This window comes from Streptomyces sp. NPDC039609, assembly GCF_055596705.1.
On sequence record NZ_JBVIUJ010000007.1, the window covers coordinates 56824 to 172166 of the forward strand.

The window sequence follows — 115343 nt, forward strand, 5'->3', positions numbered from 1 at the left end:
CCGCATCACCGGGACGTGCTTCTTGCGCGCCAGGTGGAAGGCGGAGATGCCCACCATGAACGCGCCGCCGACCAGGAACGCGGCCGTCATGGTGTGGAAGAACTGGGTGAGGGCGGTGTTCTGGGTGAGCACCAGCCAGAAGTCGGTGAGCTCGGCCCGGCCCCGCTCCTCGTTGATCCGGTAGCCGACGGGGTGCTGCATCCAGGAGTTGGCGGCCAGGATGAAGTACGCGGAGAGGATCGTGCCGATCGACACCATCCACATGCAGGCCAGGTGGATCCTCTTGGGGAGCTTGTCCCAGCCGAAGATCCACAGACCGATGAACGTGGACTCGAAGAAGAAGGCGATCAGCGCCTCGAAGGCAAGCGGGGCACCGAAGACGTCACCGACGAAGCGTGAGTAGTCGGACCAGTTCATGCCGAACTGGAACTCCTGCACGATGCCGGTGACGACACCCATCGCGATGTTGATCAGGAAGAGCTTGCCCCAGAACTTCGTCGCCTTGAGGTACTTCTCCTTCTCCGTACGCACCCAGGCGGTCTGCAGACCGGCGGTGAGCGCGGCGAGGGAGATCGTCAGTGGAACGAAGAGAAAGTGGTAGACGGTGGTGATGCCGAACTGCCATCGCGCCAGAGTCTCTGGCGCCAGAGCTAGGTCCACGTCGTCTTCTCCTTACATCGCCACGGGCACGAGGGCAGTTTGCCCTTTTAATCCCACCAATCTCGGCACGAACGGGACACGCTTGTGAACGCGTTCACATTCACAAGCATTATGGCTCATACGAAATCCGTATGTAAGACCGGGGGTACCCCTACCGAAGGTCACCCCTTCCCAGGGCCTTCAACATATTGTTGAATCCAGGGCATGACCCTTCAGATCCGCATCTCCTGGCCGGCCGGGCACACCACGGCCACCCTCGAAGAAACCCCCACGAGCAAGGCGCTCGTGGGGGCTCTCCCGATCTCGTCCACCGCCCGGACGTGGGGCGAGGAGGTCTACTTCGACACTCCGGTCTCCACCGCGGTCGAGTCCGACGCGCAGCAGGTGGTGGAGCCGGGCACGGTCGCCTTCTGGACCGAGGGCGACGCACTCGCACTCCCCTACGGCCCCACCCCGATATCCCGGGGCTCCGAATGCCGGCTCGCGAGCCCGTGCAACCTCCTGGGCTCGCTCGACGGCGATCCGCGCGTCCTTGCCACCGTCAGGGACGGCGACCCGATCCGCGTCGAGCACGTCGAGGACTGACCGACCGCCCTCGACCCACTCCCACCGGGCTGATCAGCCCTCCTTGCGGAAGCCCTCCGTCGTCTTCAGGAACAGGTCGTTCGCCTCGCACTCACCGATCGTGACGCGCACGCCCTCACCCGCGAACGGCCGCACCACCACGCCGTGCCGCTCGCACTCCGCCGCGAAGTCCATCGTCCGCTCACCGAGCCGCAGCCAGACGAAGTTCGCCTGGGTGTCCGGCACGGTCCAGCCCTGGGCCACGAGCCCCGCACGGACCCGCTCGCGCTCGGCCACCAACGAGCCGACCCGCCCCAGCAGTTCGTCCTCGGCCCGCAGCGAGGCCACCGCCGCGTCCTGCGCCAGCTGGCTCACGCCGAACGGCACCGCCGTCTTGCGCAGCGCCGCCGCCACCGGCTCGTGGGCGATCGCGAAACCGACCCGCAGCCCGGCCAGGCCGTACGCCTTGGAGAACGTCCGCAGCACGGCGACGTTCGGCCGGTCGCGGTAGAGCTCGATGCCGTCCGGGATGTCGGCGTCGCGGACGAACTCGCGGTACGCCTCGTCGATCACCACCAGGACGTCGGAGGGCACCCGGTCCAGGAACCGCTCCAGCTCGGCCCGGCGCACCGCCGTGCCCGTGGGGTTGTTCGGGTTGCAGACGAAGATCAGCCGGGTCCGGTCGGTGATCGCCGCGGCCATCGCGTCGAGGTCGTGCACCTCGCCGTCGGTCAGCGGCACCTGCACCGAGGTCGCCCCGCTGATCTGCGTGATGATCGGGTACGCCTCGAAGGACCGCCATGCGTAGATGACCTCGTCGCCCGGGCCCGAGGTGGCCTGGAGCAGCGACTGCGCGACACCGACCGAGCCGGTGCCGGTGGCCAGGTGCGAGAGGGGTACGTCGAAACGGTCGGCGAGCTCCGCCATCAGGCCGGTGCAGGCCATGTCCGGGTACCGGTTGAAGTTCGAGGCCGCGGCCAGCGCGCTCTCCATCACGCCCGGCAGCGGCGGATACGGGTTCTCGTTGGAGGACAGCTTGAAGGCGACCGGACCGCCCGCTGCGGCCGGCTTGCCCGGCTTGTACGTGGGGACGCCGTCCAGCACGGCGCGCAGCTTCGGGCCGCCCGCGCTCGTCCCGCCGGTCTCGCTCACTGAACTCACTGTGGTCCTCCTCGACCGTCCGTATCACCAATACTCCTCACCTTATGAGGATTCGCCTCCGCTGCGAATGGGCTGTGGACAACGGGTCGGACAAGCTGTGGACAACAGGGGGAGCGCGGCCGTGGGTGGCGCGCGCCGGTGGCGGGCGCCGTGGCGCGCATCCCCCGTAGAGGTGAGTTGAGACCTCTTCGAGACATCGGCTCTGTGGCAGGTCCATGCGTTTCGACAACCGTAGATCACACCCGTAAAGACTTAAGTCCCTTGGTTTCACAGGCACTTGGCATAGTTCGATCATGCAGAATCGTGCCTGTCAACGAGTGAATATGCGACCGGCCCAACCACCCGCCCTCGCCCTACTATCGGCTCGCCATGACAGCAGCAGGGAAGCACCAGGTGAGCCGGGCACAGACCCGGGGAAGCCGGCAGGGACGAGCGGGCATCCGGGACGTGGCCGCCGCCGCCGGGGTCTCCATCACGACTGTCTCCGACGCGCTCAACGGCAAGGGCCGGCTCCCGGACGCCACCCGCCGCCACGTCCGCGAGGTCGCAGACCGGCTGGGCTACCGCCCATCCGCGGCGGCCCGCACGCTCCGTACCGGCAAGTCGGGCCTCATCGGCCTGACCGTGACGACCTACGGGGATGAACCTTTCACCTTCACCGAATTCGCGTACTTCGCGGAGATGGCCAGAGCCGCCACATCCGCCGCGCTCGCGCGCGGCTATGCCCTGGTCATCCTGCCCGCCACATCCCGCCATGACGTCTGGTCGAACGTCGCCCTCGACGGCACCGTCGTCATCGACCCCTCCGACCACGACCCGGTCGTCACCGAACTCGTCCGCCAGGGCCTCCCCGTCGTCTCCGACGGACGCCCCGCCGGCACGCTCCCGGTGACCGCCTGGGTCGACAACGACCACGAAGCCGCCGTCCTCGACCTCCTCGACCACCTTGCCGACGCCGGCGCCCGCCGGATCGGCCTGCTCACGGGCACCACCACCGACACCTACACCCGCCTGTCCACCACCGCGTACCTCAACTGGTGCGAGCGGGTCGGACAGGACCCCGTCTACGAGGCCTATCCGGCGCACGACCCGTGCGCGGGCGCCGTCGCAGCCGACCGGCTGCTCGCCCGCCCGGACCGACCCGACGCCGTCTACGGACTCTTCGACCCCAACGGAACCGATCTGCTGGCGGCGGCCCGCCGCTACGGACTGCGCGTCCCGGACGATCTGCTGCTGGTCTGCTGCAGCGAGTCGACCGTCTACGCCAACACCGAACCGCCCATCACGACCCTCTCGCTCAAGCCCCGAAGGATCGGCACGGCCGTCGTCCAGCTCCTCATCGACGCCATCGAGGGGATCGACACCGACGGACCGATCGAGCAGGTCATACCGACCGAACTCATCGTCCGGACGTCCTCCCAGAGGCGTTCGCCGCGCACGACGGTCAGCCCGCCACGGTCACCCTCGAAGGACTAGCGAACGATCAGTACCGGCCGGATTCCGGGCTGGGCAGGGCCCAAACCCAGCCCAGCCCGGTCCCGACCCTGGCCTGGACCTTCTCAATTCGGGCGAAACAACCGGTGAACCCGGAGTGGACCCGGATTCACCACCCCTGGTGCGTCACAGAGGCGGACCCTCATTCCTATGATGGGCGCACGACACCGCGGACCACCCCGACCAGGCCGGTCCGCGATGTACAGGGCATCGCGACGGTGGTGGAGGGGTCGATGACTCAGGGGGCCGGGCAGGAACCCGTGGTCCGCACGGCTACATTGCGTGACTTCCGCGTACCGCCGTACGCCCGCGTGCCCGTGCAGGGCCACGCCACCGAGCCTCCCACCGGGACCCCGACCGCCCCGACCGGCGCCTTTCCCGAGCCCGGTGCGTACCCTGAGCCCGCCCCGAACGGCGCCGTTCCGGAGCACGGCGCGTTCCCCGAGCCTCGCCCCCTCCCCGAACCCGGCGCCTACCTCGAACCCGACGCCCCGGTCGAGCACGGCGTTCGCTTCGAACCGCGCCCCGTCCGCGAACCCGTCGCTCCCGCCGGGTCGCTCGACCCCACGCTCCACCTCCCCCTCGCCGGCGGCATGTCCTCCATCGTCGCCGTCGCGACCGGCCACCCCGGGAACGCCTTCCCCGACGAGGCCCTGCCCGACGGCTACACCCCCACCGAGCGGGATCTCCCCGTCATCAATCGGGGTGACACCGTGCAGGTCCTGGTCGACCCGGAGCAGGCCCCCGCGCCCGCCCCGGCCGCCGAGGGCCCCGGCCCGCTCTTCGTCGTCGGTGACGTCCACGGCTATCTCGACGAGCTCATCGCCGCCCTCCGCGCCCAGGGCCTCATCGACGAGAACGGCGCGTGGTCCGCCGGCAACGCCCGCCTCTGGTTCCTCGGCGACTTCACCGACCGCGGTCCCGACGGCATCGGCGTCATCGATCTCGTCATGCGGCTGTCCGCGGAGGCCGCGGCCGCCGGTGGCTACTGCAAGGCCCTGATGGGCAATCACGAGCTGCTCCTGATCGGCGCCAAGCGCTTCGCCGACACCCCCGTCAACTCCGGCGCGGGCACCGCCACCTTCCAGGCGGCCTGGCTGCTCAACGGCGGCCAGAAGCACGACATGGACCGCCTCCAGGACGTCCACCTCCAGTGGATGTCCCGGCTCGACGCCGTGGTGGAGGAGGACGGGCACCTCCTGATGCACTCCGACACCACCGCCTACCTCGAGTACGGCAGCACCATCGAGGACGTCAACGAGACGGTCCACGAGATCATCAACCGGAACGACGCCGACGAGGTCTGGGACCTGTTCCGGAAGTTCACCAAGCGCTTCGCGTTCCGCGACGACGCAGGCCCGCAGGCCGTCCAGGAGCTGCTCGGCACCTACGGCGGCCGCCGTGTCGTACACGGCCACAGCCCCATCCCGTACCTCCTCGGGCAGGTCGGAACGGAAGACGGCGAGGACGGATCGGGTCCGGTCGTCGACGGTCCGCATGTGTACGCGGACGGTCTGGCGATCGCCATGGACGGCGGTGTGACCATGGCCGGAAAGCTGCTGGTCGTCCAACTCCCCCTGCATGGCTGACGCATAACCCTGCGCATCCGGGGAAGTCGATTTCGGGAAACCCCCTGTCACCCTGTGCCGTAACCGCAATACCATCGGATCATCCGTAGCAGGCTCTCCTCCGTTTCCGCCCAACTGCCCGTTTCCCACGGTCAACCAGGCCTTACGGAGCATCGGGGGATGCACATGAACGTGGCTCCGCACCTGCTGACCGAGGACCGCGCCGAGTACGAGCGCATCCTCGGCGACGCATTGCGAAACGCGCACGACCGTCCGGATCTCGCCGAGATCGGGAAACGTCTCACGCCCGAACAACTGCGCTCGATGGCCATGAGCGCGACGGCGCTGATCACCGCGGCCGCCGCGGTGGAGTACGACCACTTCGTCAAGGTCCGCGCGGAAGGCCGTGCGACGAGCGGTACGAGCGTGATGGACGCCGTTCTCGTGGCGGACGGGGACGGCGCGAGCGCGGGTCCCGGCGCGGGCATCGTCGCGGTCCTCACGGTCCTGGCACCAGTGCTCTCAGGCACGGCCGCGGTGATATTCCTGCTGGTCGGGGCTGTTCTGAAGGTGCTGGCTCCCACGCTCGTGTTCGCCGACACGCTGCTGACGGCGGCCTGGTTCTTCGGCGCCGTCGCCGCCGCCGGGCTGCTCTGCGCGGCCGTCGGCCTCCTAGTGACCGCACTGCGCAACCGCTCCACGGAGGTGGCCGCAGGCGCCGGGGCCGGCGGTGAGCCGGACGACGAACTGTCCCGGGCCCGCGACGCCTGGCGCCGCGCCCTGCTGGAACGGGGCATCCTCCCGTTCCTGCGGGAGGCCCTGACCGACCCCGCCGCTCACCCGGCCTCGCCCCTGCCGTCGCAGCCCTCGGAGCGTACGGACCGCATACCGAAGATCGGCTACAGCGGACCGGACTTCTCGAGTCCCAGCGAGGGAGCCTCGGGCAGCCGTCCCAGGTTCAGCAGCCCGGACTTCACCAGCCCGGACTTCGGCCCCCCGGAGCACCGGCCGGAGTGATCCGGGCAACGGCACGGCGGGCACGCGCCGCACGACCCCCCGTGGCCGTGCGGTCCGTACCCGCCCTGTACGTACCGATGCGTGCGGCTACTCCGCCAGCGGGAGGTACACGCGGTTGCCGGCGGCCGCGAACTCCTTCGACTTCTCCGCCATCCCGGCCTCGATCTCCTGCGACTCGAGGTCGCCGCCGTGCTCGCGCCGGATGTCCTGCGAGATCTTCATCGAGCAGAACTTCGGACCGCACATCGAGCAGAAGTGCGCGGTCTTCGCGGGCTCCGCCGGCAGCGTCTCGTCGTGGAACTCACGTGCCGTGTCCGGGTCGAGCGCCAGGTTGAACTGGTCCTCCCAGCGGAACTCGAAGCGCGCGTCCGACAGCGCGTCGTCCCACTCCTGCGCCCCCGGGTGTCCCTTGGCCAGGTCGGCCGCGTGCGCCGCGATCTTGTACGTGATGACGCCGGTCTTCACGTCGTCGCGGTTGGGCAGGCCCAGGTGCTCCTTGGGCGTGACGTAGCAGAGCATCGCCGTGCCCCACCAGGCGATCATCGCGGCGCCGATGCCCGACGTGATGTGGTCGTACGCCGGAGCGACGTCCGTGGTCAGCGGGCCGAGGGTGTAGAACGGCGCCTCCTCGCAGATCTCCTGCTGAAGGTCGATGTTCTCCTTGATCTTGTGCATCGGGACGTGGCCCGGGCCCTCGATCATCGTCTGCACGTTGTGACGCTTGGCGATCGTGTTGAGCTCGCCGAGAGTCTTCAGCTCCGCGAACTGCGCCGCGTCGTTGGCGTCCGCGATGGAGCCGGGGCGCAGTCCGTCGCCCAGCGAGTACGTGACGTCGTACGTCGCGAGGATCTCGCAGAGCTCCTCGAAGTTGGTGTAGAGGAAGTTCTCCTTGTGGTGCGCGAGGCACCAGGCGGCCATGATCGAGCCGCCGCGCGAGACGATGCCGGTCTTGCGGCGGGCGGTCAGCGGCACGTAGGGCAGCAGCACGCCGGCGTGGACCGTCATGTAGTCGACGCCCTGCTCGGCCTGCTCGATGACCGTGTCCTTGTAGATCTCCCAGGTCAGCTCCTCGGCCTTGCCGTCGACCTTCTCCAGGGCCTGGTAGAGCGGCACGGTACCGATCGGCACGGGGGAGTTGCGCAGCACCCACTCGCGGGTGGTGTGGATGTTGCGGCCGGTGGACAGGTCCATGACCGTGTCGGCGCCCCACTTGGTCGCCCACGTCATCTTCTCCACCTCCTCCTCGATGGAGGAGGTGACGGCGGAGTTGCCGATGTTGGCGTTGACCTTCACCAGGAACCGCTTGCCGATAATCATCGGCTCGATCTCCGGGTGGTTGACGTTGGCCGGGAGCACCGCGCGACCTGCGGCGATCTCCTCCCGTACGACCTCGGGGGAGACGTTCTCGCGGATCGCGACGTACTCCATCTCCGGGGTGATCTCGCCCCTGCGGGCGTACGCGAGCTGGCTCACCGCGGCCCCGTCGCGGCCCCGGCGGGGCTGGCGCGGGCGGCCCGGGAAGACCGCGTCGAGGTTCTTGAGGCCACCGCGCGGCGAGGTGTGCTTGATGCCGTCGTCCTCGGGACGGACGGGGCGGCCCGCGTACTCCTCGGTGTCGCCGCGGCTGATGATCCAGTTCTCGCGCAGCGGCGGAAGGCCCCGCCGCACGTCGGTGTCGATGGTGGGGTCGGTGTACGGACCGGACGTGTCGTACAGCGTCACGTCCTTGCCGTTGGTGAGGTGCACCTGTCGGACAGGCACTCGGAGGTCGGGGCGCGAGCCCTCGACGTATCCCTTGTGCCAGCCCGGCTTGCGCTCGTCCTGGCTGGTGGCAGGCGTGCGTGCATCCTGAATGGTCATGAGACCGATCTCCCTACGCCGGCATTACCCGGTAACAGGTTCGGCGGTCGGCGCAGCCTCCTCCCGTACGTACATCAGTACGCGCGTACGGTGATCAGCGCCCTCTCAGCCCGGTGCTCCGAGCTCCCGCGTGTGCAAAGGTGCCACCACGCTAGCGTCAACCCGGGCGTGCTGAACAGTGGGCCCCCACCGTTCTTGCGATGATCTGTCGGTGACTTCCTCGCAGCGGACCCCGGAACCCGACGGCCATGATGGACATGGGGAAGCCGGCCACGGCCATAGCCACAGCCACGGGCCGGCGGCGCCGGTCTCCCGGCATCTGCGCAGAGTCATCGCCGCGGTCCTGATCCCGTTCGCCACGGCCGTGGTGGTCGGTCTTGTCGTTCTGTGGCCGGGCGGCGCACCTGAGCACGAGCGCACCGGTGTCGGGTTCGACCGGCAGACCTACGCGGGCAAGGTCGCCTCGGTCGAGAAGGTCGACTGCAAGGATGTGAACGCCGCCCAGGTCCCGCCGACCGAGGACCCCACCACACCCCAGGGCCGCGAGGCCGCCAACGCCCAGCAGGGTCAGTGCGAGAAGGCGACGATCGAGGTCACCGACGGCCCCGACAAGGGCCGTACCTTCATCGAGATCGTGCAGCCGGACGCACCGCGTCAACTGGACGAGGGGCAGGGTGTGGTGGTGGCCTACGCGCCCGACGCCCCCCGTGATCTGCAGTACTCGGTGACGGATGTGAACCGCAAGGTCCCACTCACCGTCCTCGCGTTGATCTTCGCGGTCGTGGTCGTGCTGGTCGGCCGGATGCGCGGAGTGATGGCGCTGATCTCGCTCGCCATCAGCTTCATGATCCTGACCCTCTTCATCCTGCCGGCGATTCTTCAGGGGTCGAACCCGCTGGTGGTGGCGGTGGTCGGGTCGAGCGCGATCATGCTGATCGCGCTCTACATGTGCCACGGTCTGTCGGCGCGCACCTCGGTCGCGGTGCTCGGCACCCTGATCTCGCTGCTGTTGATCGGGCTGCTCGGCTCGTATTTCATCAGTTGGGCGTCGCTCAGCGGCAACACGGACGACAACACCGGTCTGATCCACGGCCTGTACCCGGACATCGACATGTCCGGTCTGCTGCTCGCGGGCATCATCATCGGTTCGCTCGGCGTCCTCGACGATGTGACGGTGACGCAGACCTCGGCGGTGTGGGAGCTGCACCAGGCCGATCCCCGTATGGGACCGCGGGCGTTGTACCGGGCCGGGATCCGGATCGGCCGCGACCACATCGCGTCCGTGGTGAACACGCTGGTCCTTGCCTACGCCGGTGCGGCGCTGCCCCTGTTGCTGCTCTTCACCATCGCGCAGAGCAGTGTGGGGACGGTGGCGAACAGCGAGTTGGTCGCGGAGGAGATCGTCCGGACGCTCGTGGGATCGATCGGTCTGGTCGCCTCGGTGCCCGTCACGACCGTGCTCGCCGCGCTGGTGGTCTCCGCCGACCGGCCGGGCGATCCGGAGAGGCGTTCATCCGGGGGTGGGCGCCGGCGTCGGGCGAAGTGACTGCTCCGGAGCCCCTTTTCGGCCCCGGAGGGCTCTTGGCGACGGGGCGCCCGGAGGTGGTTCAGCCGGCGTTCTCCTCTGCCAGAATCCGGCCGAGCGCGGCTTCCAGGTTGCCCTCGAAGTCACCCAGCGTCCGTTCCTGACCGAGCGGAACCAACTTGTCCGTACGGTCGAGGAAGGCGACGAGCGGCGGAGCGCTGGCCCGGAACAGGGCGCGGTCGCTGCCGACCTGGAGCCGGATGGAGACGTCCGAGAGCGCCTCGGGGTCGGTCGGCGCGATGTGCACATCGCCGTCGCCGCTCGGTCGGTTGATCCCGTCCAGCAGCAGTTCCCGCCCGAACGCCCAGGTCACAGGCGCGTCTCCGGGGAGATGGAAGGTCATCCGCACCGCGTACGGATCCCGGGTCTCGTACCGGAGTTCCACCGGAATCCTGAAGGAGAGCTCCTCGGAGACGAGGAAGCTCATCAGGACCTCGGCCTGGACCGACTCTCGCATCTTGTACCCCGCAGTAGATGAAGCAGTTGTGTGCACACGGCTACTGAAGCTTTGATCGAAACGGCCAGGAATGATCCCCATGGCCTTGGTGACGCAATCGTGCTGTAAGCGCTAACGGATCACAAGGAGTGATTTTTCAGATACTGATAGAGAAAGCGAAGGAGCTGAAGAGCCTTCCGATCTCATTCTGTAGTCGAGCGACTGCAGGCAGCAACCGTTCTGCCTGATGAAGGGGTACGGAAATGGCCAGAGTGGCCGCCGTGGACCCCGCAGTGATGGGGATGGCCGCACAAACTGTGCCCAGCGCATATTCCTGACGCTCCACCAGGGGCTCCATTCGCCCCATATCGCCCAAACGCTCCAAAAGCGCCCGCCGGTTACGCACCGTATACGGAGTGATGGTTTCCACCGGATGGCGGTCGAGATGGTCTTGACGACTCTTCAGATCCAGTTGACTGAGCAGACACTGCCCGATCGCATGGGCGTGGCCGGTCTCGCGGAAGTCGGCCCACTCGTCCACGGCGGGGGCGGATGGGGTGTCGGCGACGGCGACGAGCTCGATCTCGCCCTCGCGGTAGATCGCGAAGTAGATGGGGACACCGATCTCGTCCCGCCAGTGTGCGAGTGAGTCTTCGATCTTGGTGCGACGATTCTGCAGAACTCCGCCGCCGGCCAGTCGACCGGCCGCGTCGCCGAACACGAACACACCCTTCTCGCGGCGCAGATAGCCCTCGTGCGTCAGGGTGCGGAGCAGGTGGTACGCGGTGGGAAGCGGGAGTCCCGCTTCGCGCGCGAGCTGTTTGGCGGGGGCTCCGTCCTCGTGGGAGCCCACGGCCTCCAGAAGTCTCAGCGCCCGCTGCACCGAGCCGATCAGGGTAGGAACGGCGGACTGCGAAGCCGTGGCCAAAGGTCACCCCCAGGCGTGGTGACGGGTGCCTCGCACCCGCCCGCGGGGGCCGCCCCCGCGCGCCCGCCGCGGCCTGGGGAACCGGTGGGGTCCGGTGAAGGACCCTCCCGGGACAGATGAAGAACCCGCAGGTCAGCGCGGAGGTCTACGCCAGTTTTCCCCGGGGGCGGCAGAGATTTCCACTCTAATGGCAGCCTCCAGGCGCGGTCGCGGTTTCCCTCTCCGCATCCCTCGGCCGGGCTAACAGCGAGCAGCCCGGTCATACCGCTGGGTAGCTTGTGCTACCAATCCTCACGCGAGGTCGACGAGGCGGTGAACTTCCGTACGACGTAGATCAGTCCACCGACCAGGGCGACGAAGACCAGGACCTTGAAGAGCAGTCCGATCACGAACATCGCGATGCTGGTGATCAGGCCGCCGAAGACGACCAGGGCGATGAACGGTATGGCGACCCACTTCACCCACCAGGGCATCCCCGCGAGAATCTCTCGTACAGCCATCGCGCTTACCTCGTCTCCCGAAGACCTCGCTCCGCGCGCTCTGCGCCGAACACTGTCGATGCTAGGGGCGGCAACGGGGTCGACGGGGGCCTCGTGGCCCTTGATCTCCCCTGATCCGACCCCTAGGGGAGGTCAGGACTCCGGCGGCGAGAAGACCACCATGACCCGCAGGTCCTCGGTGATGTGGTGGAACTTGTGGGCCACCCCGGCAGGCACGTAGACCACGCTGCCGCGCGCGACCTGGGTCGTCTCCATCCCGACCGTGATCGCGGCCCGGCCGCTGACGACGAAGTACACCTCGTCCTGGCCGTGCGGCTGCTGCGGGTCGAGCGCCCCCGCGTCGAGCGCGTACAGACCGACCGACATGTTCCGCTCGCGCAGGAACTGGAGGTATGCGCCGTCGTTGGCGGCGCGCTCCGCCTCCAGTTCGTCCAGTCGGAATGCCTTCATCGTGCGTCCGCCCCTGCCATTGGCCCGATCATGTCTGCCACGATCAGACACATGAAGAATTTCGTAGTCAAGACGCTCGCGAACGCGGGCGCATTGGGAGTCGCCATCTGGCTGCTCCAGGACATCACCCTGACCGGTGACAGCACCGGCAAGAAGGCCTGGACGCTGATACTCGTCGCCCTGGTTTTCGGTCTGGTGAACTTCTTGGTGAAGCCGATCGTCAAGCTGATCTCACTTCCACTGTTCTTTCTCACACTTGGCCTGATCACTTTGGTGATCAACGCCCTGATGCTGCTGCTCACCTCCTGGCTGGCCGACCAGCTCAATCTCAGCTTCCATGTCGAGGGCTTCTGGACCGCCGTGCTCGGCGGCCTGATCATCTCCGTCGTCTCCTGGGCGCTCAACGTCGTTCTTCCCGACGGGGACTGAGGGCGAACGATGACGTACCGCGTCTGTTTCGTCTGCACCGGCAACATCTGTCGCTCGCCGATGGCCGAGTCCGTCTTCCGCGCCCGCGTGGAGGAGGCCGGCCTGGCGGAAGCGGTGGAGGTCGACAGCGCGGGCACCGGGGGCTGGCACGAGGGCCACTCCGCCGATCCGCGCACGGTCGCCGTCCTGGAGGACCACGGCTACGACTCCGACCACACCGCCCGCCAGTTCCGTGCCTCGTGGTTCCCCGCGCTGGATCTGGTGATCGCGCTCGACGAGAGCCATCTGCGGGAGCTCCGGCGACTCGCCCCGACCCCGGCCGACGTGGCGAAGGTGCGCCTGCTGCGCTCGTACGATCCGGCCGCCGACGAGCTCGACGTGCCCGACCCGTACTACGGCGGGACGGAAGACTTCGAGGAGTGCCTGGAGATGGTGGAGGCCGCGAGCGAGGGACTGCTCGCCGCGGTTCGCGAGAGTGTGGAGGAACGAGCGGTATGAGCAGGGACACGTTCAGGGACGCCGATGGCCTCGATGCCGTCGGCGACGGGACGCGGGCGGTGCGCGCCGGACTTCCCGAGCCGGTCAAGTACGAACCGACCCTGCCGGGGCCGGTCTTCGCCGCCCACTTCCACCTGCCGGGCGACCCCACCGGCCCCTACACCTACGGGCGGGACGAGAACCCGACCTGGACCCTTCTGGAACGCGCCATCGGCGAACTGGAGGCACCGGGGGAGCCGGGTGTCGAGACGCTCGTCTTCGCCTCGGGCATGGCCGCGATCTCCGCCGTCCTCTTCTCCCAGCTCAAGGCGGGCGACACGGTCGTCATGCCGGCCGATGGCTACCAGGCGCTGCCTCTGGTCCACGAGCAGCTCAGGGCGTACGGGATCGAGGTCCGCACCGCGCCGACCGGCGGCGACGCCCAGCTGTCCGTCCTGGACGGAGCGCGGCTGCTGTGGATCGAGACGCCGTCCAACCCGGGGCTCGACGTCTGCGACATCCGCCGCCTGGTGCACGCGGCCCACGAACGCGGAGCGCTCGTCGCCGTCGACAACACCCTTGCCACGCCGCTCGGTCAGCGACCCCTGGAGCTCGGCGCGGACTTCTCCGTCGCGAGCGACACCAAGGGCATGACCGGGCACGGCGACATCCTGCTCGGCCATGTCAGCTGCCGTGATCCGCTGCGGGCGGCGGAGGTACGACGCTGGCGCAAGATCGTCGGGGCCATCCCCGGCCCCATGGAGGCCTGGCTCGCGCACCGCTCCCTGGCCACGCTCCAACTCCGCATCGACCGGCAGTGCTCCTCGGCGCTCGCCCTCGCGGAGGCCCTGGGCGAGCGGGGTGACGTGACCGGGCTGCGGTATCCGGGGCTGCCCGGCGACCCCTCGCACGCGGTGGCGGCGACGCAGATGAAGCGCTTCGGGCCGGTGGTGTCCTTCGTCCTGCCCGACCGGGCCTGGGCGGAGCGGTTCCTCGACGGGCTGCGTCTCGTGGACGACGCCACCAGCTTCGGCGGTGTGCGCTCCACGGCCGAGCGGCGCGGACGGTGGGGCGGTGACTCCGTGCCGGAAGGCTTCATCCGCTTCTCCGTCGGTGCGGAGGACCCGGAGGACCTGATCGCAGACGTGCTGCGCGCTCTCGACGGAGCCGAGAAGGCCGCCGGCTGACCTACGGCGCCCTGCGGCAGAGCCGCAGGGCGCACGGAACGAGGCGCTCCGAGCCTCCCCCCTCATGGCTCGGAACGCCCCGGTTCCACGCGCGGAGAACCGCCTGACCAAGGCTAGTTGACTCTGCGTCAGTGTCCAATCACGGTAGCGACAGAGACCTATCGACTTATTTATAGTTGGACGGTCCCGAGGGCGCCGTCAGCCGACCGCCTGAGTCGAACGGCCACACGGCCGGGAGGGGGCGGACATGGATCTCGCCCTGCTGCGCACATTCGTCACGGTGCACCGGGCCGGCTCCTTCACCCGCGCCGCGGCACTCCTCGGACTCTCGCAGCCCGCGGTCACCAGCCAGATCCGCACCCTGGAACGGCAACTGGGGCGCCCGCTCTTCCTCCGACAGGCCCGTGGTGTCACCCCCACCACCATCGGCGACGAGCTCGCCCACCGCGCAGCCCCTCATCTGGACGCGCTCGTCGAGATCGCGGAGACCGGCGTCGACGAGGAGAGCGGCGTTCGCACGCTCCACCTCGCCGGGCCCCCCGAGTTCACCTCGACGCGTGCCCTGCCCGCCCTCACTCCGCTCGTCGCCCAGGGGCTGGCCGTGCGGGCCACCTTCGCGGGGAACACCGAGGAGATCCTCGACGGCCTCGCCGCGGGCCACCATGATCTGGCCATCGCCGCAGCCCGCCCGCGCGGCGGCCTGCTCACCTCCACTCCGCTCTGCGACGAGGAGCACGTGCTGGTCGCCGCCCCGCGGTGGGCCGCTCGGCTCGCGCCCGAGGTGCTGCTGCGCAAGGGCGCCGTCGTCCTGGAACAGCTGCCGGTGGTGGAGGTGCACGAGTCGCTGCCGTTCGTCTCCCGCTACTGGGCGGCCGTGTTCGAGACCAAGCCGGCCGCGGCGGCCACCGTCATAGCGCCCGATCTACGGGCCGTCCTGGAATCGGCGGCCGCCGGGGCCGGCCTTGCCGTGCTGCCCCGCTATCTGTGCGAGGACGCCCTGGAGCAGGGGCGTCTCGTGGCGCTGCTCGATCCGCCGGTTCCCCCGCTGCGGACGTACTTCCTGATCGTCCGGGCCGGCACCCTCGCGCTGCCGCACATCGCGCGGGCCCACGACTGGCTTCTGCGGGCCTCCACGGACTGGTGAGTTTCAGGACGCCCCTGGCGGGCCATTTTCTTCCCATGACCGAACGTCCTGTGGTCAAGCGCACCGCACGCGCCATCCTGCTCGATGGAAACGACCTCATCCTCATCAAGCGCACGAAGCCGGGGATGGATCCGTACTGGCTGACGCCGGGCGGCGGGGTCGAGCCCTCGGACACCACCGTCGTCGAGGCCCTGCACCGCGAGGTGCACGAAGAGCTCGGCGCCAAGATCACCGATGTGGTCCCCTGCTTCGTCGACACCGTCGAGCACATCGTCGACGGCGGTGTCTCCGGAGTGAAGGTCCAGCACTTCTTCGTCTGCCGGCTCGAGTCCATGGACACCTCGCTGCGTCACGGCCCCGAGATCGAGGAACCGTGCGGCGAGTACGAGATCGTCCGGGTGCCGTTCAGCCGGGTCGGGATCGCCGCCGTCCATCTCGTACCGCTGTCCCTGCGTCACTACCTGGACGGCAACATCGAGGGCGTCCGCGCGATGCACGCCCCCGACCTGGGCTAGGACGCGAGTTCTGTCAGGAGGTCGTGGCGGATCCGCTCTGCGGGGATACCGATCCCCCGCAGGGTGTCCACCCCGCGCCGGATCATGCCGGGCGGGCCCGACAGATAAGCCTCGTACTCGTTCCACGGGCCGTACTGGCGCACCGCGTCCGGCAGCTGGGCCTGGTCCTCGGTGACCGGGCGCACCGACAGCCAGGGATACGTCTGCTGGAGCCGCATCATCGTGTCGATGTCGTACAGGTCATGGCCGCTGCGTGCGCCGTAGAACACCTCCACGGGGCGCCGGTCCCCGTGCTCGGCGACATCCTCGACCAGCGCCTTGATGGGCGCGATCCCCGTGCCGCCGCCCAGGCACAGCAGTCCGTTGTCCGTGGAGTGGTCGACCGTCATCGAGCCGGCCGGCGGGCCGAGGCGCAGGACGTCGCCGGGTCGCGCGTGGTGCACCAGGGCGTTGGAGACCCAGCCGGCCGGGACCGCCTTGACGTGGAGGGAGAGCAGCCCGTCGGGCCGGGGCGCCGAGGCGAAGGAGTAGTGCCGCCATACGCGCGGCCACCAGGGGGTCTCCAGCGTCGTGTACTGGCCGGCGAGGAAGGTGTACGGCTGGTCGGGCCGCAGTGTGATCACCGCGATGTCCGGGGTCCGTAGATCGTGCGAGACGACCTCCGCCTGCCACCAGGCGGGAGCGTGCCCCTCGTTCTCGTCGGCCGCGTCGATCATGATCTGCGAGATCGTCGTGTACGTCCGCACCCAGGCGGCCTCGGTCTCCTCGTTCCAGGTCAGGGTGGCGTACCGGATCAACGCGCCGATCAGGGCCTCGCCGACGGCCGGGTAGTGCGTGGGCCGGGTTCCGTACTTGCGGTGTCCGCGGCCCAGGTTCCGGAGGTACTCGTGGAGTACTGGGGCGTTGTCCAGGTGCTCGACCGCTGTCAGCAGAGCCTTGAGGAGGCGGTCGCGCTGGGTGTCCATCGCCGCGGGGAACATGGCACGCAGCTCGGGGTGGCGGACGAAGAGCAACGCGTAGAAGTACGAGGTCACCTTGTCGGCGGCGGGAGCGATCTCGGCCAGGGTGCGGCGTATGAGGAGCGCGTCGGGGGACGGTCCCGGAGCTATCCGGGGTGCTTCACCGTCGTCGTGTACGGCCTCTTCCATCGTGTGCCTCGCCTCGCGCAAGCGGCTCTTGTCGCCGCAGCTTGGCAGGTTCGACCACCGGTTCGGACAGAAAGCGGAATTCCTGGGCATTAGCCCCGGGAGTGGGGCTAGGCTGCGCTGTTTCGGACCAGTTCGTACGCCTCTCGCAGGTCGCCTCCCGCGTAGGCATGGCGGGAGAGTCCGGCCAGATGACGGTCCGCGTTCACCGCCACCGTCACCGGGACGACGGCGAAGAGCTCCGCGTCGGACATCGAGTCGCCGTAGGCGACGCAGTCCTCGATTCCGATCCCGTACTCCGCGCAGAGTCGCCGGGCGATGCTCACCTTGGCCGCGGCGTTGAGGATCCCGGGGCGGTGGACGGGCGCCGTGAACGGAACCGGCGGCCATTGCGAACCATGGGCCGAGTCCACGCCCCAGTCGAGAAGGCGCTCGACGAAGAAGTCCGGCGAGAGCGAGATGACCGCGCAGCGGCCTCCCTGAGCGCGAATGTCCGCCCAGACCTCACGAATACCAGCCAGCCAGGGCGCCCCTTCGAAGGCAGCGGTGACCTGCTCCGAGGTGAGGGCGGACCAGAGCTCGCGGGCCTGGACGGCGAACTCGTCCGGTGTCAGTCCATGCAGCAGAAACCCCTGCTCCAGGGCGGCGATCTCCTCGCTGAGCCCCAACTGCCGGGAGATCTCCACGGCCGCGGCCGACCCTCGGATCAGGGTGCCGTCGAGATCGAAGAGATGAAGCCTGCCTCGGCCCTGGAAAGTCGTCATGTACGCCGAGGCTAGTACGTGCGGTTACTCCGACGGTCAGACGCGGGACGAGGGGGCCGGGCGGGACGGTGTTTCACGTGAAACATCTCAAGCGTCCCGCTCGGCGGGCTCTTCTCGTCCTCCACGTCGCCGTCTCCGTGGCCTGGCTCGGGCTCAGCGTGGGGCTGCTGACGCTCGGGATCACGGCCTGGACGACCGGTGATCCCACCCTCACCGAGGCCTCGTACCGCGGGATGAAGGTCTTCGCCGACTGGCTCCTGGCTCCGGTCGCCGTGGGGACTCTGGTGAGTGGGCTGGTGCTGTCGCTGGGCACGCCCTGGGGTCTCGCCCGGTATCGCTGGGTCTGGATCAAGTTCTGGATCACCATGGCCACCGCGGCCGCGACCGTCTTCGCCCTGCGCCCGGAGATCGAGCACGCGGCGGCGGCCGGGGTACCGGACATCAGCCTGGTGGCGGCGCCGACGGCGTCGACGACGGCCTATCTCTTCATGACGGCGGTCTCGATCCTGAAGCCGTGGGGGCTGACGCGAAGGGGCCGCCGTCTGCGAGCCGGAGCGAGTTCACCTAAAGCGGTGGACGGACGATCAGTACGTCGGACAGCCTGAGCCCATGCCGACCTCGCGCACCCCGCTCGACCAGCTCCCCATCCGACGCCTCACCGCGGACGACCTCAACGCCTGCGCCGATCTCTCCGAGGACCGGGGCTGGCCCCGCGAGGAACACAAGTGGGGCCTTCTACTCACCGCCGGGACCGGTTACGGCATCGACGACCCGGAGGGCAAGGGGCTGGTCACAGCCTGCGTGGTCACCTCGTACGGGCCGGGGCTGGCCGCGATCGGCATGGTGCTGGTCGCCGAGCGGTACGCCCGCCGGGGTGTGGGGCGCCGGCTCATGCTCCATGTGCTGGAGGAGGCCGGGGACACTCCGATCACACTCCATGCCACCTCGAACGGACAGCCTCTCTACGAGCAGCTGGGCTTCGTCCAGACAGGCCGCGCGGAGATGGTCATGGGCCGCTTCACTCCGACGGAACCGGCCCCGAACATCCCGACCCGCCCCGCCACGGCGGAGGACCTCCAGGCGATCCTGCGTCTGGACACGGAGATCTTCGGCCTGGACCGCACCCACATGATCACCCGCCTGCCGGCTTTCGCCGACCAGCTCCGCGTCACCGAGACCGACGGAGAGATCACCGGTTTCGCCGCGGCCTGGCCGAACATGCACACCCAGGTCATCGGCCCCCTGATCGCCCGGGACACGGCGACCGCGCAGGCCCTCGTCGCCTCCTTGGCCACCGCCACGGACCGCCCTCTGCGCACGGACATCGATGTACGCCATGAGTCGCTGCTGCGCTGGCTCAAGGTGAACGGCCTCGCCCCGATCGCGTTCAACGCGGTCATGGTGCGCTCGCTGGACGGGCTCCCGGGCGACTGGCGCCGACGATTCGCCCCTCTCACCGTGGCAGCGGGATAAGGACCAAGTAATTGCATACGCGGGCTATTGCAGTCATCGTCTACTCTGGGAGAAGCAGCTCCGGACAGAGGAGAGATCATGACCGCGACCGACCCCGCCCTCACCGCCCTCTCCCAGGGCTGGTGCGCCCTGTCGTTGCTGCACGGCAGGATCGAATCCCACATCGAGCGCGCACTGGAGGCCAACCACGGCCTGAGCATGCGCGAGTACTCGCTGCTGGACGTCCTCAGCCGCCAGCACAGCGGGCCGGGCGGGCATCTCCAGATGAAGCAGGTCGCGGACGCCGTCGTACTCAGCCAGAGCGCCACCACGCGCCTGGTGACCCGCCTCGAGGACCGTGGCCTGCTCACGCGCTACCTCTGCGCCACTGACCGACGCGGTATCTACACCGATGTCACCGAAGCCGGCATCGCGCTGCTCGAAGAGGCACGGCCCACCAATGACGGGGCGCTGCGCGAGGCGCTCGACGAGGCCGCGAAGGACCCGGAGCTGACTCCCCTGGTCCGCGTCGTCGAAGGGATGTGGGTCCCGGCCTAGCCGGAACGGCCCCGGGCGTAGTCTGCGCCCCATGAGCGATCTTGAGATACGGCCCGCCACCGCCGACGATCTCCCGGACATCGTCGCGATGCTCGCCGACGACCCCCTGGGCGCCCAGCGCGAGTCCCCGGACGACCTCACCCCGTACACCGCGGCCTTCGAGCGACTGGCACAGGACCCGAACCAGCATCTGGTCGTGGCCACGCGTGGCACCAAGGTCGTCGGCACCCTTCAACTCACGATCACTCCCGGGCTCTCCCGGCGCGGTTCCACACGGTCCATCATCGAAGGCGTCCGCATCCACACGGAGGAGCGCGGCAGCGGTCTGGGCACCCGGCTCATCGAATGGGCCGTCGAGGAGTCCCGACGCCAGAACTGCCAGTTGGTGCAGCTGACCTCCGACGCCACGCGCACGGACGCCCACCGCTTCTACGAGCGCCTGGGGTTCGAGGCCTCGCATCTGGGCTTCAAACTCAGCCTCTGAGGGTGCCTCCGGGCCGCCATCACGGCCGCACGACCGGACAGGACGCCGAGGGCACACCCCCGGCGTCCTGTTTCACGTGAAACACCGGATCAGAGGCCGCGCCAGCCCGCCTCGTCGACCCCGCCGGGCACCGCGCCACCCTGCTCGTAAGGCTCCCGGGTGAAGACGAAGGACGCCAGATCAAGGTGGCTCACCGAGCCGTCCGCCCGCCGCACCACACGCAGCTTCTCCCCCGCGTAGTAGCCGTTCAGCCCGATCCACCCACCGTCCGGCAGCGCCCGGAAGGTCGCCCGCCGGCCGGCCCCGCGCAGCGGTTCGAGGACCACACTCCGGTCGGAGCCCAAGCGGAGCCCGTACGCGGTCGTTCCCCAGTACCAGGGGCCCGTGAGCTCCAGCAGCTCCGGGTCGACCTCGGCCGCGGGCAAGGGCCGCCACGGCTCGGGGATCCTGGGCTCGGCATCTGCGACGATCCGTACGAGATCGGCGGCCACCACCGAAATCAGCGGCCCCGAGGTGGCGTTGGCGAGCGCCACCGCCGCCACCCCGTCCTCCACGCTCACCCAGAGACACGCGACGAAACCGGGCAGCGAGCCGGTGTGCCCGATCAGCGTCCGGCCGTCCTTGCGCAGCAGTTGGATACCGAGGCCGTAGCCGCCCTCCCATTCACCGGCTCCCGGCGCCGCAGCCGGCGTACGCATCTCCGCGACGGAAGCCGCGCTGAGCACCCGGTCGTCGCCCTGGGCAAGGAAGCCGGCGAAGCGGCAGAGGTCCTCGGCCGTCGACCAGAGCTGCCCGGCCGGCGCCATCACCCCCAGATCCTCGGACGGTTCGGGCAGCATCACATCGGCCCAGGGGTGCACGGCCCAGCCACCCGCATGGGGAGCCACCGGCTGCGCGCTCGTACGCGACAGCCCCAGAGGCTCCAGGATCTCACCGCTCAGCGCCTCCTCCCAGGACACTCCACGCACCGCCTCGACCAGCGAACCGAGCAGTGTGTAACCGGGGTTGGAGTAGTGGTGGAGGCGCCCCACCGGGTGGACCCGGGGCTCGTCGCCGAGGACATCGGACAGCTCCGGCCGGACGGTCCCGGGGGTCCGCTCCCACCACGGCGCAGGTGTCTCGGCCGCGAGCCCGGCGCTGTGCCCAAGGAGCTGGGCGATGGTCACATCGCCCACGCCCGTACCCGAAAGGTGCTTGTCCAACGGGTCGTTCAGATCCAGCAGTCCCTCGTCCCGGAGCCGCATCACCAGGACCGCGGTGAACACCTTGGTGAGGGAGCCGATCCGGTACTGCGTATCAGCATCCGGGGCATGGCCGTCGACACAGGTGCGCGAGCCGCTCCACACCATCACGCCGTCGCGGGCCACCGCCCCGACGAGAGAGGGCGACCTCCCCTCGGACTGGGCGACGGCAACGCGGTGCAGCAGGGCTCGTTCGGTGCTGGGAAGCAGAACGTCGAAGGGTGAGGTCATGCCCCGATCCAACGCCGTCCCCCCACCGGAGTCGACCACATTTCACGCGGGGCGGACACTCAGCCCGTCGAACTCCCGATCAGGTCTGAGCCATGTCGACAAAGCGGGAGTAGTGGCCCTGGAAGGCCACGGTGATCGTTGCCGTGGGGCCGTTACGGTGCTTGCCCACGATGATGTCCGCCTCGCCCGCGCGCGGCGACTCCTTCTCGTACGCGTCCTCGCGGTGCAGCAGGATCACCATGTCCGCGTCCTGCTCGATGGAGCCGGATTCACGCAGGTCGGAGACCATCGGCTTCTTGTCGGTGCGCTGCTCGGGGCCACGGTTCAGCTGCGAGAGCGCGATCACCGGCAGCTCGAGCTCCTTCGCCAGAAGCTTCAGGTTTCGCGACATGTCCGAAACCTCCTGCTGCCGGCTCTCGGACCGCTTGGAACCGCCCGACTGCATCAGCTGGAGGTAGTCGATGACCACGAGCTTCAGGCCGGCGCGCTGCTTGAGCCGACGGCACTTGGCGCGGATCTCCATCATGGACAGGTTCGGGGAGTCGTCGATGTAGAGCGGGGCCTGCGAGACGTCCGGCATCCTGCGGGCCAACCGGGTCCAGTCCTCGTCCGTCATGGTGCCGGAGCGCATGTGGTGCAGCGCGACCCGGGCTTCCGCCGAGAGAAGGCGCATCGCGATCTCGTTGCGGCCCATTTCGAGGGAGAAGATGACGCTCGGCAGGTTGTGCTTGATGGAGCAGGCCCGGGCGAAGTCCAGGGCGAGAGTCGACTTACCCATGGCGGGACGGGCCGCGATGATGATCATCTGGCCCGGGTGCAGTCCGTTGGTGAGCTGGTCGAGGTCGGTGAAGCCGGTCGGCACACCGGTCATCTCGCCGCTGCGGGAGCCGATCGCCTCGATCTCGTCGAGCGCACCCTCCATGATGTCGCCGAGCGGCAGATAGTCCTCGGTGGTGCGCTGCTCGGTGACCGCGTAGATCTCGGCCTGGGCCGAGTTCACGATCTCGTCGACGTCGCCGTCGGCCGCGTATCCCATCTGCGTGATCTTGGTGCCGGCCTCCACGAGCCGTCGCAGCACAGCACGCTCGTGGACGATCTCCGCGTAGTACGCGGCGTTGGCCGCGGTCGGCACCGACTGGACGAGGGTGTGCAGATACGAGGCACCGCCGACGCGGGTGATCTCGCCGCGCTTGGTGAGCTCGGCGCCGACCGTGATCGGGTCGGCGGGCTCGCCCTTGGCGTACAGGTCGAGGATGGCCGCGTAGACCGTCTCGTGGGCCGGCTTGTAGAAGTCGTGACCCTTGATGATCTCCACGACGTCCGCGATGGCGTCCTTGGAGAGCAACATGCCGCCGAGCACGGACTGCTCGGCGTCGAGGTCCTGCGGGGGCACCCGCTCGAAGCCGGAGAGGCCGCTGTCCCACGGGCCGCTGTCGCTGCCGCGGTCGTGCTGGTCCTCCCGGCCCCGTCCGCGCGCACGGCCCTCGCCGCGGGGTCGTGCGACAGGCAGCCGGTCACTCGGTCCGCTGTCGGCCCAGGGGTCGTCCAGGGGCTCAGGAATGCTCATCAAGCCACCTCATCCCGTCCGCTCCGCGGACCTAGCCGTGCCAATCTTTCTTACGCCACGGCTCGGACAAACAAGAGGCTTTGACTCCGCTTCTGGCGCGTCGGGCGCCGGACCACGGTAGGCCCGCGGGCACCGTCAGCCAATCTGGTTATCCACAGGGCCTGTGGGTGAACGACCAGATGCTGTGGAGAACTCCGCAGAACCTGTGCACGGACCGGGGGACAGCCATGTGGACAAACTCATAACCACCCCCGACCCACAGCCCTGACCTGGCCTTTTTCCATCCACGGGCTGTGGGGGAGAAAAACTTTCCCCTCCGGATCAAGATCAGAACAAACGGCGCACAGTCGAAGGCCGGAGCACCACACTTGTAAGGATCCCAACTACGTTGCATCTCTTACCTGTGGAAGATTAGATTGGCATCCATGACCCAGGCTCCCCCGACCCCCAAGGCCGCCCGCCGGCAGCACGACCGAGAGATCATCTCGCTCGCCTTCCCGGCCTTCGGCGCGCTCGTCGCCGAGCCGCTCTTCCTCATGGTCGACAGCGCCATTGTCGGCCATCTCGGCACGCCGCAACTCGCCGGTCTGGCCATCGCGGCGGCCCTGCTCGCCACCGCCGTGAGCGTCTTCGTCTTCCTCGCCTACGCCACCACGGCCGCCGTCGCCCGCCGCGTAGGAGCCGGCGACCTCAAGGCCGCCATTCGCCAAGGCATGGACGGCATCTGGCTCGCGCTCCTCCTGGGTGGAGCCGTCGTCGCACTCACGCTGCCCACGGCCCCCTGGCTGATCGACCTCTTCGGCGCCTCGGACACCGCCGCCCCGTACGCCATCACCTATCTGCGGATCTCCAGCCTCGGCATCCCCGCCATGCTCGTCGTCCTGGCCGCCACGGGTGTCCTACGCGGCCTCCAGGACACCCGTACACCGCTGTACGTGGCCATCGGCGGCTTCGCGGCCAACGCACTCCTCAACGTGGGCCTCGTGTACGGCGCCGGCATGGGCATCGCCGGCTCCGCATGGGGCACAGTGATCGCACAGTGCGGCATGGCCGTCGCCTATCTTGTCGTGGTCGTCCGAGGCGCCAGACGCCATGGCGCCTCCTTGCGTCCGGACGCGGGCGGCATACGCGCCAGCGCACAAGCGGGCGTCCCGCTCCTCGTCCGCACGCTCTCCCTGCGAGCGGTCCTGATGATCGCCACGGCCGTCGCGGCCCGTATGGGCGACACCGAGGTCGCCGCCCATCAGATCATCCTGGCCCTGTGGAGCCTGATGGCCTTCGCTCTCGACGCGATCGCCATCGCGGGACAGGCCATCATCGGCCGGTATCTCGGCGCCGACGATGCCGAGGGCGCACGACAGGTCTGCCGGCGCATGGTGCAGTGGGGTGTGGTCTCCGGCATCGTGCTGGGCGCACTGATCATCGTCGCCCGCCCGCTCTTCATTCCCCTCTTCACCAGCGACGCCACGGTCCAGGACACCCTGCTCCCCGCCCTGCTGGTCGTCGCCGTGTCCCAGCCGATCTCCGGAGTGGTCTTCGTGCTCGACGGCGTCCTGATGGGCGCGGGCGACGGCCCCTATCTGGCGTGGGCCATGCTGCTCACCCTGGCCGTCTTCGCCCCGGTCGCACTCCTGGTCCCCACCCTGGGCGGTGGACTGACGGCTCTGTGGTGGGCAATGACGCTCATGATGACCGTCCGGATGCTGACGCTCTGGCTGCGATCCCGCTCCGGGCGGTGGATCGTCACAGGAGCCACCCGCTGACGTGTTTCACGTGAAACGGCGGAAGGGCCGCACCCCGAGGGGTGCGGCCCTTCCGTACTGCTGAGAGCAGCGTTACGCGGCGACAACCTCGACGCCGAGCTTCGCGGCAACCTCGGGGTGCAGACGCACGGACACCTGGTGCGAGCCCAGGGTCTTGATCGGCGAACCGAGCTCGACGCGACGCTTGTCGACGTCGGGGCCACCCGCGGACTTGATCGCCGTGGCGATGTCGGCCGGGGTCACGGAGCCGAAGAGGCGGCCGGCGTCGCCGGAGCGAACGGCCAGACGCACCTTCACGCCCTCGAGCTGGGCCTTGACCTCGTTGGCCTGCTCGATGGTCGCGATCTCGTGGATCTTGCGGGCGCGGCGGATCTGCGCCACGTCCTTCTCGCCACCCTTGGTCCAGCGGATCGCGAAACCACGCGGGACCAGGTAGTTGCGAGCGTAACCGTCCTTGACGTCGACGACATCGCCGGCGGCACCGAGGCCAGAGACCTCGTGGGTCAGGATGATCTTCATTAGTTGGTCACCCTTCCCTTATCGCGCGGTGGACGTGTAGGGCAGCAGCGCCATCTCACGGCTGTTCTTCACGGCCGTGGCGACGTCACGCTGGTGCTGCGTGCAGTTGCCGGTGACGCGGCGGGCACGGATCTTGCCGCGGTCGGAAATGAACTTCCGCAGCATGTTCGTGTCCTTGTAGTCCACGTACGCGGTCTTGTCCTTGCAGAACGCGCAGACCTTCTTCTTAGGCTTGCGCACAGGCGGCTTCGCCATGGTGTTTCTCCTGTGTGATCAAGAAGTTTGGGTACGAGCTTCTTCCAGGGGAGTGCCCTAGAAGGGAGGCTCGTCCGAGTAGCCGCCGCCGCTGGAGTTTCCACCCCAGCCGCCTCCGCCGCCCTGCTGCTGGCCGCCACCGGCCGGCGCGCTGGTCGCCCACGGGTCGTCGGCGGGAGCACCGCCACCACCCTGCTGGCCACCACCGGAGCTTCCGCCCCAGCTGCCGCCGCCCTGCTGCTGGCCGCCACCGCCGCCGTAGCCACCCTGGCCACCGCGACCCGTGGTCTTGGTGACCTTGGCCGTGGCGTTCTTGAGGCTGGGGCCGACTTCCTCGACGTCCAGCTCGTAGACCGTGCGCTTGACGCCCTCGCGGTCCTCATAGGACCGCTGCTTCAGCCGGCCCTGCACGACAACGCGCATGCCTCGCTGGAGCGACTCGGCGACGTTCTCCGCCGCCTGACGCCAGACCGAGCAGGTCAGGAACAGGCTCTCGCCGTCCTTCCACTCATTGGTCTGACGGTCGAAGGTGCGGGGGGTGGACGCGATACGGAACTTCGCGACCGCCGCACCGGACGGGGTGAAGCGCAGCTCGGGGTCGTCGACAAGATTGCCGACGACCGTGATGACGGTCTCGCCTGCCATTGGGTGAACCTCTCGGCGGGATTGCTTCTGGCTGCTTACTGCTACTCGAACCCGATGACCTCTGAGCTAGGTGCTCAGTGGGTCTCGGGACGGAGGACCTTGGTCCGGAGGACCGACTCGTTCAGGTTCATCTGGCGGTCGAGCTCCTTGACGACCGCAGGCTCGGCCTGCAGGTCGATGACCGAGTAGATGCCCTCGGGCTTCTTCTTGATCTCGTAGGCGAGACGACGACGGCCCCAGGTGTCGACCTTCTCGACCTTTCCGTTGCCCTCACGGACGACAGAAAGGAAGTTCTCGATCAGCGGGGAGACAGCGCGCTCCTCGAGATCGGGGTCGAGGATGACCATCACCTCGTAGTGACGCATGTGGAACCCACCTCCTTTGGACTCAGCGGCCACGGTCGTTCCGTGGCAGGAGGGTCGTGATGCGTAAGCAACGGTATCGGCCGCCACTGACAATCCCCCTCGGCGAGCGAGGAGGCCGTCGGGGCCCTGGATGGACCTGGGCAGACACCGGTGCAGACCGTACAGACTACCTGCACACCGGCTTCCGGTTGAAATCCGGTGGTGAGGGGACGCAATCTGTACACAGCGGATGTCGGCGGCGCTAGGATGCGCCGCCTTCCCGGAAGCCACGCCAGGAGGTGCCCCATGGCACAGGCAATGCGACCCGACCCCGGACATTCCCTTCTCGCCACCGACGGCAAGCCCCACCCGCTCCAGGACACGCTGGTCGGGGTGACTCTCTTCCTCGGAGTCCTCTCCTTCATCACCGCCCAGTTCCACGACCTCCACGTTCTGGCTTCTTGGGCAGGACTGATCGGGATCGGGACGGGCGCGTTCGGACAGTTCATCTCGGTGACCACGAGGGAACGCTTCGCCTTGATCGTCGGGCTCGGTGCCTCGGCCGTCGGCTTCTATCTCGGCATGTTCTACGGAGGCCTCGCCTGAGCCATCTCGGGCCGGCCACCGGCCAAGGGACACACGCACAATCGGGGCGCTCCCCGGTCACAGTAGGCTTCGGCGCGAGAGCCGGAGCCCCTGACCGATGGGGACACACCTGCCGAGGAGCGCCCCGCATGAGCCTGACCCTGAGGACCATCAGCCGTGAGCAGCATCTGGCATTCATCCAGAGCCAGCCCGCGGCGAGCCACTGCCAGGTCCCGGCGTGGGCTGATGTGAAGACCGAGTGGCGCTCGGAGAACCTGGGTTGGTTCGACAAGTCCGGTGAACTCGTCGGCGCGGGCCTCGTCCTCTACCGCCAGCTGCCGAAGATCAAGCGCTACCTGGCCTATCTGCCCGAGGGCCCGGTCATCAACTGGTACGCCCCCAACCTCGACGACTGGCTGCAGCCGATGCTCGCGCATCTCAAGCAGCAGGGCGCCTTCTCCGTGAAGATGGGCCCGCCGGTCGTCATCCGGCGTTGGGACTCCGCCGCCATCAAGTCCGGTATCCAGGACCCGGACGTGAAGCGTCTGAAGGACGTCGAGGCCTCGCACATCGAGCCGCGTGCCTTCGAAGTCGCCGACCGACTGCGGAAGATGGGCTGGCAGCAGGGCGAGGACGGCGGCGCCGGCTTCGGCGACGTCCAGCCCCGCTACGTCTTCCAGGTGCCCCTCGCGAACCGCTCCCTCGACGATGTCCTCAAGGGCTTCAACCAGCTGTGGCGCCGCAACATCAAGAAGGCCGACAAGGCCGGCGTCGAGGTGGTCCAGGGCGGCTACGAGGACCTCGCCGAGTGGCAGCGGCTGTACGAGATCACGGCCGTCCGCGACCACTTCCGCCCGCGCCCGCTCTCGTACTTCCAGCGCATGTGGACCGTCCTCAACAACGAGGACCCCAATCGCATGCGGCTGTACTTCGCCCGCCACAACGGGGTGAACCTGTCCGCGGCCACCATGCTCGTGGTCGGCGGGCACGTCTGGTACTCGTACGGAGCATCGGACAACATCGGCCGCGAGGTCCGGCCCTCGAACGCGATGCAGTGGCGGATGCTGCGCGACGCCTACGCGATGGGCGCGACCGTCTACGACCTGCGGGGCATCTCGGACTCGCTCGACGAGACCGACCACCTCTTCGGCCTGATCCAGTTCAAGGTCGGCACGGGCGGCGAAGCGGTGGAGTACGTCGGCGAATGGGACTTCCCGCTCAACAAGCTCCTGCACAAGGCGCTCGACATCTACATGTCGCGCCGCTGACGGTTGCGTAGTCTCGTACGTAATCTCGTAGGTCTCGTACATACCTTTGATACACCGCAGCCATCAGAAAGGTTCCGGGCCGACCATGGCGCTCTCCCTCTACGTCGACACCGCTCGCTGGCGGGCGCACCAGAAGTCCGTGATCGACCAGTTCCCCGGACTGATCCCGGTCTGCAAGGGGAACGGCTACGGATTCGGCCATGAGCGGCTGGCCGACGAGGCGGCGCGCTTCGGCTCGGACATGCTGGCCGTCGGCACCACGTACGAGGCCGCCAAGATCAAGGACTGGTTCGGCGGCGACCTGCTCGTCCTCACCCCGTTCCGGCGGGGCGAGGAGCCGGTGCCGCTGCCGGACCGGGTGATTCGCTCCGTGTCGTCCGTGGACGGCGTGCACGCCCTCGTGGGTGCACGGGTCGTCATCGAGTGCATGAGCTCGATGAAGCGCCACGGCATCCTCGAGGAGGACCTCGGCCGGCTGCACGCCGCCATCGAGGACGTACGGCTCGAGGGCTTCGCGCTCCACCTGCCCCTGGACCGCACCGACGGCACCGACGCGGTCGAGGAGGTCATCGCCTGGATGGACCGCCTGCGGGCCGCCAGGCTGCCGCTGCACACCATGTTCGTGAGCCATCTGCGGGCCGAGGAGCAGGCCAGGCTCCAGCAGCAGTTCCCGCAGACCCGGTTCCGCGCCCGGATCGGCACCCGGCTCTGGCTGGGCGACCACGAGGCGACCGAGTACCGGGGCGCCGTCCTGGACGTCACCCGCGTCTCCAAGGGCGACCGCTTCGGCTACCGCCAGCAGAAGGCCGCCTCCGACGGCTGGCTGGTGGTCGTCGCAGGCGGAACCTCGCACGGAGTGGGCCTGGAGGCCCCCAAGGCGATGCACGGTGTCATGCCGCGCGCCAAGGGCGTGGCCCGTGCCGGCCTCGCGACCGTCAACCGGAACCTTTCGCCGTTCGTCTGGGCCGGCAAGCAGCGCTGGTTCGCCGAGCCGCCGCACATGCAGGTGTCGATCCTGTTCGTCCCGGCCGACGCCCAGGAGCCGAAGGTCGGCGACGAGCTGGTGGCCCACCTGCGGCACACCACCACGCAGTTCGACCGTCTCGTCGAGCGCTGAGCCTCCAGCAGCCCCCAGGCGCCCCCGGGAGGCCGCTGGAGCCCGCGCGAGTCCCCCGCTACTCCCGCGGAACTCCCCACTCCACCCGTGGGCCGTCCACGGCCATGGCCGCGTGCCGCGCCGGGTGAGCGGCCCTGCCCCGTACGAAGACGTCCTCAGCGCCGTCCAGGACACCCCCTGAGGGGTCGTCCGAGCCGTCCTGCCGTACCGCGTCCCGCTCCGGCGCCAGGATGTCCCGCACGATCACGGCGCACAGGTAGAGCGTGCCGAGGATGTGCAGGACGACGGCGAAGTGGTAGCCGTCCGTCGGCAGGCCCTGCTTGTTGCCGCTCATGGTGAAGGCCAGGTACATCCAGATACCGAGGAAGTACATGACCTCGCAGGCCTGCCAGATCAGGAAGTCGCGCCAGCGCGGCCGGGCCAGCGCGGCCAGCGGAATGAGCCACAGGACGTACTGCGGCGAGTACACCTTGTTCGTCAGCACAAACGCGGCCACGACCAGGAACGCGAGCTGGACGAAGCGGGGCCGGCGGGGTGCCGTGAGCGTCAGGACACCGAGACCCGCGCAGGCGAGCAGCATCAGCAGGATCGCGAACGTGTTCGCCGTACTCGGCGTGATCGGCTCACCACTGCGCTGGCTGATCAGCAGCCAGAACGACCCGAAGTCGACGTTCCGGTCGGTGCTGAAGGTGTAGAACTGCTTCCACCCCTCGGGCGCGAGCAGCATGATCGGCAGATTCACCACGAGCCAGGCCCCCGCCGCACCGAGCAGCGCCGCCCCGTACTCCCGCCACCGCCAGGCCCGCCAGCACAGCAGCAGCAGCGGGCCGAGGAGCAGGGCCGGATAGAACTTGGCGGCCGTCGCGAGGCCGATCAGGATGCCGAACGCGAGCGGACGGCCTCGTGACCACATCAGGATCGCGGCGCAGGTCAGCGCGACGGCCAGCAGATCCCAGTTGACGGTGGCGGTGAGTGCGAACGCGGGGGCCAGGGCGACGAGCAGGGCGTCCCAGGGCCGGCGACGGTGAGTTCGGGCGACACAGACGGCCATGACGGCGGCGCAGACCATGAGCATGGCCGCGTTGACCATCCAGAAGACCTGCTCACGGTGCATCAAGTCGCTGCCGCCCGGCGTGAGCCAGGCCGCGACCTGCATGAACAGACCGGTCAGGACCGGGTACTCCAGGAACTCTATGTCGCTGTTCAGGCGGTCGAAGTACGGCACCATGCCTTCGGCGAACCCGCGCCCCGCGAAGAGGTGCGGGATGTCGGAGTAGCAGGCGTGGGTGTACTGGGACGTGGTGCCCCGGAACCATGCCCAGTCGTAACACGGGATCTTCTGCACCATCCCGAGGGCAAACATCCCGATGGCCACCAGTGCGATCACCCGCACAGGGGTGAGGGCACTGGTACCGAGCAGCGCCCGGCGGCCGATCGGCCCGCCGATCAGTTCACTGCCCGCCGCCGCGACCTCGTCGCGCTGGGTGGGGCACACCACCGGCGGGTCCTGCGGGCGGTCCTGAGACGGACTCGTCTTGTGGAGGCTCGGCATGGGGGACATCCTGCCGTACGTCCCCGGGAAACGGTGAGGGCCGCCGTGCCCGGCCACGCACCTGGGGTACGTGTCGGGTACGGCGGCCCTCAGGGCCGTGCCGGGCGGGGCCGGCGGGCGGATCAGCCGCCGCTCAGCCCCCAGGTTCCACCGTTCGGCCTGCCTCCACCGCTGTCGTCGGTGGCGGTCGGCGTGGGTGACGACGGCGTCGAGGTCGCACCGCCGTCGGAGGCCCCGCCGTTGTCGTTGCCCGAGGTGGCGCCACCGTCCTGCCCGCCGTTGTCGTCGCACGGCCAGTCCCAGACATCACAGGTCTTGCCAGGCTTCGGCGAGTTGCTGGGCCTCGTCGAAGGGGTCTGCGACGGGGTGGAGGAGGGCGTCTCGGAAGGTGTCTGCGAGGGCGTCGGCGTGGGGCTGGTCAGACCGCCACCGAAGACCGGGTCGACATCCAGGTCCTCCGGCTCCGGGAAGGACTTGACCTCGACGCCCTTGTGCGCGGCGGTCATGTAGTTGTGCCAGATCTGGGACGGGAACGAGGAACCGTGGATCTTCGGCTGGTCACCCGTGCCGTACATCTCCTCGAACTTGCGGCCCTGCTTGGTCTCGTCGTCGTCGAAGCGGTACATGTCGATCGCCGTCGACAGCTGCGGGGTGTAGCCCACGAACCACGCCGACTCGTTGCCGTCGGTCGTACCGGTCTTGCCGGCGGCCTTCCGGTCGTCCAGCTTGGCCTTCTTACCGGTGCCCTTCTCGACGACGTCCGTGAGGACATCAGTGATGTTGCTGGCCACGGCGGTGGAGAAGGCACGCTCCGGCTTGGCCTCGTGCTTGTAGATGACCTCGCCCTTCTCCTTCACTTCCTTCACGGAGTACGGGTCGTTCTGCTCACCGTTGTTCGCGAAGGTCGCGTAGGAACCGGCCATCCGGATCGCGCTCGGCGAGGAGATACCGAGCGAGAACGACGGCACCTCGCCCTTCACCAGCGAGGTCTCCAGGAGACCCGCCTTCTTGGCGGCCTGGCGGACATTGTCGATGCCGACGTCCATGCCGAGCTGCACGAAGGGCGAGTTGAGGGACTTGATCATCGCCAGCCGGAGATCGGCCTTCTTGACGCTCGAGTTCTCATCGTTGTTCTGGAGCCACGGCTTCCCGTTCTCGTCCCGCCAGACCGAGCCGTCGTAGTTCTTGACCTTGTAGTCGTCCACGCCGCTGTAGAAGGTCTTGTCGGGGTCGACCACGGTCCGGACGGAGGGGTCCTTGGGGTCGCGCACACCGTCGGTCATGGCCGCCGCGAGAACGAAGGGCTTGAAGGTCGATCCGACCTTGGCGCCGGTCTCGTCCGCGTTGTTGGTGAAGTGCTTGGTGGCGTCGGTGCCGCCGTAGATGGCGACGATCGCACCGTCCTTGGGGTCGACCGACGCACCGCCGAACTGGACGTGGGTGTCCGTCTTCGGTCGCTTCTTCGGGTCGATGTACCCGTCGTAGATCTTCGTGACGGCGTCCTCGAGAGCCTTGACCTTCTTCTTGTCGAAGGTCGTGTAGATCTCGTATCCGCCCTCGGCGAGCTTCTTCACGTCCATGCCCGGATGGTTGTTGATGAAGTTGGCCTTGGCCGTGCTCACCAGATAGCCGATCTGGCCGGTCAGCTGGGCGCTCTTCTTCGGCGGCTGCACCTTGGGGAACGTCGGGTACTTCGCCATTTCCTCCGGCTTGAGGCGGCCGTCCTTGACCATCTCGTTGAGGATCCAGTCCCAGCGCTCGGTGGCCCGCTTCAGGTTCGCCTGCGGCGTCGCCCTCGGGTCGATGTCGGTGGAACCCGCCGGGTCGTAGTAGGTCGCACCCTTGAGCAGGGAGGCGAGGAAGGCGGACTCGCTGACGTTGAGCTTGTCTGCGTCCTTGTTGAAGTACGTCCGGGCCGCGGCCTGGATGCCGTAGGCACCGCGACCGTAGTACGCGGTGTTCAGATAGCCCGCCATGATGTCGGGCTTCTCCATCTCGGCGCCGACCTTTATGGAGATGAAGAGCTCCTGGACCTTTCGCGTCAGGGTCTGCGACTGGTCGTTGAGCATGTTGTTCTTCACGAACTGCTGGGTGATGGTCGAGCCACCCTGGGTCTGCCCGCCCTTGGCCATGTTCCAGACGGCACGGCCGATACCCATCGGGTCGATGCCCGAGTCCTTCTCGAACGTCTTGTTCTCGGCCGAGATCACCGCGTCCTGCATGTGCTTCGGGATCTTCTCGATCCCGATGATCTGGCGGTTGACCTCACCACCGGTCGCGGCCATCTGAGAGCCGTCGGCCCAGTAGTAGACGTTGTTCTGCGCCGTGGCGGCGTCGGCCGGCTCGGGGATCACCACCTGCGAGTACGCGATCGTCGCCGCACCCATCATGCCGCCGAAGAACACCAGGCAGAGGCCGGTGACGAGCTTCCACGAGGGCATCCAGCGACGCCAGCCGTACTTGCCGTACCGCGGGTAGTCGATCATCCGCTTCTTGCCCGGCGGGCGGTCCCCGCCACGGCCGCGGCCCGGACCGCCCTGGCCTCCGCCGCCACCACCGCGCCGGCCGCCGCCGGCACCGCCGGCACCGCCTCCGTCGGGGGAACGCCGACGGCTGCCGCCGCGCTGTGCCGCGCGACGGGCCTCGGCCCGCCCTCCGTAGGTTCGCTCCTCTTCGTACCCTGACGAAGGGGATCCCGTACTCACGTCCCGCGACTGGGCTGACCTGCGGCCCGTGGGCTGCTGGGCAGCGCGTCGGGCCGCCGCACGGCCGCCACTCGGCGGCTGCGACTGCGGCATTTTGCGACGGTGCTCGCTCATCGAACGACTACTCCTCGGGCAGGCGCGTACGCCTGGAAGCGGCAGTTGAGTTCCGGTCCCCCCGAAATACGGACGGCCGAGCCTCATCGAAGACTCCTCCGTACCGCAGCCGGTCACCCGCATCACTGACGCCCGGCGGCGTCGCTCGGTTCCCGGTGCTCTGCATGCCGCACAGACTACGCACGGTCAAAACCTGCCTAGCGGCGAAGTTCACCCCAAATCAGGCAACTCAATTGCTGTGAATTGACGATGTGATGCCGGTCACTGTGGCCCCACTTGTCGCAGGAGAGCGGCCGTTCTATCGTCATGATGTATCGAGTCGATACATCAGTGCGGCATAAGGGCCCTGAAGGCGGAGGAGGCGGCGGATGAGCAGACGCTCGGGAATCCTCGAGTTCGCCGTCCTCGGCCTGCTCCGAGAAGCACCCATGCACGGGTACGAGCTGCGCAAGCGGCTCAACACCTCGCTGGGCATCTTCCGTGCCTTCAGCTACGGGACCCTCTATCCCTGCCTCAAGACGCTGGTCGCCAACGGCTGGTTGATCGAGGAGCCGGGAAGCGCTCCCGAGGACGCTCTCGCCGCTTCACTCGCAGGGCGCCGCGCCAAGATCGTCTATCGGTTGACGGGCGAAGGTAAGGAGCACTTCGAAGAGCTCCTTTCCCACACCGGCCCGGACACCTGGGAGGACGAACACTTCGCCGCCCGCTTCGCCTTCTTCGGTCAGACCGAGCGCGAGGTGCGGATGCGAGTACTGGAAGGACGCCGCAGTCGGCTGGAGGAGCGTCTGGAGAAGATGCGCGCCTCTCTCGCCCGTACACGCGAGCGCCTCGACGACTACACGCTTGAGCTGCAGCGCCACGGTATGGAGTCCGTGGAGCGCGAAGTGCGCTGGCTGAACGAGCTCATCGAGAGCGAGCGGGCGGGGCGGGATCAGCGATCCGGCCCCGACGCCCCCGAGGGCGCCGCTCGGCACGACAACGATTCTGGAGAAACGGGCGGCCTGCCCCGGCACGGGGGCAGTACCCGGCCGGATCCGTCCGACGACACCGCCAAGTGAAACCCTGCATCCCGCAGGGCTTCCACGATCACACAGGGAGCAACCGGAAATGGGTTCGGTTCGCGTAGCCATCGTCGGCGTGGGCAACTGCGCCGCCTCACTGGTGCAGGGCGTCGAGTACTACAAGGACGCCGACCCGGCGGCCAAGGTGCCCGGCCTGATGCACGTCCAGTTCGGCGACTACCACGTCGGTGACGTCGAGTTCGTCGCCGCGTTCGACGTCGACGCCAAGAAGGTCGGTCTCGACCTCTCCGACGCCATCGGCGCCAGCGAGAACAACACCATCAAGATCTGCGACGTCCCGAACACGGGCGTCACGGTCCAGCGCGGCCACACCCTCGACGGCCTCGGCAAGTACTACCGCATGACCATCGAGGAGTCCGCCGAGGCTCCCGTGGACGTCGTCCAGGTCCTCAAGGACAAGCAGGTCGACGTGCTCGTCTGCTACCTGCCCGTGGGCTCCGAGGACGCCGCGAAGTTCTACGCGCAGTGCGCCATCGACGCCAAGGTCGCGTTCGTCAACGCTCTTCCGGTCTTCATCGCCGGCACCAAGGAGTGGGCGGACAAGTTCACCGAGGCCGGTGTCCCGATCGTCGGTGACGACATCAAGTCCCAGGTCGGCGCCACCATCACGCACCGCGTGATGGCGAAGCTGTTCGAGGACCGCGGTGTCCGTCTTGAGCGCACCATGCAGCTCAACGTCGGCGGCAACATGGACTTCAAGAACATGCTCGAGCGCGACCGCCTCGAGTCCAAGAAGATCTCGAAGACGCAGGCCGTCACCTCGCAGATCCCCGACCGTGAGCTGGGCGAGAAGAACGTCCACATCGGTCCGTCGGACTACGTGGCCTGGCTGGACGACCGCAAGTGGGCGTACGTCCGCCTGGAGGGTCGCGCCTTCGGTGACGTTCCGCTGAACCTGGAGTACAAGCTCGAGGTGTGGGACTCCCCGAACTCGGCCGGTGTCATCATCGACGCCCTGCGCGCCGCGAAGATCGCCAAGGACCGGGGCATCGGTGGCCCGATCCTCTCGGCGTCCTCGTACTTCATGAAGTCCCCGCCGGTGCAGTACTTCGACGACGAGGCCTTCGCCAACGTCGAGAAGTTCATCAAGGGCGAGGTCGAGCGCTAAGACGCCGATCGAGTTCATCGATCGAGGGTCCCCGGTCTTTCGCCCGGGGGCCCTCTTCGTATGTGAGTCTTGCTGCCATGTCCGTCGTACGTGATCTGCGCGTACTCCTGCGCCTGACGAACTTCCGCCGCCTTCTGGCCGTCCGCCTGCTCTCGCAGTGCGCCGACGGCGTCTACCAGGTGGCGCTGGCCACGTACGTCGTCTTCTCCCCCGAGAAGCAGGCCTCTCCTGCCGCCATCGCCTCGGCCATGGCCGTGCTCCTGCTCCCGTACTCCCTCGTCGGCCCCTTCGCCGGAGTCCTCCTGGACCGCTGGCAGCGACGCCAGGTCTTCCTCTACGGGAATCTGCTGCGAACGCTCCTCGCCTGCGGAACGGCCGTACTGATGCTGGCCTCCGTGCCCGATTGGCTCTTCTACGCCTCGGCCCTCTCGGTGACCGCCGTCAACCGCTTCGTCCTCGCAGGCCTCTCCGCCGCACTGCCCCGGGTCGTCGACGCCGAACGGCTGGTCGTGGCCAACTCCCTCTCGCCGACCGCCGGCACCGTAGCGGCGACGGTGGGAGGAGGTCTGGCTTTCGGGGTACGCCTGATCTCCGAGGACTCCGACGCCGCGGTCGTGGTCCTGGGCGCTCTCCTCTATCTCTGCGCCGCCCTCGCCTCCCTGCGGATGCCTCGCGAGCTCCTCGGCCCCGACCCGGACATGGTCCAGCCCCGGCTCGGTGCCGCGCTGGCTTCGACGGCCCGCGGCCTCATGGACGGGCTGCGCCATCTGGCCGAGCGGCGTCCCGCGGCTCGTGCGCTGGCGGCGATGACGTTGATGCGCTTCTGCTACGGCGGGCTGACGGTGGCCGTGCTGATGCTCTGCCGCTATGCCTGGAGCACCACGGAGTCCGAGGGGCTGGCGCTGCTGGGACTGGCCGTCGGTATCTCGGGCGCCGGCTTCTTCGCGGCCGCCGTCGTCTCGCCCTGGGCGATGGGGCAGCTCGGCGCCTTCGGGTGGATGGCCCTGTGTGCGGCTTCTGCCGCCGTTCTGGTGCCCGCGCTGGGGCTGCCCTTCGCTCAGACTCCGCTGCTGATCGCGGCGTTCGTCCTCGGGCTCACCACGCAGGGAGCCAAGATCGCAACAGACACGGTGGTGCAGACGTCGGTGGACGACGCCTACCGCGGGCGAGTCTTCTCGCTCTACGACGTCCTCTTCAACGTCGCCTTCGTCGGTGCAGCCGCCGTCGCGGCGCTGATGCTCCCGCCGGACGGCCGGTCCGCCCCGCTCGTCATGTTGGTGGCCGTGGTCTATGCGGCCACCGCCGCGATGCTGCTGCACCGACGGAAAGAGGGGTGATGTTTCACGTGAAACATCACCCCTCCGGATCCCCGCTCCGTCGATGTTTCACGTGAAACATCGACGGACCCGGCTCAGCCCTGGGTCGCCCACCACTCCTTGAGCGCTGCGACCGCCGCCTCGTGCTCCATCGGTCCGTTCTCCAGACGCAGCTCCAGCAGGAACTTGTACGCCTGCCCGACGGCCGGCCCGGGCCGGATACCCAGGATCTCCTGGATCTGATTGCCGTCCAGGTCGGGACGGATCGAGTCCAGCTCCTCCTGTTCCTGGAGCTGCGCGATCCGCTCCTCCAGACCGTCATAGGCGCGCGAGAGCGCTCCGGCCTTGCGCTTGTTCCGCGTCGTGCAATCCGACCGGGTCAGCTTGTGCAGCCGCGAGAGCAGCGGGCCGGCATCGCGCACATAGCGACGGACCGCGGAGTCGGTCCACTCACCGGTTCCATAGCCGTGGAAGCGGAGATGGAGCTCCACCAGGCGCGAGACGTCCTTGATCATCTCGTTGGAGTACTTCAGCGCCGTCAGCCGCTTCTTGGTCATCTTCGCGCCGACCACCTCGTGGTGGTGGAACGAGACCCGCCCGTCCTTCTCGAAGCGACGGGTACGCGGCTTGCCGATGTCGTGTAGCAGAGCGGCCAGCCGCAGCACGAGATCGGGTCCGTCCTCCTCCAGGTCGATCGCCTGGTCGAGGACGGTCAGGGAGTGCTCGTAGACATCCTTGTGCCGGTGGTGCTCGTCGCTCTCGAGCCGCAGGGCCGGGAGCTCGGGCAGGACGTGTTCGGCGAGGCCGGTGTCGACCAGCAGACCGAGGCCCTTCCGGGGGTACGTGGAGAGCAGCAGCTTGTTGAACTCGTCACGGACCCGTTCGGCGGAGACGATCTCCAGTCGGCCGGCCATGTCGGTCATCGCCGTGACGACCTCGGGGGCCACCTCGAAGTCGAGCTGGGCGGCGAAGCGTGCCGCACGCATCATCCGCAGCGGGTCGTCGGAGAAGGACTCCTCGGGCGTTCCGGGCGTCCGCAGCAGCTGTGCGGCAAGGTCGTCGAGCCCACCGTGCGGATCGATGAACTCCTTCTCCGGGAGGGCCACGGCCATGGCGTTGACCGTGAAGTCACGCCGGACGAGGTCCTCCTCGATGGAGTCGCCGTAGGACACCTCGGGCTTACGCGAGGTCCGGTCGTACGCCTCGGAGCGGTACGTCGTCACCTCGATCTGGTAGCCGCTCTTCTGGCACCCGACCGTGCCGAAGGCGATCCCGACCTCCCAGACCGCGTCCGCCCACGGGCGGACGATCTTCAGGACGTCCTCAGGGCGGGCATCGGTGGTGAAATCGAGATCATTGCCGAGCCGGCCGAGCAACGCGTCCCGTACCGAGCCGCCGACCAGCGCGAGGCTGAACCCTGCCTCCTGGAAACGGACGGCGAGGTCGTCGGCGACAGGGGATACGCGCAGTAGTTCACTGACCGCGCGGCGTTGCACCTGGCTCAGTGCAGTCGGGGTGTCTTCGTTGGCGTTCGGCACAACAGAAAAGGGTACGTGCCCCGACCCGCGGCAGCGTCCCCGTTTTTCCTGCGGGCCGGCCCTCTCCTCGCATCAGCTGGAGCAGTCCCCGGCACTTGGCCACAGCGTGCCTCGTTACCATGCGTGGACACAGCAACGGCGAACCACCGACACCACTGATACGACGAGGACGGGCGAGCGCGTGGCCGAGGCGGCAGACATCCAGGGGACCGTTCCCTCACCTGCCCGTCGTTGGCTGCGGCGCACAGCGTCACTCCTCGCAGGCGCGCCGCTACTGGCGGGCCTCCTGCACGGCGCAGCCACGCCGGCAGCAGCTGTCGAGACGGCCAGCGGCTCCCGGACCGTCGATGTGTCTCTCGACACGCTCTCCCCGAGCGCACCGGTCGAGAGCGACACGCTCACCGTCTCCGGGAGGGTCACCAACCAGAGCAAGCAGACGGTCACCGATGCCACGGTGGACGTCAGGGTCGGCCCCCGAATGACGAGCCGGAGCGAGATCGACGCCGTCTCGGGGCGTACCGGCTTCCACCCCGCCAGCGATCCCGCGCCCCTGGGCGGCAGCTACAAGGTCGAGATCCCCCGACTGGCAGCCGGACTCAGCCAGGAGTTCACGCTCTCCGTGCCGGTCGCCAAGCTCGGGCTCAAGGACGGGGGCGTCTACCAGCTGGGCGTCTCCCTCACCGGGCAGACGCCCGCCCAGCTGGGGGAGCGGGTCCTCGGGATCGAGCGGACCTTCCTGCCCTACCAGCCCGAGGCGACGGAGAAGAAGACACAGCTCACCTACCTCTGGCCGCTGATCTCCTCGGCCCATGTATCGGCGGAGACCGGTACGGACGACCAGCAGACGCCGGTCTTCGAGAACGACGAGCTGGCCGCCGAGCTCGCTCCGGGCGGGCGCCTGGACCACATGGTGACGCTGGGCAAGGAACTCCCCGTCACCTGGGTGATCGACCCGGACCTGCTGGCCACGGTCGATGCCATGACGAAGAACTACCAGGTCAAGTCCGGCACGGAGACCGTGCCCGGCAGGAACCAGGCGGTCGCGGAGCGGTGGCTCGACGCGCTGGAGAAGGCCGTGGCGGGGCGCGAGGTCGTCGCGCTGCCGTTCGCCGACCCGGACATCGCTTCCCTCGCGCACCGGGGCAAGGACGTCCCCGGCTCCGTGAGCCACCTCCAGCCTGCGACGGAGCTGGCCGGGACGACCGTGGAGACGATCCTCCATGTGAAGCCGTCCACCGACTTCTCCTGGCCCGTCGACGGAGCCGTCGACCCCTCGATCATGGATGTCGCGACCTCGGCCGGTGCCCGCAAGGTCATCGCCCGATCGGACAGCTTCCGGGAAGACCTCCCGTACACCCCGACGGCGGCGCGGCCCGTCGGCGGCGGCACCACCGCCGTCGTCAGCGACGCCTATCTTTCGACGGCGTTCGAGGGCGACATGCTCCCCGCCGGCAACTCCACGCTCGCCGTCCAGGAGTTCCTGGCCCAGTCGCTCGCGGTGACCCTGGAACAGCCCGAACTGCAGCGCAGCATCGTGGTCGCTCCCCAGCGGATGCCGACCACGGCACAGGCGCAGAGCATGGCGAGCGCGCTGCGTGGCCTGTCGGCCCAGCGCTGGACCCAGTCCCAGGACCTGATCGCCGCCTCCGCGGCGAAGCCGGACCCGGACGCGAACACCAAGGTGCCCAGCGCCTCCCGCTACCCGCAGGCTCTGCGCAAGCAGGAGCTGCCGGTGCAGGCCTTCCGCGAGATGCAGGACACCCGCGGGGCGCTCGACGACTTCAAGGTCATCCTGACCCAGCCGGACCGTGTGGTGACACCGTTCGGCAACGCGATCAGCCGCGAGATGTCCACGTCCTGGCGCGGACAGGCGCCTGCGGCGGCGCTCTACCGGATCACGGTGCAGGACTACCTGCAGACCCTCTCCAAGGGGGTTCAGCTGATCAGCAAGTCGGACCTCACGCTCTCCGGCCGCAGCGCCACCATCCCGGTGACGGTCCAGAACAAGCTGCTGCAGGGTGTGGACAATCTGGTGCTGCGGCTGACCTCCAGCAACAAGACCCGTCTGAAGCTCAACGGCAGTGACGTCCACGAACTGCCCGTCAAGATCGACGGCGGGCACAGCCAGTCGGTGAAGTTCACCGCCTCGGCCAACGCCAACGGCCCGGTGCCGATGACGGCGCAGCTGTTCACCGCAGACGGCACGCCGTACGGACAGCCGATGAACTTCACGGTGAAGGTCTCCGAGATCACTCCGACCGTGATGCTCGTCATCGCCGGCGGTGTCCTGCTCCTGGTCCTCGCTGGCGCGCGGATGTACACGCAGCGCAAGCGCGCGGCGGCCAGGAGCGCCGAAGCGGAGGCCGCGGAGGACAACGATCCCGAGCAGCCGAGTGACCCGACACCGGACACCGGTCCCGAAAGCGGCGACCCGTCGGGCCCGGGTGAGAAAGTGGACCGTTGAGCGATGTCGTGGCCGGTCGGCCGGGGACGATGAGGTGGGGTAACCATGAACGCGCCGTACGACGGTGACCGCGGCCAGGGCGCGGGCGGCACCGAGCCGTCCGGTGGAACGCCCGCGGCGCCCCCGGGACCCGGCCAGACGCCGGCCCCCTCGCCGCAGCAGCCCATCCCGGACCCCTACGCCCAGAACCAGTACGCCCAGGACCCCTACGTCGAGGACGCGTACACCCACGATCCCTACCTGGCGCAGGATCTGTCCGCACAGGATCCGGTGGCCGAGGCGCTCTACGACCGTGCCGCCCACCCTCCGCCGCCGCCTGGCACGTACCAGGAGCCTCAGCCGCTCTACCAGCAGCCGGCCGCTCCGCAGCATGCCCCGGACCCCCGGGTCTGGGCACAGACCCCGGCACCCGAGCCGGACGGTCCCTCGCGCCATCTGCCGTACGGCGACGACCCCCGCACGGTCCAGTTCACCGGAGTCGACGACCTGGTGACCCGGGCCGGTGACGAGAAGCCCGAGCCGGACGCCTTCGCGCACCTCTACCGGGACCAGCAGACCCCCGGACAGGTGCCCTCGCCCGCTCCGGAGCCGAACCCGATGCCCGCCCCCGCCCCGAAGAAGTCCGGCCGCGCCTCCGGGCTGCTGAAGTCGAGCGCGGTGATGGCGGCCGGCACGCTGGTCTCCCGCCTCACCGGCTTCGTCCGCAGCCTGGTCATCACCGGCGCGCTGGGCGCCGCCCTGCTCGGTGACACCTTCACCATCGCGTACACGCTGCCGACGATGATCTACATCCTGACGGTCGGTGGCGGTCTCAACTCGGTGTTCGTGCCGCAGCTGGTCCGCTCGATGAAGAACGACGAGGACGGCGGCGAGGCCTACGCCAACCGACTGCTGACGCTGGTCATGGTGGCGCTCGGCGCGATCGTGGTCGCCGCCGTCTTCGCGGCGCCGCTGCTGATCCGGCTGATGTCGAACACCATCGCCGACGACGTGGCCGCCAACAGCGTGGCCGTCACCTTCGCCCGCTACTGCCTGCCCACGATCTTCTTCATGGGTGTGCATGTGGTGATGGGTCAGATCCTCAACGCCCGTGGCAAGTTCGGCGCCATGATGTGGACCCCGGTCCTCAACAACATCGTCATGATCGTCACGTTCGGTCTGTTCATCTGGGTCTACGGCACCTCCGGCGAGTCCCAGATGGGCGTCCAGACCATCCCGGACGACGGCATCCGCCTGCTCGGCATCGGCACCCTGCTCGGCCTGGTCGTCCAGGCTCTGGCGATGATTCCCTACCTCCGCGAGACGGGCTTCCGGTTCCGGCCCCGCTTCGACTGGAAGGGCCACGGCCTCGGCAAGACGGTCAAACTGGCCAAGTGGACCGTGCTGTTCGTGCTGGCCAACCAGGCCGGTGTCCTGGTCGTGACCCAGCTCGCCACCGCGGCCGGCGAGGAGTCCGGCAGGGACGGCGCCGGCTTCCTCGCGTACTCCAACGCCCAGTTGATCTGGGGTATGCCGCAGGCCATCATCACCGTCTCGGTCATGGCGGCGCTGCTGCCCCGCATCTCCCGCGCGGCCCACGACAACGACCCCGGCGCCGTCCGCGACGACATCTCGCAGGGTCTGCGGAACTCCGCCGTCGCGATCGTCCCGGTCGCCTTCGCCTTCCTCGCCCTCGGCGTCCCGATGAGCACCCTGCTTTACGCCTCCAGCGGGATCGAAGCGGCGCAGGGCATGGGCTTCATCCTGATGGCCTTCGGGCTCGGGCTCATCCCGTACTCGGTCCAGTACGTCGTCCTGCGCGGCTTCTACGCCTACGAGGACACCCGGACGCCCTTCTACAACACGGTCATCGTCGCCGCCGTCAACGCGGCCGCCTCGGCTGCCTGTTACTTCGTGCTGCCCGCCCGGTGGGCCGTCGTCGGCATGGCCGCCGCGTACGGTCTGGCCTACGCGGTCGGCGTCGGCGTCGCCTGGCGCCGTCTGCGCAACCGACTGGGCGGCGACCTGGACGGCGCCCACGTGATGCGGACCTACGCCCGCCTCTGCCTCGCCTCGCTGCCCGCCGCGATCGTGGCCGGAGCGGTGGGCTTCGGTCTGCTTAAGGTCGTCGGTGACGGCGCTCTCGGCTCGCTGGTGGCCCTGCTCATCGGCGGTGCGGTGCTGCTCGGGGTCTTCTTCGTGGCGGCGAAGCGGATGCGGATCGAGGAGCTGAACTCCATGGTCGGTATGGTCCGTGGGCGCCTGGGACGATAGGTAATCCGGTCCCGCACAACCATCGTCGGCCGCCGCGTGTCGTGCAGAGCGGCCGACTGTGGGCACAATTGGCTTGGCTGTTGGATGTGGCGCAACGGATGGGGAGGCAGGAACGACGGTGGCGGAACGTAGCACGGCTGCCGTCGACGTGGCCGACAACAGCGGTGACGACCCGCTGACCGCCAAGGCGGACAAGGCCGCGACCGACGGGGTGGCGGAAGCGCAGGACCAGGCGGAGAAGTCCGCCGAGGTCAAAGAGGACGAGGCCGGTACCCGGCAGAACGGCGAACAGCCCTCCATCGAGACACCCGAACTGCACAGCGGGCACAAGTTGGCCAGGCGTTACCGCCTGGAGGAGTGCGTCACTCGTCTGGACGGTTTCAGCAGTTGGCGTGCCGTCGACGAGAAACTGCGGCGGGCGGTCGGTGTCCATCTGCTGCCGGCCGACCACCCTCGGGCCCGATCGGTCCTCGCGGCGGCCCGTTCCTCGGCGCTGCTCGGAGACCCCCGGTTCGTCCAGGTCCTCGACGCCGTGGAAGAGAACGATCTCGTGTACGTGGTGCACGAGTGGCTTCCCGACTCCACCGAACTGACGACTCTGCTCGCCGCGGGCCCCCTGGAGCCGCACGACGCCTTTCAGCTCGTCAGCCAGGTCTCCCAGGCGATGGCCGCCGCACACCGCGAGGGCCTCGCCCACCTCCGCCTCACTCCGAGCGCGGTGCTGCGCAGCTCCACCGGCCAGTACCGGATCCGCGGCCTGGCCGTGAACGCCGCGCTGCGCGGGATCAGCGCGGAGCGCCCCCAGCGCGCCGACACCGAGGCGATCGGCGCCCTGCTGTACGCGGCGCTGACCCAGCGCTGGCCGTACGACAGTGACGCCTACGGCCTCTCCGGGCTCCCCAAGGGTGTGGGCCTCCTGGCCCCCGACCAGGTGCGGGCCGGCGTCCACCGCGGCCTCTCCGAGATCGCCATGCGCGCCCTGGCCAACGACGGGGCCACCGCCTCGCGCCAGGAGCCGCCCTGCACCACCCCGGACGAGCTCGCCAAGGCCGTGGCGGCGATGCCCCGCATCCGCCCGCCGGAGCCCGAGTTCCCCACTCCGCCCGAGTACCAGCGCACCACCTACCAGCAGGGCACGTACGGCCGCCCGCAGCAGCGCCCGGGCATCGCGGCCACCCAGCCCGTCATGGCACCTCCGGCCCCGCTGGAGAGCCGTACGGGCAGGGCTCTGAAGTGGGCCGTGTCGGCGCTGCTCATCGCCGCGCTCGGACTGGGCAGCTGGCAGATCGCGGACCGGCTGCTCGGCCGGAAGGACGCGACCGAGACTCCGCGGACGACTCAGCCGGAGAAGAACAACGAGGACGAGAAGGCACCCGAGACGGGCAAGCCGGTCGCCATCGTCGGCGCTCACGACTTCGACCCGGAGGGCGATGGCGCCGAGACTCCGTCGGAGATAGGGAACGCCTACGACGGCAATCCCTCGACGTCATGGCAGACGTCCATCTACTACGGGTACTCGAACTTCGGCAGGCTGAAGGAAGGCGTGGGCCTCGTTCTGGACCTCGGCTCGGTCCAGCAGGTCGGCAAGGTGGACGTCACGTTCGAAGGCACCACCTCCGTACAGCTGCGGCTGGCACCCGAGAACGCTTCGGACCAGCCCACGTCTGCCGACGGCTTCACCAGGCTGGCCCAGGGCTCCGGAACGCACGTACCGCTCGCCCCGCCGAAGGCGGTGAAGACGCGCTACGTTCTCGTCTGGCTGACCGACCTGCCCAGCAGCGAAGGCGGTTATCGCGGCAAGATCACGGATATCAAGATCACGAGCTGACGGCATCCGGGAGGGGGCTCACCGTTGGACGAAGCCATAGGGGGCGACATCAGCGACCAGGATCTCCTGGCGCGCCATGTCGCCGGCGATCCCGACGCCTTCGGTGAGCTTGTACGGCGACATCGCGATCGGCTCTGGGCGGTGGCCCTGCGAACGCTGGGAGACCGCGAGGAGGCCGCTGACGCCGTCCAGGACGCCCTTGTCTCCGCCTTCCGGGCCGCGCACACCTTCCGGGGGCAGTCGGCCGTCACGACCTGGCTGCACCGGATCACGGTGAACGCCTGTCTCGACCGTGCCCGCAAGACCGCCTCCCGCAAGACCTCTCCCATGGACGACACGGAACGCTTCGAGCAGCTCCTCGAACCCGCCGAGTCGGCCGAGGCCCCCGCCGAACGCCAGGACCTCCACCGCGAGCTGCTGGCCGCCCTCGCCAAACTCCCCGAGGACCAGCGCGCCGCGCTCGTCCTGGTGGACATGCAGGGCTACCCGGTGGCGGAGGCGGCCCGCATCCTTGATGTCCCCACCGGAACGGTGAAAAGCCGCTGTGCGCGAGGGCGGGCCCGGTTGCTGCCGATGCTCATCCATCTGCGCGCAGATACGGGGGGTAACGAGGCCTCCGACCGGGGAAGGAACCGGACGCCGGGGACATCCGTCCCACCGGTGTCGGGGCCAACGGATAACGGATCGAATGGTCCGGCTGCTGTGAAGGGCGGAGGTGGGCGCGCGTGACTTCCACGACCGGCAGGGCCGACACAACACAGCACCCGGACGTCTCGGAGATCTCCGATCTCACCGAGGGGCTGCTCTCTCCGTCCCGCACCGCTGCGGTACGACAGCATCTCGCCGACTGTTCCCTGTGCGCGGATGTACGGACCTCCCTGGAGGAGATCCGCGGGCTGCTCGGCACTCTCCCCGGCCCGCCGCGGATGCCCGCCGAGATCGCCGGCCGCATCGACGCCGCCCTGGCAGCGGAAGCGCTCCTGAACGCCACCACGCCGGATGCCGACGCGCATGTTTCACGTGAAACACCGAGCGCCCCGGCTCCGCACCCCAGCCCGGCTCCCGCCGCCACGGACCGTCCTGCCGGCCGCCCTCGCGCCGCCACCGGCCCGGGCCGCCACAAGAATCGACGCCGCCGAATCGCCGCCCTCGGCGCGGTCTTCGGTGCCGCAGCACTGGGCATGGGTCTCTTCTTCGTCCAGGGCGGGCTCCAGACGCTCAGTGGCGAGTCGGACGTCAAGAAGACCGACACCGCCGCCAGCGGAGTCGCCACGGATCAGTTCGACGGCCGGTCGGTCGAGTCCCGGATCCAGGAGCTCCTGCAGCCGCAGGGCACTCTCAAGGACCCCGGCGGCATGCCCCCGGAATCCCTGTCTACCGAGAACGGCGGTGACGCCACCAAGCGAGGCATGGCGGAGCCTCTGCCCAGCTGCGTCAAGGCCGGTACAGGCCGGGCCGACCCGGTTCTCGCCTTCCAGAAGGGCGACTACCAGGGCACCCCTGCCTATCTCGTCGTGCTGCCTCAGGGAACCGAGGGCACCCATGTGCAGGCCTTTGTGCTGGACGCTTCCTGTGCCGACGGCGGAGGACAGGCCAAGGCCGAGGTTCTGATGACGAGGGCCTACCCCCGGTCCTGACAGAGACGCCGTGCCGCACGGCGGTCTCGGGAATGCTCGCCCCGTAGGATCCGTTGGGTGGGGTGAGAGTCACCGATCGACCGCCCCGTAGGTAGTAGGCAGTCTGCAGAGACGAGGAAGAAACCCGTGAGCGACGTCCGTAACGTGATCATCATCGGCTCCGGGCCCGCGGGTTACACCGCTGCGCTCTACACAGCGCGTGCGTCGCTGAAGCCGCTGGTCTTCGAGGGTGCTGTCACCGCTGGTGGCGCACTGATGAACACGACCGACGTGGAGAACTTCCCCGGCTTCCGTGACGGCATCATGGGCCCGGACCTGATGGACAACATGCGCGCCCAGGCCGAGCGCTTCGGCGCCGAGCTGGTCCCTGACGATGTCGTCGCCGTGGACCTCACCGGCGAGATCAAGACCGTCACGGACACCGCCGGCACCGTGCACCGCGCGAAGGCCGTCATCGTCACCACCGGTTCGCAGCACCGCAAGCTCGGTCTGCCGAAGGAGGACGAGCTCTCCGGCCGCGGTGTCTCCTGGTGCGCCACCTGCGACGGGTTCTTCTTCAAGGACCAGGACATCGCCGTCGTCGGCGGCGGCGACACCGCGATGGAGGAGGCCACGTTCCTCTCGCGCTTCGCCAAGTCCGTCACGATCGTTCACCGTCGGGACTCTCTGCGCGCCTCCAAGGCGATGCAGGAGCGCGCCTTCGCCGACCCGAAGATCAAGTTCGCCTGGGACAGCGAGGTCGCCGAGATCCACGGCGACCAGAAGCTCTCCGGTCTGACCCTGCGCAACACCAAGACGGGCGAGACCAGCGAGCTGCCGGTGACCGGTCTCTTCATCGCCGTGGGCCACGACCCGCGCACCGAGCTCTTCAAGGGCCAGCTGGAGCTGGACGAGGAGGGCTACCTCAAGGTCGACGCCCCGTCGACGCGGACGAACCTCTCCGGTGTCTTCGGTGCCGGTGACGTCGTCGACCACACCTACCGTCAGGCGATCACCGCCGCCGGCACCGGCTGCTCCTCCGCGCTCGACGCCGAGCGATACCTGGCCGCCCTCGCCGACAACGAGAAGGTCGCCGAGCCGGCGACGACCCCCGTGGTCTGACCCACCCCGGCTTCCCCACCCCACACCCCGCGAAGTTAAGGAGGTCGCCGTGGCCGGCGCCCTGAAGAACGTGACCGACGCTTCCTTCGAGGAGGACGTCCTCAAGAGCGACAAGCCCGTCCTGGTGGACTTCTGGGCCGCCTGGTGCGGGCCGTGCCGCCAGATCGCCCCGTCGCTCGAGGCGATCGCCGCCGAGCACGGCGAGATCGAGGTCGTGAAGCTCAACATCGACGAGAACCCGGCCACGGCTGCCAAGTACGGCGTCATGTCCATCCCGACGCTCAACGTCTACCAGGGCGGCGAGGTCGTGAAGACGATCGTCGGTGCCAAGCCGAAGGCCGCGATCCTCCGTGACCTCGAGGGCTTCGTCGAGGCCACCGCCTGACGCCTCTGTTTCACGTGAAACACGAACGGCCCGCCTCCGGTTGGAGGCGGGCCGTTGTCGTCGTCGGAGGGGCCGTCCTCAGAGGGGCCGCAGCGCCGGTTCCTTCTGGACGGCGCCCAGGAGCCGGTCCAGCGCCAGCTCGACGTCCTCCTTCCAGGAGAGCGTCGTCCTGAGCTCCAGCCTCAGCCGCGGATGGCTCGGATGAGGTCGCACGGTCTTGAAGCCCACAGCGAGAAGATGCTCCGCCGGCAGTACACAGGCCGGCTCCTTCCATCGCGCATCCCCGAACGCCTCGATCGCCTTGAAGCCGCGCCTCAGCAAGTCCTTCGCGACGGTCTGCACCATCATCCGGCCGAGCCCCTGCCCCTGGTACCCCGGCATGATCCAGGCCGTCATCAACTGCACCGAGTCCGCGGAGACCGGACTCGTGGGGAAAGCCATGGAGCGCGGCACATAGGCCGGGGGTGCGTAGAGAACGAAGCCGACAGGGACCTCATCCACATAGACCACCCGCCCGCAGGATCCCCACTCCAGCAGCACCGCGGAGATCCAGGCTTCCTTCTCCAACTCCGGCCGGCCGGCCTTCACTGCGGCCTCCCCACTCACGGGGTCCAGCTCCCAGAAGACGCAGGAGCGGCACCGTTTGGGGAGGTCCGGAAGGTTGTCCAGAGTGAGCGGTACGAGCCGACGCCCCACGGCTGTTCCTCGCTTCCCACGGCCATCGCAGTGATGGATACGCCCTGACAGAATCGTATCGATGGGGCGATCAGGGCGATACCGCACTCAGGCAAAGGGCGGGCCGTGTCCCGGCTTTCACCGGAAAACGGCCCGCCCTGAAGCTCCAGAAGGGCAGATCAGCCCTCGTCGTCTTCCTCGCCCTGCTCGGAGTTCACCTGGTCCAGGACCCGCCCCTCACCCGGAGCAAGGGTCGAGAGGATCCGGTCCAGATCCTCTATCGAGGCGAACTCGACGACGATCTTTCCCTTCTTCTGCCCCAGGTCGACCTTCACGCGGGTCTCGAAGCGATCGGAGAGCCGGGTGGCCAGACCCGTCAGTGCCGGGGAGACACGCGCCCCCGCCCTCGGCCCCTTCGCCTTCGTCGTGGCGGTGGGCTCGGAGCCCATCAGCGTCACGATCTCCTCGACCGCGCGGACCGAGAGTCCCTCGGCCACGATCCGGTACGCCAGCTTGTCCTGGGTCTCCGGGTCCTCCACGGAGAGCAGGGCGCGGGCATGGCCGGCCGAGAGCACACCGGCCGCGACCCGTCGCTGGACCGGAGGCGACAGCCGCAGCAGACGCAGCGTGTTGGAGACCTGCGGACGCGAGCGCCCGATCCGGTCGGCCAGCTGGTCATGGGTGCAGTTGAAGTCCTTGAGCAGCTGGTCGTAGGCGGCGGCCTCTTCCAGCGGGTTCAGCTGCGCCCGGTGAAGGTTCTCCAGGAGGGCATCCAGGAGAAGCTTCTCGTCCTCCGTGGCACGAACGATCGCGGGGATGCGCTCCAGGCCGGCCTCACGGCACGCCCTCCAGCGGCGCTCACCCATGATGAGTTCATAGCGCTCGGCACCCAGCTGCCGTACGACGACCGGCTGGAGCAGACCGACCTCCTTGATGGAGGTGACCAGCTCGGCCAGAGCGTCCTCGTCGAAGACCTCACGCGGCTGCTTCGGGTTGGGCGTGATGAAGTCCAGCGGCAGCTCGGCGAAGTGCGCCCCGGCGGGGGACTCCGGCTCCACGACCGACACGGCCTCGATCACCGGGACAACCGAGTCTGGGGACTGCGGGCTCTGAGGAAGGGTCGCCACCTTCGCGGCAGCCACACCTCGCTCCGAGGGCAGGGCCGGAACGGCTCCGGGGGAGGCGGAGCCCGTCCCCACACCGGCGGTCGGCGCCTGCCGCTCCTGGGGAGCAGCAGGGATCAGCGCACCGAGCCCACGCCCCAACCCCCTACGTCGCTCACTCACTGAATCCCTCCGACATGCTTGGCTGGCTGTTCTGGTGGCCCACGTGGGCGTGCTGGGGGTCGTACTGGATGCCGACACCCCGCATCGCGATCTCACGGGCCGCCTCGAGATACGACAGCGAACCACTCGAGCCCGGGTCGTAGGTGAGGACGGTCTGGCCGTAGCTCGGCGCCTCGGAGATGCGCACGGATCGCGGGATGCTGGTCCGCAGCACCTCCTCGCCGAAGTGGGTGCGCACCTCGTCGGCGACCTGCGAGGCAAGCCTCGTCCGGCCGTCGTACATGGTGAGCAGGATCGTCGAGACATGAAGCGTGGGGTTGAGGTGCCCACGCACCAGGTCGACGTTCCGCAGGAGCTGGCCCAGGCCCTCCAGCGCGTAGTACTCGCACTGGATCGGGATCAGCACCTCGGCCCCCGCCACCATGGCGTTGACCGTCAGCAGGCCGAGCGAGGGCGGGCAGTCGATCAGGATGTAGTCCAGCGGCTGCTCGTACGCCTGGATCGCTCGCTGCAGTCGACTCTCCCGCGCCACCAACGACACCAGCTCGATCTCCGCACCGGCGAGATCGATGGTGGCGGGAGCGCAGAAGAGACCTTCGACGTCCTGAACGGGCTGCACCACGTCGGAGAGCGGCTTGCTCTCCACCAGGACGTCATAGATCGAGGGAACTTCGGAATGGTGGTCGATACCCAGGGCCGTGGAGGCGTTCCCCTGCGGGTCGAGGTCGATGACCAGGACACGCGCCCCATGCAGCGCCAGGGAGGCGGCAAGGTTGACCGTCGTGGTCGTCTTGCCGACACCGCCCTTCTGGTTGGCAACCACCATCACGCGTGTCTGTGCAGGCCGGGGAAGACCCTCGCCGGCACGCCCCAGTGCCTCTACTGCCAGTTGGGCAGCACGACCAATGGGGGTGTCGTCCATCGGGGGCGGTGTTTCACGTGAAACATCCTCCCCCACCGATTCGGTTCGGGGACCGGGGACCGGATCGGTCATCGGTCCCGCGATGTTGGCGTCGGACCGCAAGGATTCACTCTCCTCGGCTTCAGGCTCGCGATGAGCAGAGCCTGCCATGCTTTCGGGGTCGTGAACCAGCGAGGCCCGTGGTTCTGTGGAGGAATCCACCTCTGTGGACAATCCCGTACCCCTTGCGAGTGGCTTCGCGAGAGGTTTGCGGTCCCGTGGCGTGGCAGCCGCGCGGCCGCGGCTGATGATCCCCTGCAGCAGTGAGCGACGTTTCACGTGAAACACGATGCACGCGCCGCTCACCCAGGACTGCTCGACACTCCGAAATACGTACGTATGGCAGCTTGTACGGCTCAGTCGCGCCGCGTTGACGGCTCAGTCACGTCGTATTGACGGCTCAGCGACGACGACGTGTGCGGCTGGGACGGGCGGCCTTGGCGCGCTTTGCGGCGAACCTCACACCGCCCGGGCTCTCGCCGACCTCCACTCGGACGACCGTCGACAGGGGATCAACGATGCCCTCGCCGACCTGAACCACGGAGGTCCCCACCACACCGAGCTTGGAGAGCGCGGCTCGGGCGCCGTCGATCTCCTCCTCGGCCGTGTCGCCCTTGAGTGCCAGCATCTCTCCGTACGGACGGAGCAGCGGGACTCCCCAGCCGGCCAGCCGGTCCAGCGGCGCCACGGCGCGAGCGGTCACGACATGCACGGGCGGAAGCTTGCCGAGCATCTCCTCGGCACGGCCGCGCACCACGGTGACATGGTCCAGGCCCAGCAGCTCCACGACCTCCTGGAGGAAGTTCGTACGGCGGAGCAGCGGCTCCAGGAGCGTGATCTTCAGGTCCGGCCGTACGAGGGCCAGGGGGATACCGGGCAGCCCGGCGCCCGAGCCGACGTCGCACACGGTGACGCCCTCGGGCACCACCTCGGAGAGCACCGCACAGTTCAGCAGGTGCCTCTCCCACAGCCGGGGAACCTCACGCGGGCCGATCAGCCCACGCTTGACGCCCGCGTCCGCGAGGAGCTCCGCGTACCGGACGGCCTCCGGGAAGAACTCACCGAATACCGTCCGCGCCTGTTCGGGCGCAGGGGGGAGCTCCGCTGCCTCCGTCACGGGAACCGTCCTTCCGCACCGCACACATAGGTGCGAGCGCACTGTGGTGGCTGACTATCAGGCTGACAAGATCGGCCCCGCCTGCGAGCAGACGGGGCCGACACTGCGAGAGGGGTCAGGCAGGGAGTACGACGACGAAGCGCTGCGGCTCCTCGCCCTCGGACTCGCTGCGCAGACCGGCCGCGGCGACCGCGTCGTGCACGACCTTGCGCTCGAACGGCGTCATCGGGTCCAGCTTGACCGGCTCGCCGGTCGACTTCACCTCGGACGCGGCCTTGGCACCGATCTCGGCGAGCTCCGCGCGCTTCTTGGCGCGGAACCCGGCGATGTCGAGCATCAGCCGGCTACGGTCACCGGTCTCCCGGTGCACGGCCAGGCGGGTCAGCTCCTGGAGCGCCTCCAGCACCTCGCCGTCACGGCCCACGAGCTTCTGCAGGTCGCGGCTGCTCGAGTCGCTGACGATCGAGACCGCCGCACGGTCCGCCTCGACGTCCATGTCGATGTCGCCGTCGAGGTCGGCGATGTCGAGCAGACCCTCGAGGTAGTCAGCCGCGATCTCACCCTCCTGCTCGAGGCGGGTCAGGGTGTCGCCACCCTCGGCGGCGGCGGAGATGGTGCCTTCCGTCACGGATGGACTCCTTCTACTTCTTGGACGACGGGTGCTTCGGGCGCTGCTGGCCCTTGCGCTGACCGGACTTGGCCTGACGATTGCCTCCGGAGTTGGCCCGGCTCGGGCGCGTGGGCTTGTCGCCCTCCGCCGAGTCCTTGGCCTCGCCCTTGACCTCGTCCTGCGGCTTCTTCTCCAGCGAGGTGGTGGGCTTCTCGCCGGGCTCCTCGGAATCCGCGACGTCCTCGGCCTTCGCCGTGGAGTGCTGGGCCGCGGCCTGACGCTTGGCCTTGGTCTGGCGCTTGGGCTGCTGACGCTTGGCGGCGGCACCGCCCTCGACCTCGGCGGCGACGGTGTCGCTCTTGATCACGGTGCCGTCGGCCTGGGGCGCGAAGCCGGCCTTGGCCAGACCCGAGAAGAAGCGGCGCTCGTTCTCGTTGCGATCGGCGCCCTTGGCGACGATGGCCTTGACGATGTTCTTCCGACGGCGGCCGCGGACCTCACCGTGCGAGCCGACGCTCTTCAGCAGGCGCTGGAGGTAGGCGTCCTGGGCCTTGCTGCCGGGGGTGGGGTTCTGGCTGATCACGTACATCTGCTGGCCCATGGTCCACACGTTGGTGGTCAGCCAGTAGACGAGGACACCGACGGGGAAGTTGATGCCCATGACGGCGAAGATCACCGGGAAGATGTACATGAGCATCTTCTGCTGCTGCATGTACGGCGTCTTCACCGAGAGGTCGACGTTCTTCATCATCAGCTGGCGCTGCGTGTAGAACTGCGAGGCCGACATCAGGACGATCATGACCGCGGTGACGATGCGGACCGAGGTGATCGACGCGTCGAGAGCGGCGGCCTCAGCGGCGCTGTCGGTGAAGGTGGCGGCCAGCGGGGCACCGAAGATGTGCGCCTGGCGGGCACTCTCGAGCAGCGGCTGATCGATGACGCCGATCGTCTTGCCCTCGGCGATGTGGGACAGCACCGAGTAAAGGGCGAAGAAGAACGGCGACTGCGCCAGGATGGGAAGGCACGAGGAGAGCGGGTTGGTACCCGTCTCCTTGTACAGCTTCATCATCTCTTCGGACTGACGCTGCTTGTCGCTCTTGTAGCGCTCCTGGATCGCCTTCATCTTCGGCTGGAGCGCCTGCATGTTCCGCGTCGACTTGATCTGCTTCACGAAGAGCGGGATCAGACAGATACGGATCAGCACCACGAGGGACACGATCGACAGGCCCCAGGCCCAGCCCGTGTCAGGGCCGAAGATCGCCCCATACAGCGTGTGGAACTGGACGATCACCCATGAGACAGGTGTGGTGATGAAGCTGAAGAAATTGGCAATCGTGTCCACTAATCAGGCTCCTTGAGCATTGGGCGAGGTCTCTGCGGCCGGGCTCGTCTCGGCGGTGGACCCGCCCTTGTCGCCACGCAGCGCGTTCCGCAGCAGTTCATGCCAGCGCGGGCGCTTGCGCGGAGGCACGTGGTCCACGCCGCCGGGCGACCACGGATTGCACCGCAGGATGCGCCAGGCGGTCAGGGCTGTGCCCTTGATCGCGCCATGCCGGTCGATGGCCGTGAATCCATAGTGGGAACACGACGGGTAGTACCGGCAGACGGGCCCGAGGAGCGGGCTGATCGTCCACTGGTACAGCTTGATGAGAGCCAGCAGCGGGTACTTCATCGCGTGCCCCCTCCCAGGAGCCGCTGAAGAGCGGTGTCCAGGTCTCGGGCCAGCTGTGCGTGATCGGCGTCGCCGGCTCCGGGCAATGCCCGTACGACCACAAGGCTACCGGGGGGCAGCTCGGACAGTCGTTCGCGGACGAGATGGCGCAGGCGTCGCTTTACCTGGTTGCGTACGACGGCACCGCCCACGGCCTTGCTCACGACGAAACCCGCACGTGCCGGGGAAGCGCTCTCCCCAGGCGCGTGCGGGTTCGTTGCACCGCTGTTCAGGTGGACGACGAGGAGCGGGCGACCGGCCCGGCGCCCTCGGCGTACCGCGGTTGCGAAGTCCTCGCGCCGCCTCAGCCGATTCTCGGTAGGCAGCACGTCATGACCTGTTTAAGCGGATCAGGCGGACAGGCTCGAGCGACCCTTGGAACGGCGGTTCGCCAGGATGGCGCGACCGGCACGCGTACGCATCCGCAGGCGGAAGCCGTGGGTCTTGGCGCGGCGACGGTTGTTCGGCTGGAAGGTGCGCTTGCTCACTCGGGGGCTCCAGAAATGATTCGTAGATGGCGGGACATCGCCTGGCTGTCACCGTGCGCCCACGAGTAGCTCGCAATACGCCCGAGTGCACCGCTTCACGATCACAGACCGTGATCTTTGCCCATCGGAGGCAGGCGGCAGCAGCCATCGACAACTCGACCTGGTTACGGTACGCGCGGCTACGCCATCCGGTCAAACCGACCGATCACCGGGGTCCATTGTGCACAGGCTGTGGACAACAACTTGAACGAGGTCAGCCGCCGCGACTACCGTGGCTGGACTCCTCAATCTTTTTCCGTTCTGTCCTTACCTGTCCTCGACGGAACTTCGACCCACCGTCCCGAGAACCACACATTCGTGGGACCTGCGAGAAAGCGTGCCCTGTGGCTGACGTACCTGCCGATCTTGCCGCAGTGTGGCCACGCGTGCTCGAGCAGCTCCTCGGAGAAGGCCAGCAGGGCATCGAGCCCAAGGACAAGCAGTGGATCGAGCGCTGCCAGCCTCTCGCACTGGTCGCCGACACCGCACTGCTCGCCGTCCCCAACGAATGGGGCAAGCGGGTTCTCGAGGGACGCCTGGCTCCGCTGATCAGCGAGACCCTGAGCCGCGAGTGCGGCCGCCCGATCCGGATCGCGATCACCGTCGACGACTCGGTCGGCGAGCCGACCCCCCTCGCCCCTCCGGTCCAGCAGCCGCCGCGCTACGACGAGCGTCCGCCGGCGGAGCCGTACGACAAGTACGACGGCTACGGCCACCGGCCCATGCCCGACGACGGCCTGCCCACCGCACGCCCCGCCTACCCGGACTACCAGCAGCAGCGCCCCGACCCGGGCTCCTGGCCGCGCACCCAGGACGACCTGTCCTGGCAGCAGCCGCGGCTCGGCTCGTTCCAGGAGCGCGATCCGTACACGGGCCCGCGTACGCAGCAGCCCCAGCAGCCGCGGTACGACGAGCGTCCGCCCGGCTACGACCAGCCGCAGCGGCCGGAGCGGGCCGACCTGCCCGACTCTCCGCGTCAGGGCGGCGGCCCGGGTCACCGCCCCGGCGGCCCGGTGTCGGGTCCTGTGGGCGGTGGCGCCTCCGGGCAGGGGTCCGCGTCGGGGGCTCCCGGCGAGCAGCACGCGCGACTGAACCCCAAGTACCTCTTCGACACCTTCGTCATCGGTTCCTCGAACCGGTTCGCGCACGCCGCCGCCGTCGCGGTGGCCGAGGCTCCGGCGAAGGCGTACAACCCGCTCTTCATCTACGGGGAGTCGGGCCTCGGCAAGACGCATCTGCTGCATGCGATCGGGCACTACGCGCGGAGCCTGTACCCGGGCACGCGGGTGCGGTACGTGAGCTCGGAGGAGTTCACCAACGAGTTCATCAACTCGATCCGCGACGGCAAGGGCGACACCTTCCGCAAGCGGTACCGCGATGTGGACATCCTGCTGGTCGACGACATCCAGTTCCTCGCGAGCAAGGAGTCGACGCAGGAGGAGTTCTTCCACACCTTCAACACGCTCCACAACGCGAACAAGCAGATCGTGCTCTCCTCGGACCGGCCGCCCAAGCAGCTGATGACCCTGGAGGACCGGCTGCGCAACCGCTTCGAGTGGGGCCTGACCACCGATGTGCAGCCGCCGGAGCTGGAGACGCGGATCGCGATCCTGCGCAAGAAGGCGGTGCAGGAGCAGCTCAACGCGCCGCCGGAGGTACTGGAGTTCATCGCCTCACGGATCTCGCGGAACATCCGTGAGCTGGAGGGCGCGCTGATCCGCGTCACCGCTTTCGCCAGCCTCAACCGCCAGCCGGTGGACCTGGGGCTGACCGAGATCGTCCTCAAGGACCTGATCCCGGGCGGCGAGGACTCGGCGCCGGAGATCACGGCGCCGGCCATCATGGCGGCCACGGCCGACTACTTCGGGCTCACGGTGGAGGACCTCTGCGGGTCGTCGCGCAGCCGGGTCCTGGTGACGGCCCGCCAGATCGCCATGTATCTGTGCCGGGAGCTCACGGATCTGTCGCTGCCGAAGATCGGCGCGCAGTTCGGCGGCCGGGACCACACGACGGTGATGCACGCCGACCGGAAGATCCGCGCGCTGATGGCCGAGCGGCGCTCGATCTACAACCAGGTCACCGAGCTGACCAACCGCATCAAGAACGGCTGAGGCGGTCACTCGGACAGCTCGCGAACGCGGCTGAGAGCCGCTCCGCACCCTCCGAAGGGCGCTCCGGGACACCTCCCGGGGCGCCCTTCGGCGTTTCCCACACGGGTGTGCACAGCCGCGCTGTTCGAATCCTTGGAGCGGGTGGCATGTTCTCCACAGATTGGGGGATGATCTTCCGTCCACAGGGTGGGGACTGCCAAGTTATCCGGATCGCATCCACAGGCCATCCGGCTGAGGGGTCATCACTCCAGGTCAGATGGGTGTGGATTTGTTGGCAACCGTGATCCACAGGTTGTGGACGAATCTTTCGTCCACAGGGGGTTCTCTCAGTTGTCCACCGGCGGCCCACAGGCTGCCGTCAGTTGCCCACAGCTTCTCCACACCGCTGTCCACTGTTCGGCAACGAAACACCCGGCATCACCGCGTCGAGTGAAAGCGGTCACACCAAGGGAGACGATTGGGCTGTGGGGAACGTGGGTAAAGCTGGGGACAGCACTGGGGAGAACTCCAGGTTGCCTGTGTACCGGGTGTGCAGAACTTTCGGGTGTCCACAGAACACCCCAGTTGTCCACCGGGTCCACCCACAGGGGCAGTGGACAAAAAACCGGCGTTGACCTGCGCAGATGGCGTTATCCACGGTTTCCACAGGCCCTACTACTACTCCCACATAGAGTTAGCCCGGAATCCGCTTCGAAGTGGGACCTGTGCACAACTCGGCGCCGGAGCCTCGGCGGCCTCTTGTCGCGACTTGACCCCGAGCCGCACCGAGTGTCGGCGGCGTACGTCAGACTGGTTCCCGCAGTCGACGAAGAGCCAGCAACAGCAGGAGGCGGTTCCGGTGAAGATCCGGGTGGAGCGCGATGTACTCGCGGAGGCGGTGGCCTGGGTGGCCCGTAGCCTTCCGGCCCGTCCGCCGGCGCCCGTGCTCGCGGGCCTTCTGCTGAAGGCCGAGGACGGCGCGCTGAGCTTCTCGAGCTTCGACTACGAGGTCTCGGCCCGTGTCTCCGTCGAGGCGGAGGTCGAGGAGGACGGCACCGTCCTGGTCTCCGGCCGCCTGCTCGCCGACATCTGCCGCGCCCTCCCCAACCGCCCCGTCGAGATTTCCACAGACGGTGTACGGGCGACCGTGGTCTGCGGCTCCTCCCGCTTCACCCTCCACACCCTGCCTGTGGAGGAGTACCCGGCACTGCCGGAGATGCCCACCGCGACCGGCACCGTGCCCGGTGAGGTCTTCGCCTCCGCCGCCGCCCAGGTCGCCATCGCCGCGGGCCGCGACGACACGCTGCCGGTCCTCACCGGTGTCCGCATCGAGATCGAGGGCGACACGGTCACCCTGGCCTCCACCGACCGCTACCGCTTCGCGGTCCGCGAGTTCCTGTGGAAGCCGGAGTCCCCGGACGCCTCGGCCGTCGCCCTGGTGCCCGCCAAGACGCTCCTGGACACCGCCAAGGCGCTCACCAGCGGTGACACGGTCACCCTGGCGCTCTCCGGCTCCGGCAAGGGCGAGGGCCTGATCGGCTTCGAGGGCGCGGGCCGCCGCACCACCACCCGGCTGCTCGAGGGCGACCTGCCGAAGTACCGGACGCTGTTCCCCACCGAGTTCAACTCGGTCGCGGTGATCGAGACCGCCCCGTTCGTCGAGGCCGTCAAGCGTGTGGCCCTGGTGGCCGAGCGCAACACCCCGGTCCGGCTCAGCTTCGAGCAGGGCGTGCTGATCCTGGAGGCCGGCTCCAGCGACGATGCACAGGCTGTGGAGCGTGTGGACGCGCAGCTGGAGGGCGACGACATCTCGATCGCCTTCAACCCGACCTTCCTGCTGGACGGCCTGAGCGCGATCGACTCCCCGGTCGCCCAGCTCTCGTTCACGACGTCCACGAAGCCCGCGCTGCTGAGCGGCAAGCCGGCCGTCGACGCCGAGGCGGACGAGGCGTACAAGTACCTGATCATGCCGGTTCGTCTGAGCGGCTGACAGCTCATGGGTGGGCGTCGACTGAGCGGCTGACCCCACAGGTGTGCACCGGGGTCCGGGCGTAGGCTCGGACCCGGGTAAACCGCACACGACGCTTAAGGAATCTCTGATGGAGCTCGGTCTCGTCGGTCTCGGCAAGATGGGCGGCAACATGCGCGAGCGCATCCGCCGCGCAGGCCACACCGTCATCGGATACGACCGCAACCCGGACCTCGCCGATGTCCACAGCCTCGAAGAGCTTGTGGGCAAGCTCAAGGGTCCGCGCGTCGTGTGGGTCATGGTCCCGGCGGGTGCCGCGACCCAGTCCACCATCGACGAGCTGGCGGAGCTGCTCTCCCCCGGCGACATCGTCGTGGACGGCGGGAACTCCCGCTGGACCGACGACGAGAAGCACGCCGAGGAGCTCGCGGCCAAGGGCATCGGCTTCGTCGACTGCGGCGTCTCCGGCGGTGTCTGGGGCCTGGAGAACGGCTACGCGCTGATGTACGGCGGCGACGCCGAGCACGTGGCGCGGGTCCAGCCGATCTTCGACGCGCTCAAGCCCGAGGGCGAGTTCGGCTCGGTGCACGCGGGCAAGGTCGGCGCGGGTCACTTCGCGAAGATGGTCCACAACGGCATCGAGTACGCCATGATGCAGGCGTACGCCGAGGGCTGGGAGCTCCTGGAGAAGGTCGACTCCGTCACGGACGTGCGCGAGGTCTTCCGCTCCTGGCAGGAGGGCACGGTCATCCGTTCCTGGCTGCTGGACCTGGCGGTCAACGCGCTGGACGAGGACGAGCACCTGGACGAGCTCCGCGGCTTCGCGCAGGACTCCGGCGAGGGCCGCTGGACGGTGGAGGCCGCGATCGACAACGCGGTGCCGCTGCCCGCGATCACCGCCTCGCTGTTCGCGCGGTTCGCCTCGCGTCAGGACGACTCCCCGCAGATGAAGATGATCGCCGCGCTGCGCAACCAGTTCGGTGGCCACGCGGTCGAGTCCAAGAAGTAATCCACAGGCTGTGCACCCCTCGGTGCACAGCAGCCGGGGGAAGGTCGGCGTACACCATGCATGTCACGCATCTGTCGCTGGCCGACTTCCGCTCCTACGCCCGGGTCGAGGTCCCGCTCGATCCGGGCGTCACGGCTTTCGTGGGCGCCAACGGCCAGGGCAAGACCAATCTGGTCGAGGCCGTCGGCTATCTCGCCACCCTCGGCAGCCACCGCGTCGCCTCGGACGCCCCGCTGGTTCGGATGGGAGCGGACCGGGCGATCATCCGCGCCGCGGTCACCCAGGGCGAGCGCTCCCAGCTGGTCGAGCTGGAGCTCAACCCGGGCCGGGCCAACCGTGCCCGTATCAACAGGTCCTCGCAGGTCAGGCCGCGTGACGTCCTGGGGATCGTACGGACCGTGCTGTTCGCTCCGGAGGATCTGGCCCTGATCAAGGGTGATCCGGGGGAGCGCCGGCGCTTCCTCGACGAGCTGATCACGGCGCGCGCGCCGCGCATGGCGGGTGTGCGCTCCGACTACGAGCGGGTGCTCAAGCAGCGCAACACCCTGCTGAAGTCCGCCGCGATGGCACGGCGGCACGGCGGCCGTGGCATGGACCTGTCAACGTTGGATGTGTGGGACCAGCATCTGGCGCGCGCGGGCGCCGAGCTTCTGGCGCAGCGGCTGGATCTGATCGCCGTACTGCAACCGCTGGCCGACAAGGCGTACGAGCAGCTGGCGCCGGGTGGCGGACCGATTCTGCTGGAGTACCGGCCGTCCGCGCCGGGCCCCGGACACACCCGTGAGGAGCTGTACGAACAGCTGATCTCCGCGCTCGCGGAGGTGCGCAAGCAGGAGATCGAGCGCGGCGTGACGCTGGTCGGGCCGCACCGGGACGAGCTGCTGCTCAAGCTCGGCGATCTGCCGGCGAAGGGGTACGCGAGTCACGGGGAGTCCTGGTCGTACGCGCTGGCGCTGCGGCTGGCCTCCTACGACCTGCTGCGGGCCGAGGGGAACGAGCCGGTGCTCGTCCTCGACGACGTCTTCGCGGAGCTGGACGCTCGGCGCCGGGAGCGGCTCGCGGAGCTGGTGGCTCCGGGCGAGCAGGTGCTGGTGACGGCGGCGGTGGACGACGACGTGCCGGGGGTGCTGGCGGGGGTCCGGTACTCCGTCGCGGGGGGTTCGGTGGAGAGGCTGTGAGGTCGTGAGCGAGAACGAGAGCCCCCAGGCCCAGATCCCTCAGGCCGGGGTTCCCCAGGCCCCCAAGGCGGCCGAGCCGTCGGGTGTGGATCTCGCGCGGGTCGCGCTGCGTGCGGCGAAGGAGCAGGCGAGGGCGCGGGGCGCCGCGGCGCAGCAGAAGAAGCAGGCCCGGCGGGGCGGCGGGCTGCGCTCGGGTGCCCACGCCGACGGGCGCGACCCGGTCGGGCTCGGCGCCGCGATCAACCGGCTCATCACCGAGCGCGGCTGGGAGACGCCGGCGGCGGTGGGCGGGGTCATGGGGCGCTGGCCGCAGATCGTGGGCGAGGACCTGGCGAAGCACTGCGTCCCGCTGAAGTACGACGAGGCGCCGGAGGAGCGGGTGCTGACCGTGCAGTGCGACTCGACGGCGTGGGCGACACAGCTTCGGCTGTTGGCGCCGAGGCTGGTGGCGCGTCTGAACGAGGACCTGGGGCACGGGACGGTGCGGGTGATCAAGGTCCTGGGGCCGGGTGGTCCGCGCAAGGGGTACGGGCCGTTGCGGGCGCCCGGGTCCGTGGGGCCTGGGGACACGTACGGCTGACGTTGCCTGCGGCGTGCGGGCACCCCAGGGTGCCGTGGCGCGGGGCCCTGGCGCGGGCAGCGCGTTAGTGGGTTGTGCCCCCTCCCCCGGACTTCGTCCAGGGGGACCCCCAGCCCTGTGGAACGTATGCCCACAACGGTCTCCACGACGACGCCCACACCGGGTCACCTCCCGAAGCGCTGGGTGGCCGTCAGAGCCCTTTGGAGCCCCTCCCTGGATATGGGGAGTCGTCTCGCTCCCGCCCAGGGCGGCACATGCGGACTCAGGTACCGGCAAACCCCCATTCGTGTCGGCGCTACCGGTAGACTGGTAGACAATCCCGCCACCCCGCGGAACAAGTCGAACGACGCAGCCGCTCCCGTATGCCCGGAGAACGGCCTGTGCTGTGCCAGAAAGGGCGCTTCGTGGCCGATTCCGGCAACCCCAACGAGAACATTCCGTCCGCCAACGCTGCGTCGTACGACGCCAGCGCGATCACCGTCCTCGAGGGTCTGGACGCGGTCCGCAAGCGACCCGGCATGTACATCGGGTCGACCGGTGAGCGCGGACTGCACCACATGGTGCAGGAGGTCGTCGACAACTCCGTCGACGAGGCCCTGGCCGGCCATGCGGACACCATTGACGTGACGATCCTGGCCGACGGCGGCGTCCGCGTCGTCGACAACGGCCGCGGCATCCCCGTCGGCATCGTCCCCTCCGAGGGCAAGCCGGCCGTCGAGGTCGTGCTGACGGTCCTCCACGCGGGCGGCAAGTTCGGCGGCGGCGGCTACGCGGTCTCCGGCGGTCTGCACGGCGTCGGCGTCTCCGTCGTCAACGCCCTCTCCACCAAGGTCTCGGTGGAGATCAAGACCGACGGCCACCGCTGGACGCAGGACTACAAGATGGGCGTCCCGACCGCGCCCCTCGCGCAGCACGAGGAGACCGACGAGACCGGTACCTCGGTCACGTTCTGGTCCGACCCGGACATCTTCGAGACGACCGAGTACTCCTTCGAGACGCTCTCGCGCCGCTTCCAGGAGATGGCGTTCCTCAACAAGGGCCTCACCATCGCCCTCACCGACGAGCGCGAGTCCGCGAAGGCGACCGTCGGCGCCGACGACCCGGACGCCGAGGCGGCCGCCGAGCCCACCGCGCGCACGGTGAAGTACCACTACGAGGGCGGCATCGTCGACTTCGTGAAGTACCTCAACTCGCGCAAGGGCGAGCTGATCCACCCGACCGTCATCGACGTCGAGGCCGAGGACAAGGAGCGCACGCTCTCGGTCGAGATCGCGATGCAGTGGAACTCGCAGTACAGCGAGGGTGTGTACTCCTTCGCGAACACGATCCACACGCATGAGGGCGGTACGCACGAGGAGGGCTTCCGGGCCGCGCTGACGGGCCTGGTGAACCGCTACGCGCGGGACAAGAAGCTGCTGCGCGAGAAGGACGACAACCTCACGGGTGAGGACATCCGCGAGGGTCTGACGGCGATCATCTCGATCAAGCTGGGCGAGCCGCAGTTCGAGGGCCAGACGAAGACGAAGCTGGGCAACACGGAGGCCAAGACCTTCGTCCAGAAGATCGTCCACGAGCACCTCAACGACTGGTTCGACCGCAACCCGGTCGAGGCCGCGGACATCATCCGCAAGTCGATCCAGGCGGCCACCGCGCGCGTGGCGGCCCGCAAGGCGCGCGACCTGACCCGACGCAAGGGTCTGCTGGAGTCGGCGTCCCTCCCGGGCAAGCTGAGCGACTGCCAGTCGAACGACCCCACCAAGTGCGAGATCTTCATCGTCGAGGGTGACTCCGCCGGCGGCTCGGCCAAGTCCGGCCGTAACCCGATGTACCAGGCCATCCTGCCGATCCGCGGCAAGATCCTGAACGTCGAGAAGGCGCGGATCGACAAGATCCTGCAGAACACCGAGGTCCAGGCGCTGATCTCGGCCTTCGGCACCGGAGTCCACGAGGACTTCGACATCGAGAAGCTCCGCTATCACAAGATCATTCTGATGGCGGACGCCGACGTCGACGGCCAGCACATCAACACGCTGCTGCTGACCTTCCTCTTCCGCTTCATGCGTCCGCTGGTCGAGGCCGGTCACGTCTACCTCTCCCGCCCGCCGCTCTACAAGATCAAGTGGGGCCGGGACGACTTCGAGTACGCGTACTCGGACCGCGAGCGCGACGCGCTGGTCGAGCTGGGCAAGCGGAACGGCAAGCGGATCAAGGAAGACTCGATCCAGCGCTTCAAGGGTCTGGGCGAGATGAACGCCGAGGAGCTGCGCGTCACCACGATGGACGTGGACCACCGTGTCCTCGGCCAGGTGACCCTGGACGACGCGGCCCAGGCGGACGACCTGTTCTCGGTGCTGATGGGTGAGGACGTCGAGGCCCGGCGTTCGTTCATCCAGCGCAACGCCAAGGACGTTCGCTTCCTCGACATCTGAGTCGGTCTCAGCTGACCGTACGAAAGGACTGACGACCAGCAATGGCCGACGAGAACCCCCCTGTGACCACTGAAGAAGAAGAGCCGGTGCTGCGCATCGAGCCGGTCGGGCTCGAGACCGAGATGCAGCGCTCGTACCTCGACTACGCGATGTCCGTCATCGTGTCGCGTGCGCTGCCCGACGTCCGGGACGGCCTCAAGCCCGTGCACCGGCGCGTGCTGTACGCGATGTACGACGGCGGCTACCGGCCCGAGAAGGGCTTCTACAAGTGCGCCCGCGTCGTCGGCGACGTCATGGGTACGTACCACCCGCACGGCGACTCCTCCATCTACGACGCGCTCGTCCGCCTGGCCCAGCCCTGGTCGATGCGGATGCCGCTGGTGGACTCCAACGGCAACTTCGGTTCCCCGGGCAACGACCCGGCCGCCGCCATGCGGTACACCGAGTGCAAGCTGATGCCGCTGTCGATGGAGATGCTCCGGGACATCGACGAGGAGACCGTCGACTTCCAGGACAACTACGACGGCCGCAACCAGGAGCCGACGGTTCTGCCGGCGCGTATCCCCAACCTGCTGATCAACGGCTCGGCCGGTATCGCGGTCGGTATGGCGACCAACATCCCGCCGCACAACCTGCGCGAGGTCGCGGCCGGTGCCCAGTGGGCGCTGGAGCACCCTGAGGCCAGCCACGAGGAGCTCCTCGACGCGCTCATCGAGCGGATCAAGGGCCCGGACTTCCCGACCGGTGCGCTGGTCGTGGGCCGCAAGGGCATCGAGGAGGCGTACCGCACCGGCCGTGGCTCGATCACGATGCGCGCGGTCGTCGAGGTGGAGGAGATCCAGAACCGCCAGTGCCTGGTGGTCACGGAGCTCCCCTACCAGGTGAACCCGGACAACCTGGCGCAGAAGATCGCCGACCTGGTGAAGGACGGCAAGGTCGGCGGCATCGCCGACGTCCGCGACGAGACCTCGTCCCGTACCGGCCAGCGGCTCGTCATCGTGCTCAAGCGCGACGCCGTCGCCAAGGTCGTCCTCAACAACCTGTACAAGCACACCGATCTGCAGACGAACTTCGGCGCGAACATGCTGGCGCTCGTCGACGGTGTGCCGCGCACGCTCTCGCTGGACGCGTTCATCCGCCACTGGGTGACGCACCAGATCGAGGTCATCGTGCGCCGGACCCGCTTCCGGCTGCGCAAGGCCGAGGAGCGTGCGCACATCCTGCGCGGTCTGCTGAAGGCGCTGGACGCGATCGACGAGGTCATCGCGCTCATCCGCCGCAGCGACACGGTCGAGGTCGCGCGCGAGGGCCTGATGGGCCTGCTGCAGATCGACGAGATCCAGGCCAACGCCATCCTCGAGATGCAGCTGCGCCGGCTCGCCGCCCTGGAGCGGCAGAAGATCGTCGCCGAGCACGACGAGCTCCAGGCGAAGATCAACGAGTACAACGCGATCCTCGCCTCCGAGGAGCGTCAGCGTCAGATCGTCAGCGAGGAGCTGGCGCTGATCGTCGAGAAGTTCGGCGACGACCGCCGCTCCAAGCTGGTGCCCTTCGACGGTGACATGTCCATCGAGGACCTGATCGCCGAGGAGGACATCGTCGTCACCATCACGCGTGGCGGCTATGTGAAGCGGACGAAGACCGAGGACTACCGCTCGCAGAAGCGCGGCGGCAAGGGCGTGCGCGGTACGAAGCTGAAGCAGGACGACATCGTCGACCACTTCTTCGTCTCCACGACCCACCACTGGCTGCTCTTCTTCACCAACAAGGGCCGGGTCTACCGGGCCAAGGCGTACGAGCTTCCGGACGCCGGCCGGGACGCGCGCGGTCAGCACGTCGCCAACCTGCTGGCCTTCCAGCCGGACGAGCAGATCGCCGAGATCCTGGCGATCCGCGACTACGAGGCCGCGCCGTACCTGGTGCTCGCCACCAAGGCCGGTCTGGTGAAGAAGACCGCGCTGAAGGACTACGACTCGCCGCGTTCCGGTGGTGTCATCGCGATCAACCTCCGGGAGACCGAGGACGGCGGCGACGACGAGCTGATCGGTGCCGAGCTGGTGTCGGCGGAGGACGATCTGCTGCTCATCAGCAAGAAGGCGCAGTCGATCCGGTTCACCGCGACGGACGACGCGCTCCGTCCCATGGGACGGGCGACGTCCGGCGTCAAGGGCATGAGTTTCCGCGAGGGCGACGAGCTGCTCTCGATGAATGTCGTCAGGCCGGGTACGTTCGTCTTCACCGCCACCGACGGTGGGTACGCGAAGCGGACCAACGTCGACGAGTACCGCGTCCAGGGTCGTGGTGGCCTCGGTATCAAGGCCGCCAAGATCGTGGAGGACCGCGGCTCGCTCGTGGGCGCGCTGGTGGTCGAGGAGACGGATGAGATCCTCGCCATCACGCTGTCCGGCGGTGTGATTCGTACGCGCGTCAACGAAGTCAGGGAGACCGGCCGTGACACCATGGGCGTCCAGCTGATCAACCTGGGCAAGCGCGATGCCGTCGTCGGCATCGCACGGAACGCCGAGGCGGGCAGCGAGGCCGAAGAGGTCGAAGCTGCCGCTGACGGCGATGGCGTCGAGGCCGCGATCGCGGTCGAGGCAGCCGAGGGCACCCAGCCCTCGGCCGGGGAGCACGAGGAGTAGAGCGTGAGTGGATCCACGGGCGCCGGTTCGGCGGCTGCCGGAGCTTCTGCTGGAGCGAACGGTGCCCGTGGTTCCGCCACGGACTCCCAGGGGGTTGCGGTGACGGACACCCGAGGGCAGGGGCCCTCGTACGAGACGTACAACGGGCCGCTGCCCGGCGATCGCGCGGGAGCGCAGCAGCCGAGCGGGCCCTACCACCCGCCGCAGGCGTACGGTGCTCAGGCGCCGGCCGCCGGCACGGGTGGTCAGAACACCGGTGCGGTGCGCCGTCCGCGTACGGGGGCCCGCACCACGCCCCGTACGCGCAAGGCGCGGCTGCGGGTGGCGAAGGCCGACCCGTGGTCGGTGATGAAGGTGAGCTTCCTTCTCTCCATCGCGCTGGGCGTCTGCACGGTCGTGGCCGCCTCGGTGCTGTGGATGGTCATGGACGCCATGGGCGTCTTCTCGACCGTCGGCGGCACGATCAGCGAGGCGACGGGCTCGAACGAGTCCAACGGCTTCGATCTGCAGTCGTTCCTCTCGCTGCCGCGCGTACTCATGTTCACCTCGGTGATCGCCGTGATCGACGTGGTCCTGATGACCGCGCTGGCGACCCTCGGGGCGTTCATCTACAACCTGTCCGCCGGTTTCGTGGGCGGCGTGGAGCTGACGCTGGCCGAGGACGAGTAGCGCCGCGGTGGGGGCCGAGGAACCGATTTTGGGACTGGCCCCCACGTGCGCTAATCTTCAGGAGTCAGCGCGCGGGACACACACCGCAGAGCGCGGCGGGGCTATAGCTCAGTTGGTTAGAGCGCATCCCTGATAAGGATGAGGCCACAGGTTCAAATCCTGTTAGCCCCACAGCATGAAGACCCCCAACCGGTCACGGTTGGGGGTCTTCGGTATGTATGGCGGCAGGTCGCCGGATGGAGCGGGGCCGGCCGAACGGAGTGGACATGGATGGCGCGGGAAGCCCGGTGGGGACCCTCAAGGCCGAGGCCAAGGGTGGCCAAGGCGTGGGGGCTGTGGGTGCCGGCCGTTCTGTTCATGCTCGATGGCCCCGGTGGGCAGTGGGGCGTCTGGGAGACCGTCAAGGCGGTCATCTTCTGGCTGTGGACGGCATGGAACGTCTGGTTGACCGTCCCCTTCGTGTTCCGCCTCCTCAAGCGCATGCCGGGAAGGCCCGGAGGCTCCCGGCGGAGGGCGGGGGAAGTCGAACCGGTCAGGTCGACGTCGATGGTCGCCCCGCTCCGGTCCGATGGGGACGGAGCCGCAGGTTGACCTCCTGGTGGCCCTCCAGCGTCGATCGGCCCGGACGGTTCACCCGTTCGGGCCGATTGCATTTCACGCCACAGGCCCTGCCTAGGTCACCGATCGGTATCGGTCGGTGTGTAGAGTGGGCGTCAGAAGTCTCCTACGTCAACGAAAGACGAGGTCGCGCGGTGAAGAAGCTTCTCCTGGTCGCACTGGCCGCCATCGGCGGGCTCCTCGTGTACCGCCAGATCCAGGCGGATCGCGCCGAGCAGGATCTGTGGACGGAGGCGACCGACTCCGTGCCCGCAGGTTCGGGTGTCTGAGTCGCACATTGTCTGAGGGTGAAGCCCCGGCCGCGTTCGAGCGGCCGGGGCTTCGCGCTGTTTCAGGACCGTGACACCGCCCCTCTTGAGTTCGCCTACGCAAATCACTAGGTTGCAAGAGCAAAGTTGAGTGATCGCGGTCAAGGGGGGCGATGGCATGAGAGTGCGACGTACAGCGACCGGCTGGGTGGTGGGGGCTTTGCTCGCCCTGCTGCTCGCGCCGGCACCGGGAGCGGCCGCGGCCGAGGGGGAGGCGTCGGGGGCCGGCAGCCTGGTGATGGTGCTCGACTCGTCCGGCTCCATGGGCGACGACGACGGCTCGGGACGTACGAGGATGGAGGCGGCGCGCACCGCCGTGGGGACCGTCGTCGACGGCCTGCCCGACCGGCATCCCACCGGACTGCGGGTCTACGGCGCCGACCGGCCCCAGGGATGCACGGACACCCGGCTCGTCCGGCCCGTCGCGCCGCTGGACCGGGCCGGGCTCAAGGCCGCCGTCGCGGCGCTGAAGGCCACCGGGGACACCCCTATCGGGCTCTCGCTCCAGAAGGCCGCCCAGGACCTTCCCGGGCCCTCCGGCGGAACGATCGCCACGCGCACGATCCTGCTGATCTCCGACGGCGAGGACACCTGCGGCACTCCCAAGCCCTGCGAGGTCGCCGCCCAGCTCGCCAAGGACGGCATCGGACTGCGGATCGACACCGTCGGCTTCCAGGTGAAGGGCGCGGCGCGCAAGCAGCTGGAGTGCATCGCCGAGGCGGGCAACGGCCGTTACTACGACGCGCCCGACGCCGACGCGCTCGCCCGCCAGCTCCAGCGGGCCGCACGGCTCTCGGCGGACGGCTACCGGCTGCGGGGCGAGCAGATCGCGGGCACCCCGACGAGCGACCGGGCGCCCGCACTCGTGCCGGGGCAGTACCTGGACACCATCGGGCCCGGTGAGAAGCGGTACTACGCCGTCGACGTGGACGACGTCTCGACGGTGGATCTCTCGGCGACGGCCGTGCCGCAGCCCGGAGCGGCCGTGGACACCGTCGACAAGCTGAGCACCGCCCTCGTCTACGCCCACGCCGGCGGTGAGGGCAACTGCGCGACCGACAGCGAGATCTTTCACCAGAACGAGGGAGCCGTCCCGCTCACTTCGGCCGTCTCCCGCATCCCCACCGAGAAGCGGTACTCGACCTGCGACAAGGCGGGCCGCTACTGGTTCGTCATCGAGCGCACCAGCAAGCCCGACTCGGACGCGGCCCGCTGGCCGCTGGAGCTGGTCCTCGGCGTCGAGAAGCCGCTGCGGGCCGGAGTCACCCCGGCGCAGTCGCAGCCGGAGTACGGAGCCGGCGGCAAGGAGGCCGTCCTGCCCACCGGCGATCCGAAGGACGTCCGCGGCGGGACCGGCTTCAACGACGCCCGGGAGCTCGGGCGGGGCGTCTGGCGCGACCGGCTCCTGCCCTCGCAGACCCTCTGGTACAAGGTGCCGGTCGGCTGGGGACAGCAGCTGCGCTACGACGTCGAGTTCGCCAACGAGCCCACCGTCGACGGCTCTTCGTCGGTGAGGTCGTACGGCGGCACGCAGGTCTACACACCCGCACGCCACCCCGTCGGCGGCGGGACCGGAGAGTTCGGCTCCCAGACCACGTACGACGGCCGTCCCACCGCGCTGAGCATGGGTACGGTGCCCGTCGCCTGGACCAACCGGTATGAGAGCAACGCCAACGTCGTCCCGGTGCACACCACCGGCGGCTTCTACATCGCCGTCACGCTCGGCGCCGAGGCCGCCGAGATCGCCCGGAACCCGCAGATCGCCATGGTCCTGCGGGTCGCGGTCCTCGGCGAGGAGCTGACCGGGCCGGAACACGGCGCGGCGCCGGTGGCCGGAAAGACCGACAACCAGGGCGAATCGTCCGCGCGCGCAGACAGCGGAGGGACGGGCGGGGCAGGATGGACCGTCACCGGGGCCGCCGGGGCGGCGGGCGGCGCCGTCGTACTGATCGCGGCGGCGGTGTTCGTTGTGAAGCGGGTACGGGGCGGGACGGCTACGGACACGAGGAGAGGCGCGTGAACAGGCGCGTGAAGAGGCAGCGCGGGAGGATGCGGGCGGCCGGGTCCCTGGTCGCGGCGGCGGGTGCGGCGGCGGTGTTCACGGCCGCGGTGCTGCCGGGCGCGGCATGGGCGGCCGGCGAGGACCCGTACGCCTTCGACGGTGGCGCCACGCAGGTCAAGGGCGCCGCATCCAGCCTGGACGCCCAGCAGTTGAAGGCCGGGCAGAGCTACCACGACAGCATCAAGAAGGACGGCAAGCTCTACTACCGGGTCGATCTGGACGCGAAACAGAACGCGTACGTGTCGGTCGTCGCCGTCCCCAAGGCCGGCGGCAAGGTGGAGTACGGCGACGGCATCAAAGTCAGCCTGCAGGACGGCTCCAACGCGCAGTGCGGCTACCAGGACACGGCGTTCGGGTCCGCCGGGTTCACCCGGCCCATCACCGCCTACGCCCACCGCACGATCGAGGCCGACAGCTCGACCTGTCAGCAGGCGGGCGCCTACTACGTGCTGGTCGAGCGGACCTCCAAGGCCGTCTCCACGCCCGACGACTGGGAACTGGAGATCCGGTACCTCACCGAGCCCGGGGTGAAGCAGACCGGGCCCACCGAGCTGCCCGAGAACTGGCCCTCCTCCTCGCCCCCGCCGCCCGCCGGCGGACCGCAGAAGCGGCAGGGCGCCGCGGGCTTCCACGACGCCACCTCGCTGAAGCAGGGCGAGTGGCGTGCCGACATCAAGCCCGGGCAGACGCTCTTCTACCGGGTCCCCGTCGACTGGGGGCAGCAGCTCTTCGCCACCGCGGAGCTCGGCAGCAGCCCCTCGGGCGCCACGACGTATGTGAGCAACGCGCTGGTCCTGTCGCTCGACAACCCGGCCCGCGGCCATGTCGACGAGGACACCCTCAGCTACGACGGCAAGCAGGCGACGCTCGCTCTCGACCCGCACCGGCCGGTCGCCTTCGAGAACCGTTACTCCTCCAACAGCTACACCAACGCGCTGCGGTTCGCGGGCTGGTACTACCTGTCGGCCACGCTCAGCCCGGAGGTCGCCAAGGAGTACGGCGACAAGCCGGTGCCGCTGACCCTGCGGGTGAACGTCTCCGGCACGGCGAAGGCGGGTCCTGCTTACGACGGGGACGCGGGCGTCTTCAAGGTCACCGACGACGACCGGGACGCGGCGGCCAGCGGTGCGAGCGGGCCGCAGGCGCAGAAGAACGACAGCATGGCCTTGGTCGCGGCGGCCGGGATCGGTGCCGGAACCGTACTGATCGTCGGGCTCGGCCTGTGGACGCTCGCCGGGCGGCGCCGGGCGGCGCGGGCGACGCCGCAGGACGGGCCGCCGCAGTTCGGGCCGCCGACGGCCTGGTAGGCCGGGGCCGCCCGGTCGGCGGGGCGGGCTCGCCGACCGGGTCCGGCCGGTCAGGTCTGGGTGAGTGCCCAGATGCCGACGGCGAAGCAGATCAGCGCGACGACCAGAACCGGGATCGCCACCTTCGGGGGCGGTCCCGGTCGCTTTGCCGGGACCGGGGCGGCGGAAGCGGCCCGCGCGGGAACCTGATGGGCGTGAGCGGTGTATTGACGAGTGGAGGCTTGATTGAACGACACCGCGGCCGTCGGGGCCTGGGCGAAGTCCGGCGCGGCGGGATGGGGGGAGGCCGCATGCGCGGAAGGGGCGGTGACCGGGGGCTGCGTGGGGGCGGCGACCGGCTGAGGGGGCGGGGACAGGTGGAAGCTGCCCGTCTCGGAGGGGCTCGGCGTCGGCACGGGCTGCTGTGGCTGGGCCTGGCCCTCTGTCTGCGGCTGTGTATGAGGCTGTACGGAGGCGGGGGTGGCCGCGGGCTGGGCCGGGGCCTGGGGCTCCGGGCCGTTCGGGCCGAATCCGGCGGGCAGCGGGCCGATCTGGTCGAAGACCTCGACCGGCTCCTCGTCCGGGCGGGCCTCGGGCAGCATCTCGATCGCCGAGGTCAGCGCCTTGCGCACGCCCGTCGCCGTCTTGAAGCGGGCCTGCGGGTCCGGCTGGAGCAGGCCCGCGAGCACCTGCCACAGCGGCTCCGGAATGCCTTCCGGCGCTCCCGGGGTCCCGTGCGCCATGAAGTACTCGATCAGGGCACGGGAATCGGGCTTCTGGCCCTGGAGCAGATAGAGCGCGACCAGGCCGACCGCGAAGAGGTCGGCCGGGAAGTCCGGCTCCGCGCCCAGCATCTGCTCGGGAGCGAAGTAACCGGGCGTACCCACCACGTAGTTGGTTTCGGTCAGGCGGGGTTCGCCCTTGCGCATCGAGATGCCGAAATCGGACAGCCGCAGATGCGGCCGCCCGGCTCCGGTGACGTCGAGCAGGATGTTCGCCGGCTTGATGTCGCGGTGCACGACCCCCTCCGCGTGCACCGCGGCAAGTCCGGAGAGCAGCTGGTCCAGCAGGGTGCAGACGAAGCGCGGCGGCAGCGGACCGTAGTCCCCGATCACGTGCGCCAGAGACCCGCCGGCCACCAGATCCATGGTGAACAGCACCTTGTCGTCGTCCGCGGCCCAGCTGGCCGGGGCGAGGACATGGGGGTGATCGATCCTGAGCGCCTGCTCCCGGACGAAGCGGAGCAGTGTGTGGGCGTCGCTCTGCTGGAGCACCTTGGCCGCCACATAGCGGCGGCGTCGATGGTCCCAGGCGCGCCACACCGCGCCGACGCCACCGCGTCCGATCGGGTCGATCAGCTCGTACCGACCAGCGAAGACCTCACCCATTGCGCTGCGCCCGCTCCCCGTCGTGCCGTCTCGTTCTGCCGCCTGTGCCGAACCCGGCTGCTCTACGTCAGTTCTGGTGCGACTCGTAGTGCGCGACCGCGTCCGCGGTGCGCCCGGCGCCGTACACCCGGAGGAACTCTGCCAGTTCCGGGTGGGCCGGGGCGAGGGAGTCGGCCGCATCGATGATGTCGCCGGCCGCCGCGACCGAGCGCAGCAGCGACTGGATCTCGCGCACCACGCGGCGCACGGTCGGCGCGCCCGAGCTGGTCGTGGTCTGGCTGGTGCCGGTCAGCACGGAGCCGCCCTGGGACTTCTTGATCTCGTCCATGCGGTCGGTGGCCTCGGCCGCGCTGACGCTGCCGTCCGCGACCAGCCCGGCGAGCTCCTGAAGGGCCTGGACACGCTGCACGACGGCCGGGTTGCCGATCTTGGCCCGCTGGCCGCTCATCAGCTGGGAGAGCATGGGCGCCGAAAGACCGAGCACGGCCGCGAGCCGTGCCTGATTGAGCCCGAGATCGTCGATCAGGCGACGGAAGAGCGCCCCCAGTGGCTCTCCGTACCAACTGCGCTGAAGCTCTCTGGCTCTTGCCGTGGCTTCCTGCTGCGCTGTGTCCATTGCTTCTCCCCATCCCTGCGGTTCGCCACTGCGAACCTCGATCAGCATCTTACGGAGCGTGGTCGCCGACGGGGAGTCCCAATCCTTTTGCGGGAATGAGGGGGTGACCCGGTACTCTGTTCTCGTTCCGGGGCCTTAGCTCAGTTGGTAGAGCGCTGTCTTTGCATGGCAGATGTCAGGGGTTCGACTCCCCTAGGCTCCACTCCCCGAATGCCCTCTGACCTGCGGAAACGCGGTGTCGGGGGGCATTTTTCGGTGTGTGAGGCCGGTGCGCCCGACCCAGGAGGCGCCGGGGAGTCGGTGCGGCGCCGAGGGGGACAGGTCGGCAGTCGACGGATTGGCCCAAGCCCAGGGCCTCGTAATGGACCTGTCAGGCTGGGCCACGGACTCCTAGCGTCGTGTCCATGCCGAACACCTCTTTCCGGGCTCCGCGGGCCTCCCGGGCTCCCCGAGCGCTCCTTCTCGCCCAGTTGAGCAACTCGATCGGCGACGGCGCCTTCTACGTCTCCTCGGCGCTCTACTTCACCCGGATCGTCGGTCTCTCCGCCGCGCAGATCGGTATCGGCCTCACGCTCGCCTGGGCCGTCGGCTCGGTCGCGGGCGTCGCGCTCGGACACCTCGCCGACCGGCGCGGACCGCGCGGGACCGCCGTCCTGCTCGCGCTCGCCACCGCGGCGGCCGTCGGATCGTTCCTCTTCATCCGCTCCCTCCTGGCTTTCATGATCGTGGCCGCGGTGTACTCCACGGCCCAGAGCGGCCTCGCCGCCGCCCGCCAGGCGCTGCTCGCCGGTCTGGTCGAGCCCTCGGCCCGTACGGAGGTCCTGGCCAAGCTGCAGTCCACCCTCAACGCCGGCCTCGCCGTCGGCGCCGGGATCGGTGGACTCGCCCTGCACGCCGGCACCCGCACCGCCTACCTGTCCGTCTTCGCGCTGGACGCGGCCGGCTTCCTGCTCTGCGCACTGGTGCTGCGCGGACTGCCGTCGGTGCCCGCCACCCCGGCGGCGACCGGCGGAGAACCGCGCCTCGCGGTGCTCCGCGATCGCCCGTACGCGCTGCTCACCTTCCTCAACGCGTTGCTGCTCCTGCGGCTCCCGTTGCTCAGCCTCGCCCTGCCGCTGTGGATCGTGGAGCGCACGTCGGCGCCCGGCTGGGTCGTCTCGGCGCTGTTCGTCCTCAACACCGCGGCCGTGATGCTCTTCCAGGTACGGACGGCCAGGTCGGTGACCGGGCTTCCGCAGGCCACGCGCGCGGTGGGCCGGTCCGGCGTCGTCATGCTCGCCTCCTGCGCCGTGTTCGCGGTGACGGCGGCAGGCCTCGGGCCGTGGACGACCGTCGCCGTGCTCGCCCTCGGCGCGGCGCTCCAGGTCGCCGCGGAGATGCGTCACTCCGCCGGTTCCTGGCAGATCGGCTTCGCCCTCGCCCCGGCCGGCCGGATCGGCCAGTACCAGGGCTTCTACGGCACCGGTGTCCCGGTCGCGCGGACGCTGGGCCCGCTGCTCGTCACCACGCTCCTGGTGACCTGGGGCGTGCCCGGCTGGCTGGTGCTCGGCGGGATCTTCCTGGCCGCCTCGGCGGCGACGAAGCCCGCGGTCCGGTGGGCCGAGAAGGCGCGCGCGCAGGCGACCGCCACCGACGAGGCCACAGAGCTCGTGGGAGTCCGCTGAGCCGTACGGGTGGTGTTCATCGGAAGAACTGCGCGGTGACGGCGTCGCTCCGAGAAATCGAGGCGCCCGTCCACATCATGAGGAAGGTACGAAAAGCGCGCAAATCGAAATGCACCATCCGAGAACGTCACGAAAGCGAGGGGCCATGGCCACCGCCAAGGTCAAGCAGTTCTGGACCGCCTTCATCTCCGTACTCTTCGCCCTGCTCGCCTCCGTCGGCCTGGCGTCCACCGCCACCGCCGCGCAGGCTCCCGCCGTTCAGCAGCCGGAGGAGCCGGCCTCGGCCGCCACCGCCGCTGCGCGCACCCAGGCCGTCGTACCGGCACAGCGGGCGGCGCATCAGTGGCCCTGGGTCCGCGACCGCTCCCTGCCGCCCACCATCAAGCAGCGCATCGGCGCCGAGGCGCACAACTCCTCGCCCTCCGTCCGCCACCTGGCCGCCGACGCCGCGGACGAGACGACGCTCGCGGACCAGACGGAGCTGACGGACATCGCGCTCGCCGCGAAGGCGTAGGGCGCAGGGAGTTCGTGCTCCCCGTGCCCCACGACCTACGACCCACCGCGAAACGCGGAGACAGCCGACGGTCAGCGACGCTCGTCGCGGTCCGTGTCGGTATCGGCTTCGGCCTCCTTGGCCTCCACCTCGGGATCGAGAGCTCCACTGCCGTCGACGGACGACAGCGGCGACGTACGGGACGACGGTTCCGCCCCCTCATCGACCTCGGTAGGAGCCGGCGGTTCGACCAGCCAGTCCGGGTTGGCCTGCTTGTCCCACCACTTCCAGGCGGCGAAGGCGCCGCCGAGCGCCACAGCGAGGACCGCGAGTCCGATGGCGACGCGTCCGGCCTTGGCCCGACGCTCATGCTTCCTCACGATCTTCCGAATCTCCTTCGGTGTCACCTGTCCGCGTAGCGCGGCCCAGGCGGCCACCGAACGCGACCCGGCCTCATCGAGGGCCGGACCGGTCGCGGCGACCGCGTGCTCGACACGCGGAACGGTGTAGTCGGCCGCCTGACGGGCGGCCTTGCGGGTGACGATCGCGGCACGTTGCGCGGCCTCGTCGACCCGCGGCGGTACATGAGGTGCCACATGGCACTTGTACTGCACACGAGCTTGCTTACGGGCCTGCTGAGCGGCCTTCGAGACTTTCGGCGCGAGCCGGACGCGCGCCTCGTGCGCATAGAGCGCGGCGTGGTCCTTGGCCGTGCCGGCGTACTGCGAGGCCTGTTCCTTGGCCGTGCTCGCATAGGGCGCCACCACTTCCGCGGCGTGCAGCACGCTGTCCTTGGCCGAATCGGTCGCGGCGCGCACGCTGTCCATCCGGGTCACGGGATCCTCCTCCTCGGTGGCGGTGTCGGTATTTCGCCTTTCCACCCATTTCGAAATCATGCCTGCCCGATCGCGGTCCGGCATGCGGGGCGGGCATCCGGGGCATCCCCCTGTCTCTTCCGTGCGAGGATGCGATGCGCGTCAGTGGAGACTTACGGAAGGCGGACCGTGGCCGAGCAGCTCTACGCCACTCTCAAGACCAACCTGGGCGACATCGAGATTCGGCTGCTGCCGAACCACGCCCCCAAGACGGTCAGAAACTTCACCGAACTCGCCAAGGGCGAGCGGGAGTGGACGCACCCGGCCACCGGCGATGTCACCACGGACCGCCTGTACGACGGCACCGTCTTCCACCGGGTCATCGAGGGCTTCATGATCCAGGGCGGCGATCCGCTGGGGAACGGCACGGGCGGACCGGGGTACGAGTTCGCCGACGAGTTCCACCCGGAGCTCTTCTTCGACCGTCCCTATCTGCTGGCGATGGCCAACGCGGGCCCGGGCACGAACGGCTCTCAGTTCTTCATCACGGTCGGGGCCACGACCTGGCTGAACCGCAAGCACACCATCTTCGGCGAGGTCGTCGGCGCGGCGAGCAAGAAGGTCGTCGACACGATCGCCGCGGCGCCGGTCAACGCCAACACCCAGCGCCCCCTCGACGACGTGGTCCTGGAGTCCGTCGTCATCGAGACGCGCTGACCGGAGGAACCCGCTGACCGGACAGCCGGCCGGCCCCCCGCCAGGGAACCTTTCCGCCCCGCTCATCCGTATCAGGAGGGCGGGGCGCCGCCTCGTCGCCCCATCTCCTCGGGAGGGATCTCCATGGAGCCGCAGTCCGGCATGCCGCGCTGTTACCGCCACCCGGACGTCGAGACAGGCATCCGCTGCACCCGCTGCGACAAGCCGATCTGCCCGCAGTGCATGGTCTCCGCCTCCGTCGGCTTCCAGTGCCCGGACTGCGTACGCAACGGCTCCGGCACGGGCCACGCACCCGACGCCAACCAGCCCCGTACGCTCGCCGGCGGCCGGGTGGCGTCCGACGGGCGCCTGGTCACCAAGATCCTCATCGCGATCAACCTCGCCCTCTTCATCGCCGTCCAGGCGGCCGGAGACCGGGTCGTGGACGAGCTGTCGCTGATCGGCTACGCCTTCAGCCCGTCGCTCACCGAGGTGGTCGGGGTCGCGGACGGCGAGTGGTACCGGCTGATCACCTCGACGGCTCTCCACCAGGAGGTCGCGCACTTCGTCTTCAACATGCTGGGTCTCTGGGTCATCGGCGGGATCGTGGAGCCGGAGCTCGGCCGGATCCGCTACGCCACGCTCTGTCTGCTCTCCGGCCTCTCCGGCTCCGCGCTCGCCTATCTGCTCTCCCCGGCGAACCAGCCCTCGCTGGGCGCCTCGGGCATCGTCTTCGGCCTGATCGGCGCCTGGGCGGTGCTCACCCGCCGCCAGCGGCTGGACATGCGGCCGGTGATCCTCTTCGTGGGCCTGTCGCTGCTGCTGACCTTCACCCGCCCCGGAATCTCCTGGGAGGCGCACATCGGCGGCCTCGTCGGCGGCGCCCTGGTCGCCTACGGACTGCTGCACGCCCCGAGGGCCCGGCGGAACGTCGTCCAGTACACGGCCTGTGGACTGGTGCTCCTGATCGATCTGGGTATGGTCCTCGCCCGCTCGGCCGCGCTCACCTGAGCGACGAGGGCTGTGGACGAGCTTCCCGAAAAGCTTTCCCCAGAGTTATCCACAGCGAGTGCCGGATCTTGTGCACCTGGTGGAGAACGACTGCGCCCCTCACTCCTGAGCTGGGCTTTTCCAGCGGGAGTGAGGGGCGGGGCGCGCTTCCGGCAGGGGCGCCGCAGTCACACCGGCGTCAACCTGCCCTGGAGTTATCCACAGATCTTCGTAAGTTATCCAGTGCTGTGCACAACGCTGTGGATAAGTTCAGGGCAAGGCTTGACTGGCAGAGCGGGGAGAAGCTACTTCCACTGCGTGGAGACGCCGAACCCGGCCGCGATGAAGCCGAAGCCCACCACGATGTTCCAGTTGTTGATGGACTTCACCGGCAGCGTGCCGTCGGTGACGTAGAAGACGACGATCCACACCAGCCCGATCGCGAACAGTGCCAGCATCACGGGAGCCACCCAGCTGCGATTGGTCAGCTTGATGTTGGTGGCTTGCTTGGCGGGCGGGGGCGTGAAGTCGGCCTTCTTGCGGATACGTGACTTCGGCACGAGGGACTCTCCTGTCGATGCGCTGCGTGACCGCGCAGGGAACTGTGGCTGGCGCCGGGGCGGGACGACTGTGACGTAGGAGGACCACTGCGTCCCCCGGGCGTCCGTTAGCGTAGTGGTTCCGCGGCACCGAAGGGGATCAGGGTACGTTGAGCAATTCCGCCGACTCATCCCCCGGGCCGGGCCGAACCGCTGGGTGGCGCCCCGTCCGGGTGCTGACCGCTGCCGTCTTCGCCCTCGCCGGACTGATCTTCGTGACCAGTTTCAACACCGCGAAGGGCACCAACATCCGGACGGACGCCTCCCTGCTGAGGCTCTCCGACCTGATCGAGGAGCGCAGCCACAAGAACGCCGGACTGGACGAGTCCACCGCCGCCCTGCGCGGTCAGGTCGACGCCCTCGCCGCCCGCGACGACGGCTCCACCAGCGCCGAGGACGCCAAACTGCGTGCCCTGGAGGCGGCCGCCGGGACCTCCGAGATCGCGGGGCCGGGCCTGACCGTCACCCTCAACGACGCCCCGCCGAACGCCCAGGCCGCCCCCGGCTACCCCGAACCGCAGGCCAACGACCTCGTCATCCACCAGCAGGACCTCCAGGCCGTCGTCAACGCCCTGTGGAAGGGCGGTGCCCGGGGCATCCAGGTGATGGACCAGCGGCTCATCTCCACCAGCGCCGTGCGCTGCGTGGGCAACACCCTGATCCTCCAGGGTCGCGTCTACTCACCCCCGTACAAGATCACCGCTGTGGGCGACCGGGGGAAGCTGACCGCGGCGCTCGCCGACGCGCCCGCCGTCCAGAACTACCAGCTGTACGTGAAGGCGTACGGGCTCGGCTGGAAAGTGGACGAGCACAGGGCGGTGACTCTTCCCGGCTACTCCGGCACAGTGGATCTCCACTACGCGAAGCCTGTGAGCTGATTGCGGGGAGGCCCGGCCGGTGGCGGTGCGACTGATCGTCAGAACGTTCAGCGAGCTGTGCATCACCGTCGGGACCGTGATCGTCCTCTTCGTCGTGTACGTGATGTTCTGGACCGGAGTCCAGGCCGAGAGCGCCACGGACGGCCAGATCGACACCCTGGAACAGGAGTGGATCGACCGCCCCGTCCCCGACGCCACCGCGGCCGCACCGCCCCCGAAGGCCTACACGGCCGGCAAGGGTATCGCCGTCATGTACATCCCCCGGCTCGGCAGGAACTGGGAGTGGCCCGTCCTGGAGGGCACCTCCGCGGCCATCCTGAAGAAGGGGCTCGGCCACTACGCCGCCACCGCCCGCCTCGGCGAGACCGGCAACTTCTCCGTGGCAGGCCACCGGCGCACGTACGGAGATCCGTTCAAGGACTTCCCCCGGCTGCGCCCGGGTGACGCGGTCGTCCTCACCGACGGCACGACCTGGTACACGTACCGCGTCGCACGCACGCCCCACCGGACCGTTCCCACCGACATCGGCGTGATCGACCCCGTCCCCCGGAAATCCGGATTCGACGGGCCCGGTCGCTATCTCACCCTCACCACCTGCGAGCCCGAGTGGGGCAGCAGCCACCGGCTGATCGCCTGGGCGCACCTGGACGCCACCCAGCCTGTGACGCAGGGCAAGCCACCTGCTTTGGCCGGCTGACCCCTGACAGCCCCGATCCCCCGTACTCTGGTGCCCGTAACGAACGGAAGGGGCAGTGGACGTCATGTACGGCTGGATCTGGCGGCATCTGCCGGGCAACGTGTGGATCAGGGCGATCATCTCGCTCGTACTCGTCCTCGGGATCGTCTACGCGCTCTTCCAGTACGTGTTCCCCTGGGCGGAGCCGCTGCTTCCGTTCAACGATGTGACGGTGGACGGCCAGTGAGCGCGCGGATTCTCGTCGTCGACAACTACGACAGCTTCGTCTTCAACCTCGTTCAGTACCTCTACCAGCTCGGCGCCGAGTGCGAAGTGCTGCGCAACGACGAGGTCGAACTGAGCCATGCGCAGGACGGCTTCGACGGCGTCCTGCTCTCGCCCGGCCCCGGCGCGCCCGAACAGGCCGGTGTCTGCATCGACATGGTCCGTCACTGCGCCACGACCGGCGTGCCCGTCTTCGGCGTCTGTCTGGGGATGCAGTCGATGGCGGTGGCGTACGGCGGTGTCGTCGACCGCGCCCCCGAACTGCTGCACGGCAAGACCTCGCTGGTCACGCACGAGGGCAAGGGCGTCTTCGCCGGCCTTCCTTCGCCGTTCACCGCCACGCGCTACCACTCGCTGGCCGCCGAGCCCGCGGCCCTGCCGGACGAGCTGGAGGTCACGGCGCGCACGGACGACGGCATCATCATGGGGCTGCGCCACCGTGATCTGGCGGTCGAGGGCGTGCAGTTCCACCCCGAGTCGGTGCTCACCGAGCACGGCCACCTGATGCTCGCCAACTGGCTGGAGCAGTGCGGCGACAAGGGGGCGGTGGGCCGGTCGGCGGGGCTCGCGCCGGTGGTGGGCAAGGCCGTCGCGTGACGGCGGGGTCGCCGTGGTTCCGGGCGACGAATCTGTCGGACGAGCCGGGGCCGGGGGAGCCGATGCCGGCGGCGTCGTACGAGGAGACGGCGTACCAGGCCGCTCAGGGGTACGACACGCCCGCGTATGAGGCGCATCGGCCGACCACGTACGAGACACCCGGGTACGAGACGCCTGCGTATGACGCGTCCGGGTACGGCGCGTCCGGGTACGAGGCACCGGCGTACGAGGAACCGTCGTACGAGCCGAGAGCCGAGCCTTCCGCCGTGCCGGCGCCCGAGACGTCGTACGAGGAGCCGTACGAAGAGCCGTACGAGCCCCAGGAGGAGCCGCACGACGGGACGATGGCCCTGCGGACCGTCGAGCCCGCCGCGGCCCCGCTCCCGGGCCCTGGCAGGGCCGAGCGCCGCAAGGCCGCCAAGGGACGTGGTCGTCGGGGAGCGACGCCGTCGGAGACGCCCTCCGGTGCCCCCGCGGCCCCGCTCTCGCGCGTCGAGGCCCGCCGTGCGGCCAAGGCACAGAAGGACAGTGTCGGGGTCGTCGCGAGCCGGGTGGTGGGCGAGCTTTTCATCACCTTCGGCGTGGTCATGCTGCTGTTCGTCACGTACCAGCTGTGGTGGACGAACGTCCGGGCCGGCCAGCAGGCCGACCAGGCCAAGGGGCAGATAGAGGACTCCTGGTCCAAGGGCCGGGCACCGGGCGCGTTCGAGCCGGGGCAGGGCTTCGCCATCATGTACATCCCCAAGCTGGACGTGGTCGTCCCGGTCGCCGAGGGCATCAGCAAGCCCAAGGTCCTGGACCGGGGCATGGTGGGCCACTACGCGGAGGGCAGCCTGAAGACGGCGATGCCCGGCGACAAGCAGGGCAACTTCGCCGTGGCCGGGCACCGCAACACGCACGGCGAACCGTTCCGCTACATCAACCAGTTGGAGCCCGGCGACCCGATCGTCGTCGAGACCCAGGACGCGTACTACACGTACGAAATGGCGAGCATCCTGCCCCAGACCGCACCGTCGAACGTGTCGGTCATCGACCCGGTCCCGAAGCAGTCGGGCTTCAAGGGGCCGGGGCGGTACATCACGCTGACGACCTGTACGCCCGAATTCACCAGTACGTACCGCATGATCGTGTGGGGCAAGATGGTCGAGGAACGCCCGCGGAGCAAGGGAAAGCCGGACGCGCTCGTAGGCTGAGACCCACGACTCACGACCCCACACTCAGAACGGGACGACGCAGTGGCACGTGCGCGCAACCGGATCGCCGGAGTCATCAGCGTCTTCGGTGAACTCCTCATCACCGCGGGCCTGGTGCTCGGTCTCTTCGTCGTCTACTCGCTGTGGTGGACGAACGTCCTCGCCGACCGCGCCGCCGGCCGCGACGGCGACCAGGTCCGCGACCAGTGGGCGGCGGGCCCCGGAGCGCTGGACACCAAGGGCGGCATCGGCTTCCTGCACGTCCCGGCGATGGGTGACGACGAGATACTGGTCAAGAAGGGCACCGAGCCCGAGATCCTGAACAACGGTGTCGCCGGCTACTACCTCGACCCGATCAAGTCGGCCCTCCCGCAGGACAAGCAGGGCAACTTCACGCTGGCCGCGCACCGGGACGGGCACGGGGCGAAGTTCCACAACATCCACAAGTTGAAGAACGGCGACTCGATCGTCTTCGAGTCCAAGGACACGTGGTTCGTCTACAAGGTCTACAAGACCCTGCCGGAGACGACGAAGTACAACGTGGACGTTCTCCAGCAGATCCCCACGGAATCGGGCAGGGCGAAGCCGGGCCGCTACATCACGCTGACGACGTGCACGCCGATGTACACCTCGGACTACCGCTACATCGTCTGGGGCGAGCTGGAACGCACGGAGAAGGTCGACAGCGCCCGCACGCCGCCGGCGGAGCTGCGGTAGTGGCGACTGACCTCCCTGGAGGAGGCCCGTAGTCCTAGGATGGCCGAGGCCCGAAGCCGCAACTTCACCTTGCGACTTCGGGCCTCTTTCCATGCTCGGCTACAGGAGGACCGGAAGCGGCACGCCCGCACTCCACTTCTCCAGGGCGGCCCGGTCCACGACGGTCATGCCGTGCTCCTCGGCGATGGCACGGGCGTCCGGCGCGAAGGTCGTCGAAGCGACGAAGAGAGCCAGATCGGCCTGGTGCTGGACGAACGAGGCCCCGAGGAACTTCTGCACCTCGGCGCTCCACACGGGCCGGTAGGGCGCGAAGTTCTTGCACTGGACGACGATCCGGCGGCCGTCGGCGGTCTCCCCGGTGATGTCCACGCCCCGATCTCCGGGCCCGCCGTGGACGACGATGTCCGTGCAGCCGTCGCGGCGGAGCAGGATGGCGACGTGGTGCTCGAACTCGCGCCAGTTCATGCCGTCGATGGACGCCATGACGCCGGTGAAGGGGCGGGGGCCCTGGGTGCGTTCGAGGTGCCGGATGCGGAGGTCGTGGTCGGAGAGCCTTCGCTCGATCCTCTCGACGTCCTCGCGGAGGGAGATCAGCTCTCGGCGGTGCTCGCCCGTCGCCTCGATGAGGGCGTTGAAGAGGGGGACGACGGTCCGGCCGAGGATGTGGGTGATCCGCTGGTCGACGCCGTCAACGTGCGACGTCGTGTCCCGCCTGTCGCAGTTGTCCACAGGCCTGGTGCGAGCTGAGTACTCCGCGTCGAGCAGGTACGTACGCACCTGACGTGCGACGTCGCTGTCACGGAGAAGCATCGCGACGTTCAGGACCGCCCGCCGCGAGAAAAGCGCGAGGGACCGCGTACGTGACCGGATTCCACTGAGTTGCTTGAAGCAACTCAGTTCCGTGCCCGTGAGAACGCGGTATCCGTTGGCTTCGAGCTCGGCCCGGTGATCGAAGACCAACGCTCTGATCACAGTGTCCGCCACCTCGAAGTACGCCGCGACCATCGCCGTCGTCACATGCGTGCCGTCCGGCAGCAGTGACAACGCCTTGACCCTGTCGAGCACCTCGGTCCGCTCGGCGACGCCGTCGCGCATCGCCCTCGACTCCAGCAACACCACTTCGTTGATCACGCTCCGCCCTTCCATCGGGGACGTCAGGGCAAGGCAAGGTCCCCACCCCACCCTCATCAACGAATCGGGACATATGAAGACACGATCGGATATCGCGTACATGTGCCACCCACCCCCCATGCGAAGAGCCCCGGCATCCTTCCGGATGCCGGGGCTCTTCGGGTGACGCGCCGGTGCGGCTAGTCGAAGATGCCGCCGTTGTTGCCGAACATCTTCACGTTGATCGCCTGGTTGGGCTGGCCCACCGTGCCCGCCTGGACGTCCTGCTCCTTGATCCTCGCGTTGGGATCGTTCGAGCCGTCCACGTTGCCGAGCTGGTAACCGGCCGCGGACAGCTGGGCGCGGGCCTGGTCCAGGGTCAGGCCGAAGAGACTCGGAACGGGCTGCTGGGTCTGCTGCGGGCCCTTGGAGACCCTCAGCTTCACCTCCGAGCCCTCGGCGGCCCTCGTGTCGCCCGTTGGCGTCTGCTCGAGGACCTGGTCCTTGGGCTGCTCCGAGTCCACGTACTCCGTGACCACGACGAAGCCCAGCGCCTTCAGCTGCTGCTCCGCCTGAGCGAGCGGGTTGCCGACGACACTCGGGACGTTCTTCTGCGACTTCTTGGCCACCGTGATCGTGACCTCGGAGTTCTGCTCCGCCTTGGAACCGCCCGGCGGGTCCTGCTTCAGGACACGGCCCGGGTCCTGGTCGGACGACTCGTCGAACGCGATCTTGACCTTGAAGCCCTTGTCCTTGAGCGACTGCTCCGCGCTCTCCTGGGACTTCTCGGTGACGTCCGGGACCTCGATCTGCGGCGCGCCCTCGGAGACGATCACCGAGATCGTCGCGCCGACGTCCATCTTCGCCGTGCCGTCGGCCACCGGCGTCTGGCGGCAGATCTTGCCCTTGGGCTGCTCGCACCGCTCCGCGCCCGCCTGTGTGACCTTGACCTGGGCGTTGGTCGCCAGGCCGTTGGCCTCCTCGAGCGTGTGGCCGACCAGCTGAGGCACGGACACCTGGTCCGTGCCCTTCTTGTCGTCGAAGATCGCCTGGCCGATCAGGATCGCGCCCACCAGCACCAGGATGCCCGCGAGTACCAGCAGGATCGTCGAGGTGTTCGACTTCTTCTGGCGGCGGCGGTCCGGGCGGTCGTCGTAGCCGTAGCCGCCGTCGTCCGGGTTCATCGGGGGAAGCATCGACGTCTGGCCGGCCGGGTCGGCCTGGCGCAGCGCCGTCGTCGGCTGGTCGTCCGACGCGTAGCCGCCGTACCCGCCGCCGTAGCCGCCTCCGTACCCTGCCGCGCCCATCGCCGCGGCCGCGGCGACCGGCTGGCCGTCGAGGCAGGCCTCGATGTCGGCACGCATCTCGTCCGCGGACTGGTAGCGGTAGTCGGGGTCCTTGACCAGCGCCTTCAGGACGATGGCGTCCATCGACGGCGTGATCTCGGCGTCGAAGTTGCTCGGCGGCTGCGGCTCCTCGCGTACGTGCTGGTACGCGACAGCGACCGGGGAGTCGCCGATGAACGGCGGCCGGACGGTCAGCAGCTCGTACAGCAGGCAGCCGGTGGAGTACAGGTCGGAGCGGGCGTCGACCTGCTCGCCCTTGGCCTGTTCCGGGGAGAGGTACTGCGCCGTGCCGATGACGGCCGCGGTCTGCGTCATGGTCATGCCCGAGTCGCCCATGGCGCGCGCGATGCCGAAGTCCATGACCTTGACCTGGCCGGTGCGCGTCAGCATGACGTTCGCCGGCTTGATGTCACGGTGCACGATGCCGGCGCGGTGCGAGTACTCCAGCGCCTGGAGGATGCCGACCGTCATCTCGAGCGTGCGCTCGGGCAGCAGCTTGCGCCCGGAGTGCAGCAGCTCACGCAGGGTCGAGCCGTCGACGTACTCCATCACGATGTACGGGATGGAGACCCCGTCGACGTAGTCCTCGCCGGTGTCGTAGACAGCGACGATCGCCGGGTGGTTGAGCGAGGCGGCCGACTGGGCCTCACGGCGGAACCGGGCCTGGAAGGACGGGTCGCGGGCGAGGTCGGCCCGCAGCGTCTTCACGGCGACGGTGCGGCCGAGCCGGGTGTCGTGGGCGAGGTAGACCTCCGCCATGCCACCACGGCCGAGCACCGAGCCCAGCTCGTACCGGCCGCCGAGGCGACGCGGCTCTTCCATAACTGATCCAGCCCTCTCCGTCTGTCCCGACCGCACCCGTGTGTGGTCCGGCGGTGTGCTGTTCGCGCATACGCTACCGGCCACGGGAAGGCGATCCGCCCCGGACCGGCACCTGATACCTGACCGGTACCTGGCCGGTGCCCGGCCGAAAGGTCAGCTCCTGCTCTTCACTACCGCCTTCATCACGGCCTTGGCGATCGGGGCGGCGAGGCCGCCACCGCTGATGTCCTCACGGTCCGTGCCCGCCGAGTCCTCGACGATAACGGCGACCGCGACCGGGGAGCCCTGGTCGGTCTTGGCGTATGAGATGAACCACGCGTAGGGGCGCTTGGCGTTCTTCTCGCCGTGCTGGGCCGTACCCGTCTTGCCGCCGACCTTCACGCCGCTCATGTTCAGGTCGGCCTTGCGGCCGGTGCCGTTCGAGACGACGTTCTCCATCATCTGCTGGAGCAGCTGCGCGTTCTCGGGCGAGACCGGGCGGCTCATCTCCTCCGGCTCGTTCTGCTTGATCACGTCGAGGTTCGGCGCCACCAGCTTGTCGACCATGTACGGCTTCATCAGCTTGCCGTCGTTGGCGATCGCGGCGGTGACCATGGCCATCTGCAGCGGGGTCGTCGCGGTGTTGAACTGACCGATGGAGGAGAGCGCGTTTCCGCCGCGGTCGGCCTTCTTGTCGTAGACGGAGGCGGCCGAGCGGACCGGGGTGAACTGTTCGGCGTTGAAGCCGAACTTCTCGGCCATCTCGACCATCTTGTCGCGCCCGACGTCGTCACCGAGCTTGGCGAAGACCGAGTTGCAGGAGACTTCGAGTGCCTTGTTCAGGCTGGCGTTCTCGCACCCACTGGCGTGGTTGATCATGGGCTTGGTGGAGAGCGGGATCTTGTACGGCTCCGGCGTGTCCGTCGCCGCGTTGATGTCGGTGACCTTGCCGTTCTCCAGCGCCGCGGCCGCCGTGACGACCTTGAAGACGGAGCCGGGCGGGTAGATCTCGCGCAGGGCGCGGTTCTGCTTCGGCTTGCTCGGATCCTTCTCCAGCGCGATCCACGCCTTCTCGTCCTTGCTGGAGTAGCCGGCGAAGGACGAGGGGTCGTACGACGGGGTCGAGGCGAGCGCGAGGATTTTGCCGGTGCTCGGCTCGATGGCCACGACCGCGCCCGTCTTGCTGCCGAGTCCCTCGAAGGCGGCCTTCTGGGCGGCGCCGCTCAGCGTCGTGACGACGTTGCCGCCCTTCTTCTTGTCGCCCGTGAACATCGACAGCGTGCGGTCGAAGAAGAGCCGGTCGTCGTTGCCGGTGAGGATGCCGTCCTCGATCTTCTCGATCTGGTTGGCGTCGTACGCCTGCGAGGCGTACCCGGTCACCGGGGCCCACATGGGGCCGTCGACGTAGGTCCGCTTGAACCGGTAGTACGGGTCCTGGGAGTCGACCGAGCCCGTGATCGGCTTGCCGTCCACGATGATGTTGCCGCGCTCGTTCGCGTATCGCTCGATCGTGACGCGCCGGTTCTTGGGGTGCGCGTTCAGCTCGTCGGCGCGGACGTACTGGATCCAGTTGTCGCGGAGCAGCAGGGCGAGGACCAGCAGGCCGCAGAAGATCGCGACCCGGCGCAGGGGCTTGTTCACGGTCGGACCACCTGGGTCATCTCGGCGTCGGGGGACGGGGCGGGGGCGGGCGCCGGGCGGCGCGCGGTGTCGCTGATCCGGATCAGGATGCCGATCAGGGCCCAGTTGGCGATCACGGACGAACCGCCGTACGCGAGGAACGGCATGGTCATACCGGTCAGCGGGATGAGGCCCATCACGCCGCCGGCGACGACGAAGACCTGGAGCGCGAAGGCACCGGACAGGCCCATCGCGAGCAGCTTGCCGAAGGGGTCGCGGGCCGCGAGGGCCGTGCGGACGCCCCGCTCGATGATCAGGCCGTACAGGAGCAGGAAGACCATGACGCCGGCCAGGCCGAGCTCCTCGCCGACGGTGGCGAAGATGAAGTCGGAGTTGGCGGCGAAGCCGATCAGGTCCGAGTTGCCCTGGCCGAGGCCGGTGCCCAGGATGCCGCCGGAACCGAACGACATCAGCACCTGGGTCATCTGGTCACAGGCGGCGGCCATGTTGGAGCCCTCGGGCGCCGTCTTCAGACACTCGAACGGGTCGAGCCAGGCGGCCACACGGGACTTGACGTGACCGGCCGTGGAGCCGACGACGACCGCACCCGCGGTGGACATCAGCAGACCCATGACGACCCAGCTGGTCCGCTCCGTCGCCACGTACAGCATGATCACGAACATGCCGAAGAACAGCAGCGACGTACCGAGGTCGTTCTCGAAGACCAGGATGAGAAGGCTGACGGCCCAGATCGTGAGGATCGGGCCGAGGTCACGGCCACGCGGCAGATAGAGGCCCATGAACCGGCGGCTGGCCAGCGCCAGCGCGTCCCGTTTCACCATCAGATAGCCGGAGAAGAAGACCGCCAGGATGATCTTGGCGAACTCGCCGGGCTGGATGGAGAATCCGGCGACGCTGATCCAGATCTTGGCGCCGAAGACGTCGGCGCCCAGGCCCGGCACCAGCGGCAGCAGCAGCAGCACGAGGGCCGCCACCATCGAGATGTACGTGTAGCGCTGGAGGACCCGGTGGTCCTTCAGGACCAGCAGCACACCCACGAACATCGCGACGGCGATCGCCGAGTACAGCATCTGGCTGGGCGCGTCCGGGGTGAACGTCTTGTACCGGGAGATGATGCGCGGCGACTGGTCCAGGCGCCAGATCAGCACCAGCCCCATCCCGTTCAGCAGGGTCGCCAGCGGCAGCAGCAGCGGGTCCGCGTACGGCGCGAACTTGCGCACCACGAGGTGCGCGACGCCCGCGAGCAGGCCGAGGCCGAGCCCGTACCCGAGCATTCCCGCGGGCACCTTGCCGTCGATCGCCAGGCCGACGTTCAGATAGGCGAACACCGGGATGACGACGGCGAACGCCAGCAGCGCCAGCTCGGTGTTGCGGCGGCTCGGCGCCTCGATCGCGCCGATGGTGGTCGTGTTGGTGACAACGCTCATGGTGGTGAAAGGCCCCCTACGGGTGCTTACTGCTTGCCGCAGTTCGAGGCCAGCTTCTGCTCGTCCTCCGTGAGGGTGGGGCCCGGGGAGGGAGCGGCTGTGGTGGGCTTGGATTCGGGGGTGGAACCGTCGGCGGGCGGCTTGCTCGCCTGGTCCGCGGCCTTGTCGGCGGCCTCACGGCGCTGCTCGGCCTTCTTGCAGGCCGAGGCCTGTGCCGAAAGCTCCGCGATCTTCGTCTGCGCCTTGCCGAGGCTGCCGCCGGCGATCGTGTCCTCGACCTGCTTGCGCTGGTACGCCGGCAGGTACTTGAGTTCGATCTCGGGGTGATCCTTCTCCACCTCCGACAGCGAGACCCAGGCAAGGTCCTGGCTGATGCCCCGGTACAGCGCCACGTGCTCCTCGTTGGAGCCGACGTAGTACTGCGTCTGCGTCCAGCGGTAGCCGCCGTACGCTCCGCCGCCGAGCACGGCCAGCGCCAGGATCAGGAAGAAGCTCCGCTTCAGCCACTTGCGGCCGCCGCGCTGCTTGGTGAAGTCCTCGTCGTCGTACGACCCGAACGAGCCCTGCGGGGGCATCCCGCCGTACCCGTGGTCGTCGCCGCTGCCGGGCGGGCCGAAGCCGCCCGCCGGGGGCTGCTGGTGCGGCGCGGGGCGGCCGAGCCCGGAGGCACGGCCGGCCGGGGTCTGCATCGCCCCGCCGTCCGCGGGCTGCACCTGGTTCTCGGCGACCGCGCCGACGATCACCGGGGTGTCGCTGAGCTGGCCGGCGAGCGTGTCACCGCCGTCGACGTCGAGGACGTCGGCGACGATCACCGTGATGTTGTCGGGGCCACCGCCGCGCAGCGCGAGCTGGATCAGCTCCTGCACGGTCTCCGGCGGACCCTGATAGCTGGCGAGGGTGTCCTCCATCGTCTGGTGGGAGACGACTCCGGACAGCCCGTCGGAACAGATCAGATAGCGGTCGCCGGCCCGGACCTCACGGATCGACAGGTCGGGCTCGACATGGTCGCCGCTGCCCAGCGCCCGCATCAGCAGCGAGCGCTGCGGATGGGTCGTGGCCTCTTCCTCGGTGATCCGGCCCTCGTCGACGAGGCGCTGCACCCAGGTGTGGTCCTGCGTGATCTGTGTGAGCACCCCGTCGCGCAGCAGGTACGCCCGCGAGTCGCCGACGTGCACCAGGCCGAGGCGCTGGCCCGTCCACAGCAGGGCGGTGAGCGTCGTGCCCATGCCCTCCAGCTGGGGGTCCTCCTCGACCATCATCCGCAGCTGGTCGTTGGCACGCTGCACCGCCGCACCGAGCGAGGTGAGGATGTCCGAACTGGGGACGTCGTCGTCGAGGGTGACCAACGTCGAGATCACCTCGGAGGAGGCGACCTCACCGGCGGCCTGGCCGCCCATGCCGTCGGCGATGGCGAGCAGCCGGGGACCGGCGTAGCCGGAGTCCTCGTTGCCCTCGCGGATCATGCCCTTGTGCGACCCGGCGGCGAAGCGCAGTGACAGGCTCATGCGCACCTGCCCTGTCGACGTCGCCTCGGGGTACAGCCGGTCTCGAGCCACACTGCCCACCCTCCGGTCGGGAGCCCGTGCCGGGACACGGCCGGTACCCCACGGTCCGCCGCGCGGCCCACCGTGTGGACCGCCTCGGCCCGCTCGCTCCGCTCGCGCTCATTCATGACGTAGCACTACTTCCGCAGCTCGATGACGGTCTTGCCGATGCGGATCGGCGCGCCCAGCGGAATCGGCGTGGCGGTGGTGAGGCGGGTCCGGTCGAGATACGTGCCGTTGGTGGACCCGAGATCCTCGACGATCCACTGGCCGTCCCGGTCCGGGTAGATCCTGGCATGGCGGCTGGAGGCGTAGTCGTCGTCCAGCACGATCGTCGAATCGTGGGCACGCCCCAGCGTGATGGTCTGCCCCTGCAGGGCGACCGTCGTGCCGGTGAGGGTGCCCTCGGAGACGACGAGTTTGGTCGGGGCGCCGCGGCGCTGCCGCCCACCGCCCGCGCTCTGCTGCCCGCGCTGCTGAGGCGGCGCGGCCGCCTGCTGGCGCGGATTCTGCTGCGGACGGGCGTCCTGGCGGCGCGAACCGCGCTGCGTGACACGCGTGCCGAACAGGTCGCTGCGGATGACCTGGACGGCCACGATCACGAACAGCCACAGAACGGCCAGGAAACCCAGCCGCATGACCGTCAGGGTCAGCTCTGACATTGCCCCCGCTTCACCCTTCGGCTTGCCGGTAAACGATGGTGGTGCTGCCCACGACGATCCGCGAGCCGTCGCGGAGCGTAGCGCGGGTGGTGTGCTGCCCGTCCACCACGATGCCGTTGGTGGATCCGAGATCCTGGATCGTCGAGGGCGTTCCGGTCCGGATCTCGCAGTGCCGGCGGGAGACGCCGGGATCGTCGATCCTCACGTCCGCGTCGGTGCTGCGGCCAAGGACCAGGGTCGGGCGAGAGATCTGATGGCGGGTGCCGTTGATCTCGATCCACCGGCGCACCTGGGCGCCGGAGGAGGGCATGGGGCCGGGGCCACCGGTGGTGGGACGGCCGGCGGCGGGCGCCTGGCCGGGGCGCGGAGCACCGGCGCCGGGCGGCGGGGCCGCGGGCATCGGCGGAGCACCGGCCGGCGGATAGCCGTAGCCACCCGGCGCGCGGCCCTGCGAGGGGCCGGCCGGGGCCTGCTGCGGTGCTGAGTGCTGTGACGAACTCGACGCGAGAGTGCGGCTGCGCACCCGGTACAGGCCGGTGTCGAGGTCGTCGGCCTTCTCCAGGTGGACCTTGATCGGGCCCATGAAGGTGTAGCGCTGCTGCTTCGCGTAGTCCCTGACCAGGCCGGCGAGCTCGTCGCCGAGCTGGCCCGAGTACGGGCTGAGGCGTTCGTAGTCCGGAGTGCTCAGTTCGACGATGAAGTCGTTGGGGACGACGGTCCGCTCGCGGTTCCAGATCGTGGCGTTGTTGTCGCACTCACGCTGGAGAGCGCCCGCGATCTCGACGGGCTGGACCTCGGACTTGAAGACCTTGGCGAAGGTGCCGTTGACCAGACCTTCGAGCCGTTGTTCGAAACGCTTCAGGACTCCCATGGGGCACCTCCTCCGTCGTTGTCGTCCTGGTACTGCTTACTGATCGTATCCACGCGTCGGGAAATCGGCTGGTTCCCCTTCTCTGCCCTGTGGACGAGTGTCACCTCTCACAGACCTTCCCCATGGATCGTAGAGGCGGCCTGTGGACAGTGTCCCGCACCCGGCGGGCGAGCGGGGGGACCGGGCAGGGCGGCGGGGGGTGGTCCGCCCCGTTCCTCCCGTTACCCGTCGGCTCCTCGTTCACGCCGAGTGTCCCTCCTCTCTCTGTGGATCCGTGCATCCGTCCCCACCTCTGTCCCGGCATCCGCGCCGGCATCCGCGCCGGTCCGGGTCTCCGTCTGTCCCTGTTCGTTCGGGGAGGGGGTCAAACAAACGGATGTGAATCCACGGTCTGCGACGTGCTAATCTTCAGATGTCGCCAGGCGATCGCACCGAAAAGGTGAGGGAGCCCGGAGCACACCCAATGCGCGGGTGGCGGAATAGGCAGACGCGCTGGATTCAGGTTCCAGTGCCCGCAAGGGCGTGGGGGTTCAACTCCCCCCTCGCGCACCAGACGGAAGCCCCGTAGGTCATCGACCTACGGGGCTTCCGCGTGTTGGGGACGTGCGCTCACCGATCGACGTCCGGCGCGGTCGGCGGGCGCTGCGGGTGAGGCGTCTCGGCGTCGGGCGGGCTGCCGGGTGAGACGTTCGTCGCGGTGGGGAGCGACGAAAGAGAGCCGCGGCGCCGGGTGGGCGCTGCCTAGGGTGCGAGCGTGGACGCGACTTCGAAGAGCAGGGCCGGGATCGGCGCCGGTTGGACATGGTTCGCGACGCCCGGCATGTGGTCGCGGCGCAGGACCGCCGGCGAAGTGGTGCTCGCCGTCGTCATGGCGCTGCTGGCCGCCGGCACCGAGGAACTCGCCGGCGAGGAAGGATGGCAGCTCGCCGCGGTGGCGCTGGGCGCCGCCGTCCTGTCGCTGCTGCGCCGCCGACTGCCCTCCACCACGCTCATCCTCACCGGCGGCCTCGCGCCCCTCCTGCCCGGCTTCCTGGTGCTGCTGATCCTCGTCGGCTGGTCCGCCGGCCGGTACATCGCCGGCGCCGGGCGGGCGCTGATCGCCTTCACCGTCGCGTACGTACTGAACATCGCCACGTCCCTGCTGGACATATGGGACCTGCACCGGACGCTGACCGTCGTGTTCATGTCGACGCTGTACTACCTGGGGACGACGCTGGCACCCGGCCTCGCCAACCGGTACTGGACCCAGCGACGGACCCTGCTGCACGCGCTGCAGGAGCACAACGCCCAGCTGCTGCGGGAACGCGTGATGGTCGCCTCGTCGGCCCGGCTCAGGGAACGCCAGCGCATCGCCCAGGACATGCACGACAGCCTCGGGCACCAACTCGCCCTCATCTCCGTGCACACCGGAGCCCTCGAGGTCGACCGCGAGCTGACCGACCGGCAGCGCGAGGCGGTCGGGGTCCTGCGCAACGCGTCGGTGACCGCGATGCACGAACTGCGCGAGGTCGTCGGCATCCTGCGCGACGGCATCGAAGCACCGGCGGAGGCGCTCACGGCGCCCGTACGGGCCGGCGACGAATCGGGACGGGCGGCACGGGGGACCGCCGGTATCGAGGGGCTCGTCGAGGCGGCACGGGCCGCCGGGAACAAGGTGGAGCTACGGCGGCTCGGGGAGTACCAGCCTCTCCCGCCGGCCGCCGACCACGCCGCGTACAGGATCGTCCAGGAGGCACTCACCAACGCCTACAAGTACGCGCCGGGGGCGCCGATCGACGTCGAGGTGCGGTACGAGCCGGACTCCTTCGTCGTCGAGATCGGCAACGGACCGGTCGCCGACCCGCCACGGGACGTGGTGAGCGGCGGGCAGGGGTTGACCGGGCTGTACGAGCGGGCCCGGCTCGTCGGCGGCATGGTCCACGCGGGCCCGGCCGACGGCGGCGGGTTCAGGGTCGCCGGCGTACTCCCCTACGGGGTGGTCGACGCGGCGCCTCTGGTCGAAACAGCGCCTTTGGTCGATGCGGCCGACGACTTCCGGCAGCAGTCGACGCGGCATCTGGTCGGCGACCTTGGTCCGGTCACGGTCGGACCGGCCGACCGGACGTTCACGGAACGGGAGCTGGCGATGGCGACGCGCGGGGGCAGGAGCACGGGTGGCGGGATCGCGCTGGGATGTGGGATCGCGTTCGCCGCGCTGGTTCTGCTGCTGGTGGCAGGGGGCTTCGGCATCTACTTCCTGATGGGGTCGATGCGCGAGGGGATGATCGACCCGGCCGAGTACGAGAAGGTCAAGGTGGGCGCGGCCGAGCAGGAGGTGCGCGACCAGCTGCCCTCCGGTGACACCATCGCCACCAGCGGGCTGCACGGCAAGGGCCCCGAGGAGCCCGAGGGTTCGACGTGCCTGGTCCTCATGTCCTCGGAGGTCGGCAACGACATGGAGACCGAGCCGGTTTTCCGGTTCTGCTTCAAGGACGGCAAGCTGATCGAGAAGAAGTCGTACGAGGTCAAGCGCTAACGCTGGCCCGCCCGAATCGGTAGCCGTTGGGGAGAAGCTGTGGCAGGGCAGCGCATCAGGGTCGTGATCGCCGATGACGAGCCGCTGATCAGGGCCGGAATCCGGATGATCCTCACCTCGGACCAGGACATCGAGGTGGTGGCGGAGGCCGCGAACGGGCGGGATGCGGTCGAGCAGGCCCGCGCGCACACCGCGGACGTCGTCCTCCTCGACATCCAGATGCCGGTCCTCGACGGCCTCTCCGCACTGCCCGAACTGCGCCGGGCGGCACCCTCGACGAAGGTGATCGTGCTCACGACCTTCGGCGAACGGGAGAACGTCCTGCGGGCCCTGGAACACGGCGGTGCCGGCTTCCTGCTCAAGGACACGGCGCCTGCCGAGCTGATCCGGGCGGTACGGGCCGCGGCGGCGGGAGACGCCTATCTCTCGCCCGCCGCCACCCGGCACGTCGTGGAACAGCTGGCCTCGGGGCGGGAAGTGGCCCGCGCCGAGCAGGCGAGGGCGCGGGTGGCGGCGCTGAGCGAGAAGGAACGCGAGGTGCTCGCGCTGCTCGGGGAGGGGCTGTCCAACGCGGACGCCGGGCGGCGCCTGCACATGAGCGAGGCCACCGTGAAGACGTACGTCAGCCGGATCCTCGCCAAGCTGGGGTGCGAGAACCGGGTGCAGGCGGCGCTGCTGGCGCGCGACGCGGGGCTCTGAGCTCTGAGTTCCGACTAGGGGCTGGTCGTGCGGGGGGCGGCGGGGCTGTCGGGCAGGGCGGCGGGGCTGTCGGGGAGTGGGACCGGGCCGGCCGCGTTGTAGCGGAGCAGGTACGTGGCGAATCGGGCGAGGTCCTCGGCCGACCAGTCCTTGAGGCGTTCCTGGTAGGCGGCGCGTCGGCTCGCCTGGGTCGAGGCGAGGATGCGGGTGCCCGCATCCGTCGGGTGCAGCACCTGGACCCGGTGATCCTCCGGGTCCGGTCGACGCTCGACCAGGCCGAGCTTCTCCAGACCGGCGACCTGGCGGCTGACCGTGGACTTGTCCAGCAGATAGTGGGCGGCGAGATCGGTGGCGCGGCAGCCCTGCTGGTCGACGATGTGCGAAAGCAGTGTGTACGAGACGAGCGGGAGCTCGGGATGGAGCCGGGCGGCCGCGGCGCGGGCCCGGCGGGCGAAGGCCGTCAGCTCCCGCTGGATGGTGTCGACCGATGTCTCGCGCGGGGCGTCGGTCATGGTGCGCTCCTTGGGGTCCCGGTGTGCTCGCTGGCATTTCAGTTGTATAGTACAACGGTTGTTTAGTTGTAAAAGCCAACCATGGAGGTGCTCGTGCCCGCAGGGACCGCAGGATCGGCATCAGTGGGAGCGACGGCTCCGGGTTCGGCAACGGCACCGACGGCTGCGCTACGGCACGTGCTCGGGCACCTGCTCACCCCGCTCCTCATGTGCGTCGGCATGGGACTCGCCTACCTCGGCGCCTTCCACGCCCCCCAACCCCACGACCTGCGCGTCGACGTCGTCGGCTCCGGCCCGACCGTCCAGGTCCTCGCCCAGACCCTCCACGACAAGGGCGCCGGCGCCCTCGACGTCCGTACCGTCGCCGACCGGCAGACCGCCGTCACCGCACTGCGCGAACAGACCTCCTACGGCGCCTACCTCCCCGGCACCCGCCCCGAACTGCTCGTCGCCTCCGCCTCCTCGGACACCAGCGCCATGGCCGTCGAGAAGGTCTTCACCAAGGTCGCCGCAGGACAGGACGCGCCCCTGAAGGTCACCGACGTCGCCCCCGTCTCCGACGGCGACCCCACAGGACAGGGCATCTTCTTCCTGCTGGTCGCCCTCAGCATCGGCTCATACGCCTCCGTCGCCGTCATCGGCGGCGCGGGCGCCGTCCTCCCCCTGCGTACCCGCGCCCTGCTCGCCGCCGGAACGTCGCTCGCCGTCAGCCTCATCGGCACCGTCTTCGCCGGACCGATGTTCCACCTCGTCGACCACGGACTCGGCGGAGTCTGGGCCATGTCATGGCTGTACTCGGCCGGCATCCTGCTGGCCGGCGTCGCCCTCCACACCTTCCTGCGCCGCTGGACCACCCTCGGCGTGATGGTCCTGTTCGTCATGCTCAACTTCACCAGCTCCGGCGGCATCTACCGCCCCGAACTCCAGCCCGGCCTCTTCGCCGCCCTGCACGCCTTCTGGAACGGCGCCGGCTTCGTCGAGGGCGTCCGCAGCCACGTCTACTTCGACGGCCACGCATTCGGCGAACACCTCCTCGTCCTCACCCTGTGGTTCCTCGCCGGACTCGCCCTCATGGCCGTCGCGGCGCTGGCCGAAGCGCGCCGACGGTCCGCCGTCCCACCCGCGCGGCAGCTGACCGAGCAGGAACTCGAGCAGCAGCAGGAAGAGGAACTCGAGGAGGAGCTGGAGGAGGCCGTCGGGGTCTGAGCGTTCGGACGCGAGTTGTCCACAGGCCGTTGTCCACAGGGGAAGACGGGCCGCCGGACCCGGCGGTACCGTCATGCCCAGTTGATGTTGGGCAGCGCCACACCAAGTCGGGGGAGGACGTCCCATGGGCGAGATCCGGGCAGCCGCACCGGAACAGCGAGGCACGGACAGCGGACGCGTTCCGCACGTGCCCGGGTTCGCACAGCGCGCAGCCGCAGGCGCGACGGACACACCCAAGGAAGAGGGCAAGGCACTGCGCGAGCGCGTCCCGCGCTCCACCCACAGCACCCGCACCCTCGCCGATGACCGGCCCGACGCCGTCCGCGCCGTCGAGGAATCCAGCCGCGACCGCGTGAAGGAACTCGCACCGATACGCGTCGGCAGAATGGCCGCCAGCCCCTTCGCGTTCCTGCGCGGCTCCGCCGGACTCATGGCCCACGACCTCGTCGGCTCCCCCGTCACCGGCATCGCCGCCCAGATATGCGGCGACGCCCACGCGGCCAACTTCGGCCTCTACGGGGACGCACGCGGCCGCCTCGTCATCGACCTCAACGACTTCGACGAGACCGTCGTCGGCCCCTGGGAATGGGACCTCAAGCGACTCGCCACCTCCCTCGTGCTCGCCGGACGGGAAGCGGGAGCGAGCGAGGACACCTGCCGGGCCGCCGCCTTCGACACCGTCGGCGCCTACCGACGCACGATGCGCCTGCTCGCCAAGCTCCCCGCCCTCGACGCCTGGAACGCCATCGCCGACGAAGAACTCGTCTCCCACACCGACGCCCGCGACCTGCTCGGCACCCTCGAACGGGTCTCGGAGAAGGCCAGGAACAACACCAGCGCACGCTTCGCCGCCAAGTCGACCGAGTCCGTGACCGACACCGACGGCGGCGGCGGCCGGCGCTTCGTGGACGCACCACCGGTACTGCGCCGCGTATCGGACCAGGAAGCCACGGCGGTCGCCGCCTCCCTCGGCGACTACCTGGCCACCGTCTCCGAGGACCGGCTGCCGCTGCTCGCCCGGTACGCCATCCACGACGTCGCCTTCCGCGTCGTCGGCACCGGCAGCGTCGGCACCCGCTCCTACGTCGTGCTGCTCCTCGACCACCGGGGAGAGCCCCTGGTCCTCCAGGTGAAGGAGGCACGGCCCTCGGCCCTGCTCCCCCACCTCCCGGCCGTCGGCTTCGCCGTCACGGACCCGGGCCACGAAGGACGGCGTGTCGTCCTGGGACAGAAGCGGATGCAGGTCGTCAGCGACATCCTGCTCGGCTGGACCACCGTGCAGGGGCGCCCCTTCCAGGTGCGCCAGTTCCGCAACCGCAAGGGCAGCGTCGACCCGGCCGCCCTCACGCCGGACCAGGTCGACGACTACGGCCGTATGACCGGCGCCCTGCTGGCCCGCGCGCACGCCCACAGCGCCGACCCGCGCCTGATAGCCGGCTACTGCGGAAAGAACGAGGAGCTCGACGAGGCGATCGCGGCCTTCGCCGTCGCGTACGCCGACCGCACGACGGCGGACCACACCGACCTGGTCACAGCGGTGAACAACGGCCGGATAGCGGCCGAGCTCGGAGTATGACGGCCGACGCCTGCCCGACCACGGGCTGACGTCGCCGACGGGGGGACGGGGGCGGGGGGAGGGAGGGGGAGGGGCCCCCGACGGGATCGTAGGCTGGTGGGGTGACGGACCGGAGCGAGGACGTGGGCGTGGACCAGGACGTGGACCCGGACGCGGGCGCAGGTGCGGGCGAGGACGAGGGCGCGGGTGCGAGCCCGGGTGGTGACGCCGGTGCGGAGCGGCCCGAGGCTCGGCTGGAGAAGGCCGTGCGGGTCGCCGAGCAGGCGCTGATCGAGTTCGAGATCGCGGTGGAGACGTTCCGGGTCGAGGTGGACAACTTCTCCCGGCTGCATCACCAGCGGCTCGGCCCGATGTACACCCGTCTCGACGAGCTGGACGCGCAGATCGCCGAGGCGCGGGCGGCCAGGACCGGGGATCCGGAGGATCTGCGGCGGGCGCAGGAGGCGCGGGCGGTCGTGATGCCGATGCCCGGCGTCGAGGAGCTCTTCCACGACTGGATCGATTCGGACGGGCTGTCTCCCGAGGCCGCCGCGATGCTGACCGAGCAGCCGGTGCAGCCGCCGAAGCGGGTCCGGCCCGGTGAGGAGGCCCGGAAGCTGTATCGCGAGCTTGCCCGGCAGGCCCACCCGGATCTGGCGCGGGACGAGGACGAGCGCAAGCGGCGCGATGCGTTCATCACACGGGTGAACGCCGCGTACGCGCGTGGTGACGCCGCGCTGCTGCGCGAGCTGTCCGCCGAGTGGGCCGCGGGTCCTGTGCCGGAGGAGGAGCGGCTCAGTGAGAGCGAGGAGCTGTACGCGCGCCTCGACTGGCTGACGCAGCGCAAGGAGCTGTTGACGCTGGTGGCGCGGGAGCTGGAGGACAGCGCGATCGGCGCGATGCTGCGGATGGCGCCCGACGACCCGGACCAGCTGTTGGAGGAGATCGCCGAGCAGCTGCTGGCGCAGGTGTCCGAGCGTGAGGCGGAGCTGGCCGCACTGGTGCAGTAGGTTTTTCGTCAGAGCTCGGTTCTGAATGAGAGAAGGCCTGGTCCCATGAATTTCGCCCCGCTGCCCTCGGTGGAAGCGGCCTCTGTGCCGGCCGATGCCCTGGTGCTGGATGTCCGGGAGGACGACGAGTGGGCGGCCGGTCATGTCGTGGACGCGCTGCATGTGCCGATGAGTGACTTCGTGGCGCGGTTCGGTGAGGTGACCGAGGCGGTCGCCGATGGCCGTCGCGCGTATGTGATGTGCCGGGTGGGTGGCCGTTCGGCGCAGGTCACGCAGTATCTGGTGCAGCAGGGGATCGACGCGGTGAACGTCGACGGCGGGATGCTCGCCTGGGACGGTGCCGGGCGGCCGGTCGTGGGGAACGACGGCAGCCCGGGCTTCGTCCTGTAGGGGCGGTTCAGCCGAGGGCGTGGGCGGCCAGTAGGTCGCCGAGGGCTTCCTCGTGGGCGGCGGCGGGGCCGAGGGCGAGTTCGAGCTGTTTGGCCCAGGCGTGGTAGCGGTGCAGGGGGTAGTCGGTGTCGGCGCCGAAGCCTCCGTGGAGGTGTTGGGCGGTCTGTACGACGCGGCGGACGCCTTCGGATGCCCAGATCTTGGCGACGGCGATGTCCGCGGCGGGGGGCAGTGGTCCGCCGGCTCCGGTGCTGATGCGCCAGGCGGCCTGCCAGAGGGTGACTTCCATGGCGCGCAGGTCGATGTAGCGGTCGGCGGCCTGGACGGCGACGGCCTGGAAGGTGGCCACGGGGTGGCCGAACTGTTCTCGTTTGCCGGTGTACTGGCTCGTCATGGTGAGGACGTTCTCGCCGAGGCCGAGGGCGAGGGCGCAGGTTCCGGTGGCGAGGACGCCGCGTAGCCATTCCCAGGCGCCGTGGGTGTCGATGACGTCGGCGCTGTCGAGGCGTACGGAGTCGAGGTGGAGTTCGGCGAGGAGTTCGCCGCTCGTGGAGTACTGCTCGGCGAGGGTGAGGCCGTCGTGGGTGCGGGGGAGCAGCGCGAGGACGGTGTGTCCGTCGGTGGTGTGGGCGGGGACGGCGATGCGGTCGGCGCCGTGGGCCCAGGGGACGGCGCTCTGGAGGCCGTCGAGGATCCAGTCGGTGCCGTCGCGGTGGGCGGTGACGGCGGCTTCGGCGGGGTCGTGGCCGGTGCGGCCGTTGGCGGCGGCGGTGAGGACGAGTTCGCCGCGGCCGACGCGGGGGAGGAGATCGGCTGCTGTGTCCTCGGTGGCGTAGCGCTGGATGGTCATGGCGACCGCGCTGGTCTCCAGGAGGGGTACGCGGGCGAGGACGCGGGCGGATTCGCGTAGGACGAGGCAGAGGGTGATGGTGTCGAGGCCGGCTCCGCCGTGGTCGGGGGCGAGGACGAGGCTGAGCAGGTCGGAGGCGGCGAGGCGGGACCAGAGGGGTCGGTCGAAGTCGTCGGCGACGGCGTGGGGGGTGAGTGCTGGGCTCGGTACGCCGTCGGGTGTGACGTCGGAGAAGACCACTTTGGCCGCTTCGACGGCCGCCTGCTGTTCTTCGGTGAAGGTGAAGTCCACGGCCATGCCCTCCCGTTGCCGATCTGACGGATCGTCAAGATAGAACAGGTTCTAGGGGAAGGGAATGGCCGCGGGGCCTTCAGCGGTCGAAGTCGAGCTCCACTTCCGCGGTGGCCGGGTGGGACTGGCAGGCCAGGACGTATCCGGCCTCGGTCTCTTCCGGCTCCAGGGCGAAGTTGCGGTCCATGCGGACCTCGCCGTCGACGAGGAAGGCACGGCAGGTGCCGCACACTCCGCCCTTGCAGGCGTAGGGGGCGTCGGCGCGGGCGCGGAGGACGGTGTCGAGGAGTGTCTCGCCTTCCTCCACGGGCCAGTTGCCGGAGCGGCCGTGCAGGGTCGCGGTGAGGGTGGCGTGGACGGGTGCGTCGGCGCGGGGTGCCGGGGCGGGTGCCGAGCCGTCGTCGACGTGGAAGATTTCCTGGTGGATCCGGGTGCGTTCGACGCCAAGTCCGCGCAGGGCGTGTTCGGCGCTCTGGACGAGGCCGAACGGGCCGCACAGGAACCAGCCGTCGATGTCGGCGACCGGCAGGAGTGCGGGGAGCAGTGCGGTGAGTCGTTCCTGGTCGAGGCGTCCGGACGGGAGGCCCGCCTGCTGCTCTTCGCGGGAGAGCACGGTGATGAGCTGGAAGCGGTCGGGGTAGCGGTCCTTCAGGTCGGCGACCTCGTCGAGGAACATCGTGGAGGACGCGGTGCGGTCGCTCCGTACGAGGCAGAACCGGGCGTCCGGTTCGGCTGCGAGGAGGGTCGCCGCCATCGAGAGGACGGGGGTGATGCCGCTGCCGCCGACGATGGCGGCGAAGCGTCCGGGGCGGGGGGCGAGAGTGAAGCGGCCCATGGGTTCCATGACCTCGACGGTGTCGCCGACGGCCAGTTCCTTGAGGGCGTACGTGGAGAACTCTCCGCCGTCGACGAGCCGGATGCCGACGCGCAGGACGGGGTCCTGGCCCGTGGGGGTGGCGGCGGCGCAGATCGAGTAGGTGCGGCGGATCTCTTCGCCGTCCTGGGAGGTGCGGCGCAGGGCGAGGTGCTGGCCGGGGGTGTGGCGGTAGGCCTCGCTCAGCTCGGGCGGGACGGCGAAGGTGACGGCCACCGAGTCGTCCGTGAGCTGCTCGACCTCGCTCACCCGGAGCGGATGGAACCCGGCCCGTCCGGAGCGTGAGGACACCATCTACAACTCCTTGAAGTGGTCGAACGGTTCGCGACAGGCCGTGCAGCGGCGCAGCGCCTTGCATGCGGTGGAGGAGAACCGGCTGAGCAGTTCGGTGTCGGTGGAGCCGCAGTTCGGGCAGCGGATCGCCAGGGTGAGGGCGACGGGTCCGCCGGCGGGGCCCTGGGGGCGGGGCGGGGCGATGCCGAATTCGGCGAGTTTGCGGCGTCCTTCGTCGCTGATGTCGTCCGTCGACCAGGCGGGTGCGAGGACGGTGACGACGGTGACGTCGGGCACGCCGTGCTCGTGCAGCGCGTGCTCGATGTCGCTGGACATCGCTTCGATGGCGGGGCAGCCGGTGTATGTGGGGGTCAGCTCGACCTCGACGCGGCCCGGGCCGAGGACCTGGACGCCGCGTAGGACGCCGAGTTCTCCGAGGGTGAGGACGGGCAGCTCGGGGTCGGGGACGGCGCCGGCGATCCGGCTCAGCTCCTGCTCCAGGCCCGTCATGGTCACCATGTCGCCCCCGGGTGGCTGCGATGCAGGTGCTGCATTTCGGCGAGCATCCGTCCGAAGGGCTCGGTGTGCAGGCCCTGTCGGCCGGCTCCCGCGGCCCAGGCGCCGGTGGTGGGTCCGCTCGGGACGGTGAGGGTGGCCTTTTCGAGGACGGTGGTGACGGAGTCGAGCCAGGCGCTGTGCAGGGCTTCGTGGTCGACGTCGAGGCCGTCGACGGGCTGGAACAGCTCGCCGGTGTAGCGCCAGAGCGCGTCGCAGGCCCGCTGCATCCGGTCGTGGCTCTCGGGGGTGCCGTCGCCGAGACGCAGGGTCCAGTGCTCGGCGTGGTCCTGGTGGTAGGCGACTTCCTTGACGGCTTTCGCCGCGAGTCCGCTCAGGGGTCCGTCGCCGGTGGCCAACTGGCCGTGGAGGAGCCGCTGGTAGGTGGAGAAGTAGAGCTGGCGGGCGATGGTGTGGGCGAAGTCGCCGTTGGGCTGCTCGACCAGCTGGGTGTTGCGGAAGGCCCGTTCCTCGCGGAGGTAGGCGAGCTCGTCCTCGTCGCCGACGAGGGAGAGCAGGATGCGTGCCTGGCCGAGCAGGTCGAGCGCGATGTTCGCGAGGGCGACGTCCTCTTCCAGTACGGGCGCGTTGCCGGCCCACTCCCCCAGGCGGTGGGAGAGGACGAGGGCGTCGTCTCCGAGGGCGAGGGCTGCGGTCGCGGTGGCGGTGGTCTGTGCGGTCACAGGTGCTTCACTCCCTCGGGGATCTCGTAGAAGGTCGGGTGGCGGTAGGGCTTGTCCGCCGACGGCTCGAAGAAGGGGTCCTTCTCGTCGGGCGAGGAGGCGGTGATCGCGGCGGAGGGGACCACCCAGATCGAGACGCCTTCGCTGCGGCGGGTGTACAGGTCGCGGGCGTTGCGCAGGGCCATCTCGGCGTCCGGCGCGTGGAGGCTGCCCGCGTGGGTGTGGGACAGTCCGCGGCGCGAGCGCACGAACACCTCCCACAGGGGCCATCCGTCGGTGGTCATGCGCCTGCCTCCCCGTGCTTCTGCTGCTGTGTGTGCTTGTCGGCGTATGCCGCGGCGGCTTCCCTGACCCAGGCGCCGTCCTCGTGGGCCTGGCGACGCTTGTCGAGCCGCTGTTCGTTGCAGGGGCCGTTTCCCTTGAGGACGTCCCAGAACTCGGCCCAGTCGATGGCACCGAAGTCGTAGTGCCCGCGCTCCTCGTTCCACCTCAGGTCCGGGTCGGGGAGGGTGAGCCCGAGGGCTTCGGCCTGGGGGACGGCGATGTCGACGAAACGCTGGCGCAGCTCGTCGTTGGAGTGGCGCTTGATCTTCCATGCCATGGACTGAGCGGAGTGCGCCGACTCGTCGTCCGGGGGGCCGAACATCATCAGGGAGGGCCACCACCAGCGGTCCACTGCGTCCTGGGCCATGGCGTGCTGGGCCTCGGTGCCGCGGGAGAGGGCGAGCAGGGCTTCGTAGCCCTGGCGCTGGTGGAAGGACTCCTCCTTGCAGACGCGGACCATCGCGCGGGCGTACGGGCCGTAGGAGCAGCGGCAGAGCGGGACCTGGTTGGTGATGGCGGCGCCGTCCACGAGCCAGCCGATGGCGCCGACGTCGGCCCAGGTCAGCGTGGGGTAGTTGAAGATCGAGGAGTACTTCTGGCGGCCGGAGTGGAGCTTGTCGAGGAGCTCGTCGCGGCTGGTGCCGAGGGTCTCCGCCGCGCTGTACAGGTACAGCCCGTGGCCGGCTTCGTCCTGGACCTTGGCCATGAGGATCGCCTTGCGGCGCAGCGAGGGCGCGCGGGTGATCCAGTTGGCCTCGGGCTGCATTCCGATGATCTCGGAGTGCGCGTGCTGCGCGATCTGGCGGACGAGCGACGCGCGATAGGCGTCGGGCATCCAGTCGCGTGGCTCGATGCGCTCGTCGGCGGCGACGGCGGCGTCGAACACCGCCTCGTAGGCGGCCTGGGTCGCCGCCGTGGCCGCCTCCCGCACGGACTGTACGTCCTGTGCGCCCGCGGTCGCAGCTGTCGCTGACGTCCCTGTGGTCATCGGACCCCCTAGCGCGCCGGCCTACCGACCGATCGTTCGGTTGAATGACTTCAATGGTCGGTCGGCGGCCCGTATGGTGTCAACCCTGTGGATAACTGCGGTGGACGGATCGGGGATCGGGGCGGGATGGACTCGTACGACGACGCGGGCGCGCGCGAGGCGCGCCCAGCCACCGGACCGGAGCCCCGCACGGGCGCCGGGATCGCCTCGCTCTCGCTTCCGTACCAGGTCACCGCGGCAGTCGCGCTCGCCGCCTTCGGCGTCTTCGCCCTGGTCCATCTCGCGATGGTGTTTCTGCACGTCGCGCCCTCGAACACGCTGACCAAGCAGCACGGAGCGGTCGTCGACGACTGGATATATCCCGAGTTCGAGCAGAACTGGAAGCTCTTCGCGCCCAACCCGCTCCAGCAGAACAACGCCGTCCAGGTCCGTGCCGAGGTCGCCGCCGCCGACGGCTCACGGCGCACCACCGACTGGATCGATCTGACCGCGCAGGACATCGAGGCCATCCGCGGCAGCCTCCTCCCCAGCCACACGGAGCAGAACGAGCTCCGCCGGGCGTGGGACTTCTACCTGAACACCCACACCGAGGACCACCGGCCCGAGGGCCTGCGCGGCCGGCTCTCCGAGAGCTACGTCCGCCGGATCGCCATGCTCCGCCTCGACGAGCAGCGCCTCGACGGCGCGGTGGAGCGGATCCAGCTGCGCTCCACCGTTCGCCCCGTCCCGGCCCCGTCGTGGAGCACCGAGAAGACCGCCACGGACCCCGTCCACCGGGAGTTCCCGTGGTGGAAGATAACCGCCGCCGATCTGCCCGGCGGAGCTCAGGCCGACCGTACGGAGGCGGCCCGGTGAACCAGCCCTCCCCGAACCAGGCCCCCGAGTACCAGGCCTCCGAGACCCACGCCCCCGAGAGCCAGGCCTCCGTTCACCAGACCCCCGGCGTCCACGCGGCCCCGGGTGAGTACGCCGCTCCCGGCCTGCCCCCGGAGCCCGTCGACCGGCGGCTCGCGCGGGCCATCCAGCGGGTCACGGCCCGTGCCCTCGGGCCGTACCAGAGCGCGATCATCCGGATCGGCTTCTCGCTCACCTGGCTGCTCTTCCTGCTCCGCGAGCTGCCCCACCGCCATCAGCTGTACGGCCCCGACAGCCCCTGGTCGTGGGAGATGGGCCGACAGCTGATCGCCGACAACAGCGCGTTCACGGTGCTGATGTGGTCGGACGGCGGGCTCTGGTTCGAGCTCGTCTACGCGATCGCCGTGCTCTCCGCCGCCCTGCTGCTGGTCGGCTGGCGCACCCGCGCCATGTCCGTCGTCTTCATGGTCGGCGTGCTGTCCCTGCAGAATCGCTCCGTCCTCGTGGGCGACGGCGGTGACAACGTCATCCACCTCGCCGCGATCTACCTCGTCCTGACCCGCTGCGGCCAGGTCTGGTCCCTGGACGCCCGCCGGGCGGCCCGCGAGGCCCGTGACGCGGCCGACGGTCTGCCGCCCCGCCGCGACGTCGTCGGACCGCTGCTGTGGGTGGTGCTCGGTGGCTTCCTGCTCGCCGCCACGTACTTCGTCGGTGTCACCGGCTCCGCATGGCTGCTGGTGCTGATGTGGGTGCTGTGGCTGGCGCAGGCGCTGTGGTGGGCGGTGTGCCGCTACGCCCCGGGCGAGCCGCGCACACTCCTCGACGTCCTCGCCAATCTCGCCCACAACGCGACCCTCGTCGTGATCATGGCCGAGGTCTGTCTGATATACGCCACGGCCGGCTGGTACAAGATCCAGGGTTCGCGCTGGCAGGACGGCACCGCGCTGTACTACCCGCTTCAGCTGGACTACTTCACTCCGTGGCCCGCGCTCTCCGACTTCCTCGGCTCCAGCGGTGTGATGGTCATGGTTCTGACGTACGGCACCGTGATGATCCAGGTCGCGTTCCCCTTCGCCCTGTTCAACCGCAAGGTCAAGAACGTCCTGCTGGTGGCGATGATGCTGGAGCACGCCGGGATCGCGCTGCTGCTCGGGCTGCCCCTGTTCTCGCTCGCGATGATCTCCGCGGACGCGGTGTTCCTGCCGACGGCGTTCCTGGTCTGGCTGGGCGCGCGGGTGGGGCTCGGCCGGGACCGGCTGCTGTCCCGCACGCGTGGCAAGGTGCCCGATCAGCGCCGTTCGAGTGAGGAACCCGCCGCCCGTACCCTCGTGGGGTGAGCACCGCAGAACAGTCCGAGCCGATCCAGTACGACGAGGGGTACGCCCCCGAGGTCGGTGTCGGGCCGCATCCGCTGCCCTGGCCGGACGGCGAGCGCTACGATCCCGAGCTGCTTTCGGGCGGGGACCGGCGCAATGTCGTCGACCGGTACCGGTACTGGACGCGGGAGGCGGTCGTCGCCGACCTGGACACCCGTCGGCACGACTTCCATGTCGCGGTGGAGAACTGGGGCCACGACTTCAACATCGGGTCGGTGGTGCGGACCGCGAACGCGTTCCTGGCGAAGGAGATCCACATCGTGGGTCGCCGGCGCTGGAACCGGCGCGGAGCGATGGTCACGGACCGCTACCAGCATGTGCGCCACCACCCGGACACCGAGTCGCTGACCGCATGGGCCGCGGCCGAGGGCCTGCCGATCATCGGGATCGACAATCTGCCGGGCGCGGTGCCGCTGGAGCGCACCGTGCTGCCGCGGCGCTGTGTGCTGCTCTTCGGCCAGGAAGGGCCGGGTCTGACCGAGGAGGCCCGCAAGCACGCGGAGATGGTCTGCTCGATCGCCCAGTTCGGTTCGACCCGTTCGATCAACGCGGGGGCAGCGGCCGCCATCGCGATGCACGCCTGGGTGCAGCGGTACGCCGAGATCGAGGGTCCGGAAGGGCTCGCGGAGACCCCGTAGGGCCTCCGCGAGACCGTGCCTCACGCCTGGCGGCGGACCTCCACCACCCGGAAGCGGTTGGCGACGAAGGCCGCGTCGCACAGGGCCGCGTTCGCGGCCGGGTTTCCGCCGGAGCCGTGGAAGTCGGAGAACGCGGCCGTCTGGTTGACGTAGACCCCGCCCGTCAGGTTCAGCGAGAGCTGGGCCGACTCCTCGAGGCAGACCTCCTCGACGGCGCGCTCGGTGTCGGCCGAGGTGGTGTACGCCCCGACCGTCATCGCGCCCTTCTCACGGACCGTGCGTCGCAGCAGCTCGAGGGCGTCGGCGGTCGAGTCGACGGAGACGGCGAAGGACACCGGGCCGAAGCACTCGGAGAAGTACGCGGCGTCCGCGTCGGGCTTGGAGCCGTCCAGCTTCACGATGACCGGGGTACGGACCACGGCGCCCGGGAAGTCCGGGTTCGCCACCTCGCGGGAGGAGAGCGCCACCTCGCCCAGGCCGGCCGCGGCCTCCAGGCGCGCCTTCACGTCCGGGTTGACCAGCGCGCCGAGCAGGGCGTTCGCCCGGGCGTCGTCGCCCAGCAGGCCGCCCACCGCCGCCGCGAGGTCGGCGACCACCTCGTCGTACGACTTGGTGCCCGCGTCGGTGGCGATGCCGTCGCGGGGGATCAGCAGGTTCTGCGGGGTCGTGCACATCTGGCCGCTGTACAGGGACAGCGAGAAGGCCAGGTTGGAGAGCATCCCCTTGTAGTCGTCGGTGGAGTCGACGACGACCGTGTTGACGCCCGCCTTCTCCGTGTAGACCTGCGCCTGGCGGGCGTTGGCCTCCAGCCAGTCGCCGAAGGCGGTGGAACCGGTGTAGTCGATGATCCGGACCTCGGGGCGGACGGCCAGGGTCTTGGCGATGCCCTCGCCGGGCCGCTCGACGGCCAGCGCGACCAGGTTCGGGTCGAAGCCGGCCTCGGCGAGGACCTCGCGGGCCACGCGGACCGTGAGCGCCAGCGGGAGGACGGCCCGGGGGTGGGGCTTGACCAGGACCGGGTTGCCGGTGGCCAGGGAGGCGAACAGGCCGGGGTAGCCGTTCCAGGTCGGGAAGGTGTTGCAGCCGATCATCAGCGCGATGCCGCGGGCGACCGGGGTGAACTCCTTGGTCAGCTCCAGCGGGTCCCGCTTGCCCTGCGGCTTCGACCAGTGGGCGGCGCCGCCGGGGGTGCGGGTCTGCTCCGCGTAGGCGTACGCCACCGCCTCCAGGCCGCGGTCCTGCGCGTGCGGGCCGCCGGCCTGGAACGCCATCATGAAGGCCTGGCCGCTGGTGTGCATCACCGCGTGCGCGAACTCGTGGGTGCGGGCGGAGATCCGGGCGAGGATCTCGATACAGACCAGGGCACGGACCTCGGGTCCGGCCTCGCGCCAGGCGCCCATGCCGGCGCGCATCGCGGGCAGCAGGACGTCGATGTCGGCGTGCGGGTACTCCACGCCGAGCGCCGGGCCGTACGGCGAGATCTCGCCACCGGTCCAGCCGTCCGTGCCGGGCTGGTCCAGCTCGAAGCGGGTGTCGAGCAGAGCCTTGTACGCGTCGAGACCGGCGGCGGCGTCCAGCGAGCCGTTCTCGCCGTAGGCCTTCGGGTGCTCGGGGTGGGGCGACCAGTAGGCACGGGTGCGGATCGTGTCGAGAGCCTGGTCGAGTGTGGACCGGTGCTTCTCGGCCAGAGCGTCGGTGGTCAGCTGAGCGGCGGCCATGGCAGGACCAACTCCTCGTTGAGCTGGGCAGGAACGGACGGACAGAGTTAGAGTAACCGAACGATCGGTCGGGACAAGGGGGTCTGTCGAAGCTGTGGACAACCCATCGGGGAGGATCAGTCGCATGACCGCCAATGTGAGCGATTCCGCGCCGGACGCCGTCCCGGGTTCCGCGCCGAAGCCCGCGCCGGTTCCCGTGCCCGAGCCCGGCACCGACGCCATCGACCGGAGCCGGACCGTCGCCGTCGTCGGCACGGGGACCATGGGCCAGGGAATCGCGCAGGTCGCCCTGGTCGCCGGCCATCCCGTCCGGCTCTACGACAGCGCGCCCGGCCGGGCCGAGGAGGCCGTGACCGCCCTCGCCGCCCGCCTGGACCGCCTCGTCGAGAAGGGGCGGATGGACCGGGCCGACCGCGACGGAGCCGTCGCGCGGCTCCACGCCGCGGCCGAGCTGACCGAGCTGGCCGACGCCGCGCTCGTCGTCGAGGCGATCGTCGAGCACCTTCCGGTCAAGCAGCAGCTCTTCGGCGAGCTCGAGAAGATCGTCGGCGACGACACCCTGCTCGCCACCAACACCTCCTCCCTCTCCGTCACCGCGATCGCGGGAGGGCTGCGGCTGCCCGGCCGGTTCGTCGGGCTGCACTTCTTCAACCCGGCCCCGCTGCTGCCGCTCGTCGAGGTCGTCAGCGGCTTCGCCACCGACGATTCCGCCGCCACGCGCGCGTACGAGACCGCGAAGAGCTGGGGCAAGACGCCGGTGCGCTGCGCCGACACCCCCGGGTTCATCGTCAACCGGATAGCCCGGCCCTTCTACGCGGAGGCGCTGCGGGTGTACGAGGAGGGCGCGGCCGACCCCGCCACCATCGACGCGGTGCTGCGCGAGTGCGGCGGCTTCCGGATGGGCCCCTTCGAGCTGACCGACCTCATCGGCCAGGACGTCAACGAGGCCGTCACCCGGTCCGTGTGGGAGTCCTTCTACCAGGACCCCAAGTTCACTCCGTCCCTCGCCCAGCGGCGCCTGGTCGAGTCGGCGCGGCTCGGCCGCAAGTCGGGGCAGGGCTGGTACCCGTACGGGGACGGGGCGGCGGCCCCCCAGCCGCACACCGCACCCCCGGCCGAGCCGCCGGCCTCCGTGACCGTCCAGGGCGACTTCGAGCACATGCGCGGCCTGGTGGAGCGGATCCAGGAAGCCGCGATCCCGGTCGACTTCGGGGACGACGGCGTGCCCGGCTACCCGGGCTGGATCGAGCTGCCGAGCGGCACCCGGCTCTTCCTCGCGGACGGGACCTCGGCCGACGAGGCCGCGATGCCGGTCATCCACTTCGACCTGGCGCTGAACTTCCACACCTGCGAGCGGATCGCGCTCGCGCCCTCGGCCACCGTGGACGACAGCGCCCTCCAGGAGGCGATCGGCCTCATCCAGGCGGCGGGCAAGGCGGTCAGCGTCATACGCGACATCCCCGGCATGATCGTCGCCCGTACGGTCGCGATGCTCGCCGACTTCGCCTTCGACGCCGCCGCGCGCTCGGTGGCCGAAGGCGACGACATCGACACCGCGATGCGGCTCGGCGTGAACTACCCCCGCGGGCCCCTCGCCTGGGGCGAGGAGCTGGGTGCCGGCTGGGTCCTCGAGATGCTGTCGAACCTCCACGAGGAGTACCCGACGGGCCGCTACGCCCCCTCGCAGGCGTTGCTCCGCCGGGCCGCCGCCGAGCGGGTCGCCGCCGAGGCGGCCGCGGCCGCACAGGAGGCGACGGCATGACCACCGCGAAGCGCGACACGTACACCCCCGAGACGCTGCTCTCCGTCGCCGTACGCGTCTTCAACGAGCGCGGCTACGACGGCACGTCCATGGAGCACCTCTCCAAGGCCGCGGGGATCTCCAAGTCCTCGATATACCACCATGTCGCGGGCAAGGAGGAGCTGCTGCGGCGGGCCGTCAGCCGGGCCATCGACGGGCTCTTCGCGATCCTCGACGAGCCGGGCGCGGGGCGCGGGCGGGCCATCGAGCGGGTCGAGTACGTCACCCGGCGCACCGTCGAGGTGCTGATGGCGGAGCTGCCGTACGTGACGCTGCTGCTGCGGGTCCGGGGCAACACCGACACCGAGCGGTGGGCGATGGAGCGGCGCCGGGAGTTCGACCAGAGGGTGGCCGAGCTGCTGAAGGCGGCCGTGGCCGACGGTGACCTGCGGGCGGATGTGGACATCAAGCTGGCCACCCGTCTGCTCTTCGGCATGATCAACTCGCTGGTGGAGTGGTACCGGCCGCTGCCGGGCGCCGACGCGGTCCGTGAGCAGCTCGCCGACACCGTGGTCCATCTCGCGTTCGACGGGCTGCGTACGGCCCGCTGAAGCCGCCCGGGGCCCGGTCGGTGGTTCGCGTACAGGCCCGCTGCTCAGCGGCCCCGTACGGGCCTCTCAGCGGTCCGGGTCGAGGTCGGTCTCCTCGAAGACCAGCAGTGTGCGGGTGGAGAGCACCTCGGGGATGGACTGGAGCTTGGTGAGCACCAGCTCGCGCAGGGTCCGGTTGTCGGGGGTGTGGACCAGCAGGAGGACGTCGAAGTCCCCGCTGACCAGCGCGATGTGCGCGGCCCCCGGCAGTGCCTGGAGCTGCTCGCGCACGGTGCGCCAGGAATTCTGGACGATCTTGAGCGTGATGTAGGCGGAGGCGCCCTGGCCCGCGCGCTCGTGGTTGACCCGGGCGCTGAAGCCGCGGATCACCCCGTCGTCGATGAGTCGGTTGATCCGCGCGTAGGCGTTGGCCCTGGACACATGGACCCGCTCGGCCACGGAGCGTATCGAGGCGCGACCGTCCGTCTGGAGGATGCGCAGGATGTCGCGGTCGATGGAGTCCAGCGGGCGCGCCGGAGGACCCTGGGGCACCTGTGACGCCCCGCCGGGCGCCGTGCCCGGCGGCTGGGCGAGCTCCCGCTCCCAGCTCTCGGCCATTTGTTCATCCGCCATGTCCCCCCGCCTCTCTCCCATGGACGACATGCTTCTATCCCAGGCTGTGGAGAACCGATTGTCCACAGGCTGAGGGTGCCTGTAGCCAAAATGCCTCCACGACCGAACAATCGGTAGGTGAGGCGCGCCACACCCGCGCCACCCGCCTTCGGGTCTTATGCCCGCTCCCACGAGGAGGTGGACTCGTTGCAACAGCGCAGTTCGACAGTCCAAGAGCCGCCCGGTGCCACCCCTGTCTACCGGCCCACCCCGCCCCCGGCGTGGAAGCCGCGCACCGACCCGGCCCCCCTGCTGCCCGACGCCGAGCCGTTCCGTGTCCTCGGCACGGACGCGGTTGCCGCCGCCGACCCCGAGCTGCTGCGGCGGCTCTACGCGGAGCTGGTGCGCGGTCGGCGGTACAACGCGCAGGCCACGGCCCTCACCAAGCAGGGCCGGCTCGCCGTGTATCCGTCGACGACCGGCCAGGAGGCCTGCGAGGTCGCGGCCGCGCTGGCCCTGGAGGACCGGGACTGGCTCTTCCCCTCCTACCGCGACACCCTCGCGGCCGTCGCCCGCGGCCTGGACCCGGTCCAGGCGCTGACGCTGCTGCGCGGCGACTGGCACACCGGGTACGACCCGCGTGAGCACCGCATAGCGCCGCTGTCCACGCCTCTCGCCACCCAGCTCCCGCACGCGGTGGGCCTGGCCCACGCCGCCCGGCTCAAGGGCGACGACGTGGTCGCGCTCGCCATGGTCGGCGACGGCGGCACCAGCGAGGGCGACTTCCACGAGGCGCTGAACTTCGCGGCCGTCTGGCAGGCCCCCGTGGTCTTCCTGGTGCAGAACAACGGCTTCGCGATCTCCGTGCCGCTCGCCAAGCAGACCGCGGCCCCGTCCCTCGCCCACAAGGCCGTCGGCTACGGAATGCCCGGCCGGCTCGTCGACGGCAACGACGCCATCGCCGTCCACCAGGTGCTCACCGAGGCCGTGGCACGCGCGCGCCGGGGCGGCGGACCGACGCTGATCGAGGCGATCACGTACCGCATCGAGGCCCACACCAACGCCGACGACGCCACCCGCTACCGCGGCGACAGCGAGGTCGAGGCGTGGCGGGCACACGACCCGATCCTGCTCCTGGAGCGGGAGTTGACGGAGCGCGGGATGCTCGACGAGGACGGAAAGCGGGCCGCGGCCGAGGCCGCCGAGACGATGGCGGCGGCGCTGCGCGAGCGGATGAACGCCGAGCCGGTGCTCGACCCGATGGATCTCTTCTCGCACGTCTACGCCGAGCAGACCACCCAGCTGCGCGAGCAGGCCGCGCAGCTGCGTGCCGAGCTCGACGCCGAGAGCGAGGCG

The 115343-nt window shown here is 69.3% G+C and carries 108 protein-coding genes and 3 tRNA genes (2 of these 111 only partly in view); 64 read left to right on the plus strand and 47 right to left on the minus strand.

What is annotated here, in order from left to right; all coding sequences use genetic code 11:
• Positions 1-660: the 5' end (the start) of a cytochrome ubiquinol oxidase subunit I gene (locus ACZ561_RS21385; RefSeq protein WP_470997376.1), read on the minus strand. It extends 849 nt beyond the left edge of the window; only the first 660 of its 1509 coding nucleotides appear in the window; it begins with the start codon at positions 658-660; its stop codon lies beyond the left edge, outside the window.
• Positions 661-864: 204 nt separating this feature from the next.
• Here ACZ561_RS21385 and ACZ561_RS21390 point away from each other — a divergent pair, with 204 nt between their 5' ends.
• Complete coding sequence (locus ACZ561_RS21390; protein WP_470997379.1) at positions 865-1245, plus strand: cyclophilin-like fold protein; 381 nt, start codon at positions 865-867, stop codon at positions 1243-1245.
• 33 nt (positions 1246-1278) lie between these two features.
• Here ACZ561_RS21390 and hisC read toward each other — a convergent pair whose 3' ends face one another.
• Positions 1279-2376 carry a histidinol-phosphate transaminase gene (hisC, locus tag ACZ561_RS21395; protein ID WP_470998523.1) on the minus strand — a complete coding sequence of 366 codons (1098 nt, stop codon included), beginning with the start codon at positions 2374-2376 and terminating at the stop codon, positions 1279-1281.
• A 378-nt stretch (positions 2377-2754) separates the two neighbouring features.
• Here hisC and ACZ561_RS21400 point away from each other — a divergent pair, with 378 nt between their 5' ends.
• The 3 genes from ACZ561_RS21400 (at position 2755) to ACZ561_RS21410 (ending at position 6464) form a co-directional block, all read left to right on the plus strand.
• Entirely contained in the window at positions 2755-3861 is a 1107-nt protein-coding gene (locus ACZ561_RS21400; protein ID WP_470997381.1) for a LacI family DNA-binding transcriptional regulator, read from the plus strand.
• Between the two features lie 251 nt (positions 3862-4112).
• Positions 4113-5468, plus strand: coding sequence for a metallophosphoesterase (locus ACZ561_RS21405; protein WP_470997384.1), 1356 nt, complete (start codon positions 4113-4115; stop codon positions 5466-5468).
• A gap of 159 nt (positions 5469-5627) precedes the next feature.
• Entirely contained in the window at positions 5628-6464 is an 837-nt protein-coding gene (locus tag ACZ561_RS21410) for a hypothetical protein (protein ID WP_470997387.1), read from the plus strand.
• Between the two features lie 87 nt (positions 6465-6551).
• Here ACZ561_RS21410 and thiC read toward each other — a convergent pair whose 3' ends face one another.
• Positions 6552-8324, minus strand: coding sequence for a phosphomethylpyrimidine synthase ThiC (gene thiC, locus ACZ561_RS21415; protein ID WP_470997390.1), 1773 nt, complete (start codon positions 8322-8324; stop codon positions 6552-6554).
• Positions 8325-8535: 211 nt separating this feature from the next.
• On the opposite strand from thiC, the gene ACZ561_RS21420 reads away from it, so the two are divergent.
• Positions 8536-9870, plus strand: a complete 1335-nt coding sequence (locus ACZ561_RS21420) for a YibE/F family protein (protein ID WP_470997393.1) — start codon at positions 8536-8538, stop codon at positions 9868-9870.
• 61 nt (positions 9871-9931) lie between these two features.
• On the opposite strand, the gene ACZ561_RS21425 is transcribed toward ACZ561_RS21420, so the two are convergent.
• The 4 genes from ACZ561_RS21425 to ACZ561_RS21440 all read right to left on the minus strand — a co-directional run bounded on the left by ACZ561_RS21425 (position 9932) and on the right by ACZ561_RS21440 (position 12223).
• The gene (locus ACZ561_RS21425) at positions 9932-10366 is read right to left on the minus strand and encodes an SsgA family sporulation/cell division regulator (protein ID WP_470997396.1); all 435 of its coding nucleotides are present in this window, start codon (positions 10364-10366) and stop codon (positions 9932-9934) included.
• A 136-nt stretch (positions 10367-10502) separates the two neighbouring features.
• Positions 10503-11273, minus strand: a complete 771-nt coding sequence (locus ACZ561_RS21430) for an IclR family transcriptional regulator (protein ID WP_470997399.1) — start codon at positions 11271-11273, stop codon at positions 10503-10505.
• Between the two features lie 281 nt (positions 11274-11554).
• A complete protein-coding gene (locus tag ACZ561_RS21435) occupies positions 11555-11773 on the minus strand; it encodes a DUF5326 family protein (RefSeq protein WP_470997402.1) in 219 nt (72 codons plus the stop codon).
• Positions 11774-11905: 132 nt separating this feature from the next.
• Positions 11906-12223 (minus strand): cupin domain-containing protein, encoded by a 318-nt coding sequence (locus ACZ561_RS21440; RefSeq protein WP_329118392.1) that lies wholly within the window; start codon positions 12221-12223, stop codon positions 11906-11908.
• Positions 12224-12274: 51 nt separating this feature from the next.
• On the opposite strand from ACZ561_RS21440, the gene ACZ561_RS21445 reads away from it, so the two are divergent.
• The 5 genes from ACZ561_RS21445 (at position 12275) to ACZ561_RS21465 (ending at position 15975) form a co-directional block, all read left to right on the plus strand.
• On the plus strand, positions 12275-12652 hold the full coding sequence (locus ACZ561_RS21445; RefSeq protein ID WP_470997405.1) for a phage holin family protein: 378 nt from the start codon (positions 12275-12277) through the stop codon (positions 12650-12652).
• A 9-nt stretch (positions 12653-12661) separates the two neighbouring features.
• Positions 12662-13150 (plus strand): low molecular weight protein-tyrosine-phosphatase, encoded by a 489-nt coding sequence (locus ACZ561_RS21450; protein WP_470997407.1) that lies wholly within the window; start codon positions 12662-12664, stop codon positions 13148-13150.
• Positions 13147-14316 carry a cystathionine gamma-lyase gene (locus ACZ561_RS21455; RefSeq protein ID WP_470997410.1) on the plus strand — a complete coding sequence of 390 codons (1170 nt, stop codon included), beginning with the start codon at positions 13147-13149 and terminating at the stop codon, positions 14314-14316. The genes ACZ561_RS21450 and ACZ561_RS21455 overlap by 4 nt, the downstream gene beginning before the upstream one ends.
• Positions 14317-14563: 247 nt before the next feature.
• On the plus strand, positions 14564-15460 hold the full coding sequence (locus ACZ561_RS21460) for a LysR family transcriptional regulator (RefSeq protein ID WP_470997413.1): 897 nt from the start codon (positions 14564-14566) through the stop codon (positions 15458-15460).
• A 35-nt stretch (positions 15461-15495) separates the two neighbouring features.
• Entirely contained in the window at positions 15496-15975 is a 480-nt protein-coding gene (locus ACZ561_RS21465; protein ID WP_376446419.1) for an NUDIX domain-containing protein, read from the plus strand.
• Here the strand turns inward: ACZ561_RS21465 and ACZ561_RS21470 are convergent.
• Both ACZ561_RS21470 and ACZ561_RS21475 read right to left on the minus strand, forming a co-directional pair.
• Positions 15972-17213, minus strand: coding sequence for a globin domain-containing protein (locus ACZ561_RS21470; RefSeq protein ID WP_470997417.1), 1242 nt, complete (start codon positions 17211-17213; stop codon positions 15972-15974). The genes ACZ561_RS21465 and ACZ561_RS21470 overlap by 4 nt on opposite strands.
• 17 nt (positions 17214-17230) lie before the next feature.
• Complete coding sequence (locus ACZ561_RS21475) at positions 17231-17884, minus strand: HAD family hydrolase (RefSeq protein WP_470997420.1); 654 nt, start codon at positions 17882-17884, stop codon at positions 17231-17233.
• Positions 17885-17961: 77 nt separating this feature from the next.
• On the opposite strand from ACZ561_RS21475, the gene ACZ561_RS21480 reads away from it, so the two are divergent.
• From ACZ561_RS21480 to ACZ561_RS21495, 4 genes are all read left to right on the plus strand, one after another.
• Positions 17962-18489 (plus strand): DUF2269 domain-containing protein, encoded by a 528-nt coding sequence (locus ACZ561_RS21480; protein WP_470997423.1) that lies wholly within the window; start codon positions 17962-17964, stop codon positions 18487-18489.
• Between the two features lie 4 nt (positions 18490-18493).
• Positions 18494-19357: a GNAT family N-acetyltransferase gene (locus tag ACZ561_RS21485; RefSeq protein ID WP_470997426.1), complete on the plus strand. Its 864-nt coding sequence runs from the start codon at positions 18494-18496 to the stop codon at positions 19355-19357.
• Between the two features lie 78 nt (positions 19358-19435).
• The gene (locus ACZ561_RS21490; protein WP_470997429.1) at positions 19436-19894 is read left to right on the plus strand and encodes a MarR family winged helix-turn-helix transcriptional regulator; all 459 of its coding nucleotides are present in this window, start codon (positions 19436-19438) and stop codon (positions 19892-19894) included.
• A 31-nt stretch (positions 19895-19925) separates the two neighbouring features.
• Positions 19926-20378 (plus strand): GNAT family N-acetyltransferase, encoded by a 453-nt coding sequence (locus tag ACZ561_RS21495; protein ID WP_470997432.1) that lies wholly within the window; start codon positions 19926-19928, stop codon positions 20376-20378.
• A gap of 89 nt (positions 20379-20467) precedes the next feature.
• Here the strand turns inward: ACZ561_RS21495 and ACZ561_RS21500 are convergent, their stop codons facing one another.
• Both ACZ561_RS21500 and dnaB read right to left on the minus strand, forming a co-directional pair.
• Positions 20468-21850, minus strand: coding sequence for a serine hydrolase domain-containing protein (locus ACZ561_RS21500; protein ID WP_470997434.1), 1383 nt, complete (start codon positions 21848-21850; stop codon positions 20468-20470).
• A gap of 79 nt (positions 21851-21929) precedes the next feature.
• On the minus strand, positions 21930-23417 hold the full coding sequence (gene dnaB, locus ACZ561_RS21505; RefSeq protein WP_376446632.1) for a replicative DNA helicase: 1488 nt from the start codon (positions 23415-23417) through the stop codon (positions 21930-21932).
• Between the two features lie 425 nt (positions 23418-23842).
• Between dnaB and ACZ561_RS21510 the strand changes: the two genes are divergently transcribed.
• Positions 23843-25180, plus strand: a complete 1338-nt coding sequence (locus ACZ561_RS21510) for an MATE family efflux transporter (RefSeq protein WP_470997438.1) — start codon at positions 23843-23845, stop codon at positions 25178-25180.
• Positions 25181-25252: 72 nt separating this feature from the next.
• On the opposite strand, the gene rplI is transcribed toward ACZ561_RS21510, so the two are convergent.
• The 4 genes from rplI to rpsF form a co-directional block, all read right to left on the minus strand.
• Positions 25253-25699 (minus strand): 50S ribosomal protein L9, encoded by a 447-nt coding sequence (gene rplI / locus ACZ561_RS21515; RefSeq protein ID WP_356887286.1) that lies wholly within the window; start codon positions 25697-25699, stop codon positions 25253-25255.
• Between the two features lie 18 nt (positions 25700-25717).
• Positions 25718-25954: a 30S ribosomal protein S18 gene (gene rpsR, locus ACZ561_RS21520; RefSeq protein WP_005315025.1), complete on the minus strand. Its 237-nt coding sequence runs from the start codon at positions 25952-25954 to the stop codon at positions 25718-25720.
• A 57-nt stretch (positions 25955-26011) separates the two neighbouring features.
• A complete protein-coding gene (locus ACZ561_RS21525; RefSeq protein ID WP_376439095.1) occupies positions 26012-26599 on the minus strand; it encodes a single-stranded DNA-binding protein in 588 nt (195 codons plus the stop codon).
• Positions 26600-26673: 74 nt separating this feature from the next.
• A complete protein-coding gene (rpsF, locus tag ACZ561_RS21530) occupies positions 26674-26964 on the minus strand; it encodes a 30S ribosomal protein S6 (protein WP_004950685.1) in 291 nt (96 codons plus the stop codon).
• Positions 26965-27249: 285 nt separating this feature from the next.
• Here rpsF and ACZ561_RS21535 point away from each other — a divergent pair, with 285 nt between their 5' ends.
• The 3 genes from ACZ561_RS21535 to ACZ561_RS21545 all read left to right on the plus strand — a co-directional run bounded on the left by ACZ561_RS21535 (position 27250) and on the right by ACZ561_RS21545 (position 29913).
• On the plus strand, positions 27250-27549 hold the full coding sequence (locus tag ACZ561_RS21535; RefSeq protein ID WP_376439093.1) for a hypothetical protein: 300 nt from the start codon (positions 27250-27252) through the stop codon (positions 27547-27549).
• A gap of 128 nt (positions 27550-27677) precedes the next feature.
• Positions 27678-28796 (plus strand): lipid II:glycine glycyltransferase FemX, encoded by a 1119-nt coding sequence (locus ACZ561_RS21540; protein WP_361435418.1) that lies wholly within the window; start codon positions 27678-27680, stop codon positions 28794-28796.
• 85 nt (positions 28797-28881) lie between these two features.
• Positions 28882-29913 (plus strand): alanine racemase, encoded by a 1032-nt coding sequence (locus tag ACZ561_RS21545; protein WP_376439089.1) that lies wholly within the window; start codon positions 28882-28884, stop codon positions 29911-29913.
• A gap of 58 nt (positions 29914-29971) precedes the next feature.
• Here ACZ561_RS21545 and ACZ561_RS21550 read toward each other — a convergent pair whose 3' ends face one another.
• Both ACZ561_RS21550 and ACZ561_RS21555 read right to left on the minus strand, forming a co-directional pair.
• On the minus strand, positions 29972-31465 hold the full coding sequence (locus ACZ561_RS21550; protein ID WP_470997444.1) for a glycosyltransferase family 87 protein: 1494 nt from the start codon (positions 31463-31465) through the stop codon (positions 29972-29974).
• A gap of 122 nt (positions 31466-31587) precedes the next feature.
• The gene (locus ACZ561_RS21555; RefSeq protein ID WP_470997446.1) at positions 31588-34284 is read right to left on the minus strand and encodes a transglycosylase domain-containing protein; all 2697 of its coding nucleotides are present in this window, start codon (positions 34282-34284) and stop codon (positions 31588-31590) included.
• Positions 34285-34652: 368 nt separating this feature from the next.
• On the opposite strand from ACZ561_RS21555, the gene ACZ561_RS21560 reads away from it, so the two are divergent.
• From ACZ561_RS21560 to ACZ561_RS21570, 3 genes are all read left to right on the plus strand, one after another.
• Complete coding sequence (locus tag ACZ561_RS21560) at positions 34653-35342, plus strand: PadR family transcriptional regulator (RefSeq protein WP_376439081.1); 690 nt, start codon at positions 34653-34655, stop codon at positions 35340-35342.
• A 49-nt stretch (positions 35343-35391) separates the two neighbouring features.
• Complete coding sequence (locus tag ACZ561_RS21565; RefSeq protein WP_470997448.1) at positions 35392-36474, plus strand: inositol-3-phosphate synthase; 1083 nt, start codon at positions 35392-35394, stop codon at positions 36472-36474.
• 77 nt (positions 36475-36551) lie between these two features.
• Positions 36552-37811 carry an MFS transporter gene (locus ACZ561_RS21570; RefSeq protein ID WP_470997451.1) on the plus strand — a complete coding sequence of 420 codons (1260 nt, stop codon included), beginning with the start codon at positions 36552-36554 and terminating at the stop codon, positions 37809-37811.
• Positions 37812-37885: 74 nt separating this feature from the next.
• Here ACZ561_RS21570 and ACZ561_RS21575 read toward each other — a convergent pair whose 3' ends face one another.
• Positions 37886-39328 carry a CCA tRNA nucleotidyltransferase gene (locus tag ACZ561_RS21575; protein ID WP_470997453.1) on the minus strand — a complete coding sequence of 481 codons (1443 nt, stop codon included), beginning with the start codon at positions 39326-39328 and terminating at the stop codon, positions 37886-37888.
• Positions 39329-39509: 181 nt separating this feature from the next.
• On the opposite strand from ACZ561_RS21575, the gene ACZ561_RS21580 reads away from it, so the two are divergent.
• The 7 genes from ACZ561_RS21580 (at position 39510) to trxA (ending at position 48996) form a co-directional block, all read left to right on the plus strand.
• Positions 39510-41792, plus strand: coding sequence for a DUF6049 family protein (locus ACZ561_RS21580; protein ID WP_470997456.1), 2283 nt, complete (start codon positions 39510-39512; stop codon positions 41790-41792).
• 45 nt (positions 41793-41837) lie between these two features.
• Positions 41838-44045: a murein biosynthesis integral membrane protein MurJ gene (murJ, locus tag ACZ561_RS21585; protein ID WP_470997459.1), complete on the plus strand. Its 2208-nt coding sequence runs from the start codon at positions 41838-41840 to the stop codon at positions 44043-44045.
• Between the two features lie 118 nt (positions 44046-44163).
• Positions 44164-45873 carry a protein kinase family protein gene (locus tag ACZ561_RS21590; protein WP_470997462.1) on the plus strand — a complete coding sequence of 570 codons (1710 nt, stop codon included), beginning with the start codon at positions 44164-44166 and terminating at the stop codon, positions 45871-45873.
• Between the two features lie 24 nt (positions 45874-45897).
• Entirely contained in the window at positions 45898-46602 is a 705-nt protein-coding gene (sigM, locus tag ACZ561_RS21595; protein WP_470997465.1) for an RNA polymerase sigma factor SigM, read from the plus strand.
• A complete protein-coding gene (locus ACZ561_RS21600) occupies positions 46599-47510 on the plus strand; it encodes an anti-sigma factor (RefSeq protein ID WP_470997468.1) in 912 nt (303 codons plus the stop codon). Before sigM ends, ACZ561_RS21600 begins: the two co-directional genes overlap by 4 nt.
• Before the next feature lie 126 nt (positions 47511-47636).
• The gene (gene trxB / locus ACZ561_RS21605) at positions 47637-48611 is read left to right on the plus strand and encodes a thioredoxin-disulfide reductase (RefSeq protein WP_470997471.1); all 975 of its coding nucleotides are present in this window, start codon (positions 47637-47639) and stop codon (positions 48609-48611) included.
• A gap of 49 nt (positions 48612-48660) precedes the next feature.
• Entirely contained in the window at positions 48661-48996 is a 336-nt protein-coding gene (gene trxA, locus ACZ561_RS21610) for a thioredoxin (protein WP_376439055.1), read from the plus strand.
• A 78-nt stretch (positions 48997-49074) separates the two neighbouring features.
• Here the strand turns inward: trxA and ACZ561_RS21615 are convergent, their stop codons facing one another.
• The 9 genes from ACZ561_RS21615 to rpmH all read right to left on the minus strand — a co-directional run bounded on the left by ACZ561_RS21615 (position 49075) and on the right by rpmH (position 55844).
• Complete coding sequence (locus tag ACZ561_RS21615; protein ID WP_376439053.1) at positions 49075-49692, minus strand: GNAT family N-acetyltransferase; 618 nt, start codon at positions 49690-49692, stop codon at positions 49075-49077.
• Between the two features lie 158 nt (positions 49693-49850).
• Complete coding sequence (locus tag ACZ561_RS21620) at positions 49851-50957, minus strand: ParB/RepB/Spo0J family partition protein (protein WP_470997475.1); 1107 nt, start codon at positions 50955-50957, stop codon at positions 49851-49853.
• A complete protein-coding gene (locus ACZ561_RS21625; RefSeq protein WP_470998526.1) occupies positions 50950-52029 on the minus strand; it encodes a ParA family protein in 1080 nt (359 codons plus the stop codon). The genes ACZ561_RS21620 and ACZ561_RS21625 overlap by 8 nt, the downstream gene beginning before the upstream one ends.
• Positions 52030-52318: 289 nt before the next feature.
• On the minus strand, positions 52319-53035 hold the full coding sequence (rsmG, locus tag ACZ561_RS21630) for a 16S rRNA (guanine(527)-N(7))-methyltransferase RsmG (protein ID WP_376439047.1): 717 nt from the start codon (positions 53033-53035) through the stop codon (positions 52319-52321).
• A gap of 115 nt (positions 53036-53150) precedes the next feature.
• On the minus strand, positions 53151-53663 hold the full coding sequence (locus tag ACZ561_RS21635) for a Jag family protein (protein WP_376439044.1): 513 nt from the start codon (positions 53661-53663) through the stop codon (positions 53151-53153).
• A gap of 13 nt (positions 53664-53676) precedes the next feature.
• The gene (yidC, locus tag ACZ561_RS21640) at positions 53677-54987 is read right to left on the minus strand and encodes a membrane protein insertase YidC (protein WP_470997480.1); all 1311 of its coding nucleotides are present in this window, start codon (positions 54985-54987) and stop codon (positions 53677-53679) included.
• 3 nt (positions 54988-54990) lie between these two features.
• The gene (gene yidD, locus ACZ561_RS21645) at positions 54991-55317 is read right to left on the minus strand and encodes a membrane protein insertion efficiency factor YidD (RefSeq protein ID WP_137994568.1); all 327 of its coding nucleotides are present in this window, start codon (positions 55315-55317) and stop codon (positions 54991-54993) included.
• Entirely contained in the window at positions 55314-55685 is a 372-nt protein-coding gene (gene rnpA / locus ACZ561_RS21650; protein ID WP_376439037.1) for a ribonuclease P protein component, read from the minus strand. The genes yidD and rnpA overlap by 4 nt, the downstream gene beginning before the upstream one ends.
• Before the next feature lie 21 nt (positions 55686-55706).
• Positions 55707-55844, minus strand: coding sequence for a 50S ribosomal protein L34 (gene rpmH, locus ACZ561_RS21655; RefSeq protein WP_060891143.1), 138 nt, complete (start codon positions 55842-55844; stop codon positions 55707-55709).
• A gap of 383 nt (positions 55845-56227) precedes the next feature.
• On the opposite strand from rpmH, the gene dnaA reads away from it, so the two are divergent.
• The 12 genes from dnaA to ACZ561_RS21715 all read left to right on the plus strand — a co-directional run bounded on the left by dnaA (position 56228) and on the right by ACZ561_RS21715 (position 72744).
• Positions 56228-57994, plus strand: a complete 1767-nt coding sequence (gene dnaA / locus ACZ561_RS21660) for a chromosomal replication initiator protein DnaA (RefSeq protein ID WP_376439033.1) — start codon at positions 56228-56230, stop codon at positions 57992-57994.
• A gap of 838 nt (positions 57995-58832) precedes the next feature.
• Positions 58833-59963, plus strand: a complete 1131-nt coding sequence (gene dnaN, locus ACZ561_RS21665; RefSeq protein WP_030205035.1) for a DNA polymerase III subunit beta — start codon at positions 58833-58835, stop codon at positions 59961-59963.
• Between the two features lie 109 nt (positions 59964-60072).
• Positions 60073-60951, plus strand: a complete 879-nt coding sequence (gnd, locus tag ACZ561_RS21670; protein WP_376439029.1) for a phosphogluconate dehydrogenase (NAD(+)-dependent, decarboxylating) — start codon at positions 60073-60075, stop codon at positions 60949-60951.
• Between the two features lie 56 nt (positions 60952-61007).
• Positions 61008-62129, plus strand: coding sequence for a DNA replication/repair protein RecF (gene recF / locus ACZ561_RS21675; protein WP_470997488.1), 1122 nt, complete (start codon positions 61008-61010; stop codon positions 62127-62129).
• Positions 62130-62163: 34 nt separating this feature from the next.
• Complete coding sequence (locus ACZ561_RS21680) at positions 62164-62709, plus strand: DciA family protein (protein ID WP_470998529.1); 546 nt, start codon at positions 62164-62166, stop codon at positions 62707-62709.
• Between the two features lie 380 nt (positions 62710-63089).
• Positions 63090-65138, plus strand: a complete 2049-nt coding sequence (gene gyrB, locus ACZ561_RS21685; RefSeq protein ID WP_470997491.1) for a DNA topoisomerase (ATP-hydrolyzing) subunit B — start codon at positions 63090-63092, stop codon at positions 65136-65138.
• A gap of 41 nt (positions 65139-65179) precedes the next feature.
• Positions 65180-67780 (plus strand): DNA gyrase subunit A, encoded by a 2601-nt coding sequence (gyrA, locus tag ACZ561_RS21690; RefSeq protein WP_470997494.1) that lies wholly within the window; start codon positions 65180-65182, stop codon positions 67778-67780.
• 99 nt (positions 67781-67879) lie between these two features.
• Positions 67880-68449, plus strand: a complete 570-nt coding sequence (locus ACZ561_RS21695; protein ID WP_470997497.1) for a DUF3566 domain-containing protein — start codon at positions 67880-67882, stop codon at positions 68447-68449.
• 97 nt (positions 68450-68546) lie between these two features.
• A tRNA-Ile gene (locus ACZ561_RS21700) sits at positions 68547-68620 on the plus strand.
• Between the two features lie 581 nt (positions 68621-69201).
• On the plus strand, positions 69202-69336 hold the full coding sequence (locus ACZ561_RS21705) for a DLW-39 family protein (protein WP_003958712.1): 135 nt from the start codon (positions 69202-69204) through the stop codon (positions 69334-69336).
• Positions 69337-69493: 157 nt separating this feature from the next.
• Positions 69494-71395, plus strand: a complete 1902-nt coding sequence (locus tag ACZ561_RS21710; protein ID WP_470997500.1) for a vWA domain-containing protein — start codon at positions 69494-69496, stop codon at positions 71393-71395.
• Between the two features lie 8 nt (positions 71396-71403).
• Positions 71404-72744: a hypothetical protein gene (locus ACZ561_RS21715; RefSeq protein WP_470998532.1), complete on the plus strand. Its 1341-nt coding sequence runs from the start codon at positions 71404-71406 to the stop codon at positions 72742-72744.
• 50 nt (positions 72745-72794) lie between these two features.
• On the opposite strand, the gene ACZ561_RS21720 is transcribed toward ACZ561_RS21715, so the two are convergent.
• Positions 72795-74111: a serine/threonine-protein kinase gene (locus ACZ561_RS21720; protein WP_470997503.1), complete on the minus strand. Its 1317-nt coding sequence runs from the start codon at positions 74109-74111 to the stop codon at positions 72795-72797.
• A 67-nt stretch (positions 74112-74178) separates the two neighbouring features.
• The gene (locus ACZ561_RS21725; RefSeq protein WP_329118492.1) at positions 74179-74727 is read right to left on the minus strand and encodes a helix-turn-helix domain-containing protein; all 549 of its coding nucleotides are present in this window, start codon (positions 74725-74727) and stop codon (positions 74179-74181) included.
• A 129-nt stretch (positions 74728-74856) separates the two neighbouring features.
• Here ACZ561_RS21725 and ACZ561_RS21730 point away from each other — a divergent pair.
• The 3 genes from ACZ561_RS21730 (at position 74857) to ACZ561_RS21740 (ending at position 76905) form a co-directional block, all read left to right on the plus strand.
• Positions 74857-74929: transfer RNA gene (locus tag ACZ561_RS21730), tRNA-Ala, on the plus strand.
• Between the two features lie 202 nt (positions 74930-75131).
• Positions 75132-76391 (plus strand): MFS transporter, encoded by a 1260-nt coding sequence (locus tag ACZ561_RS21735; RefSeq protein ID WP_470997506.1) that lies wholly within the window; start codon positions 75132-75134, stop codon positions 76389-76391.
• A 145-nt stretch (positions 76392-76536) separates the two neighbouring features.
• Entirely contained in the window at positions 76537-76905 is a 369-nt protein-coding gene (locus ACZ561_RS21740) for a DUF6344 domain-containing protein (RefSeq protein ID WP_470997509.1), read from the plus strand.
• A 71-nt stretch (positions 76906-76976) separates the two neighbouring features.
• Here the strand turns inward: ACZ561_RS21740 and ACZ561_RS21745 are convergent, their stop codons facing one another.
• A complete protein-coding gene (locus tag ACZ561_RS21745; protein WP_470998535.1) occupies positions 76977-77720 on the minus strand; it encodes a DUF5324 family protein in 744 nt (247 codons plus the stop codon).
• A gap of 168 nt (positions 77721-77888) precedes the next feature.
• Here ACZ561_RS21745 and ACZ561_RS21750 point away from each other — a divergent pair, with 168 nt between their 5' ends.
• Both ACZ561_RS21750 and ACZ561_RS21755 read left to right on the plus strand, forming a co-directional pair.
• The gene (locus ACZ561_RS21750) at positions 77889-78416 is read left to right on the plus strand and encodes a peptidylprolyl isomerase (RefSeq protein ID WP_470997512.1); all 528 of its coding nucleotides are present in this window, start codon (positions 77889-77891) and stop codon (positions 78414-78416) included.
• Positions 78417-78539: 123 nt separating this feature from the next.
• Positions 78540-79406, plus strand: coding sequence for a rhomboid family intramembrane serine protease (locus ACZ561_RS21755; RefSeq protein ID WP_470997515.1), 867 nt, complete (start codon positions 78540-78542; stop codon positions 79404-79406).
• A gap of 284 nt (positions 79407-79690) precedes the next feature.
• Here ACZ561_RS21755 and crgA read toward each other — a convergent pair whose 3' ends face one another.
• Positions 79691-79945, minus strand: a complete 255-nt coding sequence (gene crgA / locus ACZ561_RS21760) for a cell division protein CrgA (RefSeq protein ID WP_329118500.1) — start codon at positions 79943-79945, stop codon at positions 79691-79693.
• Between the two features lie 149 nt (positions 79946-80094).
• Here crgA and ACZ561_RS21765 point away from each other — a divergent pair, with 149 nt between their 5' ends.
• Genes ACZ561_RS21765 through ACZ561_RS21790 form a run of 6 tightly spaced genes read left to right on the plus strand, consistent with a single transcriptional unit; the run spans position 80095 to position 84330 of the window.
• Positions 80095-80862, plus strand: a complete 768-nt coding sequence (locus ACZ561_RS21765) for a DUF881 domain-containing protein (RefSeq protein ID WP_470997518.1) — start codon at positions 80095-80097, stop codon at positions 80860-80862.
• Between the two features lie 19 nt (positions 80863-80881).
• Entirely contained in the window at positions 80882-81559 is a 678-nt protein-coding gene (locus ACZ561_RS21770) for a class E sortase (RefSeq protein ID WP_470997521.1), read from the plus strand.
• A 55-nt stretch (positions 81560-81614) separates the two neighbouring features.
• Positions 81615-81785 carry a hypothetical protein gene (locus ACZ561_RS21775; RefSeq protein ID WP_470998601.1) on the plus strand — a complete coding sequence of 57 codons (171 nt, stop codon included), beginning with the start codon at positions 81615-81617 and terminating at the stop codon, positions 81783-81785.
• Positions 81782-82420 (plus strand): aminodeoxychorismate/anthranilate synthase component II, encoded by a 639-nt coding sequence (locus ACZ561_RS21780; RefSeq protein ID WP_376438990.1) that lies wholly within the window; start codon positions 81782-81784, stop codon positions 82418-82420. The genes ACZ561_RS21775 and ACZ561_RS21780 overlap by 4 nt, the downstream gene beginning before the upstream one ends.
• Positions 82417-83613 (plus strand): class E sortase, encoded by a 1197-nt coding sequence (locus tag ACZ561_RS21785; RefSeq protein WP_470997525.1) that lies wholly within the window; start codon positions 82417-82419, stop codon positions 83611-83613. Before ACZ561_RS21780 ends, ACZ561_RS21785 begins: the two co-directional genes overlap by 4 nt.
• A gap of 42 nt (positions 83614-83655) precedes the next feature.
• Positions 83656-84330, plus strand: coding sequence for a class E sortase (locus ACZ561_RS21790; protein WP_470997528.1), 675 nt, complete (start codon positions 83656-83658; stop codon positions 84328-84330).
• A 99-nt stretch (positions 84331-84429) separates the two neighbouring features.
• On the opposite strand, the gene ACZ561_RS21795 is transcribed toward ACZ561_RS21790, so the two are convergent.
• The 7 genes from ACZ561_RS21795 to ACZ561_RS21825 form a co-directional block, all read right to left on the minus strand.
• Positions 84430-85461 carry a restriction endonuclease gene (locus ACZ561_RS21795; RefSeq protein WP_470997532.1) on the minus strand — a complete coding sequence of 344 codons (1032 nt, stop codon included), beginning with the start codon at positions 85459-85461 and terminating at the stop codon, positions 84430-84432.
• Between the two features lie 179 nt (positions 85462-85640).
• Entirely contained in the window at positions 85641-87608 is a 1968-nt protein-coding gene (pknB, locus tag ACZ561_RS21800; protein WP_470997535.1) for a Stk1 family PASTA domain-containing Ser/Thr kinase, read from the minus strand.
• 153 nt (positions 87609-87761) lie between these two features.
• Positions 87762-89228 carry a peptidoglycan D,D-transpeptidase FtsI family protein gene (locus ACZ561_RS21805; protein ID WP_470997537.1) on the minus strand — a complete coding sequence of 489 codons (1467 nt, stop codon included), beginning with the start codon at positions 89226-89228 and terminating at the stop codon, positions 87762-87764.
• Complete coding sequence (locus tag ACZ561_RS21810) at positions 89225-90655, minus strand: FtsW/RodA/SpoVE family cell cycle protein (protein WP_329118513.1); 1431 nt, start codon at positions 90653-90655, stop codon at positions 89225-89227. The genes ACZ561_RS21805 and ACZ561_RS21810 overlap by 4 nt, the downstream gene beginning before the upstream one ends.
• Positions 90656-90681: 26 nt before the next feature.
• Positions 90682-92160: a Stp1/IreP family PP2C-type Ser/Thr phosphatase gene (locus tag ACZ561_RS21815; RefSeq protein ID WP_470997540.1), complete on the minus strand. Its 1479-nt coding sequence runs from the start codon at positions 92158-92160 to the stop codon at positions 90682-90684.
• Between the two features lie 176 nt (positions 92161-92336).
• Entirely contained in the window at positions 92337-92861 is a 525-nt protein-coding gene (locus ACZ561_RS21820; protein ID WP_470997543.1) for an FHA domain-containing protein FhaB/FipA, read from the minus strand.
• Between the two features lie 10 nt (positions 92862-92871).
• Entirely contained in the window at positions 92872-93732 is an 861-nt protein-coding gene (locus ACZ561_RS21825; protein WP_470997546.1) for an FhaA domain-containing protein, read from the minus strand.
• A 465-nt stretch (positions 93733-94197) separates the two neighbouring features.
• On the opposite strand from ACZ561_RS21825, the gene ACZ561_RS21830 reads away from it, so the two are divergent.
• The 3 genes from ACZ561_RS21830 (at position 94198) to ACZ561_RS21840 (ending at position 96946) form a co-directional block, all read left to right on the plus strand.
• Positions 94198-94284: transfer RNA gene (locus tag ACZ561_RS21830), tRNA-Leu, on the plus strand.
• 268 nt (positions 94285-94552) lie between these two features.
• Positions 94553-96247 carry a sensor histidine kinase gene (locus ACZ561_RS21835; protein WP_470998538.1) on the plus strand — a complete coding sequence of 565 codons (1695 nt, stop codon included), beginning with the start codon at positions 94553-94555 and terminating at the stop codon, positions 96245-96247.
• Positions 96248-96286: 39 nt separating this feature from the next.
• Positions 96287-96946 carry a response regulator transcription factor gene (locus tag ACZ561_RS21840; protein ID WP_470997548.1) on the plus strand — a complete coding sequence of 220 codons (660 nt, stop codon included), beginning with the start codon at positions 96287-96289 and terminating at the stop codon, positions 96944-96946.
• Between the two features lie 14 nt (positions 96947-96960).
• On the opposite strand, the gene ACZ561_RS21845 is transcribed toward ACZ561_RS21840, so the two are convergent.
• Entirely contained in the window at positions 96961-97458 is a 498-nt protein-coding gene (locus ACZ561_RS21845) for a MarR family winged helix-turn-helix transcriptional regulator (protein ID WP_470997551.1), read from the minus strand.
• A 207-nt stretch (positions 97459-97665) separates the two neighbouring features.
• Between ACZ561_RS21845 and ACZ561_RS21850 the strand changes: the two genes are divergently transcribed.
• The 4 genes from ACZ561_RS21850 to ACZ561_RS21865 all read left to right on the plus strand — a co-directional run bounded on the left by ACZ561_RS21850 (position 97666) and on the right by ACZ561_RS21865 (position 101619).
• On the plus strand, positions 97666-98664 hold the full coding sequence (locus ACZ561_RS21850) for a hypothetical protein (protein WP_470998541.1): 999 nt from the start codon (positions 97666-97668) through the stop codon (positions 98662-98664).
• A 124-nt stretch (positions 98665-98788) separates the two neighbouring features.
• The gene (locus tag ACZ561_RS21855; protein ID WP_470997554.1) at positions 98789-100240 is read left to right on the plus strand and encodes a DUF2252 domain-containing protein; all 1452 of its coding nucleotides are present in this window, start codon (positions 98789-98791) and stop codon (positions 100238-100240) included.
• A 140-nt stretch (positions 100241-100380) separates the two neighbouring features.
• Positions 100381-101229 (plus strand): J domain-containing protein, encoded by an 849-nt coding sequence (locus ACZ561_RS21860; protein ID WP_470998544.1) that lies wholly within the window; start codon positions 100381-100383, stop codon positions 101227-101229.
• A 45-nt stretch (positions 101230-101274) separates the two neighbouring features.
• Entirely contained in the window at positions 101275-101619 is a 345-nt protein-coding gene (locus ACZ561_RS21865) for a rhodanese-like domain-containing protein (RefSeq protein WP_329118527.1), read from the plus strand.
• A 7-nt stretch (positions 101620-101626) separates the two neighbouring features.
• Here ACZ561_RS21865 and ACZ561_RS21870 read toward each other — a convergent pair whose 3' ends face one another.
• The 6 genes from ACZ561_RS21870 to paaA form a co-directional block, all read right to left on the minus strand.
• On the minus strand, positions 101627-102760 hold the full coding sequence (locus tag ACZ561_RS21870; RefSeq protein WP_470998547.1) for an acyl-CoA dehydrogenase family protein: 1134 nt from the start codon (positions 102758-102760) through the stop codon (positions 101627-101629).
• Positions 102761-102839: 79 nt separating this feature from the next.
• Positions 102840-103928: a 2Fe-2S iron-sulfur cluster-binding protein gene (locus ACZ561_RS21875; protein WP_470997557.1), complete on the minus strand. Its 1089-nt coding sequence runs from the start codon at positions 103926-103928 to the stop codon at positions 102840-102842.
• Positions 103929-104426 carry a 1,2-phenylacetyl-CoA epoxidase subunit PaaD gene (gene paaD / locus ACZ561_RS21880; RefSeq protein ID WP_376434396.1) on the minus strand — a complete coding sequence of 166 codons (498 nt, stop codon included), beginning with the start codon at positions 104424-104426 and terminating at the stop codon, positions 103929-103931.
• Positions 104420-105145 (minus strand): 1,2-phenylacetyl-CoA epoxidase subunit PaaC, encoded by a 726-nt coding sequence (paaC, locus tag ACZ561_RS21885; RefSeq protein ID WP_470997559.1) that lies wholly within the window; start codon positions 105143-105145, stop codon positions 104420-104422. The genes paaD and paaC overlap by 7 nt, the downstream gene beginning before the upstream one ends.
• Positions 105142-105429, minus strand: a complete 288-nt coding sequence (gene paaB / locus ACZ561_RS21890) for a 1,2-phenylacetyl-CoA epoxidase subunit PaaB (protein ID WP_315893767.1) — start codon at positions 105427-105429, stop codon at positions 105142-105144. The genes paaC and paaB overlap by 4 nt, the downstream gene beginning before the upstream one ends.
• Positions 105426-106457, minus strand: a complete 1032-nt coding sequence (gene paaA / locus ACZ561_RS21895; protein ID WP_470997562.1) for a 1,2-phenylacetyl-CoA epoxidase subunit PaaA — start codon at positions 106455-106457, stop codon at positions 105426-105428. The genes paaB and paaA overlap by 4 nt, the downstream gene beginning before the upstream one ends.
• 126 nt (positions 106458-106583) lie before the next feature.
• Here paaA and ACZ561_RS21900 point away from each other — a divergent pair, with 126 nt between their 5' ends.
• Genes ACZ561_RS21900 through ACZ561_RS21910 form a run of 3 tightly spaced genes read left to right on the plus strand, consistent with a single transcriptional unit; the run spans position 106584 to position 109326 of the window.
• Positions 106584-107312 carry a DUF5819 family protein gene (locus tag ACZ561_RS21900; protein WP_470997565.1) on the plus strand — a complete coding sequence of 243 codons (729 nt, stop codon included), beginning with the start codon at positions 106584-106586 and terminating at the stop codon, positions 107310-107312.
• Positions 107309-108649 carry an HTTM domain-containing protein gene (locus tag ACZ561_RS21905; protein ID WP_470997568.1) on the plus strand — a complete coding sequence of 447 codons (1341 nt, stop codon included), beginning with the start codon at positions 107309-107311 and terminating at the stop codon, positions 108647-108649. The genes ACZ561_RS21900 and ACZ561_RS21905 overlap by 4 nt, the downstream gene beginning before the upstream one ends.
• Positions 108646-109326 (plus strand): TrmH family RNA methyltransferase, encoded by a 681-nt coding sequence (locus ACZ561_RS21910; protein WP_470997570.1) that lies wholly within the window; start codon positions 108646-108648, stop codon positions 109324-109326. Before ACZ561_RS21905 ends, ACZ561_RS21910 begins: the two co-directional genes overlap by 4 nt.
• Before the next feature lie 20 nt (positions 109327-109346).
• Here the strand turns inward: ACZ561_RS21910 and paaN are convergent, their stop codons facing one another.
• On the minus strand, positions 109347-111044 hold the full coding sequence (paaN, locus tag ACZ561_RS21915; RefSeq protein ID WP_470997573.1) for a phenylacetic acid degradation protein PaaN: 1698 nt from the start codon (positions 111042-111044) through the stop codon (positions 109347-109349).
• Between the two features lie 262 nt (positions 111045-111306).
• Between paaN and ACZ561_RS21920 the strand changes: the two genes are divergently transcribed.
• Together ACZ561_RS21920 and ACZ561_RS21925 are read left to right on the plus strand one after the other, a co-directional pair.
• The gene (locus ACZ561_RS21920; RefSeq protein WP_470998550.1) at positions 111307-112806 is read left to right on the plus strand and encodes a 3-hydroxyacyl-CoA dehydrogenase; all 1500 of its coding nucleotides are present in this window, start codon (positions 111307-111309) and stop codon (positions 112804-112806) included.
• Entirely contained in the window at positions 112803-113396 is a 594-nt protein-coding gene (locus ACZ561_RS21925) for a TetR/AcrR family transcriptional regulator (RefSeq protein ID WP_329118546.1), read from the plus strand. Before ACZ561_RS21920 ends, ACZ561_RS21925 begins: the two co-directional genes overlap by 4 nt.
• Before the next feature lie 66 nt (positions 113397-113462).
• On the opposite strand, the gene ACZ561_RS21930 is transcribed toward ACZ561_RS21925, so the two are convergent.
• Positions 113463-114008, minus strand: coding sequence for an Lrp/AsnC family transcriptional regulator (locus ACZ561_RS21930; RefSeq protein WP_470997575.1), 546 nt, complete (start codon positions 114006-114008; stop codon positions 113463-113465).
• Between the two features lie 177 nt (positions 114009-114185).
• Here ACZ561_RS21930 and pdhA point away from each other — a divergent pair, with 177 nt between their 5' ends.
• Positions 114186-115343, plus strand: partial view of a pyruvate dehydrogenase (acetyl-transferring) E1 component subunit alpha gene (gene pdhA / locus ACZ561_RS21935; protein ID WP_470998553.1) — the 5' portion only. Its footprint extends 3 nt past the window's final position; the window shows 1158 of its 1161 coding nt (coding positions 1-1158); its start codon is at positions 114186-114188; its stop codon lies off the right edge, out of view.

Bases quoted from the DNA above. Each gene is read 5' to 3' on its own strand.
- ACZ561_RS21390 (WP_470997379.1), top strand. From the start codon at position 865: ATGACCCTTCAGATCCGCATCTCCTGGCCGGCCGGGCACACCACGGCC.
- ACZ561_RS21400 (WP_470997381.1), top strand. From the start codon at position 2,755: ATGACAGCAGCAGGGAAGCACCAGGTGAGCCGGGCACAGACCCGGGGA.
- ACZ561_RS21405 (WP_470997384.1), top strand. From the start codon at position 4,113: ATGACTCAGGGGGCCGGGCAGGAACCCGTGGTCCGCACGGCTACATTG.
- ACZ561_RS21410 (WP_470997387.1), top strand. From the start codon at position 5,628: ATGCACATGAACGTGGCTCCGCACCTGCTGACCGAGGACCGCGCCGAG.
- thiC (WP_470997390.1), bottom strand. From the start codon at position 8,324: ATGACCATTCAGGATGCACGCACGCCTGCCACCAGCCAGGACGAGCGC.
- ACZ561_RS21425 (WP_470997396.1), bottom strand. From the start codon at position 10,366: ATGCGAGAGTCGGTCCAGGCCGAGGTCCTGATGAGCTTCCTCGTCTCC.
- ACZ561_RS21435 (WP_470997402.1), bottom strand. From the start codon at position 11,773: ATGGCTGTACGAGAGATTCTCGCGGGGATGCCCTGGTGGGTGAAGTGG.
- ACZ561_RS21440 (WP_329118392.1), bottom strand. From the start codon at position 12,223: ATGAAGGCATTCCGACTGGACGAACTGGAGGCGGAGCGCGCCGCCAAC.
- ACZ561_RS21445 (WP_470997405.1), top strand. From the start codon at position 12,275: ATGAAGAATTTCGTAGTCAAGACGCTCGCGAACGCGGGCGCATTGGGA.
- ACZ561_RS21450 (WP_470997407.1), top strand. From the start codon at position 12,662: ATGACGTACCGCGTCTGTTTCGTCTGCACCGGCAACATCTGTCGCTCG.
- ACZ561_RS21455 (WP_470997410.1), top strand. From the start codon at position 13,147: ATGAGCAGGGACACGTTCAGGGACGCCGATGGCCTCGATGCCGTCGGC.
- ACZ561_RS21460 (WP_470997413.1), top strand. From the start codon at position 14,564: ATGGATCTCGCCCTGCTGCGCACATTCGTCACGGTGCACCGGGCCGGC.
- ACZ561_RS21465 (WP_376446419.1), top strand. From the start codon at position 15,496: ATGACCGAACGTCCTGTGGTCAAGCGCACCGCACGCGCCATCCTGCTC.
- ACZ561_RS21470 (WP_470997417.1), bottom strand. From the start codon at position 17,213: ATGCCCAGGAATTCCGCTTTCTGTCCGAACCGGTGGTCGAACCTGCCA.
- ACZ561_RS21475 (WP_470997420.1), bottom strand. From the start codon at position 17,884: ATGACGACTTTCCAGGGCCGAGGCAGGCTTCATCTCTTCGATCTCGAC.
- ACZ561_RS21485 (WP_470997426.1), top strand. From the start codon at position 18,494: ATGCCGACCTCGCGCACCCCGCTCGACCAGCTCCCCATCCGACGCCTC.
- ACZ561_RS21490 (WP_470997429.1), top strand. From the start codon at position 19,436: ATGACCGCGACCGACCCCGCCCTCACCGCCCTCTCCCAGGGCTGGTGC.
- ACZ561_RS21495 (WP_470997432.1), top strand. From the start codon at position 19,926: ATGAGCGATCTTGAGATACGGCCCGCCACCGCCGACGATCTCCCGGAC.
- ACZ561_RS21500 (WP_470997434.1), bottom strand. From the start codon at position 21,850: ATGACCTCACCCTTCGACGTTCTGCTTCCCAGCACCGAACGAGCCCTG.
- dnaB (WP_376446632.1), bottom strand. From the start codon at position 23,417: ATGAGCATTCCTGAGCCCCTGGACGACCCCTGGGCCGACAGCGGACCG.
- ACZ561_RS21510 (WP_470997438.1), top strand. From the start codon at position 23,843: ATGACCCAGGCTCCCCCGACCCCCAAGGCCGCCCGCCGGCAGCACGAC.
- rplI (WP_356887286.1), bottom strand. From the start codon at position 25,699: ATGAAGATCATCCTGACCCACGAGGTCTCTGGCCTCGGTGCCGCCGGC.
- rpsR (WP_005315025.1), bottom strand. From the start codon at position 25,954: ATGGCGAAGCCGCCTGTGCGCAAGCCTAAGAAGAAGGTCTGCGCGTTC.
- ACZ561_RS21525 (WP_376439095.1), bottom strand. From the start codon at position 26,599: ATGGCAGGCGAGACCGTCATCACGGTCGTCGGCAATCTTGTCGACGAC.
- rpsF (WP_004950685.1), bottom strand. From the start codon at position 26,964: ATGCGTCACTACGAGGTGATGGTCATCCTCGACCCCGATCTCGAGGAG.
- ACZ561_RS21535 (WP_376439093.1), top strand. From the start codon at position 27,250: ATGGCACAGGCAATGCGACCCGACCCCGGACATTCCCTTCTCGCCACC.
- ACZ561_RS21540 (WP_361435418.1), top strand. From the start codon at position 27,678: ATGAGCCTGACCCTGAGGACCATCAGCCGTGAGCAGCATCTGGCATTC.
- ACZ561_RS21545 (WP_376439089.1), top strand. From the start codon at position 28,882: ATGGCGCTCTCCCTCTACGTCGACACCGCTCGCTGGCGGGCGCACCAG.
- ACZ561_RS21550 (WP_470997444.1), bottom strand. From the start codon at position 31,465: ATGCCGAGCCTCCACAAGACGAGTCCGTCTCAGGACCGCCCGCAGGAC.
- ACZ561_RS21555 (WP_470997446.1), bottom strand. From the start codon at position 34,284: ATGAGCGAGCACCGTCGCAAAATGCCGCAGTCGCAGCCGCCGAGTGGC.
- ACZ561_RS21560 (WP_376439081.1), top strand. From the start codon at position 34,653: ATGAGCAGACGCTCGGGAATCCTCGAGTTCGCCGTCCTCGGCCTGCTC.
- ACZ561_RS21565 (WP_470997448.1), top strand. From the start codon at position 35,392: ATGGGTTCGGTTCGCGTAGCCATCGTCGGCGTGGGCAACTGCGCCGCC.
- ACZ561_RS21570 (WP_470997451.1), top strand. From the start codon at position 36,552: ATGTCCGTCGTACGTGATCTGCGCGTACTCCTGCGCCTGACGAACTTC.
- murJ (WP_470997459.1), top strand. From the start codon at position 41,838: ATGAACGCGCCGTACGACGGTGACCGCGGCCAGGGCGCGGGCGGCACC.
- ACZ561_RS21625 (WP_470998526.1), bottom strand. From the start codon at position 52,029: ATGGCAGGCTCTGCTCATCGCGAGCCTGAAGCCGAGGAGAGTGAATCC.
- yidD (WP_137994568.1), bottom strand. From the start codon at position 55,317: ATGAAGTACCCGCTGCTGGCTCTCATCAAGCTGTACCAGTGGACGATC.
- gnd (WP_376439029.1), top strand. From the start codon at position 60,073: ATGGAGCTCGGTCTCGTCGGTCTCGGCAAGATGGGCGGCAACATGCGC.
- recF (WP_470997488.1), top strand. From the start codon at position 61,008: ATGCATGTCACGCATCTGTCGCTGGCCGACTTCCGCTCCTACGCCCGG.
- gyrA (WP_470997494.1), top strand. From the start codon at position 65,180: ATGGCCGACGAGAACCCCCCTGTGACCACTGAAGAAGAAGAGCCGGTG.
- ACZ561_RS21710 (WP_470997500.1), top strand. From the start codon at position 69,494: ATGAGAGTGCGACGTACAGCGACCGGCTGGGTGGTGGGGGCTTTGCTC.
- ACZ561_RS21720 (WP_470997503.1), bottom strand. From the start codon at position 74,111: ATGGGTGAGGTCTTCGCTGGTCGGTACGAGCTGATCGACCCGATCGGA.
- ACZ561_RS21725 (WP_329118492.1), bottom strand. From the start codon at position 74,727: ATGGACACAGCGCAGCAGGAAGCCACGGCAAGAGCCAGAGAGCTTCAG.
- ACZ561_RS21735 (WP_470997506.1), top strand. From the start codon at position 75,132: ATGCCGAACACCTCTTTCCGGGCTCCGCGGGCCTCCCGGGCTCCCCGA.
- ACZ561_RS21740 (WP_470997509.1), top strand. From the start codon at position 76,537: ATGGCCACCGCCAAGGTCAAGCAGTTCTGGACCGCCTTCATCTCCGTA.
- ACZ561_RS21755 (WP_470997515.1), top strand. From the start codon at position 78,540: ATGGAGCCGCAGTCCGGCATGCCGCGCTGTTACCGCCACCCGGACGTC.
- pknB (WP_470997535.1), bottom strand. From the start codon at position 87,608: ATGGAAGAGCCGCGTCGCCTCGGCGGCCGGTACGAGCTGGGCTCGGTG.
- ACZ561_RS21810 (WP_329118513.1), bottom strand. From the start codon at position 90,655: ATGAGCGTTGTCACCAACACGACCACCATCGGCGCGATCGAGGCGCCG.
- ACZ561_RS21815 (WP_470997540.1), bottom strand. From the start codon at position 92,160: ATGAGCCTGTCACTGCGCTTCGCCGCCGGGTCGCACAAGGGCATGATC.
- ACZ561_RS21820 (WP_470997543.1), bottom strand. From the start codon at position 92,861: ATGTCAGAGCTGACCCTGACGGTCATGCGGCTGGGTTTCCTGGCCGTT.
- ACZ561_RS21825 (WP_470997546.1), bottom strand. From the start codon at position 93,732: ATGGGAGTCCTGAAGCGTTTCGAACAACGGCTCGAAGGTCTGGTCAAC.
- ACZ561_RS21835 (WP_470998538.1), top strand. From the start codon at position 94,553: ATGTGGTCGCGGCGCAGGACCGCCGGCGAAGTGGTGCTCGCCGTCGTC.
- ACZ561_RS21845 (WP_470997551.1), bottom strand. From the start codon at position 97,458: ATGACCGACGCCCCGCGCGAGACATCGGTCGACACCATCCAGCGGGAG.
- ACZ561_RS21850 (WP_470998541.1), top strand. From the start codon at position 97,666: ATGTGCGTCGGCATGGGACTCGCCTACCTCGGCGCCTTCCACGCCCCC.
- ACZ561_RS21855 (WP_470997554.1), top strand. From the start codon at position 98,789: ATGGGCGAGATCCGGGCAGCCGCACCGGAACAGCGAGGCACGGACAGC.
- ACZ561_RS21865 (WP_329118527.1), top strand. From the start codon at position 101,275: ATGAATTTCGCCCCGCTGCCCTCGGTGGAAGCGGCCTCTGTGCCGGCC.
- ACZ561_RS21875 (WP_470997557.1), bottom strand. From the start codon at position 103,928: ATGGTGTCCTCACGCTCCGGACGGGCCGGGTTCCATCCGCTCCGGGTG.
- paaD (WP_376434396.1), bottom strand. From the start codon at position 104,426: ATGGTGACCATGACGGGCCTGGAGCAGGAGCTGAGCCGGATCGCCGGC.
- paaB (WP_315893767.1), bottom strand. From the start codon at position 105,429: ATGACCACCGACGGATGGCCCCTGTGGGAGGTGTTCGTGCGCTCGCGC.
- paaA (WP_470997562.1), bottom strand. From the start codon at position 106,457: ATGACCACAGGGACGTCAGCGACAGCTGCGACCGCGGGCGCACAGGAC.
- ACZ561_RS21900 (WP_470997565.1), top strand. From the start codon at position 106,584: ATGGACTCGTACGACGACGCGGGCGCGCGCGAGGCGCGCCCAGCCACC.
- paaN (WP_470997573.1), bottom strand. From the start codon at position 111,044: ATGGCCGCCGCTCAGCTGACCACCGACGCTCTGGCCGAGAAGCACCGG.
- ACZ561_RS21920 (WP_470998550.1), top strand. From the start codon at position 111,307: ATGGGCCAGGGAATCGCGCAGGTCGCCCTGGTCGCCGGCCATCCCGTC.
- ACZ561_RS21925 (WP_329118546.1), top strand. From the start codon at position 112,803: ATGACCACCGCGAAGCGCGACACGTACACCCCCGAGACGCTGCTCTCC.
- ACZ561_RS21930 (WP_470997575.1), bottom strand. From the start codon at position 114,008: ATGGCGGATGAACAAATGGCCGAGAGCTGGGAGCGGGAGCTCGCCCAG.